The organism is Amycolatopsis sp. (assembly GCF_025464955.1).
Classification (GTDB): Bacteria; Actinomycetota; Actinomycetes; order Mycobacteriales; family Pseudonocardiaceae; genus Amycolatopsis.
In genome coordinates, this window is sequence record NZ_JAODNM010000117.1 from 110,894 (window position 1) to 212,780 (window position 101,887).

At 68.6% G+C, this 101,887-nt stretch carries 102 protein-coding genes (1 of these 102 only partly in view); 65 read left to right on the forward strand and 37 right to left on the reverse strand.

Annotation, left to right across the window (positions count from 1 at the left end; genetic code table 11):
• A protein-coding gene (locus JWQ81_RS28270) for a class I SAM-dependent methyltransferase (RefSeq protein WP_297546216.1) crosses the window boundary here: on the reverse strand, nt 1-252 show its 5' end (the start). 549 nt of this gene lie to the left of the window's left edge; 252 of the gene's 801 nt are visible here — the first part of the coding sequence; the start codon lies at nt 250-252; its stop codon lies off the left edge, out of view.
• Nucleotides 231-731, reverse strand: coding sequence for a DUF2505 domain-containing protein (locus tag JWQ81_RS28275; protein ID WP_297546218.1), 501 nt, complete (start codon nt 729-731; stop codon nt 231-233). The genes JWQ81_RS28270 and JWQ81_RS28275 overlap by 22 nt, the downstream gene beginning before the upstream one ends.
• Nucleotides 732-756: 25 nt before the next feature.
• Between JWQ81_RS28275 and JWQ81_RS28280 the strand changes: the two genes are divergently transcribed.
• The 7 genes from JWQ81_RS28280 (at nt 757) to JWQ81_RS28310 (ending at nt 7,997) form a co-directional block, all read left to right on the forward strand.
• Complete coding sequence (locus JWQ81_RS28280; protein WP_297546220.1) at nt 757-1,839, forward strand: UDP-N-acetylmuramate dehydrogenase; 1,083 nt, start codon at nt 757-759, stop codon at nt 1,837-1,839.
• A 104-nt stretch (nt 1,840-1,943) separates the two neighbouring features.
• Nucleotides 1,944-3,113, forward strand: coding sequence for an Ig-like domain-containing protein (locus tag JWQ81_RS28285; RefSeq protein WP_297546221.1), 1,170 nt, complete (start codon nt 1,944-1,946; stop codon nt 3,111-3,113).
• A 62-nt stretch (nt 3,114-3,175) separates the two neighbouring features.
• Nucleotides 3,176-3,997 (forward strand): alpha/beta hydrolase, encoded by an 822-nt coding sequence (locus JWQ81_RS28290; RefSeq protein ID WP_297546223.1) that lies wholly within the window; start codon nt 3,176-3,178, stop codon nt 3,995-3,997.
• 81 nt (nt 3,998-4,078) lie between these two features.
• Entirely contained in the window at nt 4,079-5,332 is a 1,254-nt protein-coding gene (mshA, locus tag JWQ81_RS28295) for a D-inositol-3-phosphate glycosyltransferase (RefSeq protein WP_297546417.1), read from the forward strand.
• Entirely contained in the window at nt 5,329-5,844 is a 516-nt protein-coding gene (locus tag JWQ81_RS28300) for a YbjN domain-containing protein (RefSeq protein WP_297546225.1), read from the forward strand. Before mshA ends, JWQ81_RS28300 begins: the two co-directional genes overlap by 4 nt.
• Nucleotides 5,845-5,946: 102 nt before the next feature.
• A complete protein-coding gene (locus tag JWQ81_RS28305) occupies nt 5,947-6,777 on the forward strand; it encodes a DUF4349 domain-containing protein (RefSeq protein WP_297546227.1) in 831 nt (276 codons plus the stop codon).
• Nucleotides 6,778-7,247: 470 nt separating this feature from the next.
• The gene (locus JWQ81_RS28310; RefSeq protein WP_297546229.1) at nt 7,248-7,997 is read left to right on the forward strand and encodes a phosphoglyceromutase; all 750 of its coding nucleotides are present in this window, start codon (nt 7,248-7,250) and stop codon (nt 7,995-7,997) included.
• Nucleotides 7,998-8,069: 72 nt separating this feature from the next.
• On the opposite strand, the gene JWQ81_RS28315 is transcribed toward JWQ81_RS28310, so the two are convergent.
• Nucleotides 8,070-8,723, reverse strand: a complete 654-nt coding sequence (locus JWQ81_RS28315) for a DNA-binding response regulator (protein ID WP_297546231.1) — start codon at nt 8,721-8,723, stop codon at nt 8,070-8,072.
• 121 nt (nt 8,724-8,844) lie between these two features.
• Between JWQ81_RS28315 and JWQ81_RS28320 the strand changes: the two genes are divergently transcribed.
• The 13 genes from JWQ81_RS28320 to JWQ81_RS28380 all read left to right on the forward strand — a co-directional run bounded on the left by JWQ81_RS28320 (nt 8,845) and on the right by JWQ81_RS28380 (nt 21,403).
• The gene (locus JWQ81_RS28320) at nt 8,845-9,732 is read left to right on the forward strand and encodes an oxidoreductase (protein ID WP_297546232.1); all 888 of its coding nucleotides are present in this window, start codon (nt 8,845-8,847) and stop codon (nt 9,730-9,732) included.
• Nucleotides 9,733-9,863: 131 nt separating this feature from the next.
• Nucleotides 9,864-11,108, forward strand: a complete 1,245-nt coding sequence (locus JWQ81_RS28325; RefSeq protein WP_297546233.1) for an ATP-binding protein — start codon at nt 9,864-9,866, stop codon at nt 11,106-11,108.
• Nucleotides 11,105-11,794, forward strand: a complete 690-nt coding sequence (locus JWQ81_RS28330) for a response regulator transcription factor (protein WP_297546234.1) — start codon at nt 11,105-11,107, stop codon at nt 11,792-11,794. The genes JWQ81_RS28325 and JWQ81_RS28330 overlap by 4 nt, the downstream gene beginning before the upstream one ends.
• 85 nt (nt 11,795-11,879) lie before the next feature.
• Nucleotides 11,880-12,905 (forward strand): Ppx/GppA phosphatase family protein, encoded by a 1,026-nt coding sequence (locus JWQ81_RS28335; RefSeq protein WP_297546235.1) that lies wholly within the window; start codon nt 11,880-11,882, stop codon nt 12,903-12,905.
• 5 nt (nt 12,906-12,910) lie between these two features.
• Nucleotides 12,911-14,605, forward strand: a complete 1,695-nt coding sequence (locus tag JWQ81_RS28340) for a hypothetical protein (RefSeq protein ID WP_297546237.1) — start codon at nt 12,911-12,913, stop codon at nt 14,603-14,605.
• 14 nt (nt 14,606-14,619) lie between these two features.
• Nucleotides 14,620-15,417: a sugar phosphate isomerase/epimerase gene (locus tag JWQ81_RS28345; protein ID WP_297546419.1), complete on the forward strand. Its 798-nt coding sequence runs from the start codon at nt 14,620-14,622 to the stop codon at nt 15,415-15,417.
• A gap of 91 nt (nt 15,418-15,508) precedes the next feature.
• On the forward strand, nt 15,509-16,414 hold the full coding sequence (locus JWQ81_RS28350) for a proline dehydrogenase family protein (protein WP_297546239.1): 906 nt from the start codon (nt 15,509-15,511) through the stop codon (nt 16,412-16,414).
• A 47-nt stretch (nt 16,415-16,461) separates the two neighbouring features.
• Nucleotides 16,462-17,241 (forward strand): thioesterase family protein, encoded by a 780-nt coding sequence (locus JWQ81_RS28355; RefSeq protein ID WP_297546421.1) that lies wholly within the window; start codon nt 16,462-16,464, stop codon nt 17,239-17,241.
• A gap of 24 nt (nt 17,242-17,265) precedes the next feature.
• Nucleotides 17,266-18,078 (forward strand): pyrroline-5-carboxylate reductase, encoded by an 813-nt coding sequence (gene proC, locus JWQ81_RS28360; RefSeq protein ID WP_297546241.1) that lies wholly within the window; start codon nt 17,266-17,268, stop codon nt 18,076-18,078.
• 365 nt (nt 18,079-18,443) lie between these two features.
• Entirely contained in the window at nt 18,444-18,662 is a 219-nt protein-coding gene (locus JWQ81_RS28365; protein WP_297546243.1) for a helix-turn-helix domain-containing protein, read from the forward strand.
• Nucleotides 18,663-18,806: 144 nt separating this feature from the next.
• The gene (locus JWQ81_RS28370) at nt 18,807-18,908 is read left to right on the forward strand and encodes an AURKAIP1/COX24 domain-containing protein (protein WP_007030867.1); all 102 of its coding nucleotides are present in this window, start codon (nt 18,807-18,809) and stop codon (nt 18,906-18,908) included.
• Nucleotides 18,909-19,286: 378 nt separating this feature from the next.
• Nucleotides 19,287-20,336 (forward strand): NAD-dependent epimerase/dehydratase family protein, encoded by a 1,050-nt coding sequence (locus JWQ81_RS28375; RefSeq protein WP_297546257.1) that lies wholly within the window; start codon nt 19,287-19,289, stop codon nt 20,334-20,336.
• On the forward strand, nt 20,333-21,403 hold the full coding sequence (locus JWQ81_RS28380) for a lysophospholipid acyltransferase family protein (protein ID WP_297546258.1): 1,071 nt from the start codon (nt 20,333-20,335) through the stop codon (nt 21,401-21,403). The genes JWQ81_RS28375 and JWQ81_RS28380 overlap by 4 nt, the downstream gene beginning before the upstream one ends.
• A 105-nt stretch (nt 21,404-21,508) precedes the next feature.
• Here the strand turns inward: JWQ81_RS28380 and JWQ81_RS28385 are convergent, their stop codons facing one another.
• The 3 genes from JWQ81_RS28385 to JWQ81_RS28395 all read right to left on the reverse strand — a co-directional run bounded on the left by JWQ81_RS28385 (nt 21,509) and on the right by JWQ81_RS28395 (nt 24,514).
• Nucleotides 21,509-22,426 carry an HAD-IB family hydrolase gene (locus tag JWQ81_RS28385; protein ID WP_297546422.1) on the reverse strand — a complete coding sequence of 306 codons (918 nt, stop codon included), beginning with the start codon at nt 22,424-22,426 and terminating at the stop codon, nt 21,509-21,511.
• Nucleotides 22,427-22,542: 116 nt separating this feature from the next.
• Nucleotides 22,543-23,679 (reverse strand): DUF5667 domain-containing protein, encoded by a 1,137-nt coding sequence (locus JWQ81_RS28390; RefSeq protein ID WP_297546259.1) that lies wholly within the window; start codon nt 23,677-23,679, stop codon nt 22,543-22,545.
• A gap of 124 nt (nt 23,680-23,803) precedes the next feature.
• The gene (locus tag JWQ81_RS28395; RefSeq protein ID WP_297546261.1) at nt 23,804-24,514 is read right to left on the reverse strand and encodes a sigma-70 family RNA polymerase sigma factor; all 711 of its coding nucleotides are present in this window, start codon (nt 24,512-24,514) and stop codon (nt 23,804-23,806) included.
• A 353-nt stretch (nt 24,515-24,867) separates the two neighbouring features.
• Between JWQ81_RS28395 and JWQ81_RS28400 the strand changes: the two genes are divergently transcribed.
• Nucleotides 24,868-26,346 (forward strand): AMP-binding protein, encoded by a 1,479-nt coding sequence (locus JWQ81_RS28400; protein ID WP_297546423.1) that lies wholly within the window; start codon nt 24,868-24,870, stop codon nt 26,344-26,346.
• 12 nt (nt 26,347-26,358) lie between these two features.
• On the opposite strand, the gene JWQ81_RS28405 is transcribed toward JWQ81_RS28400, so the two are convergent.
• Both JWQ81_RS28405 and JWQ81_RS28410 read right to left on the reverse strand, forming a co-directional pair.
• Nucleotides 26,359-26,880 carry a type II toxin-antitoxin system RelE/ParE family toxin gene (locus JWQ81_RS28405; RefSeq protein ID WP_297546263.1) on the reverse strand — a complete coding sequence of 174 codons (522 nt, stop codon included), beginning with the start codon at nt 26,878-26,880 and terminating at the stop codon, nt 26,359-26,361.
• A 3-nt stretch (nt 26,881-26,883) separates the two neighbouring features.
• Nucleotides 26,884-27,192 carry a type II toxin-antitoxin system prevent-host-death family antitoxin gene (locus tag JWQ81_RS28410; protein ID WP_297546265.1) on the reverse strand — a complete coding sequence of 103 codons (309 nt, stop codon included), beginning with the start codon at nt 27,190-27,192 and terminating at the stop codon, nt 26,884-26,886.
• Nucleotides 27,193-27,263: 71 nt separating this feature from the next.
• On the opposite strand from JWQ81_RS28410, the gene JWQ81_RS28415 reads away from it, so the two are divergent.
• From JWQ81_RS28415 to JWQ81_RS28485, 15 genes are all read left to right on the forward strand, one after another.
• Complete coding sequence (locus JWQ81_RS28415; RefSeq protein WP_297546275.1) at nt 27,264-27,506, forward strand: glutaredoxin family protein; 243 nt, start codon at nt 27,264-27,266, stop codon at nt 27,504-27,506.
• A gap of 179 nt (nt 27,507-27,685) precedes the next feature.
• Nucleotides 27,686-29,188, forward strand: coding sequence for a molybdopterin-dependent oxidoreductase (locus tag JWQ81_RS28420; protein WP_297546424.1), 1,503 nt, complete (start codon nt 27,686-27,688; stop codon nt 29,186-29,188).
• A 136-nt stretch (nt 29,189-29,324) separates the two neighbouring features.
• On the forward strand, nt 29,325-29,999 hold the full coding sequence (locus JWQ81_RS28425; protein ID WP_297546278.1) for a fasciclin domain-containing protein: 675 nt from the start codon (nt 29,325-29,327) through the stop codon (nt 29,997-29,999).
• A gap of 468 nt (nt 30,000-30,467) precedes the next feature.
• Nucleotides 30,468-31,289 carry a redox-sensing transcriptional repressor Rex gene (locus tag JWQ81_RS28430; RefSeq protein WP_297546280.1) on the forward strand — a complete coding sequence of 274 codons (822 nt, stop codon included), beginning with the start codon at nt 30,468-30,470 and terminating at the stop codon, nt 31,287-31,289.
• A complete protein-coding gene (locus tag JWQ81_RS28435; protein ID WP_297546281.1) occupies nt 31,289-32,608 on the forward strand; it encodes a glutamyl-tRNA reductase in 1,320 nt (439 codons plus the stop codon). The genes JWQ81_RS28430 and JWQ81_RS28435 overlap by 1 nt, the downstream gene beginning before the upstream one ends.
• Nucleotides 32,605-33,561, forward strand: a complete 957-nt coding sequence (gene hemC, locus JWQ81_RS28440) for a hydroxymethylbilane synthase (RefSeq protein ID WP_297546282.1) — start codon at nt 32,605-32,607, stop codon at nt 33,559-33,561. The genes JWQ81_RS28435 and hemC overlap by 4 nt, the downstream gene beginning before the upstream one ends.
• Nucleotides 33,562-33,634: 73 nt before the next feature.
• Nucleotides 33,635-35,167 carry a bifunctional uroporphyrinogen-III C-methyltransferase/uroporphyrinogen-III synthase gene (locus tag JWQ81_RS28445; protein WP_297546283.1) on the forward strand — a complete coding sequence of 511 codons (1,533 nt, stop codon included), beginning with the start codon at nt 33,635-33,637 and terminating at the stop codon, nt 35,165-35,167.
• 171 nt (nt 35,168-35,338) lie between these two features.
• Nucleotides 35,339-36,310, forward strand: a complete 972-nt coding sequence (hemB, locus tag JWQ81_RS28450) for a porphobilinogen synthase (RefSeq protein ID WP_297546284.1) — start codon at nt 35,339-35,341, stop codon at nt 36,308-36,310.
• Nucleotides 36,311-36,392: 82 nt separating this feature from the next.
• Nucleotides 36,393-36,926, forward strand: coding sequence for a hypothetical protein (locus tag JWQ81_RS28455; RefSeq protein ID WP_297546286.1), 534 nt, complete (start codon nt 36,393-36,395; stop codon nt 36,924-36,926).
• Complete coding sequence (locus JWQ81_RS28460; RefSeq protein WP_297546287.1) at nt 36,923-37,387, forward strand: hypothetical protein; 465 nt, start codon at nt 36,923-36,925, stop codon at nt 37,385-37,387. Before JWQ81_RS28455 ends, JWQ81_RS28460 begins: the two co-directional genes overlap by 4 nt.
• Before the next feature lie 13 nt (nt 37,388-37,400).
• Nucleotides 37,401-37,742, forward strand: coding sequence for a hypothetical protein (locus JWQ81_RS28465; RefSeq protein WP_297546289.1), 342 nt, complete (start codon nt 37,401-37,403; stop codon nt 37,740-37,742).
• A 77-nt stretch (nt 37,743-37,819) separates the two neighbouring features.
• The gene (locus tag JWQ81_RS28470; RefSeq protein WP_297546291.1) at nt 37,820-39,106 is read left to right on the forward strand and encodes a biotin/lipoyl-binding protein; all 1,287 of its coding nucleotides are present in this window, start codon (nt 37,820-37,822) and stop codon (nt 39,104-39,106) included.
• The gene (locus JWQ81_RS28475) at nt 39,103-39,804 is read left to right on the forward strand and encodes an ABC transporter ATP-binding protein (protein WP_297546292.1); all 702 of its coding nucleotides are present in this window, start codon (nt 39,103-39,105) and stop codon (nt 39,802-39,804) included. The genes JWQ81_RS28470 and JWQ81_RS28475 overlap by 4 nt, the downstream gene beginning before the upstream one ends.
• On the forward strand, nt 39,801-41,003 hold the full coding sequence (locus JWQ81_RS28480; protein ID WP_297546293.1) for an ABC transporter permease: 1,203 nt from the start codon (nt 39,801-39,803) through the stop codon (nt 41,001-41,003). The genes JWQ81_RS28475 and JWQ81_RS28480 overlap by 4 nt, the downstream gene beginning before the upstream one ends.
• A gap of 38 nt (nt 41,004-41,041) precedes the next feature.
• The gene (locus JWQ81_RS28485) at nt 41,042-41,653 is read left to right on the forward strand and encodes a hypothetical protein (protein ID WP_297546295.1); all 612 of its coding nucleotides are present in this window, start codon (nt 41,042-41,044) and stop codon (nt 41,651-41,653) included.
• Nucleotides 41,654-42,023: 370 nt separating this feature from the next.
• Here JWQ81_RS28485 and JWQ81_RS28490 read toward each other — a convergent pair whose 3' ends face one another.
• The 4 genes from JWQ81_RS28490 to JWQ81_RS28505 all read right to left on the reverse strand — a co-directional run bounded on the left by JWQ81_RS28490 (nt 42,024) and on the right by JWQ81_RS28505 (nt 45,857).
• Nucleotides 42,024-42,647 (reverse strand): superoxide dismutase, encoded by a 624-nt coding sequence (locus JWQ81_RS28490; protein WP_297546297.1) that lies wholly within the window; start codon nt 42,645-42,647, stop codon nt 42,024-42,026.
• Between the two features lie 228 nt (nt 42,648-42,875).
• Entirely contained in the window at nt 42,876-43,559 is a 684-nt protein-coding gene (locus JWQ81_RS28495) for a heme oxygenase (biliverdin-producing) (RefSeq protein ID WP_297546299.1), read from the reverse strand.
• 64 nt (nt 43,560-43,623) lie between these two features.
• A complete protein-coding gene (locus tag JWQ81_RS28500; protein ID WP_297546301.1) occupies nt 43,624-44,247 on the reverse strand; it encodes a TetR/AcrR family transcriptional regulator in 624 nt (207 codons plus the stop codon).
• A 110-nt stretch (nt 44,248-44,357) separates the two neighbouring features.
• The gene (locus JWQ81_RS28505; protein WP_297546425.1) at nt 44,358-45,857 is read right to left on the reverse strand and encodes a glutamate-cysteine ligase family protein; all 1,500 of its coding nucleotides are present in this window, start codon (nt 45,855-45,857) and stop codon (nt 44,358-44,360) included.
• A gap of 224 nt (nt 45,858-46,081) precedes the next feature.
• Between JWQ81_RS28505 and JWQ81_RS28510 the strand changes: the two genes are divergently transcribed.
• Nucleotides 46,082-46,891, forward strand: coding sequence for an RNA methyltransferase (locus tag JWQ81_RS28510; RefSeq protein ID WP_297546303.1), 810 nt, complete (start codon nt 46,082-46,084; stop codon nt 46,889-46,891).
• A 40-nt stretch (nt 46,892-46,931) separates the two neighbouring features.
• Nucleotides 46,932-47,564, forward strand: coding sequence for a DUF2537 domain-containing protein (locus JWQ81_RS28515; protein ID WP_297546427.1), 633 nt, complete (start codon nt 46,932-46,934; stop codon nt 47,562-47,564).
• Here JWQ81_RS28515 and sepH read toward each other — a convergent pair.
• The 3 genes from sepH to JWQ81_RS28530 all read right to left on the reverse strand — a co-directional run bounded on the left by sepH (nt 47,561) and on the right by JWQ81_RS28530 (nt 50,383).
• The gene (gene sepH / locus JWQ81_RS28520; RefSeq protein WP_297546305.1) at nt 47,561-48,421 is read right to left on the reverse strand and encodes a septation protein SepH; all 861 of its coding nucleotides are present in this window, start codon (nt 48,419-48,421) and stop codon (nt 47,561-47,563) included. The two genes, JWQ81_RS28515 and sepH, sit on opposite strands and share 4 nt — an antisense overlap.
• Before the next feature lie 163 nt (nt 48,422-48,584).
• Nucleotides 48,585-49,727 carry an ATP-binding protein gene (locus JWQ81_RS28525; RefSeq protein WP_297546307.1) on the reverse strand — a complete coding sequence of 381 codons (1,143 nt, stop codon included), beginning with the start codon at nt 49,725-49,727 and terminating at the stop codon, nt 48,585-48,587.
• Nucleotides 49,727-50,383, reverse strand: a complete 657-nt coding sequence (locus JWQ81_RS28530) for a response regulator transcription factor (protein ID WP_297546309.1) — start codon at nt 50,381-50,383, stop codon at nt 49,727-49,729. The genes JWQ81_RS28525 and JWQ81_RS28530 overlap by 1 nt, the downstream gene beginning before the upstream one ends.
• A gap of 86 nt (nt 50,384-50,469) precedes the next feature.
• Between JWQ81_RS28530 and JWQ81_RS28535 the strand changes: the two genes are divergently transcribed.
• The 6 genes from JWQ81_RS28535 (at nt 50,470) to JWQ81_RS28560 (ending at nt 56,279) form a co-directional block, all read left to right on the forward strand.
• Nucleotides 50,470-51,018, forward strand: a complete 549-nt coding sequence (locus JWQ81_RS28535; RefSeq protein WP_297546311.1) for a hypothetical protein — start codon at nt 50,470-50,472, stop codon at nt 51,016-51,018.
• Entirely contained in the window at nt 51,015-52,127 is a 1,113-nt protein-coding gene (locus JWQ81_RS28540) for a peptidoglycan-binding protein (RefSeq protein WP_297546312.1), read from the forward strand. Before JWQ81_RS28535 ends, JWQ81_RS28540 begins: the two co-directional genes overlap by 4 nt.
• Nucleotides 52,124-52,825 carry an ABC transporter ATP-binding protein gene (locus JWQ81_RS28545; RefSeq protein ID WP_297546314.1) on the forward strand — a complete coding sequence of 234 codons (702 nt, stop codon included), beginning with the start codon at nt 52,124-52,126 and terminating at the stop codon, nt 52,823-52,825. Before JWQ81_RS28540 ends, JWQ81_RS28545 begins: the two co-directional genes overlap by 4 nt.
• On the forward strand, nt 52,822-54,036 hold the full coding sequence (locus JWQ81_RS28550; protein WP_297546315.1) for an ABC transporter permease: 1,215 nt from the start codon (nt 52,822-52,824) through the stop codon (nt 54,034-54,036). Before JWQ81_RS28545 ends, JWQ81_RS28550 begins: the two co-directional genes overlap by 4 nt.
• 352 nt (nt 54,037-54,388) lie before the next feature.
• A complete protein-coding gene (locus tag JWQ81_RS28555; RefSeq protein WP_297546317.1) occupies nt 54,389-54,763 on the forward strand; it encodes a hypothetical protein in 375 nt (124 codons plus the stop codon).
• Nucleotides 54,764-54,905: 142 nt separating this feature from the next.
• Nucleotides 54,906-56,279 carry a glycosyltransferase 87 family protein gene (locus JWQ81_RS28560; RefSeq protein WP_297546318.1) on the forward strand — a complete coding sequence of 458 codons (1,374 nt, stop codon included), beginning with the start codon at nt 54,906-54,908 and terminating at the stop codon, nt 56,277-56,279.
• On the opposite strand, the gene serC is transcribed toward JWQ81_RS28560, so the two are convergent.
• From serC to JWQ81_RS28590, 6 genes are all read right to left on the reverse strand, one after another.
• The gene (gene serC, locus JWQ81_RS28565) at nt 56,190-57,317 is read right to left on the reverse strand and encodes a phosphoserine transaminase (RefSeq protein ID WP_297546320.1); all 1,128 of its coding nucleotides are present in this window, start codon (nt 57,315-57,317) and stop codon (nt 56,190-56,192) included. The two genes, JWQ81_RS28560 and serC, sit on opposite strands and share 90 nt — an antisense overlap.
• Before the next feature lie 152 nt (nt 57,318-57,469).
• Nucleotides 57,470-58,840: a serine hydrolase gene (locus JWQ81_RS28570; protein ID WP_297546321.1), complete on the reverse strand. Its 1,371-nt coding sequence runs from the start codon at nt 58,838-58,840 to the stop codon at nt 57,470-57,472.
• A 29-nt stretch (nt 58,841-58,869) separates the two neighbouring features.
• The gene (locus tag JWQ81_RS28575; protein ID WP_297546323.1) at nt 58,870-59,490 is read right to left on the reverse strand and encodes a response regulator transcription factor; all 621 of its coding nucleotides are present in this window, start codon (nt 59,488-59,490) and stop codon (nt 58,870-58,872) included.
• On the reverse strand, nt 59,487-60,656 hold the full coding sequence (locus tag JWQ81_RS28580; RefSeq protein WP_297546325.1) for a sensor histidine kinase: 1,170 nt from the start codon (nt 60,654-60,656) through the stop codon (nt 59,487-59,489). Before JWQ81_RS28580 ends, JWQ81_RS28575 begins: the two co-directional genes overlap by 4 nt.
• Complete coding sequence (locus tag JWQ81_RS28585; RefSeq protein ID WP_297546327.1) at nt 60,656-61,480, reverse strand: ABC transporter permease; 825 nt, start codon at nt 61,478-61,480, stop codon at nt 60,656-60,658. The genes JWQ81_RS28580 and JWQ81_RS28585 overlap by 1 nt, the downstream gene beginning before the upstream one ends.
• Entirely contained in the window at nt 61,477-62,316 is an 840-nt protein-coding gene (locus JWQ81_RS28590; RefSeq protein ID WP_297546329.1) for an ABC transporter ATP-binding protein, read from the reverse strand. The genes JWQ81_RS28585 and JWQ81_RS28590 overlap by 4 nt, the downstream gene beginning before the upstream one ends.
• Before the next feature lie 326 nt (nt 62,317-62,642).
• Between JWQ81_RS28590 and JWQ81_RS28595 the strand changes: the two genes are divergently transcribed.
• Both JWQ81_RS28595 and JWQ81_RS28600 read left to right on the forward strand, forming a co-directional pair.
• Nucleotides 62,643-64,364 carry an SDR family oxidoreductase gene (locus JWQ81_RS28595; protein WP_297546331.1) on the forward strand — a complete coding sequence of 574 codons (1,722 nt, stop codon included), beginning with the start codon at nt 62,643-62,645 and terminating at the stop codon, nt 64,362-64,364.
• 23 nt (nt 64,365-64,387) lie between these two features.
• Entirely contained in the window at nt 64,388-64,987 is a 600-nt protein-coding gene (locus JWQ81_RS28600) for a TetR/AcrR family transcriptional regulator (RefSeq protein WP_297546429.1), read from the forward strand.
• Between the two features lie 181 nt (nt 64,988-65,168).
• On the opposite strand, the gene JWQ81_RS28605 is transcribed toward JWQ81_RS28600, so the two are convergent.
• From JWQ81_RS28605 to JWQ81_RS28620, 4 genes are all read right to left on the reverse strand, one after another.
• Nucleotides 65,169-66,041 carry a LysR family transcriptional regulator gene (locus tag JWQ81_RS28605; protein WP_297546333.1) on the reverse strand — a complete coding sequence of 291 codons (873 nt, stop codon included), beginning with the start codon at nt 66,039-66,041 and terminating at the stop codon, nt 65,169-65,171.
• A complete protein-coding gene (locus JWQ81_RS28610) occupies nt 66,038-67,222 on the reverse strand; it encodes a glycine C-acetyltransferase (RefSeq protein WP_297546334.1) in 1,185 nt (394 codons plus the stop codon). Before JWQ81_RS28610 ends, JWQ81_RS28605 begins: the two co-directional genes overlap by 4 nt.
• Nucleotides 67,222-68,253: an L-threonine 3-dehydrogenase gene (gene tdh / locus JWQ81_RS28615; RefSeq protein WP_297546336.1), complete on the reverse strand. Its 1,032-nt coding sequence runs from the start codon at nt 68,251-68,253 to the stop codon at nt 67,222-67,224. The genes JWQ81_RS28610 and tdh overlap by 1 nt, the downstream gene beginning before the upstream one ends.
• Before the next feature lie 153 nt (nt 68,254-68,406).
• Nucleotides 68,407-69,564: a citrate synthase 2 gene (locus JWQ81_RS28620; RefSeq protein WP_297546338.1), complete on the reverse strand. Its 1,158-nt coding sequence runs from the start codon at nt 69,562-69,564 to the stop codon at nt 68,407-68,409.
• Between the two features lie 295 nt (nt 69,565-69,859).
• Between JWQ81_RS28620 and JWQ81_RS28625 the strand changes: the two genes are divergently transcribed.
• The 5 genes from JWQ81_RS28625 to JWQ81_RS28645 are packed head-to-tail and all read left to right on the forward strand — an operon-like array spanning nt 69,860 to nt 74,276.
• A complete protein-coding gene (locus JWQ81_RS28625; RefSeq protein ID WP_297546340.1) occupies nt 69,860-70,468 on the forward strand; it encodes an urease subunit gamma in 609 nt (202 codons plus the stop codon).
• Nucleotides 70,465-72,183 (forward strand): urease subunit alpha, encoded by a 1,719-nt coding sequence (locus tag JWQ81_RS28630; protein ID WP_297546342.1) that lies wholly within the window; start codon nt 70,465-70,467, stop codon nt 72,181-72,183. The genes JWQ81_RS28625 and JWQ81_RS28630 overlap by 4 nt, the downstream gene beginning before the upstream one ends.
• Nucleotides 72,183-72,869: an urease accessory UreF family protein gene (locus JWQ81_RS28635; protein WP_297546343.1), complete on the forward strand. Its 687-nt coding sequence runs from the start codon at nt 72,183-72,185 to the stop codon at nt 72,867-72,869. Before JWQ81_RS28630 ends, JWQ81_RS28635 begins: the two co-directional genes overlap by 1 nt.
• On the forward strand, nt 72,826-73,578 hold the full coding sequence (ureG, locus tag JWQ81_RS28640; RefSeq protein WP_297546345.1) for an urease accessory protein UreG: 753 nt from the start codon (nt 72,826-72,828) through the stop codon (nt 73,576-73,578). The genes JWQ81_RS28635 and ureG overlap by 44 nt, the downstream gene beginning before the upstream one ends.
• Nucleotides 73,575-74,276: an urease accessory protein UreD gene (locus tag JWQ81_RS28645; RefSeq protein WP_297546347.1), complete on the forward strand. Its 702-nt coding sequence runs from the start codon at nt 73,575-73,577 to the stop codon at nt 74,274-74,276. Before ureG ends, JWQ81_RS28645 begins: the two co-directional genes overlap by 4 nt.
• A gap of 50 nt (nt 74,277-74,326) precedes the next feature.
• On the opposite strand, the gene JWQ81_RS28650 is transcribed toward JWQ81_RS28645, so the two are convergent.
• Nucleotides 74,327-76,036: a hypothetical protein gene (locus JWQ81_RS28650; protein ID WP_297546348.1), complete on the reverse strand. Its 1,710-nt coding sequence runs from the start codon at nt 76,034-76,036 to the stop codon at nt 74,327-74,329.
• 222 nt (nt 76,037-76,258) lie between these two features.
• Between JWQ81_RS28650 and pdxH the strand changes: the two genes are divergently transcribed.
• Nucleotides 76,259-76,942: a pyridoxamine 5'-phosphate oxidase gene (gene pdxH / locus JWQ81_RS28655; protein ID WP_297546350.1), complete on the forward strand. Its 684-nt coding sequence runs from the start codon at nt 76,259-76,261 to the stop codon at nt 76,940-76,942.
• 182 nt (nt 76,943-77,124) lie between these two features.
• Nucleotides 77,125-78,357, forward strand: coding sequence for an MFS transporter (locus JWQ81_RS28660; protein ID WP_297546352.1), 1,233 nt, complete (start codon nt 77,125-77,127; stop codon nt 78,355-78,357).
• On the opposite strand, the gene JWQ81_RS28665 is transcribed toward JWQ81_RS28660, so the two are convergent.
• Together JWQ81_RS28665 and JWQ81_RS28670 are read right to left on the reverse strand one after the other, a co-directional pair.
• Nucleotides 78,347-79,171 (reverse strand): MBL fold metallo-hydrolase, encoded by an 825-nt coding sequence (locus JWQ81_RS28665; protein WP_297546354.1) that lies wholly within the window; start codon nt 79,169-79,171, stop codon nt 78,347-78,349. The genes JWQ81_RS28660 and JWQ81_RS28665 overlap by 11 nt on opposite strands.
• 10 nt (nt 79,172-79,181) lie before the next feature.
• A complete protein-coding gene (locus tag JWQ81_RS28670; RefSeq protein WP_297546356.1) occupies nt 79,182-79,751 on the reverse strand; it encodes a TetR/AcrR family transcriptional regulator in 570 nt (189 codons plus the stop codon).
• A gap of 137 nt (nt 79,752-79,888) precedes the next feature.
• Here JWQ81_RS28670 and JWQ81_RS28675 point away from each other — a divergent pair, with 137 nt between their 5' ends.
• The 6 genes from JWQ81_RS28675 to JWQ81_RS28700 all read left to right on the forward strand — a co-directional run bounded on the left by JWQ81_RS28675 (nt 79,889) and on the right by JWQ81_RS28700 (nt 85,833).
• Complete coding sequence (locus JWQ81_RS28675) at nt 79,889-81,478, forward strand: S53 family peptidase (protein WP_297546357.1); 1,590 nt, start codon at nt 79,889-79,891, stop codon at nt 81,476-81,478.
• Between the two features lie 553 nt (nt 81,479-82,031).
• On the forward strand, nt 82,032-82,844 hold the full coding sequence (locus tag JWQ81_RS28680) for a helix-turn-helix transcriptional regulator (protein ID WP_297546359.1): 813 nt from the start codon (nt 82,032-82,034) through the stop codon (nt 82,842-82,844).
• Nucleotides 82,845-82,867: 23 nt separating this feature from the next.
• Nucleotides 82,868-83,062, forward strand: coding sequence for a DUF397 domain-containing protein (locus JWQ81_RS28685; RefSeq protein WP_297546361.1), 195 nt, complete (start codon nt 82,868-82,870; stop codon nt 83,060-83,062).
• 9 nt (nt 83,063-83,071) lie between these two features.
• Nucleotides 83,072-83,977: an aldose 1-epimerase family protein gene (locus JWQ81_RS28690; protein WP_297546363.1), complete on the forward strand. Its 906-nt coding sequence runs from the start codon at nt 83,072-83,074 to the stop codon at nt 83,975-83,977.
• 138 nt (nt 83,978-84,115) lie between these two features.
• Entirely contained in the window at nt 84,116-84,607 is a 492-nt protein-coding gene (locus JWQ81_RS28695; RefSeq protein ID WP_297546365.1) for an N-acetyltransferase, read from the forward strand.
• Between the two features lie 11 nt (nt 84,608-84,618).
• Nucleotides 84,619-85,833, forward strand: coding sequence for an amidohydrolase (locus JWQ81_RS28700; RefSeq protein WP_297546367.1), 1,215 nt, complete (start codon nt 84,619-84,621; stop codon nt 85,831-85,833).
• 65 nt (nt 85,834-85,898) lie between these two features.
• On the opposite strand, the gene JWQ81_RS28705 is transcribed toward JWQ81_RS28700, so the two are convergent.
• On the reverse strand, nt 85,899-87,044 hold the full coding sequence (locus JWQ81_RS28705) for an acyl-CoA dehydrogenase family protein (protein ID WP_297546369.1): 1,146 nt from the start codon (nt 87,042-87,044) through the stop codon (nt 85,899-85,901).
• A 133-nt stretch (nt 87,045-87,177) separates the two neighbouring features.
• On the opposite strand from JWQ81_RS28705, the gene JWQ81_RS28710 reads away from it, so the two are divergent.
• The 4 genes from JWQ81_RS28710 to JWQ81_RS28725 all read left to right on the forward strand — a co-directional run bounded on the left by JWQ81_RS28710 (nt 87,178) and on the right by JWQ81_RS28725 (nt 91,794).
• Complete coding sequence (locus JWQ81_RS28710) at nt 87,178-87,813, forward strand: TetR/AcrR family transcriptional regulator (RefSeq protein WP_297546371.1); 636 nt, start codon at nt 87,178-87,180, stop codon at nt 87,811-87,813.
• A 42-nt stretch (nt 87,814-87,855) separates the two neighbouring features.
• Complete coding sequence (locus JWQ81_RS28715) at nt 87,856-88,806, forward strand: carbohydrate kinase (protein WP_297546373.1); 951 nt, start codon at nt 87,856-87,858, stop codon at nt 88,804-88,806.
• A gap of 195 nt (nt 88,807-89,001) precedes the next feature.
• The gene (locus tag JWQ81_RS28720) at nt 89,002-90,318 is read left to right on the forward strand and encodes a citrate synthase (RefSeq protein WP_297546375.1); all 1,317 of its coding nucleotides are present in this window, start codon (nt 89,002-89,004) and stop codon (nt 90,316-90,318) included.
• A gap of 120 nt (nt 90,319-90,438) precedes the next feature.
• The gene (locus JWQ81_RS28725; protein ID WP_297546376.1) at nt 90,439-91,794 is read left to right on the forward strand and encodes a deoxyribodipyrimidine photo-lyase; all 1,356 of its coding nucleotides are present in this window, start codon (nt 90,439-90,441) and stop codon (nt 91,792-91,794) included.
• A gap of 337 nt (nt 91,795-92,131) precedes the next feature.
• On the opposite strand, the gene JWQ81_RS28730 is transcribed toward JWQ81_RS28725, so the two are convergent.
• From JWQ81_RS28730 to JWQ81_RS28755, 6 genes are all read right to left on the reverse strand, one after another.
• Nucleotides 92,132-93,340 (reverse strand): ABC transporter permease, encoded by a 1,209-nt coding sequence (locus JWQ81_RS28730; protein WP_297546379.1) that lies wholly within the window; start codon nt 93,338-93,340, stop codon nt 92,132-92,134.
• Nucleotides 93,337-94,248, reverse strand: a complete 912-nt coding sequence (locus JWQ81_RS28735) for an ABC transporter ATP-binding protein (protein ID WP_297546382.1) — start codon at nt 94,246-94,248, stop codon at nt 93,337-93,339. Before JWQ81_RS28735 ends, JWQ81_RS28730 begins: the two co-directional genes overlap by 4 nt.
• Nucleotides 94,241-94,513, reverse strand: a complete 273-nt coding sequence (locus tag JWQ81_RS28740; RefSeq protein WP_297546384.1) for a hypothetical protein — start codon at nt 94,511-94,513, stop codon at nt 94,241-94,243. Before JWQ81_RS28740 ends, JWQ81_RS28735 begins: the two co-directional genes overlap by 8 nt.
• Nucleotides 94,514-94,785: 272 nt before the next feature.
• A complete protein-coding gene (locus JWQ81_RS28745) occupies nt 94,786-95,055 on the reverse strand; it encodes a helix-turn-helix transcriptional regulator (protein WP_297546386.1) in 270 nt (89 codons plus the stop codon).
• Between the two features lie 148 nt (nt 95,056-95,203).
• Nucleotides 95,204-96,733 carry a glycerol-3-phosphate dehydrogenase/oxidase gene (locus JWQ81_RS28750; protein ID WP_297546387.1) on the reverse strand — a complete coding sequence of 510 codons (1,530 nt, stop codon included), beginning with the start codon at nt 96,731-96,733 and terminating at the stop codon, nt 95,204-95,206.
• A complete protein-coding gene (locus JWQ81_RS28755; RefSeq protein ID WP_297546431.1) occupies nt 96,730-97,329 on the reverse strand; it encodes a TetR/AcrR family transcriptional regulator in 600 nt (199 codons plus the stop codon). The genes JWQ81_RS28750 and JWQ81_RS28755 overlap by 4 nt, the downstream gene beginning before the upstream one ends.
• Before the next feature lie 118 nt (nt 97,330-97,447).
• Between JWQ81_RS28755 and JWQ81_RS28760 the strand changes: the two genes are divergently transcribed.
• A complete protein-coding gene (locus tag JWQ81_RS28760; RefSeq protein ID WP_297546389.1) occupies nt 97,448-99,070 on the forward strand; it encodes an FAD-binding oxidoreductase in 1,623 nt (540 codons plus the stop codon).
• Between the two features lie 65 nt (nt 99,071-99,135).
• A complete protein-coding gene (locus JWQ81_RS28765) occupies nt 99,136-99,930 on the forward strand; it encodes a maleylpyruvate isomerase family mycothiol-dependent enzyme (RefSeq protein WP_297546390.1) in 795 nt (264 codons plus the stop codon).
• A 10-nt stretch (nt 99,931-99,940) separates the two neighbouring features.
• On the opposite strand, the gene JWQ81_RS28770 is transcribed toward JWQ81_RS28765, so the two are convergent.
• The gene (locus JWQ81_RS28770) at nt 99,941-100,570 is read right to left on the reverse strand and encodes a gamma-glutamylcyclotransferase family protein (protein ID WP_297546391.1); all 630 of its coding nucleotides are present in this window, start codon (nt 100,568-100,570) and stop codon (nt 99,941-99,943) included.
• Between the two features lie 4 nt (nt 100,571-100,574).
• Entirely contained in the window at nt 100,575-101,672 is a 1,098-nt protein-coding gene (locus JWQ81_RS28775) for an S-(hydroxymethyl)mycothiol dehydrogenase (RefSeq protein ID WP_297546393.1), read from the reverse strand.
• Between the last annotated feature and the right edge of the window lie 215 nt (nt 101,673-101,887).

Below are 101,887 nucleotides of genomic sequence, written 5' to 3' on the forward strand. Positions count from 1 at the left end.
GGGGTCCAGCTCCAGTCCGAGCACCCGGACACCCGGGTGCGCCACGCGCAGCCGTCGCGCCATCTCGACCGTCGTCACCGGCGACGCGCCGTACCCGAGGTCGACGACGAGGGGGTCCTCAGCGTGCCTGAGCAGCGCGGACACCCCGGGGTCGGTGGCGAGCCAGCGGTCGACCCTGCGCAGCCGGTTCGGGTTGGTGGTGCCGCGCGTCGGCGCGCCGACCGGCTTGCTCAGGCGTGCTCGGCCAGCCACTTCGCGGTGAATTCGGCTTCGCGCTGGAGCAGCTTGTTGAGTTGTTCGGCGATTCCGCTCTCGAGCTTCGCGCCGAACAGCGGGATCCGGATCCTGATCTCGCCGGTCGTGGCCAGGACGGTTTCCCCGCCGACGCTCTTCAGTTCGGTGCGGGCGGTGATCTCGCCCGGCACGCCGCTCACGCCCGCTTTCACAGTGCCCGTGTAGCCGTCGCCGGCCTTGGTGAAGGTCTGTTCGCGCTCGACGATGACGTCGCCCTTGTGCAGCGTGCGGACGGCCTGCGGCAGCAGCTCGGCGGCGATGCCGTGGCGGAGCTTGAAGCTGACGCCGTTGGTGGTCTCGGTGCGTTCGACCAGCACGGCACCCTTGCCGCCGAGCTCCTCGAGCCGGGCGTGCAACGCCTCTTCGCCGGCAGCCGCGGCCAGCACGGCCCGGACGTCCTGCGGATAGGTTGCGCGGTGCTCGATACGGGATCCCATGCCCCGGACAGTACCGTTTCGCGATGTGAGCACTGTCGAAACTCCAACTCAGGCGACCCTGGCGAGCCACACCACCCTGCGGCTCGGTGGTCCGGCGGAGGCGTACGCCGAGGCCCTCACGTCAGAGCGGCTCGTCGAACTGGTCCGGGCGGCCGACGACGCCGGGGTGAACGTCCTCCTGCTGGGCGGCGGGTCCAACCTCGTGGTCGCCGACGCCGGTTTCGCCGGGACTGTCGTGCGCGTGGCCAACCAGGGCTGGGGCTTCTCGGCCGAGGGGCCTGACTTCACCAGCGGTGTCGTCGACGTCCAGGCCGGGCAGAACTGGGACGAGTTCGTCGCGGCGATGGTCGGCGAAGGTGTCGGCGGGCTCGAGTGCCTGTCAGGGATCCCCGGTTCGGCCGGTGCGACACCGATCCAGAACGTCGGCGCGTACGGGTCCGAGATCAGCGACACGCTGGTCTCGATCGAGTTCTACGACCGCGCCGCCCGCGAAGTCCGCACGATGACCGCGGCCGACCTGAAGTTCGCGTACCGCTCAAGTGTGCTGAAGGGCACGGACACCGGTGTCGTGCTGAGCGTCCGGTTCCGGCTCAGCTCGGACGGCCTGTCAGCGCCCATCCGGTACGCCGAACTCGCCCGCACACTGGGTGTCGAGCCGGGCGAGCGCGTCCCGGTGGCGCAGGCGCGTGAGGCCGTGCTGGCGCTGCGGCGAAGCAAGGGCATGGTGCTCGACACGGCCGACCACGACACGTGGAGTGCCGGGTCCTTCTTCACCAACCCGATCGTGCCTACTGCCGACGTCGACGAGGTCCTCGCCGGGATCACCGCCTCCGTCGGCCCGGACGTGAAGGTGCCCAGCTACCCCGCTGAAGGCGGCGTGAAGCTCTCCGCAGCCTGGCTCATCGAGCGCGCGGGCTTCGCGAAGGGCCATGAGGGCCCGGGCGGCCGCGTTTCGCTGTCGACGAAGCACACCCTCGCGCTCACCAACCGCGGCACAGGCTCGACGGACGACCTCCTGGCGTTGGCGCGCGAAGTCCGCGACGGGGTCCTCGCCCGCTTCGCCGTCGAACTCCGCCCCGAACCCCTCCTGATCGGCTGCGCGCTTTAGACCCGCACCCGCCGCTTCACACGGATCCCATCGGACAAACCCGGCAACCCGGGCCGGTCGTGGTACGTCTTTAAGGACGTAAGCGGCTTACGGGAGGTAGACGGGTGATCGAACGGCGCATGGTGTTCAAGGCCGCGCTCGCCGCGGGGGCTGCTGTCTTCGTCGCGGCCTGCAGCAGCGAAAACGGCGGCAACGCCACGGTTCCGGGTGGCGGTCGGAACCCGGTCCCTGAGCAGCCGCAGGCGAAGATCACCGCTCAGCCCGCGGTCGACGCCAAGGACGTCGCAGTTCGGACGCCGGTCGTGGTCAAGGTCACCGAAGGCAAGCTGACCGATGTCAAGGTGACCGCCGACGGCAAGGCCGTCGGCGGCGCAACGAGCGCCGACGGCCTCACCTGGACCAGCTCGGAGACCCTCGTGTACAGCAAGACTTACACGTACGCGGCGAAGGCCGTCGGCGCAGACAACAAGCCGGTCGAGCTCAACGGCACCTTCACCACGTTCAAGCCCGCCAAGCAGATCCGCGCCACGCTGAACCCGGCGGACCGCGCGGAGGTCGGCGTCGCGATGCCGATCAGTGTGAAGTTCGCCTCGGCTGTCCAGGACCGCGCGGCCGCCGAGAAGGCGCTCACCGTCAAGACCTCGAAGAACGTCGAGGGCGCGTGGGCCTGGCTGTCGGACACGCAGGTCGACTGGCGCCCCAAGGACTACTGGCCGTCGAACATCGAGGTCAACGTCGGCGCGAAGCTCTACGGCGTGGACCTAGGCGGCGGCAGCTTCGGGAAAGCCGACGTCACCAGCAAGTTCACCATCGGGCGCAACCAGGTCGTCAAGATCAACACCCCCGAGCACCGGATGAACGTCTACCGCGGCGGCTCGGTCCACAAGACGTACCCGTGCAGCAACGGCCTCGACTCGGTCACCGATCGCAACACCCCCAACGGCACCTACATCGTGATGACTCGCGAGGCCACCGCGCGGTTCGACAACGCGCGCTACGGGTACACCAACGTCAACAAGAAGTGGGCCTGCCGGATCTCCAACCACGGTGAGTACATCCACGAGAACCAGGACAACGCCGGCGCGATCGGCCGGACGAACAACTCGCACGGCTGCGTCAACCTGCTGGAATCCGACGCGAAGGACTACTACGACTCGGCCCTCATCGGCGACCCGGTGGAGATCACCGGCTCGAACCTGGCGGGCCCGATCAACTCGGACGTCCGGGACTGGCTGTTCGACTGGAAGAGCTGGCAGTCGAAGTCGGCGCTGTAGTCCTTCCGACCTGCAGCCCTCTAACCTGGAGCGTCGGGTAGGCGTCAGGCGAGGAGCAGCGAGTGAATACCGAAGTCGTCGGCTCGGGCGGGGTACGGCTCGGTCTGCGGGTCGAGGGACTGGCCAACACGCGATCGCTGGTGTTCGTGCACGGCTGGGCGCAGTCGTCGCAGGCGTGGGCTCCGCAGTTCGCCGATGCGGCGCTGGTCGACGAGTTCCGCCTGGTCGCGATGGACCTGCGTGGCCACGGCAAGTCCGACGTGCCGGTGCACGGCTACGACGATTCGCGGAACTGGGCGGACGACCTCGCCACGGTCCTGGAGTTCGCCGGTCCGGGCGCGATCGTCGTCGGCTGGTCCTACGGCGGCCTCGTTCTCGCCGACTACCTGCGCGTGCACGGAACCGCACAGCTGGCCGGCATCGTGCTCGTCGGCGCGATCACCGAGATCGGCCGAGGCCGCGCCGGCGGGCGGGTCGGTCCGGCGATGCGGGCCGCGATGCCGGCGGCGCTGTCCGACGAACCGCAGGTGGCCGTGCCCGCACTGGTCACCTTCGGTGAGGCGATGACGTCGCGGCCGTTGCCCGGCGCGTACGCTCAAGCGCTGCTCGGCTCGAGCCTGTCCGTGCCGCCGTCCGTCCGGGGCGCCTTGTTCCGGCGTGACGTCGGCAGCGAAGACGTCTTGGCTGCCATCGACGTTCCCGCGCTGGTCATCCACGGTAGGAATGACAAGATCGTCGACCCGAGTGCGGGAGAATACGCGGCCGGGAAGATTCCGGGGGTCCGCGCGCGTTGGCTCGAAGGTGTGGGCCATCTGCCGTTTGCCGAGGCCCCCGCGGAATTCAACGCGGAGCTGCGGTCGTTCGCCGAAAGCAGCTTCGCGTAGGCGACCGAGCGAGTTATCAGGAGTGAACAGGTGACCTTCTCCCTGCACGGGATTCGTCATGCCCCCCGCCGGGTGGCCGTGATGTCGGTGCACACGTCCCCGCTGGAGCAGCCGGGTACCGGCGACGCCGGCGGGATGAACGTATACATCAGCCAGACCGCCAGGGAGATGGCTCGCAGAGGCATCGAGGTCGAGGTTTTCACCCGGGCGACGTCGTCCGACCAGCCGCCGGTGGCCGAGCTGGCGCCGGGCGTCATCGTCCGGCACATTCCGGCGGGCCCGTTCGAGCCGCTCGGCCGCGACGAGCTGCCCGCGCAGCTGTGCGCGTTCACCTCGGGCGTCCTGCGGGCCGAGGCCTTCCACGAGCCGGGCTACTACGACGTCATCCACTCGCACTACTGGCTGTCCGGCCAGGTCGGCTGGCTCGCCAGGGACCGCTGGGGCGTGCCGCTCGTGCACACCGCGCACACGCTGGCGAAGGTCAAGAACGCCGCGCTCGCCGATGGCGACACCCCCGAGCCGCGGACCAGGGTCATCGGCGAGGAGCAGGTCGTGGCGGAGGCGGACAGCCTCATCGCGAACACCGCCGTCGAGGCACGTCAGCTGATCGACCTCTATGACGCCGACCCGCACGCCGTGCACGCCGTTTATCCCGGCGTCGACCTCGAGCGCTTCACCCCGGGTTCGAAGTCCGCCGCCCGCGACGCGCTTGGCCTGCCCCGTGACGCGATCGTCCTGGCCTTCGCCGGCCGCATCCAGCCGCTCAAGGCGCCGGACGTGCTCCTGCGTGCGGGCGCGGAGCTGCTGCACCAGCGTCCCGAACTGGCGGACAGGCTGGTCCTGATGATCGTCGGCGGCCCGTCCGGAACGGGGTTGGAGCAGCCGCAGGCCCTGCGCGAGCTGGCGGTTTCGCTCGGCATCGAGAAGCACACGCGGTTCCTGCCGCCGCAGCCCGGCCAGGCGCTCGTCGACGTCTACCGCGCGGCCGACGTCGTCGCGGTCCCGAGCTACAACGAGTCCTTCGGGCTCGTCGCGTTGGAGGCGCAGGCCTGCGGAACGCCAGTGGTGGCGGCCGAGGTCGGCGGGCTGCCGGTGGCCGTGGTGCACGGGGTGTCCGGGCTTCTCGTGCCGTCGCACGCGGCGGGGGAGTGGGCGGGCGCGCTGGCCAGCGTCGCGCTGCGGCCCGGACGGCACGCGGAGCTGTCGGCCAACGCCGTCGCGCACGCGCGCCGCTTCTCGTGGGGCAGGACGACGGAAGCCCTGCTAGACACGTACTCGCAGGCGGCGAACTCGTTCCGCAGGTCGCTCGAACTCCTGCCGGAGGTCGCCGTATGACGTTGGATTCGCTCGTCCGCTCCGCCCTGGACAAGGCGGAGATCAAGTACGAAACCCGAGGTGACGGCAAGTTCTTCGTCACGTTGCCCGGCACCAAGAAGCTGCAGACGAACGCGTGGCTCATCGCCGGGGATCACGCTTTCGCGGTCGAGGCGTTCGTTTGCCGCCACCCGGACGAAGCCCACGAAGCGGTCTACCGGTTCCTCCTGCGCCGCAACGCGCGGCTCTACGGCGTGCACTACACGATCGACGGCAGCGGCGACATCTACCTGGTCGGCCGGTTCGGCCTGGACACCATCTCCGAGGACGAGTTGGACAAGATCCTCGGGCAGGTGCTCGAAGCGGCCGACGGCGACTTCAACACGCTGCTGGAGATCGGCTTTTCGACGTCGATCAAGCGCGAATGGGACTGGCGGGTGTCACGCGGTGAGTCGCTGGCGAACCTGGAGGCGTTCAAGCACCTCGTCGAGCCCGCTCACGGTCATGAACCAGGAGCCTTGACCGAGTCGTGACAGGGGCCGTGCAACGGGCTTAGGCGCCCGCTCGTCTCTCCGGTATCACTCTGGAGGGAAGAGGAACGGATGAGACTCGGATCAAGACGTGTGGCCGGCCTCGTGCTTGCGACAGGGGTCCTCGCGTCGCTCGCCGGCTGTACGGGGCAGGGGACCAGCAGCTCGAGCATGGTCGCGCCGGCTCCCAACGCCGCGTCGGCCAATGCGCCCGACGCGGCCAACGGCAAGTCCGCCGCCGCGGCGGTGCCGGACGGCCAGGTGGCCGCGGCCGAACGCAAGCTCGTGCGGACAGCCACCCTCTCGCTGACGGCCCCCGACGTCGCCGCCGCGGTCGGGAAGGCGCGGCAGGTCGTCACCGGGCTCGGCGGCTACACCGGCGCGGAGAACAGCAGCCCCGGCTCGGCGACGCTGACGCTCGCGGTGCCGGCCGGGAAGCTCGACACCGCGTTGACGCAGCTCTCGGCTGTCGGCACGGTCACCAGCCGGCTGGAGAACACCCAGGACGTCACCGAGCAGTCCGTCGATGTCGCTTCGCGGCTGGCGACCCAGCGGGCGAGCGTCGCGCGTATGCGTGACCTGCTCGCGAAGGCGACTTCGGTGGGCGACATCGCGTCGATCGAGGGCGAGCTGACGTCCCGCGAAGCCGACCTGGAATCGCTGCAGAACCGGAGTGACGCGCTCGCGGGCAGCGTCGCGATGTCCACGGTGACCTTGAGTTTCTCCGCGGTTGTCCCGCCGCCTCCGCCGGTTCCGCAGAACGCCGGCGGGTTCGCTGGCGGGCTGTCCGACGGCTGGCACGCGTTCGGGGTTTTCGCGAGCGGCGCGTTCAAGGTGCTCGGCGCGCTGGCGCCGTTCCTCGTGCTGCTCGGCGGTCCGCTGGGGGTCGGGTACTGGTGGCTCCGGCGCCGACGTCGGGCGGCTGAGCTCTCCTGACCCCGTGGGGCGGGAGGCGGGACGGCTCGAGGGAGGGGGGAGTCGCGATCTCGAGCCGTCCCGCTGACGTTCCCGCCTTCTGGACCCGGTGGCGAGGGGGGTGCCAACGGGGCCGGCGGGCCACGGCTCGGCAGGGGGAGACGAGCCGTGGGCATCACCCGCGCGGTCGGGGAGTGCGTGGATCCGACCGAGCGGGACGGGGTTCAACCTGTCAGATATCGACCTGTAATCACAAGACTACTCGTTAGTCCGTTCGAGTGAATTCTTCCGTAGGGGTTAACGGAGCGGAGTCCTGATGAGCGGGATCATGTCTTGTTGTCACACAGGATTCTGTTCGGGTGAAGGTGTTACCAGCGGGTAACACACTCTGGGTAGAAGGTTGTCCGGAATGTCTGGTGAGAACCCGGACCGATCTGTGCCGTGCCGGTCCAGCCGCACCCCGCCGCCGGGTCTCTGGCAGGCTTGGCGCCATGGGCGAACTTGGGACGTTGGTGCTGCTCCGCCACGGGGAGAGCACGTGGAACGCGGAAAACCTGTTCACCGGCTGGGTGGACGTGCCGCTCTCCGAGAAGGGCCAGGGCGAAGCGCGACACGGCGGGGAACTGCTCGCCGACGCCGGCTTGCTGCCGGACGTCGTGCACACGTCGCTGCTGCGGCGGGCGATCTCTACGGCCAACCTCGCGCTGGACGTGGCAGACCGGCACTGGATCGAGGTCAAGCGCGACTGGCGGCTCAACGAGCGGCACTACGGCGCGCTGCAGGGCAAGAACAAGAAGCAGACTCTCGAGGAGTTCGGCCAGGAGCAGTTCATGCTCTGGCGCCGCTCCTACGACACCCCGCCGCCCGCCATCGAGCGCGGTGACGAGTTCAGCCAGGACGCCGACCCGCGCTACGCCCCGCTGGGCGAGGACGCACCGCTGACCGAATGCCTCAAGGACGTCGTCACGCGGCTGCTGCCGTACTGGGAGTCCGCGATCGTGCCGGACCTCCGGGCGGGCAAGACCGTGCTGGTCGCGGCACACGGCAACTCCCTGCGCGCGCTGGTCAAGCACCTCGACGGGATCTCCGATGACGACATCGCCGGCCTGAACATCCCGACTGGCATCCCGCTGCGCTATGACCTGACGGCCAACCTCAAGCCCGTCACCACCGGTGGCCTCTACCTCGACCCCGTCGCCGCGAAAGAAGCGGCCGCCGCCGTCGCCAACCAGGGCCGCTAACTCGTGAGTGTTTAGGCCGGTTAGAACCTGGTTAGAACCGGCCTAAACACTCACGAGCTTTTGGCCACCCGCTCAGATGACGCCTAGTTCGCGGGCCCGGGCACCGGCTTGGAAGCGGGACGTCGCGCCGAGGGCGGTCATCAGTTCGGCCACGCGGCGGCGGTAGGTGCGCAGGCCCAGTCCGAGCGTCCTGGCCGCCGTCTCGTCCTTGCAGCCCGTCGCGAGCAGGTCGAGGATCTGTGGCGCGAGCTGGCGGATCTCGGCGAACCGGGCGTCGTGGGTGGCGAGGTCGGTTGCCGACCGCCAGGCCGCTTCGAACAGAGACGTCACGCCGTGGACGACCTCCGGTCGGCTGATCACGCTGTACGCCCGCGCGCCGTGTACGTACTCCCCGGCGAGGATCGCGATGCGGCGGTCGAGGATGACCGTCTCGCTGATCTCGTCGGTGCTGATCCGGATTTCCGCGCCCCGCAGGTCGAGCTCGCGCACGTGCTCGGCACCGCTCGGGTCGAGCAGCACCGCCGGCCGGAAGATCTTGCGGATGCGTTTGCCGTCCAGTCGCGGCGGCGGTCCGTCCGGCCGAGGTCGCGTGGCGGCCCAGGTGAACAGATCGTTCGCCGCGCAGGCCATGTCGGTCGCCGCGGCGAACAGGTGCGCCGTGCGCGCGTGCACCTCTTCTTCGCCGTACACGACGGCCATCGAGGCAGTACCGGATACCAGTTCCACATCGACAAGTGTCCGCGCTCGAGGCCGTCGGCAGCAACCTGCCAAAAGATGACCCGCCGGGCGTCGTCGGCGAAGCTGGAACCATGACCAACTACGACGTGCTCTTCTCATCGGAGGAGAAATGACTACTGCCAGCACCCCCGCGGCAGCCGCGGGCACCTGGAAGCTCGGCCGTTACGAAGTCAACCGGATGGGCTTCGGCGCCATGCGGGTCGGCACCGACGTCGACCGTGCGGTCGCCGTGCTCCGCAAGGCCGTCGAGCTCGGCGTCAACCACATCGACACCGCCGCGTTCTACGGCACGTCACCGCTGTCCTCCAACGACCTGATCAACCGCGCTCTGCGGCCGTACCCGCGGGACCTGGTCATCACCACGAAGGTCGGGCCGTCCCGCGACGCCAACGGCCAGTTCCGGCCCATCGGCAGTCCTGACCAGCTGCGCGGGCAGGTCGAGGAGAACCTGCGTCAGCTCGGCCGCGACCACATCGAAGTCGTCAACCTGCGGATCGGCCAGGGCTTGGAGCGCGGCACCGGCTCGATCGCGGACCAGTTCGGTGCGCTCGCCGAGCTGCGTGAGGAGGGGCTGATCGGCGAGCTGGGCATCTCGAACGTCGGGCTTGAGCACCTCGTCGAGGCACAGGCCATCGCCCCAGTCGTCTGCGTGCAGAACCAGTACGGCCTCACCGCGCGCCGCGAGGACGACGAGCTCGTCCGGGCCTGCGCGGAGCAAGGGGTGGCCTTCGTACCGTTCTTCGCTGTCGCGTCGGCGGCTTCTGAGCAGTCGGCGGCCGTCGAAGAGGCTGTCCAGCGCGTCGCGAAGGCTCACGACGCCTCTTCGGCTCAGATCCGGCTGGCCTGGACGTTGCACCAAGGGCAACATCTGCTCGCCATCCCCGGAACGGGTGACCTCGGTCATCTCGCCCAGAACGTGGCCGCCGCCGCGCTGCGACTCACCGAAGCGGAGGTCACCCGACTGGATACCGCCGGAACAGCGGCAATCCGGAATTGACGACATTAACTGTCGAGGACATGAACAGCCGCTGAAGCAGCGGCGAACATGTCCCCCTCAGGTGTCGCGGCCGTCACGAGAACGCATCCAGTACTAGGCCAATAGGCCACCCCCGCGCTTACGATCCCCTCGTGACCGCGCCCGTTGCCTCAGTACTGGCCATCGTCGCATTGATGGTCGGGGTGGCCGTCGGATTGCTGATCGCCCGAACCCGGCGCAAGCGGGTCGAGCGCCAGCCGACCGGCCCCACCGTCGCCGAACTGCTGCAACGCCTCGTGCGTTCGTCCAACAGCGGCGTCGTCGTGCTCAACCGCTTCGGCGACATGGTCCTGCACAACCCGAGGGCCTACGAGCTCGGGTTGGTGCGGGTGGCCCAGGCAGACTCCCGCGCCCGCCAGGCCGCCGAGCAGGTGGTCGAGACCGACGAACCGATGGAAATCGACCTCTCGCCGACCGAGGCCAGGGGGCGGCAACCGGAGGCGGTGCTCGCCGAGGTCCGCCCGCTCGGGGACGGGTTCACCGTCGTCGAAGCGGTCGACCACTCCGACGCCGTCCGGCTCGAAGCCACGCGGCGCGACTTCGTCGCCAACGTGTCCCACGAGCTGAAGACGCCCGTCGGCGCGATCGCCCTGCTCACCGAGGCCGTGCTCGACGCGGTCGACGACCCCGTCGAGGTCCACCGGTTCGGCACCAAGATCCTCCGCGAGTCGACCCGGCTCGGCCAGCTCGTCACCGAGCTGATCGCGCTGTCCCGGCTGCAGGGCGCCGAGCGGCTCCCGGACCTCAACGTCGTCGAGGTCGACGCCGTCGTGCGCGAGGCACTCGGGCGCGCTTCCCTGTCCGCCGAGTCCGCGGAGATCGCCGTGACCACCGACGCGGCTAGCGGCCTGCTCGTCGAGGGCGACCGCACACTGCTGGTCACCGCGCTGTCGAACCTGCTCGAGAACGCCGTCGCGTACTCGCAGCCGGGCAGCCCGGTGTCGATCAGCCGCCGGCTGTCCGAAGGCTCGGTGGAGATCGCCGTGACCGACCGGGGCATCGGCATCGCCGAAGAGGACCAGCAGCGGGTGTTCGAGCGGTTCTACCGCGCGGACAAGGCCCGCTCGCGGGCCACTGGCGGCACCGGGCTGGGCCTGGCGATCGTCAAGCACGTCGCGGCCAACCACGGCGGTTCGGTCTCCCTGTGGAGCAGGCAGGGGACCGGCTCCACCTTCACCCTGCGCATTCCCGCGCACGTCGGCCCGGCGGAGCGTGCTGCCGCCGAGACCGCCGCCGAACAGCTTCCGCCGCCACCGCGGCAGGAGAAGAACCCCGAGCGGACAACCCGTCTCGTGGCCACTGGGCAGGACAGCCCCGATCATGGAGGTCAATTGTGACCAGGGTTCTGATCGTGGAGGACGAAGAGTCCTTCGCCGATCCCCTCGCGTTCCTGCTGCGCAAGGAGGGCTTCACCGCCGCCGTCGCGGTGACCGGGCAGCAGGCGCTCGAGGAGTTCGACCGCAACGGCGCCGACATCGTGCTGCTCGACCTGATGCTGCCCGGGATGAGCGGCACCGACGTGTGCAAGCAGTTGCGTCAGCGCTCGGCCGTGCCGGTCATCATGGTCACCGCCCGCGACAGCGAGATCGACAAGGTCGTCGGGCTGGAGCTCGGCGCCGACGACTACGTCACCAAGCCGTACTCGGCCCGCGAGCTCATCGCGCGGGTCCGTGCCGTCCTGCGCCGCGGCGGTGAGGCGGGCGCCGAAGGCGACCTGGCGCCCCTCGTGCTGTCCGCCGGGCCGGTCCGGATGGACGTCGAGCGGCACGTGGTGACCGTCGACGGCGAGGAGGTGTCGCTGCCGCTCAAGGAGTTCGACCTGCTCGAGTACCTGCTGCGCAACGTCGGCCGCGTGCTCACGCGCGGCCAGCTCATCGACCGGGTGTGGGGCGCGGACTACGTCGGCGACACCAAGACCCTCGACGTGCACGTCAAGCGGCTCCGCTCGAAGATCGAACCCGACCCGGGCTCACCGCGTCACCTCGTCACGGTCCGCGGCCTCGGCTACAAGTTCGAGACGTGACAGGAAGGAACCGTTCCGGGCGAAAACCGCCAGTAACGGTCCGTTCTTGTCGTGCCCGCGTGAAGTCCGGGTACCGTAGACCCCCGTGCGCCTAGGGGTTCTCGACGTCGGTTCCAACACGGTCCATCTCCTGGTCGTGGAGGCGCATCGTGGCGCGCACCCGACCCCGATGCATTCCGAGAAGGCGGTCCTGCGCCTCGCCGAGCAGATCACCAAGAGCGGCGAGCTGAGCCGCAACGGGGCGGAAGACCTGGTCAAGGCGGTGGACTCGGCGAAGGCCGCGGCCACCAGGCTCGGCTGCGGCGATGTCATGGCGTTCGCCACCTCGGCCGTCCGGGAGGCCGAAAACTCGGCCAAGGTCCTGCGCAAGGTCGCCGACGAGACCGGGGTCGAGCTCAAGGTCCTCTCCGGCGTCGACGAGGCCCGCCTGACCTTCCTGGCTGTCCGCCGCTGGTACGGCTGGTCGGCGGGCAAGGTGCTGGTGCTCGACATCGGCGGCGGGTCGCTGGAGGTCGCGATGGGCATGGACGAGGAGCCCGAGCTCGCCGAATCGCTCCCGCTCGGCGCCGGCCGCACCACGCGGACCCGGTTTTCGCACGACCCGCCGACCAGGTCCGAGCTGGTCGCGACGTCGGCATGGCTGGAAGACCAGCTCGCGAGCCTGGCTCGGAAGGTCGGGAAGCTCGGCAAGCCGGACAGGGTCGTGGCGACGTCGAAAACCTTCCGTTCGCTGGCCAGGCTGACCGGCGCGGCGCCGTCCGCGGCCGGACCGCGGGTGCGCCGGACGCTGACCGACACGGCGTTGAGCCAGCTCATCGCGTTCATTTCACGCATGTCGTCGTCCGATCTGGCGCAGCTCGAAGGCGTCAGCTCGAGCCGCTCGCACCAACTCGTCGCGGGGGCGCTCGTGGCGCAGGCCGCAATGCGAGCGTTATCACTCCCGGAACTCGAGATTTGCCCTTGGGCGCTGCGAGAGGGTGTGATTCTTCGGCGACTGGACCGTTCGAACGGCGCGGATGACACTGGTGCGATCACTCGAAGCGGTTCGTCGAGCAAACGGACCGGTGGCAGCAGCGGACTGGACGCGGGCACCGGACAACAGGCACGGTGAAGGTGATGACGGAAGACAGCGGAGGCGATCAGCCACAGAAGACCGTGGCCGAACTACTCGCCCAACACGGAGCACAGGTCGACGGCGGACGCCGTCGGCATCGTCGTGCTGCCGATGAAGAAGAGGACAGCGCCCCCAAGACCGGCGGTTCCCGGCGCAAACCCGATTTCGGTGACACCGCCCCCCAGGCGATCATCGACCGGATTGCGGCGGACGGTGGCACGCCGCTACCGCTGAACCGCCGCAACGGCGGAAGCCGGCGCGCGCGGGACCCACAGGACTCCCCGCCGCCGCCCCAGCCGCCTCAGCAGCGCCCGCAGCCGCAGGACTCCGGCCAGCTCCAGCGGCCGCCGATACCGCCGCTGCCGCCTCGCGAGCAGCAGCCACCCCCGCCCAAGCCGCCGCAGGACCGCCCTCAGGATTCGGCTCAGCTCAGGGTCCCGCGCCCGCAGGAGTCCGCTCAGCTGCCCCGGCCGCTGCCGCAGAACTCGGCCCCGCTGCCGCTGCCCCCGGCACGTCCGGCGCAGCAGCCACCACAGCAGCCCCCGCCGCAGCCGCAGGAGTCGGGCCAGCTGCCGCTGCCGCCGCGCGGCCGTCCGCAGCGTCGCCCGCCGCAGCCGCCGCCCGGCCAGCCAGATCCCGGCGTCAACGCCCGGACCAGGTCTTCCATGCCGCCGGCCCCACCGCAGGCGCCGAAGCCCGGCCCGCTCGCGGCCAGGCTGGACGGCCTCGACGGCACCCCGGACACCGATCCTGTACCCGCCGAGCAGCCGCCCGGTCAGATGGCCAGCGGGGCGTTCCAGACGCCCCAGGCCCCGCCGCGACGGCCGCTCCGCCCACCGGCCAGACGTCCCGCGCCGCCGGAACCCCACACCGAGCAGTTCGCGGCCGTGGTCGACGAGCCGATGGTCGAGCCGGAGCCGGTCGACGAGCCGCCCGCACTGGACGGCCCGCCCGCCGGGCTGGCCAACTGGCGCAAGCGACGGCGCACGGAACAGGTCGAGGAGCAGCTCGACGACACGCAGATCGGTTCGATGCCGGCCCTCGACGAGGACGACGACGAGTTCGACGAGCACCCGTCGATGCCGCCTGCCGGGTTCGTCGACCCGGGGCCGCCCACCCGCGGCTGGTCCCCGCCGCCGCCGTTCGCGCCCGGCCGCGGCACGCCGCCCGATCCCCGCGGCGCCCGCGGCGAGCTGCGCGACGGCCTCGACACCCACGGTGGCCATCTCGGCGTCCCCGGTGCCCCCAACGGGCACGGCGGGCACACCGTTGACGACGGATACGCCTACGACGACGAGTACGCCGACGATCTCGACGGTGACCTGGATCACGATCCCGAGGGTGATCTCGATCACGACCTCGCGCACGAGCTCGACGACGAATACGGCGATGAGTACGCGGACGAGTACGCCGAGGAACCGCTCGAAGCGGCGTCGCCAGGCAAGCAGTGGCTCGCACTGGCCGGGCAGCTTGCCGGCGGGGTCGTCGGCGGGGCCGCCGTCTGGCTCGGCTTCAACTGGCTGTGGGTGAACCTGCCCGCCGCCGCGCTGGTCGCCGCGCTCGTCGTGGTCGTCGGCCTGGTCTGGATCGTCCGTAAGATCCGCCGCGCCGAGGACCTGCAGACCACCGTGCTCGCGGTGCTCGTCGGACTGGTCGTCACCGTCTCCCCGGCGGCCTTGCTCCTGTTGTCCCGTTGACCGAGCCCACGCGTGTGCCCTCCACGCACAAGGTGGGCTTGTCGACGGCTTCGGTCTGGCCGCTGAAAGCCGGCGCGGCCTTTGAGCTCGCCGCCGAGCTCGGGTACGACGGCGTCGAGGTGATGGTCTGGGCCGATCCGATCAGCCAGGACGTCTCCGCGCTGCGCCGCTGGTCCCGTGACACCGGGATGCCGGTCCTGTCGGTGCATTCGCCGTCGCTGCTGATCACCCAGCGGGTCTGGTCCCCGGACCCGGTCGTGCGGCTGCGGCGGACCATCGACGCCGCGGTCGACCTCGGCGCGCCGACCGTGGTGGTGCACCCGCCGTTCCGCTGGCAGCGGCGCTACGGCGACGCCTTCGCGGACCTGGTCAACGAGCTCGAGGACGCCAGCGGGATCGCGATCGCCGTCGAGAACATGTTCAAGGTCCGCCCGCCCGGCGGTTCCCGTGACTCCCGGGTATCGGCGTTCCGGCCGTCGATCGACCCGACCGACGTCGGCTACCGGCACTACACGCTCGACCTGTCCCACACCGCGGCGGCCAGGATGGACGCCGTCGCGCTGGCGGGGCGGATGGGTGCCGGGCTCAGCCACGTCCACCTCGCCGACGGCACCGGCATTCCCAAGGACGAGCACATGGTCCCGGGCCGCGGTGGTCAGCCGTGTGCGGAGCTGCTGGAACTGCTTGTCGCCCAGGGTTACGACGGGCAGATCGTGCTCGAGATCAACACGCGTCACGCGTCCTCTTCGGCGGGCCGGGCGAAGGACCTCGCCGAGTCGCTGCTGTTCGCGCGTTTCCATTTGGGCCAATAGGGTTCAAGATCACTGTTCAAGATCGAGATTGTCGCTCGAACAGTCCAATCGGCTCTGCATTTCCGGCACGTGAACACGTAGAGTTCCGCCCGTGAACCCGCCGCGATCGTTGATCTTCGCCTTCGCCGGAAGTGACATCGTCCGCCGGTTCGTGACCGCCGGTCCCGGCTGCCGTGGCCGGGCCGACAGCCTGGTGGCCGGTGCTTCCGCCGCTTCCGCCGTCGACGCGGCCGAGCGGCTCGCCGGAGAGGGCCTGCGCAGCACGTTGGCCCACCTGGGCGAGCGGACCCCGGACCGGGCGGTGGCCGAACAGACCGTGCGCGAGTACCTCGGACTGCTCGATCTCGTGTATGCCCGCGGCCTGTCGGCGCACGCCGAAGTCAGTCTGACGTGGTCCGCGGTCGGCGGGTTGATCGACGACAAGCTCGCGCTGGACAACATCTGGCGCCTCGCCGCGGCCGCCGAGCAGTGCGACACCACCGTGACGTTCGACGTTCACGGCCCGATGACGGACGCCGGTCTGCGCTCCTTCGAAGAGCTGCGGCACACCTGGCCGCGCGTCGGCATCGTGCTGCGTGCGTCCTCACCGCGTGCCGAAGCGGATACGGCGTCGCTGACGGCTGAGGGCACACGCGTGCGTCTTCGTGCGGGCGCGGTGGAGACCGGAAATCAGCACGAAATCGACCTCTCGTACGTCAGGTGTGCGAATGTGCTGCTGGCGGGTGACGGCCACCCGATGTTCGCCACCCATGATCGACGGCTCATCGACGTGCTCACCGAACGTGCGCGCTGGTACGGCCGCAAGCAGGGCGAGTACGAATTCCAACAGTGGTACGGAGTCCGGCCGGCTTACCAGCGCGGCCTGGCCGAGGGGGGCGAGACGGTGCGGATACACGTGCCTTACGGCGAGCAGTGGTACGGACACTTCTTGCGGAGGCTCACCGAGCCGTCCGCGGACGCGAAGATATTCCTGCGCGCGCTAGCCAGTCGTTCGTGAGCACGGGCGAAGCCACGCCGTTCGACGCGGCGATCGCGGTGCGGTCCATGGGCGACGGCACGTTCACCGGGGTCCTGCGGCACGAATGGTCGATCAGCGGTCATCCGCACGGTGGGCTCCTGCTCGCGCTGCTGGCCAAGGCCGGGTTGTCGGCGCTGGTCGAGTCCGGTGAGCCGCCGGCGGACCCGCTGGTGGTCAGCGCCGACTTCTTGCGGCCGCCCGCGGTCGGCCCGGTGCTGCTGCGGACCGAGGTCCGCAAGGTGGGCCGGACGACGAGCACGGTGTCCGTCGGACTGGAACAGCGCGGCCGCAGCTGCGTCGAGGCGCGGGTGACCGCCGGGCGGCTGCCGATGCGGCGGCCCGAGTGGCTCGACCTGCCCGCGATGCCGATCGAGCCGCCTGCCGGCGCGATCCCAGTCGCCGGCGGCAGCTTCGAAGGCGTGTTCAACCTGTCGAAGGGCTGCGACATCCGCCTTGACCCGGCGACCGTCGGCTACCTGACCGGCCGCACCACGGACCCGCCGCGGATCCGGCTGTGGGCACGACCTCGGGACAGCCAGCCGGACACGTTCTTCGCGCTGCTCGCCGGTGACCTGAATCCGCCGGTCGTGTTCAACCTCGGCCGGCGCGGCTGGGCCCCGACCGTGCAGATGACGGCACTGGTCCGCACGCGGCCGGCGCCGGGCTGGCTGCGGGTCGTCGTCGACAGCCGTTCGGTCCACGAGTCGTGGTTCGACTCCGACGCCACGGTGATCGATGCGCAAGGCAGGCTGGTCTGCCAGACGCGGCAGCTGGGGCTCGCGCTCGCCCCGGCACCGGGGTCGTAGGCGGCGTTTGGCACGCTGGCTCCCATGAGCGTTATCGCGGTTTTGGGTGCGGGAAAGATCGGCGAAGCCCTGCTGTCGGGGCTGCTGCACGGCGGCAGGAGCGCGGACGAGCTCCTGTTCACCGAGCGGTACCCGGCACGCGCGGAGGAACTGACGCGGCTCTACGGCGTCCACGGCGTCACGGTCGCCGACGCCGCAAAGCGGGCCGACGTGCTCGTTGTGGCCGTCAAGCCGCAGGACATCGAGCCGGTGCTGGACGAGCTGGCGCCGTTGCTCGGGCCGGAGTCGCTGGTCGTCTCACTGTGCGCCGGGCTCCCGACGTCGTTGTACGAGCGCCGGCTGGCCGCCGGTGTGCCGGTGGTGCGGGTCATGCCGAACACCCCGATGCTGGTCGGCGAGGCCATGAGCGCGATCTCGGCCGGCAGCCACGCGACGTCCCAGCACCTCGCGCTGGTCCGCGAGATGCTGGAATGCGTCGGCAAGGTCGTCGAGGTCCCCGAGTCGCAGCAGGACGCCGTGACCGCGCTGTCCGGCTCCGGCCCGGCGTACTTCTTCTACCTGGTCGAGGCGATGATCGACGCCGGGATCCTGCTCGGCCTCCCGCGCGAGCTCGCCGGGCAGCTGATCATCCAATCGGCCGTCGGCGCGGGGAAGATGCTCGCCGAGTCCGGCGAACACCCGGTGCTGCTGCGCGAGGCCGTCACGTCGCCCGCGGGGACCACCATCAACGCGATCCGGGAGCTGGAGAAGCACGGCGTCCGCGCGGCGCTCCTGGCGGCCATCGAGGCCGCGCGAGACCGCTCCCAGGAGCTCGGCAAAGCCCACGACGAGGCGTAGCCGCCTGGGCGGGGCTCTGGGGCCGTCACGTCGAGGATCCGCTCCTATGGATGTCAAGGGCGGCCCTGGAGGACGTAGTGGGGACGTTTCGTACACAACGGCACCCGACCGGCCAACCCCGGCAGTCACACCGACACCATCAGCCCCGCTGGATGCTGGCCGCAAACCGGCATCCAGGCATTCGGCGGAGTCAAGCGGCTCTTCCGTGGGAATGACGTGGCGTTCGGGTGCAGGATGGGCCCATCTTGGTGACAGGCGTCGCAGGAGTCCCACGTGTCCCGCTACTGTTCAGGAAGCACGTGCGTGTCGATACCACAGGTGGGGAAGCCTCGTGGCGCGACACGTGTCGAAAGGCACGGTGAATTATGTCGCCGAACAAGAAGAAGCCGGTGCTGACCACGGTCGGCCAGGTCCAGTTCCTCACGGTCGCCGAGGTGGCCACGCTCATGCGGGTCTCCAAGATGACCGTCTATCGATTGGTGCATTCGGGTGAACTTCCGGCTGTCCGGGTCGGGAAGTCGTTCCGCGTGCCGGAAAAAGCGGTGCACGACTATCTCGAAGGTGCCTACTTCGACGTGGGTTGAGCAGCCGGTGGGCTCACTCCATGGGTCCGCCGACTCACCCGCCAGAGGCCACAGGTAACCTTGAAGACCGCTCGTGCTTGATGCGCTCCACCCGTTGGACGCTGCACCGAGCAGCGTTATCAACGACGACAATAAGGAGCGCCCGTGGGCTCTGTGATCAAGAAGCGCCGCAAGCGCATGTCGAAGAAGAAGCACCGCAAGCTGCTTCGCCGCACCAGGGTGCAGCGAAGGAAAGCCGGCAAGTAGGGCTTCAGCTCTGCCGCTTGGCGGCAGAGCCGTGTCCAGCAAGGCCCGTCCCCCTGGGGCGGGCCTTGCTTATTTTTCGAGGAAACAGCTTCCGGGGACACTTTTTCAAGGAGATGTGCACCCTCGGTGTGATTGTCGCGGCCGTCACGCCCATTCGAGTGAGTCCCGTGACCTGTTCGCAGCGGTCGGGTTAATAGCCTGTAAGGGCCCCTCGGACCAGGCATTATCGGCGGTAACATCGAGGGGGCCTCCGCGCGATGCTTCAATGAGTGCAGGTTCGCGCACTCCCGGTGATCATCGACGATCGCGCGCCAGCAGTGGTCGCGCAGCCACCATCGTTACCGGGAAACCCAAGCTTCACCGCCGCCAGGGAGATTCATGCCGTCCAACATCGTGCTCGTGACCGGAGTCGGTGGTGAGCTGGGCGGAAAGCTCCTGGCCAGGCTGGGCAACAACCCCGAGTTCGAGCGCGTGATCGGGGTCGACACCACCCCGCCGCCCAAGGCCGTCATGCAGCGCATGGGGCACGCGGAGTTCGTCCGCGCGGACATCCGGAACCCGCTCATCGCCAAGGTGATCAGTACCGCCCAGGTCGACACCGTGGTCCATGCCTCCACCACCGCGCATCCGGCCGGTCCCGGCCGCCGCACGGCGATCAAGGAGGTCAACGTCATCGGCACCATGCGGCTGCTCGCGGCCTGCCAGCGCTCGCCGCTGGTGCGCAAGCTGGTCGTCAAGTCGACGGCGGCGGTGTACGGCGCCAGCGCGCGCTCGCAGGCCGTGTTCACGGAGGACTCCGAGCTCATCCCGACGTCGTCGAGCGGCTACGCGAAGGACGCCGTCGAGATGGAGGGCTACGTGCGCGGGCTGTCCCGCCGGCGCCCCGACATCACGGTCACGATGGCCCGGATGATCAACATGATCGGCCCCGAGGTCGACACCGTGCTCGCGCGGTACTTCGCGCTGCCGGTGGTCCCGACTGTGTTCGGCTACGACGCGCGCATCCAGCTCCTGCATTCGGCGGACGCCCTCGCGGTGATGGAGATCGCCGCGCTCGAGGACAAGCCCGGAGTGTTCAACGTCGGCTCCGAGGGCGTGCTCACGCTGTCGCAGGCGATCCGCAGGGCGGGCCGGATCGGCCTGCCGATGCCGCGCTCAGTCGTGCCGTCGGTCGGCAAGCTGCTGCGCGGCGCGCGGGTCGTCGACTTCTCCGCCGACCAGGTGCGGCTGCTCAACTTCGGCCGGGTGGTGGACATCACCAAGCTCAAGCAGGAATTCGGCTACACCCCGCGCTGGACGACGCGGGAGGCCTTCGACGACTACATCCAGGGTCGCGGGCTCAGGCCGGTGCTCGACGGCCAGCGCCTCGCGGGCCTCGCCCGCAAGGTCGCCGTCGCGGCGGCAACCGGTCAAGCGGTCGGCCGATGAGCCGACCGCGAAACACGGAACGACGGAACGAGGTGGATAACGTGACGACCAGTGCCCAAGCCCAGGTCATCCCGCTGCACGGACCGGGCCGTGAGAAGCCCGCGCCGACGCCCGAAGCGGGGACAGGGCAGGCAGGTGACGGGGACGCCGAGCGGCGTGTCGAGGCGCCGGTGGTGAACTTCCCGCGCCCGGCGTCCGTCGAACTCCCCGCGCCGCCCGCGGACACGACGTTGTCCAGTGGGCTCACCCACGCGCTGAGCTTCCTGCGCAACCGGCTGACCGGCGATTACACCGTTGACGAGTTCGGCTTCGACGCAGAGCTGACCGACAACCTTGTGCTGCCGCCGTTGCGCGCGCTTTACGAGAAGTGGTTCCGGGTCACCACGCACGGCGTGCACAACCTGCCGTCCGAAGGCGGCGCGCTGCTGGTCTGCAACCACTCGGGCACGTTGCCGCTCGACGCGCTGATGACGTCCGTCGCCGTCCACGACGAGACCCCGACGCATCGCCACCTGCGCGGGCTCGGTGCGGATCTGGTGTTCAAGGCGCCGCTCGTCGGCTCGTTGGCCCGCAAGTCCGGGCAGACGCTCGCCTGCAACCCGGACGCGGAACGCCTGCTGCGCAAGGGAGAGCTCGTCGGCGTCTGGCCGGAGGGCTTCAAGGGCATTGGCAAGCCGTTCGCTTCGCGGTACAAGCTGCAGCGGTTCGGCCGCGGCGGGTTCGTGTCGGCGGCGCTGCGGACCGGGGTGCCGATCATCCCGGTGTCGATCGTCGGCGCGGAGGAGATCTACCCGAAGATCGGCGACATCAAGCTGCTCGCCAGGATGCTCGGGCTGCCGTACTTCCCGGTCACGCCGTTCTTCCCGCTGCTCGGCCCGCTCGGCGCGATCCCACTGCCGACGAAGTGGAGCATCGAGTTCGGCGAGCCGATCAGCACCGAAGGGTTCGACCCCGAGGCCGAGGAGGACCCGATGCTGGTGTTCAACCTCACCGACCAGGTCCGTGAGTCCATCCAGCAGACCCTCTACAAGCGCCTCTCCCAACGCGAAGGCGTCTTCCGCGGCTAACCCCCTGCCGTCGCCCCAAAGCGCAAGTCGCCGTCGAGTTGCGGTACTTAGCGTCCACAACTATCGCAACTCGACGGCGAGTTGCGATAGTTGGTGCAGCTGGGGTCAGCGGCGGCGGTGGGCGAGGGCGACGGCGATAGCGCCGGCCAGGGCTCCCGCGCCGAGGACTGTGGGCACGCCGATCTTCGCGGCCTTGCGGCCGGTGCGGAAGTCGCGCACCTCCCAGCCACGTGCCCTGGCGACGTCGCGCAGGCCCGAGTCCGGGTTGACGGCCACGGCTGTCCCGACCGCCGACAGCATCGGCACGTCGTTCTGCGAGTCCGAATACGCCGTGCAGCGCTTGAGGTTGAGCCCTTCGCGGGAGGCGAGCGCGCGCACGGCGTGGGCCTTCGCGCGGCCGTGCAGCATGTCACCGACAAGACGTCCGGTGTACACGCCGTCGACATGTTCGGCGACCGTGCCGAGCGCGCCGGTCAGCCCGAGCCGCCGCGAGATGATCGCCGCCAGCTCGATCGGGGTCGCGGTGACGAGCCACACCCGCTGTCCGGCGTCGAGGTGCATCTGCGCGAGGGCGCGCGTGCCCGACCAGATCTTCTCGGCCATCAGCTCGTCGTAGATCTCTTCGCTGATCTCGGTGAGCTCCTTGACCGTGCGACCGGCCACAAAGGACAGTGCCTGCTCGCGTGAGGACCGCACGGTCTCCTTGTCCTCGCGGCCGCCGACCCGGAACTTGACCTGCTGCCAGGCGAACCCGACGAGATCGGCGCTGGTGAAGAACTTCCGCGCGGCCAGCCCGCGGGCGAAGTAGTAGATCGACGCGCCCATCATCATCGTGTTGTCCACGTCGAAGAAGGCGGCGGCCGTCAGGTCCGGCGGGGCCGGGGGTGCCGGCGGCTCGTTCGACGCGGCGATCTCCATCGCCACGGCCGCCTCGGCCGACGCTTCGCCGGCCAGCTCAGCGAGCCGCTCGAGCTCCTGGCTCTTATCCCTGCCGCGCCACGATGCCACGCACACCGCCTCCAGGTTGGACTAGTCGACCCGGCGGCCCGGACGGGCCGGGTACTTGTGCACAGACTAGCGACAGCGCGTGGCCGATGTCCTACGGCTCGCTGGCGTGCACGCGACCGACACCGACCTGGTCAACCGATCACGATCGGCGGCAGGCCGGGAAGCAGCGGCGGCAGCGAGATCAGCGGCGGACGCGGCGACGTCGTCGGCGGGCGGGGGTTGATCGGCGGCAGGATCGGCGGCGCGATCACCGGCGGCGGCTGCGAGCCGCCCGAGGTCGCCGTGGGCAGCGGCGGTGTCGCCAGTGCGGTCTCCGTCCGGGAGAGCACCGACGTCGTCTGTGAGCCCACGACGGGGTCGGGCGGGGGCACGACCGTGCCACCCGTCGGCGGCCCGGTCGTCGGGCTACCGCCTGCCGACGTCGTCGCCGGGGCGTCGCAGGCGCCCTGCGCGGGGATGGCGCCCAGTTGGTCGGTGAGGCCCGACGTGATCTGGTAGCACCCGAGGCGCGCGGCCAGCGACGCCGCGCGTTCGGTGATCTTGCCGAGCAGCGACCGCGTCTGCGCGAACTGCGCGGCGGCGGCAGGTGGGATGGCCGCCTGTTCGGCGTCGAGCTTGGTGGACTGCTGGGCGGCCCAGGTGCGCAGCTCGGTCAGCTGCTGATCACCGCCGTTCGCGGTCGCCACCGAGGTGAGCTGAGCGACACCGGAGCTGACGTCGCTGTCGAAGTCGGCAAGCCCGGTCACGTAGGCGGCGCTACCGGCGTCGTTCTTCGACAGCTGGGCGAGCTCCTCGATCCGGTTCGTCGCGAACTCGAGGTACTTCTCGCCCTTCGCCTGCTGCCCGAACGTCAGGCCCAGCTCGGCCGACTCGCCGGCGCGCTTGACGCCGTACAGCGCGTCTCCCGGCAGGGCGTTCTTGGACAGCAGCAGGCTCAGCCCGCCGAGGACGAGCAGCGCGGCGACCGCCGCGACCAGCGTGCCGACCAGGATCGGGTGCTTGCGGCGAAGCGGACTGGGCTTGTCATCGTTGTCAATGTTCTCATCACGCTCTTCATCCGCCGGAGCGAGCCTTTCGAAGATGTCCGCGTGGATCCGTCGGCGGGTTTCGGCGTCCGGCGCCCCGGCTTCGCCGAGCGCGCGGAGGTGGTCGAGCAGGGCAAGTTCGGTCGCGAACTCGGCGGACTCCCCGCCGGATCGGTCGTCGACGGCCTGCGCGAAGCGGTCGCTTTCCGCCCGCTCGCGCGAGAACCACCTGGGCACGCCCACGGTCCGGCTCCGTCTCCCTGTGCACGACCGCCAACTTGACCGGTCTAGGGGGAAAACGATCCGGCGGCCCCGATGGTTACGGATTCGGGCCAGTCCGACCGGAAAGGGACAGAAATTGTGCCGCTCAGCGCAACCCGGTGGGCAGAAGTTGCGCCAATCGGCGTACGGCCCGGTGCTGGAGGGCCTTGATGGCGCCTTCATTGCGTTTCATGATCACGGCGGTCTCGGCCACGGACAGGCCCTGCATGAACCGCAGGACGATGCATTCCCGCTGGTCCTCGCCCAGTTCGGCGACGCACCGAAGCAGTTCGGCGCGGGTGGCGCGGTTGATCACCTGCTGCTCCGGGCCGGTCTGGGTCTGGGTGCCGATCCCGGACAGCGGGACCGCGCCCGGCTCGGTGACCTCGTCGGTGACGACCTCGAGCCGAAACCGGCTGGACTTCACGTGGTCGAGGATGAGGTTGCGGGCGATCGTGACGAACCACGCGCCGACGTCGCGGCCCTGGTAGCTCACCGACGTGATGCGACGCAGCGCGCGCAGGAAGGTCTCGCTGGTGACGTCTTCGGCTAGGTCGCGGTCACCGAGCCGGAACAGGACGTAGCGGTAGACGACGTCGACATAGCGGTCGTAGAGGAGTCCGAACGCCGACGAGTCGCCTTCCTGGGCGGCGCGGACCAGGTCCCAGCCCTCGGCCTTGGCCACTTCGGCGCGATCGGTGTCGTCTTTGGTGGGGTTCCGCCTGCTCGACGGGGCCGGCCGCGCCGACGCGCGGCGGATGATGTGTCCGGCGGCCATGATCGCCGGGCCGCGGGTCGCGGCGAATTGCAGGCTCATCGTGTGGCACCTCCGACGGGCCCGCCCAGTTCGTCGCCCCCGATGACCATCCCGGACAGGGAGTCTTGACCTGCGCGAACCATTTCGTCAACAGCAAGCCAGTTCGTCACAGCGACTCCCTTGTCAGATTCCCCGAGTGATCAACACCACTCGTGGACGACCAGCAGCATACGTGTTGTTACCGCGAAGTAGGTAGAGGTGTCCCGGTTAACGGGAGTGCGACGGGCCATCTCCATCCCCATGACGGGGGAGTGAGATGACAAACTGGCAACAGCAAGCGACCGGTGACTCTCGAGCAGAGACAGGGGCTGGATTTGAGCGACGGGCACGCCAACGAACCGACCGACGGCAGTGTGGCCGCCCTGCTGTCGGCCGCCGCCCGTGCCTGGCCTGATTCCGACGCGCTGGTGGAAGCCGCGTCCGGCGCCAGCCTGACGTGGGCGCAGTTCGACGCCGCCGCGTATGGCCTGGCCAGCCGGTTGCTCGAGGCCGGAGTCGAACCGGGCGACCGCGTCGCGGTGCGGCTGCCGACGTCGCCGGACTTCGCGGTGACGCTGTTCGGTGTGATGCGGGCCGGCGGGATCGCGGTGCCGATCTCGCCGCAGTCGCCTGGGCCGGAGCTCCACGAACTGCTCGAACACAGCGGCGCTCGACTCGTCGTCGAGCGGGAACCGTCCGCGGACCTGCCCGCCAATGTGACATCTGTCGCACCAAGTGTCTCGCCGGGCGAACCCGTCGACGTCGGCCGCGGCGGAGAAGACATCGCGGTCATCTCGTACACGTCCGGTACCACCGGCCCGCCGCGCGGCGTGATGCTCTCGCACCGCGCGCTGCTCGCGAACATTCGGCAGCTGAGCGAAATCAAGCCGCCGGTGCTGGAGCGGTCCGACCGCGTCCTGATCACGATCCCGCTCTTCCACGTCTACGGGCTCGGCCCCGGGCTCCTGCAGTCCACCGCGCTGGGCGCGATGATCGTGCTCGCCGAACGTTTCGACGCGCAGCGCGCGCTGGAGGCCTGCGCGAAGTACCGCGTGACGTCGATCGCCGGCGTGCCCGCGATGTACGCCGAGTTCGCGGCGCTGCCCGCCCAGGAGCTCGGCGCCGGTCTGTCGAGCATCCGGCGGCTGACCTCCGGCGCGGCCCCGCTGCACCCGAAGGTGCTTGCCGCGATCCGTGAGGCCACCGGGCTCGGGGTGTTCGAGGGTTATGGCCTGACCGAGTGCGCGCCCGTGGTCACCACGACGATGGTGACCGGCTACCCCAAGCCGGGCTCGGTCGGCAGCCCGCTGCCCGGCGTCGAGGTGCGGCTGGTGGACAGCGACGGCCTCGCGGCCCCGGTCGAACTCGACCCCACCGACCTCGACGACATGTTCGAGGAGGAACACGGCGGCACCGGCCTGGTCTCGATCCGCGGGGACAACCTGTTCTCCGGTTACTGGCCCGACGGCGCGCACGGTCCGGACGCCGAGGGCTGGTTCCGCACCGGTGACGTCGGCTACCTCGACGTCGACGGGGACCTGCACCTGGTCGACCGCGCGAACGACCTGATCATCGTGAACGGCTTCAACGTCTTCCCGCACGAGGTCGAGAACGTCATCGGCCTGCTGCCAGAGGTCGCCGAGGCGGCTGTCGTCGGCGTGGTCGACGAGCGCAGCGGTGAGGCCGTGAAGGCTGTCGTGGTTCCGGTCGTCGGCGCCTCGCTGTCCGAGCAGCAGGTCGTCGAGCACTGCGCGGCCCGCTTGGCCGGCTACAAGGTGCCGCAGACTGTCGAGTTCGCCGAGTCGCTGCCGCATTCGGCCACAGGCAAGCTCCGCCGGCTCAGGCTGCGCTGACAGGCGGTTCGTTCATGGTTGCGGTTTGTTGGAGAACGCGGTCCAGAGATCGACGGCCTGTTCGAGATCGAGCGCGGCGACCTTCTCCGGAGGAATGTCCGCGGTATGGATGAGCCGCTGAGCAAGCCAATCGGGAACGGGCTCGGCGCGCGGCTCCTCCTCGACGGTCACCCGCCCCGCCAGCCGGCCCAACCTGTCGATCACGTCGGCGAGACGCTGGAGGGCGGGGTTGTGGGCGACCGCGTCCGCTGCCCGCGACGTCGCCTCCGCGTAGACCTGGGCGTCCGACCTGGCCCCGACGCACCAGACCTCGCAGATCTCGACCGAACCGTGCTCGGTGAGGCGGTAGACGACACGCCAGTGGTTGCGACCGACCACCAGTTTGCGAAAACCGGTGAGCTTCCCGCCCAGCGGGTAGCCGGCCTCCGGATCGTCGAGCAGGATCAGGATCTTCTTCAGGACCTTGGGTACGACGTCCGGCCCGAGCCTGCGCAGGTCGTCGACGGCCGCGTCGGTGAAAGCGATCTCCGTCATCTTCTATTCGTCGTCCTCGATGGCGGCGACCGACTCTCGTGTGTGCCCGAAGGCGGTCAGGACGTCGTCGAAGGAAGTGCGCCGCCCGGTGTCGGTGGCCGAACGAGCGAGCACGAGCGCCAAATCCCGGAGATCGTCGGCAGCCTCTTCGATCTCGGTCAGGCGTCGAACGCCGACTACGGCGGCCACCGGGAGATGGTGTCGAGTGACTACGAGATCTTCGCCGTGCTCGGCGTCGGAGACCAGGCCAGCCACGCCGCGCTTGGTCGCCTCCGTGACCGTCAGTTCGTGAACGTCCCGAAAAACTGCCATGGCAAAACTGTACAGAATTATGCTCAGATTTTCCAGCTGCGCGGCTCCGGCTGTGCTGAGAGGATCGTTCCATGTCGCACCAGGTGACCGTGATGACCCGGCAGGGCTGCTCGGGTTGTGTGAAGGCGGAGCAAGACGTCGAGCGCATCTGCGCCGAACTAGGGGTGGAGTGGACCACCGCCGACGTCGACAGCGACCCGGAGTGGCGCGGCGAGTACGGCGACCGCGTGCCGGTGATCCTCATCGACGGGGACGAGCACGGGTACTGGTCGGTCGAAGAGGACAGATTCCGCAAGGCGCTCGCCGACGCCTGAATCGACTGTGCTCGGCAACACAACTGGGTGAGCCGTAAGGCACTCGTAAGGGTCAACCGCCAATCGGTGGAGGCTTTCGCTCCGAAGATAGGAGTGTGACCACCGAAGTGAAAGACCTTCCGCCGAGCAAGCCCGCCGCGGCCCCCCGGCTGCCGAAACTGCTCGCGGCCCTGATCGGCATCACCGCGCTCGCCGCGGCGCTGGCCGCCGGCCAACTGGTCGCCGGGTTCGTCGGCATCAACGCGTCGCCGTTCATCGCCGTGGCGAACACGGTCATCGACAAGAGCCCCCTGGGCCTGGTGAAGTTCGCCGAGCAGACGCTGGGCAGCAACGACAAGCTGTACCTCAAGATCGGCATGGCCGTGGTGATCGTCCTCATCGCCGCGGTTGCCGGCCTGCTGTCGCGGCGGAAACCGCTGATCGGCCAGATCGTCTTCGCGGTGTTCGGCGTACTCGGTGTGCTGGCCGTGTACAACCGCTCGGACCTGGGTCAGGTCGGCGTGCTCGCGCCGGTGGTCTGCCTGGTCGTCGGGGTGCTGGTCTTCAACTGGCTCTTCCGGATGCTGCTGCCGGAGTCGTTCAAGGCCTCGGTGGCTCCCGGTTCCTCCGAAGACCCGAACCGCCGCAAGTTCCTGCTCACCAGTGCCGGTGTGCTCGCGGGGTCCGCGGTGGCCGGGGTCGCCGGCCAGCTCATCGGCAACAGCAAGAACGCGGAAGGCTCACGGGCCGCCGTCGGCAAGCTCGTGCCCGCGCGCACGGCACCGGCCATTCCCGCCGACGCCGACTTCGCGAAGCTCGGCACCCCGCCGTTCATCACCCCGGCGGCCGACTTCTACCGCGTCGACACCGCGTTCGTCATTCCTCAGGTCCGCACTGAGGACTGGAGCCTGAAGATCCACGGGATGGTCGACCGGGAAGTCACCTTCAACTACTCGGACATCCGGAACCGGCCGCTCGTCGAGCGCACGGTGACGCTGACCTGCGTATCCAACGAGGTCGGCGGGCCGTACACCTCGACGGCCAGCTTCGTCGGCGTCGACCTGGCGGACCTCCTGAACGAGGCCGGCGTCAAAGCCGGTGCCGAGCAGCTGTTCGCCACCAGCGTCGACGGGTGGAACGCCGGGAGCCCGATCGAAGCGGTGCTGGACCCCAAGCGCGGCGCGATGCTCGCGATCGGCGCCAACGGCGACCCGCTGCCCATCGAGCACGGCTTCCCGGCGCGGATCGTGATCCCCGGGCTCTATGGGTACGTGTCGGCGACGAAGTGGGTCACCGACCTCAACGTGACGACCTGGCAGGCCAACCAGGCGTACTGGCTCAAGCGCGGCTGGAGCGAGCAAGGTCCGATCAAGACCGAGTCGCGGATCGACAGTCCGAGCGGGTTCGCGAACGTCTCCCACGGCAAGGTGCGGGTCGCTGGCACGGCGTGGGCGCAGCACACTGGAATCGCCAAGGTCGAGGTGCGGGTGGACCAGGGGCCCTGGCAGACGGCGACGCTGTCGGCCGAGGTCAACAAGGACACCTGGCGCATGTGGTGGACCGAGGTGGACGTGCCCACCGGGACGCACCAGGTCTTCGTCCGCGCGACCGATCAGTCCGGCTACACGCAGACCTCGGATCGTGCCGGAACCGTCCCGAACGGCGCCACCGGCTGGCATTCCGTCACGCTCACCAGTGCGTGACCTGCGGTTCAGGCGATCTTGAAAACATTCTTCGAATAACTCGTCCGAGTGGCAATCCGCTTCCGGTTCGGCGGCGAATAACCCATGACAAGCGAGTTTTCCGGGCGTCGTCCCGAATTCGAAGGAGTGGTTTTCAGTGAAGAACATTCGAGGCGTCGCCGGAATCGGAATCGCGGCTGTCGCGGTATTGGCTCTCGCGGCTTGCAGCAGCAATGACACGCCCGCTGCCAGCTCGAGCAGCCCTGCCCCGGCTCCCGCGCCGGCCAGCTCTTCCTCGGCCGCCACGTCAGCCGGCGACGGTGTCACCACCAACGCCGACGTGTTCGGCCCGGCTTGTTCCGGTCTTCCCCAGGGCGACGCCCCGGGTGGCCTGAACGCCATGGGCTCCCAGCCCGTCGCCTCCGCCGCGTCGACGAACCCGCTGCTCAAGACCCTGGTCGCGGCCGTCCAGGCGACGAACCTGGTCGACCCGCTGAACAGTGCGCCGTCCATCACGGTGTTCGCCCCGGCCGACGCGGCCTTCACCGCCCTCGGCGCCGACAAGGTCGCCGCGCTGGTCAAGGACCCGGCCACGCTGGCCCCGATCCTCAAGTACCACGTCGTCCCGACGCGCTATGACGCCAAGGGTCTCATCGCGGCCGGCAGCGTCCCGACCCTTGACGGCGACACCGCCGGCACGCTGAAGATCGGTGGCACCGCGGACGCCCCGACCGTCAACGGAAACCCGGTCCTCTGCGGCAACATCCCCACCAAGAACGCGACCGTCTTCGTTATCGGCAAGGTACTGACCCCCGGCACCAACAAATCCTGATTCTGCACCCGAACAATTCGCGAACCGCCCGGACGCAACCGCGTTCCGGGCGTTTTCGCTGCCCTTTTTCTGGTGATTTTCAAGATTGAGGTAGTCATGCGGTGCTTGGGTTTGCCGCCCTCCTGCGGGTTATGACGTAAGCGCGGCCGGCACGTGTGCGAGCGACCGTGGAGGTAGTCGAGAGCCGGCTCGACGCGGTCAAGCTGGATACGACCGGGTTCCCAACAGATGACTTCGTCGGTTCGGAACCGGTCTCTGTGGTTTTCCCCAGTGTCACCTCTGCGAGTGTGCCGCTCGTCATGCCGCCGACCTGTGACTTTGTGCCTGCGTTCACAAGTGGCTACCGTAGTGGGGTCGCTTCCGCGGCGGACCGGTATCGAACCGGAACCCCGCCGCTGGGTCAAGAGCCAGTTTTGTACAGCAGGTAGAAGTGGTGTTCGGCGAGCAGTTTCGGTGAGGAGAGCCAGCGTGGTGGCACAGCGAGGCCGTCGTAACGGAGCTGCCGCCGCGCCCAAGTCGCTCCCGGGGACACCGCTGACACCCGACGCCGACAACGCGCCGACAGCCGAGATGGCCGCCGTGCCGACGAACGGCCACGCGCCCGAAGGCGGCGTTCGCGCGAAGTCGATTCCCGAGGCCGCTGTCGCTCGGCTCGCCGTGTACCTGCGGGTCCTGTCCGCGCTCGCCGAGCAGGGCGGGACGACGGTCTCCAGCGAGGAGCTGTCCGTCACGGCCGGGGTCAACTCGGCAAAGCTGCGCAAGGACCTGTCCTACCTCGGTTCCTACGGCACCCGCGGCGTCGGTTACGACGTCCAGGTGCTCATCGACGAGATCGAGCGCATCCTCGGCCTGACCCGCAAGCACAAGGTCGCCGTGGTCGGCATCGGAAACCTCGGCCACGCGCTGGCCAACTACGGCGGCTTCCCCGGCCGCGGCTTCCCGGTCGAGGCGCTGTTCGACCTCGATCCGGACCTGATCGGCGTCCCGGTCGGCGGCCTGCCGGTGTCCCACCTCGACGACATCCCGGCCATCTGCGCCGAGCGGGAGATCTCCATCGGGGTCATCGCGACCCCGCCCACCGCCGCCCAGTCGGTCTGCGACCGGCTCGTCGCCGGCGGTGTCCAGTGCATTCTCAACTTCGCGCCGGTGGTGCTCCAGGTGCCGGCGCATATCGAGGTCCGCAAGGTCGACCTGGCGGTCGAGCTGCAGATCCTGTCGTTCCACGTCGCGCGCCGGGCCGACGAGGAGCTCAGTAACCATGGCAGTGGCAACGGATTGGTGGTCGGTTGATGAGCATCCTCGCGGTGGGCCTTTCCCACCGGAGCGCCGAGATGACTACCCTGGAGCGCGCTGCCGTTCCGGCCGGTGAGCTGCCGAAGCTGCTGCACCAGCTGCAGCAGGCCCCGCACATCAGCGAGGCCATGGCGATCTCGACGTGCAACCGCATCGAGGTCTACGCGGTCGTCGAGACCTTCCACGGCGGGCTCAACGACGTTTCCGAGATCCTCGCCGCGCAGGCGGGCATGGAGTCCGGAGACCTCAACGACAGTCTCTATGTGCACTACGCGGGTGCCGCGGTCGAGCACATGTTCTCGGTCGCGTCTGGCCTCGACTCGATGGTCGTCGGCGAGACGCAGATCCTCGGCCAGGTCCGGACGTCGTATGCCGACGCGCGCGAAGCGGGCACGGTCGGCCGCACCCTCCACGAGCTGGTCCAGACCACGCTGCGGGTCGGCAAGCGGGTCCACACCGAGACCGGGCTCGACAGGCTGGGCGCGTCGGTCGTCTCACAGGCACTCGCGGAAGTCCCTGACATCACCGGGAAGCACGCGCTGATCGTCGGTGCGGGTTCCATGGGCGCGCTGACGGCGAGCCAGCTCCGCAAGGCGGGCATCGGCGAGATCACCGTCGTCAACCGCACCGCCAGCAACGCGCACAGGCTCGCGGAATCCCTTGTCGCACAAGGTGTCTCCGCTCGAGCCGTGCCGATGGACGAGCTCTCCACGGCGCTGTCCGCGGCAGACGTCGCTATCGCGTGCACCGGCGCGCACGCCCCGGTACTGCTCCGCGAACACGTGCTTCCGCGCACCAAACCGCTGGTCATCTGCGACCTCGGGCTCCCGCACGACGTCGACAAGTCCGTCACCGAGCTCGACGGCATCGCGCTGGTGGACCTGGAGACCGTCCGCCGCCGGATGGACGAGGTCGCGGCCGGCACCGGCGGCACCAGCTCCGCCAAGCAGACAGCCAAGGCCAACGGCATCGTGCTCGACGAGGTGCGCGAGTACCTCGCCGGCCAGCGCAGCGCCGAAGTCACCCCCACGGTGACAGCCCTGCGCCGCCGCGCCGCCGAGGTCGTCGACGCCGAGTTGCTGCGCCTCGACCACCGCCTCCCCGAGCTGGACGGCTCCGTGCGGGAAGAAGTCGGCCGTACGGTCCGCCGGGTCGTCGACAAACTGCTTCACGCGCCGACGGTGCGGGTCAAGCAATTGGCCGCCGAGACGGACGACACCGACTACGCCAACGCTCTTCGCGAACTGTTCTGCCTGGACCCCCAGGCACCCGCGGTCGTCGCGAGCCCGTCGGCCACTGCGAAAGAAGAGAAGTGACCAGGACAATCCGCATCGGTACCCGCGGCAGCAAGCTCGCGCTCGCGCAGACCGGGACCATCGCCGACGCACTGCGCAAGGCCGGCCAGGAAGTCGAACTCGTCACAGTGTCGACGGCGGGCGATCGCTCCAGCGCGCCGATCCCGACTATCGGCGTCGGGGTCTTCACCTCCGCGCTGCGAGACGCGCTGCTGGCCGAAGAGGTCGACGTCATCGTGCACTCGTACAAGGACCTTCCGACCGCGCCGCACGAGGGAATCGTGCTGGCCGCGGTGCCGCTGCGAGAGGACCCGCGGGACGCGCTGATCGCCCGCGACGGCCTCACCCTGGGTGAGCTGCCCGCCGGTTCGAGGGTCGGCACCGGCTCCCCGCGGCGCACCGCCCAGCTGCGCGCGCTCGGCCTCGGTTTGGAAATCGTGCCGATCCGAGGCAATATCGACACCCGCATGCGCAAGGTCACCGACGGCGAGCTCGACGCCGTCGTCCTCGCGCGTGCCGGACTGGTGCGGATCGGCCGGGGCGACGCCATCACGGAGACCCTCGACCCGATCCAGATGCTGCCCGCACCCGCACAGGGCGCGCTGGCGGTGGAATGCCGGGCCACCGATGTGGACGTCGAACACCTGCTCCACGCCACGCTGGACGACGAGACGACCAGGGCCGCGGTGACCGCCGAACGGGCACTGCTCGCCGCGCTCGAAGCCGGGTGCAGCGCGCCGGTCGGCGCACTCGCCGAGGTGGTCGAAGACCTCGACGCCGATGGCGCGATCGTCGTGCGGATCTCGCTGCGCGGCACCGCCGCCGTCGAGGGCGAGGGCGACGAGGTCGACATGGTGCGCGCGATCGCGCTCGCCGACCTCGCGGACGCGGAGCAGCTCGGCCGGACACTGGCCGCCGAGCTGCTGGACCTCGGCGCCGGAGCACTTTCCGGCACCGGCAGCACGAACCAGTAACAGCACCTAGAACCAGCTCGACAGGAAATCCGGCCGGCGGCCAGCCAGCCGAATAAGAGGAGAAACTGCAACGATGACCCCCGCGCGAAAGAGCACAGGGCGCGTCGCCTTCGTGGGCTCGGGCCCCGGTGACGCAGGACTGCTGACAGTCCGTGCCCAGGAGCTGCTTGCCAAGGCCGAGGTCGTGGTGACCGACCCCGACGTTCCCGCCGGCGTACTGGCACTGGCCAACGACAAGGCCGAAGTCCGGCCCGCCGTCGGCGAGCCCGCCGACGTGGCCAAGGACCTCACCGCCGAAGCCAAGAACGGCAAGCTGGTGCTGCGGCTCATCGCCGGTGACCCGCTGACCCAGCCCGCCGTCGTCGCCGAGGTGCAGGCCGTGTCCCGCACCAGCGCCGTGTTCGACATCATCCCCGGCGTCTCGCCCGGCGCGGCCGTTCCGGCGTACGCCGGGGTCGCGCTCGGTGGCACGCACACCGAGGTCGACGTCCGCGGTGACGTCGACTGGGCCGGGCTGGCCTCCATCCCGGGCACGCTCGTCCTGCACGCGACGTCCAGCCACCTCGCCGAAGCGGCGTCGCGGCTGGTCGAGCACGGGATGACCCCGCAGACCCCGGTCGCGGTGACCTCCAACGGCACCATCAACACCCAGCGCACGATCGACACCACGCTGGCGTCGGTCTCGCAGGACGCGGGCGAGCTCGTCGGTCCGCTCGTGGTCACCGTCGGCCAGGCGGCCGGGCAGCGCTCGAAGCTGTCGTGGTGGGAGTCGCGCGCGCTGTACGGCTGGAAGGTCCTGGTGCCGCGCACCAAGGAGCAGGCGGGCGAGATGGCGGAGCGGCTTCGCGGCCACGGCGCCACGTCGCACGAGGTGCCGACCATTTCGGTCGAGCCGCCGCGCAGCCCCGCCCAGATGGAGCGCTCGGTCAAGGGCCTCGTCGACGGCCGCTACCAGTGGATCGTGTTCACCTCCACCAACGCCGTCCGCGCGGTGTGGGAGAAGTTCGAGGAGTTCGGGCTCGACGCCCGCGCGTTCTCCGGCGTGAAGATCGCCTGTGTCGGCGAATCGACCGCGGCGAAGGTGCGCTCCTTCGGCATCCTGCCCGAGCTGATCCCGACCGGCGAGCAGTCGAGCGAAGGCCTGCTGGCCGAGTTCCCGCCGTACGACGACGTGCTCGACCCCGTCGACCGCGTGCTGCTGCCCCGGGCGGACATCGCCACCGAGACGCTGTCGGCCGGGCTGCGTGAGCGCGGCTGGGAAATCGACGACGTGACGGCGTACCGGACGGTCCGCGCCGCGCCGCCGCCCGCCGACACCCGCGAGATGATCAAGACCGGCGGGTTCGACGCGGTCTGCTTCACCTCGTCCTCGACCGTACGGAACCTCGTCGGCATCGCCGGCAAGCCGCACACCCGCACGCTGGTCGCGTGCATCGGCCCGAAGACCGCGGAAACCGCCGTGGAGTTCGGGCTCCGGGTCGACGTCCAGCCCGAGAAGGCCGACGTCCCGTCCCTGGTCGACGCGCTCGCCGAGCACGCCGCCCGCCTCCGGGCCGAGGGCGCACTGCCCCCGCCCCGCAAGGCGAAGCGCGCCCGCCGCAGCTGATCGCCGCGCCCAAGCGCAAAGTGCCCTCCCTTAGCCGCTAAGGGAGGGCACTTTTGTACCTTTGTGCCCTCCTTGAGCGTTCAACGAGGGCACTTTGGTACAAAAGTGCCCTCTCTTGCGGTCGAGAGAGGGCACAAAAGTGGAAGAGTGCCAGCGGCGTATCCTCAAAGTGTGTTCCCTGAGCATCGTCCCCGTAGGTTGCGTACCACTCCCGCGATGCGTCGCCTGGTGGGTGAGACCACGCTGCGGCCGCGGCAGTTGATCCTGCCGATGTTCGTCGCGGAAGGCGCCGACGCGCCCCGCTCCATTTCGAGCATGCCCGGAGTGGTCCAGCACACGCGCGACTCGCTGCGCAAGGCCGCCGTCGAGGCGGTCCGGGCGGGCGTCGGCGGGCTGATGATCTTCGGTGTCCCCGAAAAACGGGACGCCGTGGGCTCCGGAGCCATCGACGAGAACGGCATCCTCAACGTCGCCCTGCGCGACCTTCGGGCCGAGCTCGGTGACTCCACGGTCCTGATGGCTGACACCTGCCTCGACGAGTTCACCGATCACGGCCACTGCGGCGTCCTCGACGCCGACGGCGGGGTCGACAACGACGCCACTCTGCGCGTCTACGCCGAGATGGGTGTCGCGCAGGCCGAAGCCGGCGCACACCTGCTGGGCCCGAGCGGCATGATGGACGGCCAGGTCGGCGTCATCCGCAGCGCGCTCGACCAGGCCGGGCTCACGGAAATCGGCATCCTCGCCTACTCCGCGAAGTACGCCAGCGCGTTCTACGGCCCGTTCCGCGAGGCCGTCGATTCGCAGCTCAAGGGCGACCGCAAGACCTACCAGCAGGACCCGGGCAACGCGCGTGAGGCGCTGCACGAGGTCGAGCTGGACATCGCCGAGGGCGCGGACATGATCATGATCAAGCCTGCACTGTCCTATTTGGACGTGATCAGGGCCGCCGCCGACATGTCCCCGGTTCCCGTTGCGGCGTACAACATCTCCGGTGAGTACGCGATGGTCGAAGCGGCCGCGGCCAACGGCTGGCTCGACCGCGAGCGCACCATCCTCGAGGTCCTCACCTCGATCCGCCGCGCCGGCGCGGACATGATCCTGACCTACTGGGCCGCCGAAGCCGCCCCCTGGCTCGACTGACGCGGGCCCGGCTCGTGAGCGTTCCCGCCGGTTAGCACCGGCGGGAACGCTCACGAGTCTTCGGACCGGTTAGAGTCCTCCGGTGAGCGAAGAACAGACGGATGACGAGCGCCGCGCTGCGGGGCTCTCGCCAGCGACCAGCAGCCCAGGCCAGCGGGCCCCGAAGTTCGTCGGCCCCCGGGCGGTGAACGTGTCGTTCTGGCTCTGGGTCGTCGGGGTGGTTGTGCTGGTTCTGAGTCAGGCGTTCTTGCTGCTCATCAAGGGCCAGGTGGTCGACATATACGTCAAGCAGAACCAGGATCCCAAGATCACCAGGGAGCAGTGGGAATCCGCCATTTCGGTTCTGTTGTGGGTCGTCCTGATCGGCGCCGTGGTGTTCGGCGCGCTGATTGCGCTGTTCGCGTACAAGATGCGCGAGGGGACGAGATCGGCGCGCACCGTGGTCACCGTCCTCGCGATCGTCACGACGCTGTTCTACTTCATTTTGTTCTACATCAATTTCCCGACCAATATTTTCTCCGTGTTCGCGATCCTGCTCTTCGTGATCGCCGTCGTGCTGCTGTATCTGCCGAGTGTCCAGCCGTACTTCCCCAAAGTCGGCCGCAAGCTGCGATGACCGAGCCCACCCGCCTCGACGAGCTGGTCCTCTACCGCGAACCCGGCGCGAGCTGGTCGGCGCTGGTGTGGGGTCCACTGTTCGCGGTGGTGGGTTTCCTGACCGACCTGGCCACCGGTGGGGTACACGTCATCGGCTGGATCCTGGTCGCGCTCGGGTTGCTGGCGATGACGGCCCCGTGGGTTTACGCGCGGCGGCGGTTCCTGGCGGTGCGGGTCACGCGCGAAAACCTCTGGCAGGGCCGTGAGGCGCTCCCGGTCGACACGATCGTCGCGGTGACCGACGTGTCGCCGGCGCTGGGCGCCAAGGTGCTCGGTGGCGGCTGGACCGTGCCGAGGAAGTTCGACGAGCTGCCGATCGAGGTCGCCGACGGCAGTGTGGTCCTGGCGTGGGCGCGCGATGTCGAGGCATTGCAGAACGCGCTGGCCCGCGTCGTCCCGGCGCGACCGGACGAGTCGTGAGAGGCTGTTCGGTGTGATCGACCTTCCCCAGCCGACCGGCGCCGAGCTCTGGCCCACCGAGGCGCAGACCGAGACAGCGCGACTGCACCGGCCGTGGCGGGCGCTCGTGGCGCTCGGCGAGCTGATCGTGGTCGCCGCGCTCATCTGGTTCGCCTTCGCACTGTGGCATTCCGGGGTCGTCCCGGTGACGACCGTGCTCTCGGACGGAACACGTCTGGTTTCCTCGCGCTTTTTCGGCGGATCCATCGCCGGCGCGGTCGGTCTCGGTGTGCTCGCGACGCTCGTTTTTGTCGACGCCGTCCGCGAATTGCTACTCGCTGTGCGCGCCCGGCATCGGAAGCCGCACAAAGGTTAGCGCTCGGCCGGGTATCCACAGCACCCTCACAGGCAACCCCTAGCTAACTGATAACCAGTAACGCGAATCTTTCTCCCATGACGCGTCGTCGAACATGGGTAGTCAACGGTGTGCTGGTGGTCGTGCTCGGGGGCGCGGGATTCGGCATCTACGAAGCATTTTCGCCGGCCGACAGCGCCGCGCAAAGCACAACTCGAACGACGCAGGTCGCCCGGACGACGGTCACCGAGACCGTCTCTGCCGCCGGAACCGTCGCGAGCAGCTATAGCGGTGCCGCGAGCTTCGGCACCTCCGGAAAGGTCTCGTCGATCGTCGTCGCGGTCGGGGACGTGGTGACCGCCGGTCAGAAACTGGCCACTTTGGACAGTACGCAGGCGAACAAGCAACTCCAGGTGGCCAAGGCGAACCTGGCAGTGGCGGACGAGGCGCTCACCGCGGGTGAGAACGCGCCGGCCACGACGACGTCGAGCAAGAGCGGCACCACCAGCCAGGCGACCACGCAAGCCGACACGATCACTTCGCTGCAGGCCAAGGTCGACCAGGCGCAGCTGGACGTCGACACCGCGCAGTCGGCCGTCGACGACACCGTGCTCACCGCGCCGGGCGCCGGCACGGTCACCGCGATCAACGGCACGGTCGGCCAGCCGGCCGGCACCGGATCTTCGTCTTCGTCCTCGGGCACCGGCCAGTCGTCCGGCACGGGTAGCAGCGCGGGTAGCCAGTCGTCGTCCTCGGCCTCCTCGTCGAGCTCGTCGTCGACCAGCGGGTTCATCACGCTCACCAACATGTCGAGCCTGGTCGTCGACTCCTCGGTCGCCGAGATCGACGTCAGCAAGGTCAAGGTCGGCCAGAAGTCCACGGTCACCCTCAACGCGCTGCCGGACACACCGATCCAGGCGACCGTGAGCAAGGTCAACCTGACCCCGACGACCAGCGGCAGCGTCGTGTCCTACGGCACCGAGCTGACCCTGACCAGCCCGCCGGCCGGGCTTCGGCCCGGTCAGTCGGCCAGCGTCGCCATCACTGTCGCCCAGGCGGACAACGCGCTGAGCGTGCCGGCCGCGGCCGTGCAGACCGTTGGTACCAACAGCATTGTCGTGGTCGACGTCAACGGCCAGAACACAACGCGCCAGGTCCAGATCGGTGTGCGCGGCGCGTCGACGGTCCAGATCACCTCGGGGCTGACCGACACCGATCGCGTGGTGCTGACCGGGGCGTCCCCGGCGGCGACCGGCGGCACGCGCACCGGTGGTACGGGCGGCTTCGGCGGTACCGGCGGCTTCGGCGGCACGGGTGGCACGGGCGGAATCGGCGGCACGCGCACCGGCGGCACCGGCACCGGCACCGGCGGTGGCCGGGGATGAAACCCGTAATCGCGGTTTCCCAGCTGACCAAGACCTATGGCTCCGGAGACACCGCAGTGCACGCGTTGCGCGGGATCGAGCTGACGGTGATGCCCGGCGAGTACGTGGCCATCATGGGGGCGTCCGGCTCGGGGAAGTCGACCCTGCTGAACATGCTCGGCTGCCTCGACGTCCCGACCTCCGGCGAGTACACGCTCGACGGGTTCCCGGTGAGCGAGATGAACGAGCGGCAGCTTTCGTTACTGCGAAACAGGAAGATCGGGTTCATTTTCCAGTCCTTCAACCTCGTGCCGCGTACGTCCGCTCTGTCCAATGTGGAATTACCTTTGGTCTACAGTGGACTTAATCGGACCAACCGGCGGATCCGGGCGCTGGCGGCGCTGGAGATGGTCGGCCTGACCGATCGCGCGAAGCATCTGCCCAACGAACTGTCCGGCGGTCAGCAGCAGCGCGTCGCGGTGGCGCGGGCGCTGGTCACCGGGCCGGCCATGCTGCTCGCCGACGAACCGACCGGGAACCTGGACCGGGCCAGTACCGACGAGGTTCTCGGCGTGTTCGACCGGCTCAACCAGCTCGGCCGGACCGTCGTGATGATCACGCACGAGGACGAGGTCGCCCGGCACGCGCATCGGGTGATCAGGGTCAGCGACGGACTTGTCGTCGCCGACGAGACCCGTCGTCACGTGGGGGTGGCGTGAACTTCTTCGAGATCATGCGGTTCGCCGTCCGCGGGTTGACGGCGAACAAGCTGCGGTCCTCGCTGACCACGCTCGGCATCACCATCGGGGTCGCGGCGGTCATCCTGCTCGTCGCGGTCGGCAACGGCGCGTCGGCGTCGATCGCCGCGAGCATCCAGGGCCTCGGTACGAACGTGCTCAACGTGTCGGCCGCACGCGGAGGTGCCGCGGGCGCCGTCACGCGTCCGCTGACCGTCCAGGACGCGCACGCGCTGGTCGACCCGGTCGGCGCACCCGACGTCAAGGCGGCGTCGCCGGTCGTGACCACCACCGCGACCGCGACCTACGGGCAGACCAGCTACGACATCTCCTCGGTCACCGGCACCGAACCGGCGTACTTCACCACCACGAACCGCGCGGTCGCCGACGGCTCCCTGTTCACCTCCGAAGATCTCACCAGCGCGCGCAAAGTCGTCGTGCTCGGCCCGACGACGGCCACGTCGATCTTCGGGACCGCGGAGCCGGTCGGGAAGGACGTCCTGCTCAACAGCATCCAGTTCACCGTGATCGGGGTGCTGCAGGCCAAGGGCAGTACCGGTTTGCAGGACGCCGACGACGTCGCGATAGCGCCGCTCACCGCGGTGCAGAACTCGCTGACCGGCTACGGGAGCCTCAACCAGATCGCCGTGCAGGCGACCACCGCGGACTCGGTTTCGCTGGCCCAGACCGAGGTCACCGCGATCCTCAACGCGCGGCACGAGATCCGGCTCGGCGGCACGCCCGACTACCAGATCCAGAACTCCGCGCAGCTGCTGGCGACCAGGACCTCGGCCACGTCGACCTTCACCGTGCTGCTGGCCGCGGTCGCCGCGATCTCGCTGCTGGTCGGCGGGATCGGGGTCACCAACATCATGCTGGTCACGGTCACCGAGCGAATTCGCGAGATCGGCATCCGCAAGGCGATCGGCGCTCCGAGGTCGGCGATCCTCGGCCAGTTCTTGGCGGAGGCGACGATGTTGAGCCTGTTCGGCGGGCTGCTCGGCGTGCTGATCGGGGTGGTCGGCAGCCGGTTCACCATCGACGGGATCGTGCCGGTCATCGTGCCGTCCTCGATCTTCCTGGCGTTCGCCGTCTCCGCGCTGATCGGCTTGTTCTTCGGTAGTTACCCGGCCAACCGGGCCGCCTCGCTGCGTCCGATCGACGCGCTCCGGCACGAATAGGCCACCTCCCACTCTCGCGTCACAGCTAGGAGAATCCGATGTCCAGAAGGCCAGACACCGAGCCGGTGGATGACCAGCCCACGGTCGTCCAACCGGTCGTCGAGCCGCCGACCGCCGAGCAGGTGGAACGGCCCACGGCCGAGCAGATCGTGGCGAAGCCGGCTGTCGACGGCGACCTCGAGAACGAGATGCGCGCGGTGGCGCAGCCGTTCACCAAGCTGACCCTCGCGCTCGGCGTGATCGTGGTCGTCGCGCTCGCGTTCGGCGCGGGCGCGTGGACGCACGCGGCCTTCGGCAGCAGCACGACGTCTTCGGCGTCCGGCGCGCGTGCCGCGGCCACCGGCGGGACGGGCGGCACGGCAGGCGGCCAGGCGGGCGCGACGGGCCAGGCGCCGGGCGGCGGTCGCGCGGGGCGCGGCACGATCGGCACCATCGACCGGGTCGACGGCACGACGTTGTACATCAAGACGTTCCAGGGCACCGAGGTCACTGTGTCCACTTCGGACTCGACGCAGGTCGGGGTGACCCAGCCGGGCAAGGTGTCCGACCTCAAGGCGGGCGCCAGCGTGACCGTCACGGGGGCCACCGGCAGTGACGGCACGGTCACCGCACAGAGCATCACCCAGCAGCCCGCCCGAGCCGGCGGCTGACGAGTCCCGGGGGCGCTTTTGTGGTTTTGTGCCCTGGTTGAGCGCTCAAGGAGGGCACAAAAGTGGTTCTTGTGTCGTATGTGTGGGTCCGCGACGCCTCAGTGGCTGGTGAGGTTCTTGAGGTCAGCGGGTGTGGTCGGCTGGTGGTGACTGTGGGACTCGTCGGTTTGAACGTGGGACTCGCCGGGCCGGAGTGTGGGACTCGCCGATGGGCTGTGCGAGTCCCACACTCAGCGAGGGCGAGCCAGTCCACAGCAACCAGCATCCACACAGACGACCGAAGAGCCACTTTTGTACAAAAGTGCCTCTTGGGTCGACAAAAATCGGGACCCTCCCAGCTGGGAGAGCCCCGATCGGGTGAAGAAGTGGCTCAGCCGAGCAGCAGGCCGTTTCCGCCGGCGACGGCGTTGTCGAAGCGCTTGCTGATCTCGGCCCAGTTGAAGATGTTCCAGAGGGCCTCGACGTACTTCGGCTTGACGTTCTTGTAGTCCAGGTAGAACGCGTGCTCCCACACGTCGACCAGCAGGATCGGCACGGTCGGCAGGATCAGGTTGTTGTGGTGGTCGCGCAGCTGCTGGGTGATTAGCGTCTTGCCGATCGGGTCCCAGGAGAGCGAGGCCCAGCCGTTGCCCTGGATCGTGGTGGCGACCGCGGTGAACTGCGCCTTGAACTTGTCGAACGAGCCGAAGGCCTCGTCGATCGCGGCGGCGAGCTCACCGGTCGGCTTGTCGCCGCCTTCCGGGGAGAGGATCTTCCACCAGACGACGTGGTTCGCGTGGCCGGCCAGGTGGAACGCGAGCGTGGTCGACAGGCCGACAATGTCACCGAAGTTGCCGGCGTCGCGGGCTTCGGCGATCTTGTCGAGGGTGTCGTTCGCGCCCTTGACGTAGGTCGCGTGGTGCTTGCTGTGGTGCAGCTCGTTGATCTCGCCGGAGATGTGCGGCGCGAGGGCGCTGTAGTCGTAATCGAGATCGGGGAGCGTGTACCGGGCCATTGGCCCTCCTTTGGTGATCGACATTTTTGGTGATCGACGCAAGGTCTTCCTGTACCGAACCTAGTAGCACTCACCTCGGGTCGGCGACCGGGGGCCGCCGCTGTCTCCACAGGTGGGATCACTGCTCCTTATGGCTGTACCCGGAGGCCTACCGTCCCAAACCAGCCTGCAACCTCGAGCGAACTGGAGGTCAACAGGATGTGAGCAGGGTCCTACGCCGTCCGGGTCTCAGGCGGCGCGGTACCGGTCGAGCTCATTGGCGAGCTCGGCGAAGACGGCGATGTTGCACTCGAACGCTACTCGGGCTTCGTCGATGACGCGGGCGCGTTCGTCCTCGTCCCAGGGGGCGCCGTCGAGCTCGATGCGGTAGCGGTCGCGGAACGCGGGGGCGCTGCCGATCTCGTCGAAGTGGTAGAACAGCGCGCCCGCGTCGGCGATGCCGTACTCCTTCTCCAGCAGACGCCGGATGACCTGGCCGCCGGCGATGTCGCCGAGGTAGCGCGTGTAGTGGTGCGCGACGAAACCACCGGCCCACTCGCCCCCGCTCTCGCGGACGCGTGCGGCGTAGGCCGCGGTGGTGGGCAGGGGCTCGATCGTGTCCCGCCAGTCCGGGCCGACCAGGAACTCCAGGTCGCGGGCGATTTTCGGCAGCCTGCGGAGCTCGTCGAAGACGAACCGGCGGCCGACGGTGTCGCTCGCCATGGTGTCGCTGACCTGCTCGATCGCCTCGTAGATGTAGTAGTACTGGACGGCCAGCCGCGTGTAGCCGGCCAGGGTGAGTTCGCCGCCGAGCAGGGCGCTCATGTAGGTCGAGAAGTTCGCCCGGTCGTGCAACGTGCGCGTCGAGCCGCGGAGGGCCTTCGAGAACGGGACCTGGTCGACCAACCGGTCAGAATCTGCCGACACCGACATCGCACGTGCCTCCATCTTTCTGACAACCTGTCATAAAGATGGTAAACCCGTTCGGCGACTTAGGCTACCCTAATTCAGTGGTCCTTTCGGGGGCTTCCGTCGCGCCGACCCCGCGGAGCACGAACCTGACGGCCGTCTCGATGGACGGTTCGAGCTGGTCAGGGGGCACATCCACGAGCGCGCGGTTGGACAGCGCGGCGGTGATCATGCCGATGACCAGGTCCGGATCCTCGTCGGCGAGTTGTCCCGCGCGGACGCCTTCGTCCAGGATCTCGTGCAGTTTCGCGGTGATCGGGTCGGCATGGGCGCTGATGCGGCGGTAGGCCGACGGGTCGAGGGCGGACGCGAGCGCGGCGCCCGGCGGCAGGTGGTACTCCGCGAGCACGCGCAGCTGGAGCCGGACGAAGGTGGCCAGTCTGTCGACCGGGCCTTCGGCGGCGTCCACGGCGGCGTTCAGCCGCTCGACGTACCGTGCGGCTTCGTCCTCGACGAACGCGATGAGCAGGGCTTCCTTGTCGGGGAAGTGGTTGTACATGGCCGTGCGGCCGAGGCCTGCTTCGACCGCGACGCCGGCGAGCGTGACGGCGTCGAACCCGCGCTCGTACAGCTGCGAACGCAGGACGTCGAAGACGCGTGCCCGGACCTGCTCGCGGTGCTCGCCCAGCGACCGCCCGATGATCTTCGGCACCCGCCGCCCCCCTTCCGCGCTTTTCGCTCCTGTGGTCCCGTCCAGTGTCCCCCACCCCCGCAACTCGCCGTCGAGTTGCGATCCTTAAGTACTTACCGAGGGGATGGGGATCAGTCGGTGGTGGACCAGGTGTGGACGGGGGCGCCGGAGGCGGAGTGCTCGAGGTAGCGCGAGAGCATCCTGGCCAGCGCGGCTTCGCGGTCGTCGCCGTGCTCCTGCGCGTCCACGACGAAGTCGCGCTGCCACGACGAGCCCGACTTCCTGGCGAGACAGCGGTGCTCGATCACCCCGAGGTACCGCTCCCTGGCCTCGCTGGATACGCCGGAGCGCTCGAGCCCCTCATGGGCGAGCGGCAGCAGGACGCGCAGCGCCAGTTCGTCCGGAGTCATCCAGCCGATGCCCGGCCAGTACAGCTGCGAGTCGAAACCCAGCCGCGCGCCGGCGTACAGATTCTCCTCGGCGGCTTGGAACGACATCTGCGTCCAGATCGGACGCTCCGACTCGGCTAGCGCCCGCTGCGCGCCGTAGAAGAACGCGGCGTTCGCCACCACGTCGAGCACGGTCGGCCCGGCCGGCAGGACGCGGTTCTCGACGCGCAGGTGCGGTTCGCCGTCGACGACGTCGTACACCGGCCGGTTCCAGCGCCAGATAGTGCCATTGTGCATCCGCAGTTCGGCCAATTTGGGCGCTTGCCCAGTTTCGAGCGCCTCGACCGGATCTTCGGGGTCGGTTTCCGGTAACAGCCCGGGAAAATAACGAACATTCTCTTCGAAAAGGTCAAATATTGACGTGATCCATCTCTCGCCGAACCACACTCTCGGCCGGACGCCCTGGTTCTTCAGCTCCTCCGGTCTGGTATCCGTGGCCTGCAGGAACAGCGGAATCCGCGTTTCGTGCCACAGGGCTTTTCCCAGCAGGAAGGGCGAATTCGCACCGAGTGCCACCTGGACGCCGGCGAGGCATTGAGCCGCGTTCCAGTGCGCCGCGAATTCTTCCGGCGCCACTTGCAAGTGCAGCTGCACGGACGTGCAGGCGGCTTCGGGCAGGATCGTCTCTGCTTGAGTACGCAACCGTTCCGGCTTCGAGCCGTCCAGCGCGGCGCCTTCCAGTGCCAGGATGAGGTGTTCGCCGCGGGCAGCGAAGATCTGGTCGTTCAGCAGCGCGTACCGGGCGTTGTGTGTCAACCACTTCTGGTCGAAGTGCTCCTCGCCCAGCGTCGGCAGGGTGCCGATCATGGCGAGCTGGGAGCCGGCGTGGTTCGCCTGCTCGCCGGCTTTGGCCAGGTAGGCATCGAGGTCGTCTTCAAGTCCTAGCAAGGAATCTTGTGCCAGTGGGCGGGGCGGCACGTTCAGTTCGATGTTGTGCTGGCCGAGTTCGGTGGTGAACGAAGGATCGTCCAGCGCGTCGAGCACCGCGCCGTTCGTCATCGACGGCCGCATGTCGGCGTCGACCAGATTCAGCTCCAGTTCCAACCCGATATTCTTGTGTGCAAAGGAAAAACTACCATCCGAGAGCATTCGTGCGAGGGTGTCGAGACAGCGTTGGACCTTCCTGCGGTAACGCCCGCGGTCGCGGGGGTTGAAGGGGTCCGCCGACAGAGCCATGCCCATAAATTTCTGCTCCTCGTAGTTCCAGCCGCGCGGGACAGGCAACCGGGTCCCGGCTGACCACCGTTTCACGACACGACAGTCCGGTATAGCGCCAAACTGGTGCTCTGTGTCACTAGGGGTTAACGGTCAGCAAAATGCGGCCATTAGGACCAGAAAACGTCCCGGCGTGCGGACCAAACGGACCTTGTTTCCCCCGAATGGCACAGCGCTGACACACTCACCGGGTGAGACCGATGATCTTCGTCGACGACGAGACCGACCCGAGACTGGACGATTTCCGTGATTTGTCCACGGCCGACCGACGCCCGGATCGGCCTGGCGGCAGGGGATTCGTCATCGCCGAAGGCACCGTCGTGGTCGAGCGAATGCTCCGTTCGAGGTACCCGGTGCGTGCATTACTTGGTGTTGAACGGCGTTTTAGAGAACTCGCCGACCCCTTGGCGGAAGTCGACGCGCCCGCGTATGTGACTTCCGCGGAGACGATGGCGAATGTCGTCGGGTTCCACCTCAACCGCGGAGTGCTCGCCGTAGCCGACCGTCCGCCGGCGTCCACTGTCGACGAAGTGCTCGCCGACGCCCGCGTTGTCGCGGTGTTGGAGGGCGTCGGCGACCACGAGAACCTCGGCGCGCTCTTCCGCAACGCGGCCGCGCTCGGTGTCGACGGGATCCTCGTCGGGCCCGCCTGCTCGGACCCGCTGTACCGCCGCAGCGTGCGGGTGTCGATGGGGCACGTGCTGAGGGTGCCGTTCGCGACGTTCGAGAGCTGGCCGGCCGGGCTCGGTCCGCTGCGGGACCGCGGTTTCCGGCTCGCCGCGCTGACGCCGAGGGCTGATTCCGTCCCGTTGCGTTCGCTTCGTGGCCACGGTCTTGAGCGCGTCGCACTGATGCTCGGCTCGGAGGGACCAGGATTGAGCGAGGAAGCCTTGGCGGTGGCCGACTTCGCCGTCCGGATTCCGATGGCCGACGGCGTCGACTCGCTGAATGTGGCGACCGCTGCCGCTGTCGCCTTCTACGAACTCACCGAAGCTGAGTAAGTTGGCTCCGGTGACTACGCGAACCGAGGGGAGCCAGTCGGTGGAACTGCGGATCCGCGGTGAGCGGGCGGTGCTCGCCGCCGACGATGGCGTCGACGTCCAGGAGGCGGACCCGCACAGCCTGGCCATCGGCACGGAGCTCGCCGAAGCGCTGCACGAGTGGGCGCGCGTCGCGGCCGCACTGCGGCGCGCCGAACCTGCCGCCTCCGAGGACCACAGCGCCGAAGCTGCCGCTGTCGTGTCGCGCAGGGGCCACCAGTTGGCTGTCCGGGTTGCCACGGTGATGGGCGCTCCGCTGGTCTACCGCGACCCCGTCACCGATCTGGCGACCCTCATCGAACCGCCGCTGCGGGAGCCGTCTGCCGCGCCTTCTCTGGTGGCGCGGCTGTTCGGCACGTCGGAGCACGACAACGAGCCGACACCGTGGGGCACGGGGCTGACTGTCGCCGCCTTCGTCGCCGCCGTGCTGTGCGTCGCTATGCTCGCGCTGGCCGGCACGCTGGCGACGGAGACCAGCGGCTGGCTCGCCGTCGTCGCGTCCCTCATCGTGACCGCCGGCTTGGCGCCGTCGCTCTGGCTCGCGCGCAGGCTGCCGATCGTCCGCTGGGCGGCGTTGGGCGCGGCCGTGGGCGTGGTCATCGCATGGGTCGGCGTGCTGATCGACGTGCTCTAGCCGCGCTGGGAGCGGACGCCGAGGAGGACGTCTTCCCAGGAAGGCACGATGGGGTGGTTCTTCTTCCCCTTCACGCGGGCGGGCTGCTCGGTCTTGGCTTCTTCGGGCTCGTCGGCCGGGACGCGCGGGATTTCCCGGGTGTCGTCGTCAGTGTCCGGTTCGGCGATCGGTGTGTCGAGAACGGCTTCGTCCTGTTCGTCGAGGGTGGAGTCCAGCGTTGGCTGCTCGACGTGGTCGCGCTCGGCTTCCACGGCCCGCAGCGTCCGAGGCGCACGGTAGGAGTTGGGGTCGAGCAGGTCGTGGGCGTGCTCGTCGAGCGCGTGCACGGTGCCGCCGTGCGCGCCGGGGGAGAACGCCCAGTGCGCACGGTTGTCGGAGCGGCCGGCCTTCCAGCTCAGCTCGACGATCCAGCGGCCGTCGTCGCCGCGCCAGGAGTCCCATTTGGACTGGGTGTAGTCGTGCCCGCGGACACCGAAGGAGTGCGCGATCACTTCGCCGAGCGTCTGCACGTCCGGGCCGTCTTCGCGGACCGGGTGCGCGCGCTGGGCGAGTTCGGCGTAGCGGGAGCGCTCCAGCAGGACGGGGTACGCGAAGCGCTCGACCCGGGACACCGTGACCCCGGCGGTCGTCGCGACCTGCTCGACGGACTCGCCCGCCCGGATCCGGGCTTGGATCTCACGTGGCCGCATCTGACTCTCCAACTCGATCTCGATCTGGCCGAGCCGGGTGAGGTCGCCACGGGCCGCCGCTCGTAGTCTCTCATCGGCGGGGAGCAGAAAACGCGTGCGGCTCGCCGGGTCTTCGCACACGATGGACTTGCCGTCCTCGTGTAACCCGACTACCCGTAGCGCTCGCATGATCGCCTCCCCTGAACTTCACCTTTGTGGGTGTCTACGTTAGTTCGGCGCGTCGACTTGACGTGAGAGGCGCGCCGAGGTTCCACTCTTCTGCTCTTGATCTTGAGGCACCCGAGTGGTTCCCGTCGAACGGACGCGCCGGGCAGTCGTCGTCACGAAGAGGTTAATCAGGAAGCCGGACAGTGACGACCAAGCCGCCGCTCGCGCGTGCTTCGGCTCGCACGGTGCCGCTGTGGGCCTGCGCCACCGAACGGACGATCGACAGCCCGAGCCCGGCGTTCGACGACGAGGCGGTGCGATCGGGCGTCAGCCGCCGAAAGGGCTCGAACAGGTCCTCGACGGCGTCCGCGGGCACGACCGGGCCGGAGTTGGTGACCACCAGCGTGTCGCCGACCTGCAGCCGGACGGACCCGCCGGGCTGGTTGTAGCTGATCGCGTTCTGCACAAGGTTTGTCACCAGCCGCTCGAGCAGCACCTTGTCACCGGCGACGGTGCGCGCTCGCAGATCGGGTTCCAGCGTCACGCCGTGCTTCTCGGCGAGCGCGGACGACGACCGCAGCACCGACCGCGCGACGTTGTCGAGCCGGATCGGGGTGCGCCTGGTGAGACCGCGATCGCCGCGCGCGAGGACGAGCAGCCCCTCGATCATGCGTTCGCTGCGTTCGTTGGTGTGCAGCAGATGCGCGCCGAGCTTGACGACCTCGGGCCGCACTTCCGGGTCGGCCAGCGCGACCTCGATCAGCGTCCGCTGCACGGCCAGCGGGGTTCGCAGTTCGTGGGACGCGTTGGCGACGAACCGCTTTTGGCTGTCGAACGACACGGCCAGTCGGTCGAGCATGCTGTCGAAAGTGTCGGCGAGCTCCTTGAGCTCGTCTTCCGGGCCGTCGAGGTTGATGCGGCGATGCATGTCCTCGGCTTCGAGCTTCCTGGCCGTCGCGGTGATGGCGTGCAGCGGCCGCAGGGCCCGCCGCGCCATCACCCAGCCGAACAGGACCGCCAGCACGACGGCGATCAGCAGCGCGATCGACGACTGGATGACCAGCGAGGTCAGCACGGACGTGCGGTAGTCGTCGAGCGATGTGGTGACGATCGTCCGGGTCGCTTCGGCCGTCGCCGCCACGGTGGTGTCGGCGGTGGCTCCGACCGCCATGGCCGGCACGGCTTTGATCGCGAGCCTGGTCGCGTCGGGCAGCGTGCCGCGCACGAGCAGGTAGTTGATCACCAGCAGAACCAGTCCGACCAGCAGGAAGAGCCCGCCGTACAGCGCGGTCAGCCTGCCCCGCACCGACATCCGCAGCCGGGGCATCAGGCGAACCGGTAACCGGCGCCGGGCACCGTCTCGATGGGGCCCGGCTGGCCGAGTTTGCGCCGCAAGGTCATCACGGCGACCCGCACGGCGTTGGTGAACGGGTCGGCGTTCTCGTCCCAGGCCTTGTCGAGCAGGTCTTCGGCGCTGACGACGGCGCCTTCCGCGCGCATCAGGACCTCCAGCACGGCGAACTCCTTCGGCGAAAGGGGCAGGTACTTGCTGTCCCTGGTGGCCTGGTGCCGCGGCAGGTCCAGCACGATCCCGCCGCGTTCCAGTACCGGCGGCAGCGCCGGCCGGGCCCGCCGCGCAAGCGCTTGCACCCGCGCGACGAGCTCGGCGAAGGCGAACGGCTTCGTGAGGTAGTCGTCGGCTCCGAAGCCCAACCCGGCGACGCGGTCTTCGACTTCGGCGGACGCGGTGACCATGAGAATCCTGGCCTCGCCGCCCGCCGCGATCACCGCGGCGCAGACGTCGTCGCCGTGGACGAGCGGCAGATCGCGATCCAGCACGACGACGTCGTAACCGTGCACGCCGACCCGCTCCAGCGCCTGCTGGCCGTCGTAGCAGACGTCGACGGCCATCGACAGCCTCCGCAGGCCCTCGGCGATCGTGTCGGCCATCAGCTGTTCGTCTTCGACCACGAGCACGCGCATAACCCCAGTCTGCTGGCCTGGGATAAGCGGTGGATAAACGAACTCGCTTAACGCGGCGAAATCACCCGATCCGTACACCTTTCGCCATGACAAACACGGTGAAGCTTCGATACGGATTCGCGGTGGCCGGGATTGCGCTGGTCGGCCTGGTGAGCGCGTGCGGCGGTGGCGGGGACGGCGGGAACAAGGTCGCGTCGGCCGGTGGCGACACCGGCAAGCAGAGTGCGTCGGCCAAGCCGTCGCCGCAGGACCAGGCGCTGGCGTGGGCGCAGTGCATGCGCAAGAACGGGGTCGCCGTTCCCGACCCGAAACCCGGCTCGGATGGGACGATCATGCTTCCCGCCGGTGGCCAGGGCGCCGATCAGGCCGCCTTGGAGAAGGCCACGGACGCCTGCAAGGCACTCATGCCGTCCATCGGCGGAGAGGGCAACAAGCTCGACGCCAAGCAGTTGGACGAGCAACTCGCGACGGCGAAGTGCATGCGCGCTCACGGCGTCCCGATGTCCGATCCGACCCCGGACAGTCCGAGCACGATGGACGCCTCCGCGGCCGGCGACATGTCGAAGGTGGAAGCGGCGGCCAAGGCGTGCGGGATGAAGGGCATCCCGGTCGTCAAAGCGGCGCCGGCGAAATGACCGACACCGCGCGGCGAACGCGCCGTGCTCGCTGGGTGGTCGTCGGGACCGCCCTGTTCGTGGTGATCGTGGTGGGCACCGTGGTCGTGGTGTCCAGGGGCGCGTCCGGTTCGGCGTCCGGTGCGGTACCCCCGCCGAAGGCCGCCACGGCCGTGGTCGAGAAAACAGACCTGACCGACTCGGACTCGGCGGACGGCAAGGTCGGCTTCGGGCCCGACCACGCGATCTCGGGTCGCAAACCGGGCACGGTCACCGGCTTGCCCAATCTCGGCGACACCGTCACGCGAGGCAAACCGCTGTACTGGGTGGACGCCAAGCCGGTGCCGCTGTTCTACGGCGCGATCCCGTTCTACCGCGACCTGACCGCGGGCATGACCGACGGACCGGACGTCAAGGAGCTGGAGGACAACCTGCAGGCGCTGGGCTTCGGCGGGTTCGGCAAACCGGACCAGAAGTTCACCGCCGCGACGGCCGCCGCGCTCAAGAAGTGGCAGAAATCCCTGAAACTGGACCAGACCGGCACGCTCGCGATGGGCGACGTCGCTGTCGAAAGCGACGCTGTCCGGGTTTCCTCGATCACCGGCCAGCTGGGTGCGCCTGCGACCGGGAACCTGGTGAAGGTCACCGGAACTCAGCGACTCGTCACGTTGCAGCTCGACGCGAACAAGGGGACCGAAGCCACCGTCGGGGCGAAGGTCGGGGTCGCTGTCAACGGCGGCAAGGCCGGCACCGGCACAGTCACCCAGGTCAGCCCGTCGACCGACTCGGGCGGCGACGGTTCGGGCTCGGGCTCCGGCTCCGGTGGCAACGGCAGTGGCGGAACGCCGAAGGTCACCGTGATCGTCAAGCTCGACGACCCGGCGTCGGCTGGGAACCTCGATGGCGCACCCGCGACCGTCACCTTCACCACCGGTACGCGCCAAGGCGTCCTGGTCGTCCCGATCGGTGCGTTGCTGGCGCTGGCCGATGGCGGCTACGGCGTCCAGATCGTCGACGCGGGTGGGCTGCAGCACCTGGTCAAGGTGACCACGGGGCTGTTCGCCGGCGGCAACGTCGAGATCACCGGCCAGGGCATCACCGAAGGCACGAAGGTGGTGACGACGTCGTGACTCCGGTGCTGGCGGTTCACTCGGCGAGCCGGACCTATCCCGGCGGAGTGCGCGCGCTGCGGGGAGTTTCGCTGTCGATGGAGGCCGGGGAGATGGTCGGGATCGTCGGCCCGTCGGGTTCGGGCAAGTCGACGTTGCTGCAGCTCATGGGCACTTTGGACCGGCCGACGAGCGGGCGGATCGAGCTGCGCGGATTCGACGTCGCGACGCTGCCCGACAGCAGTTTGTCGGCATTGCGTTCGCGCTGGATCGGGTTCGTGTTCCAGCAGTTCTTCCTCGACGAAGGAGTCAGCGCGGTCGACAACGTCGTCACGGGATTGCTCTACGCGGGTGTGCCTCGGCGGAGACGTCGTGCGCTGGCGTTGTCCGCGCTGGAGCGGGTCGGGCTGGCGCATCGCGGCAACCACCTGCCCAACGAGCTTTCGGGCGGGGAGAAGCAGCGCGTCGCGATCGCGCGGGCGGTGGTCAACAACCCGGCGATCCTGCTGGCCGACGAACCGACCGGGGCGCTCGACACCGAGAACGGCGCGGCGATCCTGCGGCTGCTGCGCTCGTTGAGCGCGGACGGGACGACGGTCGTGCTGATCACCCACGACCGCGACATCGCGGCTGGGCTGCCGAGGCGGATCGAGCTCCTTGACGGCGCGCTGCGGTTGGACACCGGTACGCCGAAGTCGATGCGGCGGGTGGCGTCGTGAGCGCGCCGACCGTGGAACGCCCACCGGCACCGGCGCGGCTGGGCGCTCGCGACGTCCTTTCGCTCGGCTCGCACGGGATGCGGACCCGGCCGCTGCGTGCGGTTCTTTCGGCGCTGGGCATCGCGATCGGGATCGCGGCGATGGTCGCCGTGATCGCGATCCCAGCGTCGAGCGGGAAGGCCCTGCAGAACCAGCTCGCCGGGCTGGGCACGAACCTGCTGCGCGTCGAGGCCGGGACGAAGCTGGACGGCAAGCCGTCCGTGCTGCCCGACACCGGGTTGCCGATGGCGCGGCGGATCGGGCCGGTCACCGGCGTTTCCGCGACCGGAGGCACCGGGAAGAACGTCTACCGCAACGACAAGGTGCTCGCGTCGGACACTTCGGGTCTGTCGGTGTTCGCGGCGAAGAACGATCTGCTCGACGTCCTCCAGGGAAAGATGTACGCGGGCAAGTTCCTCGACGCCGCGAGCGGGAAGTACCCGGCGACCGTGCTCGGTCACGAGGCCGCGATCAGGCTCGGTATCGACCACCTCGACCCGGCGCACCCGACGCAGGTGTGGATCGGCGGGCGCGCGTTCGTCGTCGTCGGGATCCTCGACGCGATGCCGCTCGAACCGGAGATCGAACGTTCCGTGCTGGTCGGTTGGGGCGCGGCGAAGCAGTACCTGGGCTTCGACGGGCATCTGGGCACGGTCTACGTCCGCGGTGATCCGGCCCAGCTCGACGCCGTCCGCAACGTCCTGCCGTCGACGATGAACCCGACCGAACCCAACGCGGTGAACGTCAGCAAGCCGTCCGACGCGTTGCAGCTCCAGCAGCTCACCGGGGCGTCGTACAGCGCGCTGTTCCTCGGGCTGGGCGGGGTCGCGCTGCTGGTCGGCGGGGTCGGGGTGGCGAACACGATGGTGATCTCGGTGCTGGAACGGCGTCGGGAGATCGGGCTGCGAAGAGCCCTCGGCGCGACTCGGCGTCAGGTGTGGGGGCAGTTCGTCGCGGAGTCGGTGCTGCTGAGCGGGCTCGGGGGGTTGGCAGGGGTGGTCATCGGGGTGCTGGCGACGGCGGGGTACGCGCTGAGCCAGGGTTGGCCGGCGGTGCTGCCGGTGGGCGCGTTGGTCGGGGGTGTCGGGATCGCCGCGCTTGTCGGTGCTGTCGCGGGTGCCTACCCGGCGATCCGCGCCGCCCGCTTGCCGCCCACCCAAGCCCTCGCGTAACCCCCAGGACGGGCACTTTTGTCCAAGAGTGCCCTCAGTAAGTACTTACCGATCGCAACTCGCCGTCGAGTTGCGGTCGTGAGTGTGGAACTCAGCGTTCTGAGTGTGGGACTCGCGGTGTGCACCCGCTGCTGTCGGCGAGTCCCACACTCACCGAGCTGAGTCCCACACCCGGTTCCACCACCGCCGCAACTCGCCGTCGAGTTGCACGGTGCCCGTCCTGGTGAGCGGGATAAGCGGCGGATAAACGATCTTGCTTAGCGCCTCGAGATCACCCGATCCGTAGACAGGAAACCGGCGGTTGCGGCCCGTCGGGGGGCCGCAACCGTTCCACCCAGAAGAGGAGAAGAACATGAAGGCTCGTTATGTTTTGACGGTCGCCGGTGTCTCGGCGCTGGGCTTGTTCGGCGTCTATGGCACGTCCAGTGCCGCCACCTCGCAGTCGGCTCCCGCCCCGGCCACCCGCGTTTGCGCCATCGCGGACGGATCGGCTGTCGCGGCCGGGGCGGTCACCGGCGGGCTGACCGTCGGCACGGCTGTCCCGGTGAAGACCGTGCCTCAGATCAAGCTGAAGACCGTGAAAGCCGCGAAAGCCGTGCCCGCCGGTAAGGCGACCATCGTCTGCTCCGGCCACACGGTTCCGGGCAAGGGCCCGGTCCTCACCGCACCCGTCGGGATCACGCTCAGCGGGGTTCCGGTGACGCCTGCCGTTCCGGCCGTGAAGTAAGCGGGACTGGGCACTTTCGCGCTTTTGAGCCCAGCTGGAAAAGCGCGAAAGTGCCTGGCCCGGTCGGTCGTCAGGGTGGCGGCGGGTAACCTCGCAGGGTCGTGGGGAGACACGGCGGTTCCGATCTGCCGAGGAGAAAACCGTGCCCGTGTCCGTCCGACGGCTCGGTTTGCTGTTCGCCGTCCTCGAGATCGCGGCGATCGTCACCGTCCTGATCCTGAAGCGCTTCGACGGCCTCGACCTCGAGGTCTACGTCGGCGGCGCGCGGGCGCTGGTCGATCACGGCACGCCGTACGACGCCTGGGTCCCGACCACACACGGGATCCTGCTGCCGTTCACCTACACCCCGTTCGCAGCGGCCGTCTTCCTGCCCGGCACGATCCTGCCGTTCGCGCTGACGATGCGGCTGCTGTCGATCCTGTCGATCCTCGCTATCGGCGTGGTGGCCTACCTCGTCGTCGCCGAACTCAACGGCGCGCTGCGCGACCGCACCGACGTCCGCGGGCACGTCGTCGCGGTGTCGGCCGCGATCGTCGCGCAGCTGGCCGGCGCGGTGCTCGAGCCGGTGCGTTCGACGCTCGGGTTCGGGCAGATCAACGCGCTGCTGATGGTCGCCGTCGTTCTCGACGCGCTGTTACCCGGGAGACGTCGTACGCGCGGCCTGCTGATCGGACTGGCAGCCGCGGTGAAGCTGACGCCAGCAGTGTTCGTCCTGTACTTCCTGCTGCGCCGCGACTTCAGGTCCGCGGCGCGCGTGGTGACCGGGTTCGTCGGCGCGGCGGTGGTGATGTGGGTGTTCGCCCCGCGCGCGTCCGCGAAGTACTGGACGGACCTCGTGTTCGACACCAGCCGGATCGGCGGCGCCGACTACGTCGGGAACCAGTCGCTGCACGGGTTCGTCGCACGCCTTGAGCTCGGCGATTCGACCGGGAACCTGGTGTGGCTGGGCACCGTGGCCCTCGCGCTCGCACTGACCGCGTACACGATGCTCCGGACCCGTGCTTCAGGCTCGTCGGTGCCCGCGCTCATCGCGTGCGCGATCGGCGGGCTGCTGATCTCGCCGATTTCGTGGACGCACCACTGGACCTGGTGCGTGCCGATCCTGGTGTGGACCGGCTATGTGGCCGTCCGTGCCTGGCGCGACGACCGGCCGCTCAGCTACTGGCTGGGCGGGATCACGGTGTTGTCGGTGGCCCTGTTCGTGATCGGGCCGATGTGGTTCGCGGTCCGGCCGGCGAACTCGGTGTTCAGCTGGCTGGAGACCGAGTCCTACGAGCTGCTCGGCCTGGTCCTGCTGATCACGATCGCCGTCGTCGGCCCTCGCGCCGCGCCCGGTGCCGAAAAACGTGAAGGCCACCTTCATGGCGGCCCTCCGCACGGCGGAATACGCAGTGAAGGTGGCCTTCACGTCCAGTCGGAAGAGAACTCAGCCGAGTCGCTCGACGACGTACTCGATGCTCTGCGTGAGCAGCGTGATGTCGTCCGGGTCGATGGCCGGGAACATCCCGACGCGTAGCTGGTTCTTGCCAAGCTTCCGGTACGGCTCGGTGTCGACGATCCCGTTGGCTCGCAACGCCTTCGCCACCGCGGCGGCGTCGATCTCGTCGGCGAAGTCGATCGTGCCGACGACCTGGGATCGCAGCGCCGGGTCGGTGACGAACGGCGTGGTGTAGCTCGTCTTCTCGGCCCACTCGTAGAGCCTCGTCGACGAGTCCTTCGTCCGTGCGACCGTCCAGTCGAGGCCGCCGTTGCCGAGCATCCACTCGATCTGGTCGGCCAGCAGGAACAGCGTCGCCACCGCGGGGGTGTTGTACGTCTGGTCCTTGCGGGAGTTGTCTAGCGCGGTCGGCAGCGACAGCGACTCCGGGACCCAGCGGTCCGTCGCGCCGATCTCGTTGATGCGCTCGATCGCGGCCGGCGAGGCCAGCGTCAGCCACAAGCCACCGTCAGAGGCGAACGACTTCTGCGGTGCGAAGTAGTAGAGGTCGAAGTCCTCGGCCTTGACCGGCAGGCCGCCGGCGCCGGAGGTGGCGTCGATCGCGACGAGCGCGCCTTCGCTCCCTTCGGGGCGCTTCACCGGGACGGCGACACCCGTCGACGTCTCGTTGTGCGCCCAGCCGACGAGGTCGACGCCGGGCTGGAAGGCGATCTCGGGCGCGCTGCCCGGGTCGGCCTTGACGACGATCGGGTCGCCCAGGAACGGCGCGCCCTTGGCGACGGTGGCGAACTTCGAGGAGAACTCACCGTAAGTGAAATGCAACGAGCGCTCGCGGATCAAGCCGAAGGCGATGGCGTCCCAGAATGCGGTCGTGCCGCCATTGCCGAGGACGACTTCGTAGCCTTCGGGAAGCGAGAACAGCTCGGACAGGCCCGCGCGGACGCGGCCAACGAGGGACTTCACCGGCTTCTGCCGGTGTGAGGTGCCCAGGTAGTCGCTCCCGGATTTCGCCAGGTTGGCGAGCTGTTCGGCGCGGACCTTGGACGGCCCACAGCCGAAACGGCCGTCGGCGGGCTTGAGTTCAGCGGGGATGGTCAACTCGGCTGCGTCGGTCATATTGGCAGTCTCTCAGGTCGGAATCCAGCAGGTGACGGCGGTGGCGCAGTGTCCGGTATGTGGGATCGGGACGGATACGAGGCGTCGCGGAGCGCTTCGGAGCGTGTTCGCGGGCGTCTCCCCGTACCGAGTTGTCGCTGGGGTTGTGGGTTTCACGCCAAGCCTGGTCCGCCCGACGAACGCCACCCGGCCGGGTCGACGCCGCCGGGGATCGGGGCGGCCGGGTCGTACGGCGTGCGGGTGAAGATGAACGTCGCCAGGTCGAGGTGGTTCGGGACGCCGTCGGCGTCGCGGCCGACGGTCAGCGTCTCGCCGGAGTAGTAGCCGTCGAGGCCGATCCAGCTGTCGTCGCCTTGCTGCCGGAAGCGTGACGCACGCCCGCTGCCGGTGGCCGGGGTGAGCCAGAACTGGCCGTCCGGGAGCAGCCGCAGATGGTAGGGCGTCGGGCCCCAATGCCACAAACCGGTCAGCGGCAGCAGTTTCGGGTCCACTGGGGACGGTGCCCACTCGGCGGGCAGCCGGGGCTCGAGCTCCTCGGTCAGGTTGATCAGGTCGATCGTCGTCTGCAGGATCGGTGCGCCGGACGTCGTGTTCGCCAGCAGCAGCGCGCCGGTCTGGGTGGCCGGGTCGATCAGCGTGCAGGCCAGGAAACCGGGCATCGACCCGGTGTGGCCGGCCAGGCGGCGGCCCTGGTGGCGGATCAGCTGCAGGCCGAGGCCGTAGCCGACGCTCCACTGGTCGCCGTCATCGACGGTCACCATCTCGCGCATCTCCGCGACGGTCGACGGGTCGAGCACGCCGTTGCTGTGCCCGCCGACGAACATGGTCCAGCGCGCCAGGTCGGTGACCGTCGACCAGAGCTGCCCGGCCGGCGCCATCGCGCCCGCGTCCGGGGACGGCTCGGGCAGCAGCGTGTCGGCCCACGGGTGGACCGCGAAGCCGTTCGCGTGCGCGCCCTCGGGATGCGGCGTGGTGCGGGACATGCCCAGCGGCGTCAGGACTTCCGCGGTGACGGCGTCGAGCCAGCTGGTGCCGCGATGCCGCGCGATGACCTCGCCGAGCACCCCGAAACCGACGTTGGAGTAGTGGAACCGACTGCCCGGCCGGTTCTTGATCGCGCCGGTGGCCAGGCTCGTGTCCAGTGCCTCCCAGCCTTCGCCCACGGTGCGTTCCCACCACGAGCCCGGTGACTCGGCAGTGAGGCCGGACGTGTGCGACAGCAGCTGCGCGATGGTCGACGAGCCGAGCGCGGTGCCGGAGACGTGCTTGTCGAGCGGGTCGTTGAGCGCCAGCTTGCCTTCGTCGCGCAGCCGCATGACTTCGGCGGCGACGACGGACTTCGTGATCGAGCCGAGCCGGTACTGCGTGTCCGCGCCTGGGCGCACTCCGTCGACGAACCCGCGGGCGCCCCACCAGGCGATTTCGCCCTCGCGGACGACGGCGGCGACCATCGACGGTACCCGGCACGTCGACTGGTCCTGGGCGAGGCGGCGGAGCAGCGCGAGCTCGGTGGAAGGCAGCATGCCGCACATTCTGCCTCGTGCGGCCCGCGTCAGCCCAGGAGGTTGCGGGACATGGCCGTGGTCACCGCGGCGGTCCGGTCCGAGACGCCGAGTTTGTTGAACACCCGCAGGAGGTGGGTTTTCACCGTCGCCTCGCTGATGTGCAGCGCACGCCCGATTTCGCCGTTGGTACCGCCCTTCGCGACGAGCTTCAGCACCTCGGTCTCGCGGGCCGAAAGCGACTGCGCCACCGGGTTGCGGACGCGGTTGACCAGCTTGCCCGCGATGGACGGCGCGAGCACGGTCTCCCCGCGTGACGCCGCGCGGATCGCGCCGGCCAACTCCGCGCGCGACGCGTCCTTCAGCAGGTAGCCAGAGGCGCCGGCCTCGACCGCGCGCAGGATGTCGGCGTCTGTCTCATACGTCGTCAGCACGACGACCCGTTGTGCCGGCGACTCGGCGAGGATCTTGCGCGTAGCACCGACGCCGTCGAGTCCGGGCATGCGGAGGTCCATCAGGATGACGTCCGGCTGCTTGACCCTGGTCAACGCGACGGCCTCGTCGCCGGAGCCCGCTTCGCCGACCACCGTCAGGTCCGGCTCTGCCTCCAGCATCCCGCGCAGCCCCTCGCGTACCACAGGATGGTCGTCCACCAACAGGATCGTGATCACGCCGGCACCTCCAGTTCCACTGTGGTCCCCCGAGAATGTCCACTGTGGACCCGCATGGCGCCGCCGACCTGGGCCACCCTGGTGCGCATGCCGCGCAGCCCGAAGCCTTCGGCCGGCCTGTCCGGATCGAACCCGACACCGTCGTCGGACACGCTGAGCCGCACCAGGCCGTCTGCCACCGAAAGCCGGACGAAAACGGTCGACGCCTTCGCGTGCTTGACGATGTTGGTCAGCGTTTCCTGCATGGCGCGAAGGAAGACGACCTCGGTCGGCGTGCCGAGTGCCGGCAGCGGGGCGACCTTGCAGGTCACCTCGATGTCCGACTCCTCGCCGAGCCGCTCGGCCTGGCGGCGGATGGCATCCTCCAGAGTGCCCGCCGACAGCGCCGACGGGGTCAGCGCGACGACCATTTCCCTTGCCTCCGCGAGGTTTTCGCGGGCCGTTCGGGCGGCGAGGGCGAGATGGCGGCGGACGGCGGCCGGGTCGGTGTCCAATTCGGACTCCATGGCCTGGGTGAGTGTCACGATGCTGGTGAAGCCCTGCGCCAGCGTGTCGTGGATCTCCCGGGCCAGGCGCTCCCGTTCCGCCGCTGTCCCGGCTTCGTGCGAGAGCCTGGCGACCTCGGCCTGGCTGGCTTCGAGCTCCTTGATCAGCTCGGCGCGTTCCGTGCTCTGGTTCATGATGCGTTCGGTCCAGCGGCCCATCAGCACGCTCGCCACGATCAGCATCGCGGTGATCGGGATGAGCGTACCCATGCTGGGGTCGCCGAACCCCTTGTCGACCAGCACCGACAGCGGCGGTAGCAGGATCGCGACCGCGGACACCACCACCGCGGCCGGTGTCGTCAGCAGCATGAACGCCAGCGGGCACACGGCGAACAGGACGAACCCGGCGTTGCGGTCGGCGAGGATCGCGACGGCGGCCAGCAGCAGGACGGCCGCCATGAACCGTACCGCTGACCGGCTGCTGTCCTTCTCCTGCCGCACGAGCCGCCTGCCGAATGCGACATAGCCGACGGCGCAGCAGGTCATCGCGCCGATCGACACCCAGCGTCCGGTGAGGCCGGTGTCGTCCGTGAACAGTTCCAGCGTGACCGTGACGACGTAGGTGATGGCGAAAAGTACGTCCCACAGCCAGAACCAGCGCCGCCAGGCGTCCACTGCCATCACCGTTCCGTGGTCGTCCAGCGGAACACCAGCCGGCACAGCACGAGTCCCACCACGCACCAGGCCCCGAGCACCAGCGCGACGGTCCCGAGTTCCCATTTACCCGCCATTTCGTACGCGGCCGCCTGCTCCGGCAGGAACACCGAGCGGAAGCCCTGGCAGATCCACTTCACCGGGAAGAACGACGCGATGTCGACCATAACCTTCGGCAGGTTGGTGATGGGGGTGACGAACACGCCCGAGATGAACTGGAGACACAGGTAGACGAGGTTGATCAGCGCCACCGCGCCGGTCGTCGACTTGACCACCGAGCTGACGAAGATCCCCATCAGCGCGCAGCCGATGATGCCGAGCGCGAACACCCAGAACAGGGTCAGCCACTTGGTCGGGTCGGACGGCAGCTTGAGGTCGAAGATCGGCACCGCGAGCCCGACCATGAGCACGACCTCGGCGAGGCTGGTCACCGCGACCAGGATGATCTTCCCGAGGAAGAACGACGTAGCCGTCATGGGCGTGCCGTGCAGGCGTTTGAGTGTGCCGTCCTCGCGGTTGGCGGTGAGGCCGACGCCCATGCTGCTGAACGACGTCGAGATGATGCCCGCGCCGATCATGCCCGCGGCGAGCAGCTGTCCGGAGGACACCCCGGGAATGGACGAAGCGCCGCCGATCAGGTTGCCCAGCAAGAGCATCAGCAGCACCGGCAGGGCGAACGTGAAGACCACCTGCTCGCGCTGACGGAAGAACTGGCGGAGTTCGGCGACGCCGCGAAGCAGGCCCAGCTCCAGGGTGCCGGGCAAGGGCTTGGCGGTATGCGTGGAGGTCATGCCTGCTCTCCGATCAGGTCAAGGTAGACGTCTTCCAGCGTCGGGCGGGAGACGGTGAGCTCGGCCAGTTCGCGGCCGCCGGCGGAGAGCTGGTGGATCAGTTTCGTGGGGTAATGGGTGCGCTCCTCGCGCGGGCCCGACGCCTCGATCCAGCGCACGGTCGCTTCGGCTCCGGCGCGACCACCGAGGGTCTGCGGGGTGTCTTCGGCGACGATCTGGCCGCGCGCGATGACGGCGACGCGGTCGGCGAGCGCTTCGGCTTCGTCGAGGTAGTGCGTGGTGAGGAGGATCGTGGTGCCCTCCTCGGCGAGCGACTTGATGAGCCTCCAGAACTGGCGCCGGGCTTCCGGGTCGAACCCGGTCGTCGGCTCGTCGAGGAACACGAGCTCGGGGTTGCCGATGATGCCCAACGCGACGTCGACCCGACGACGTTGTCCGCCGGAGAGCGTCTTCACGCGGGAGTTGGCTTTCTCGGTGAGCCCGACCTTCTCGACGACCTCGAGCGGGTCGCGGGGGTCGGCGTAGTAGCGGGCGAAGTGCCGGACGGTCTCCGCGACGGTCAGCTCGGCCGCGTCGTTGGCCGTCTGCAGCACGATGCCGAGCCGCGCCCGCCACTCGCGACCGGCCGTGCCGGGGTCCTCGCCCAGCACGCTGGCCTCGCCCGACGTGCGGTGGCGATGCCCTTCGAGAATCTCGACCGTGGTGGTCTTGCCGGCGCCGTTGGGTCCGAGCAGGGCGAACACCTCGCCGCGCTCGATGTCGAGGTCGATCCCCCCGACCGCGACATGCCCCGGGTACTCCTTGCGCAGTCCGCGCACTTTCACTGCGTTGGTCATGAACTGATCGTGCAGCGTCGGCGGTGCGCCAGGGACGTCCGGCGGGCTGAACCTGGCTGTCCACCGAACGGTGGACACGCGGTGTCACTCCCGAAGCGCGAAGGTTTCCCGTGGAACCAAGGAAAACGGGTTTAGGCAGGTGAAAGCGGGTCCGGCAAGGGGCAGAACTGGTGGCCGGCCATACGAACACCCGGGCGATCGGTGATGGGCGGTGACTGGCGGTGAGTGTGCGAGGGGTCCCGCACTGGCATCGGAAGCCACAAGGGTGGCCCCGAGGGGTCCTGCACAGCACCGCACGCTGTTGACAGAGTGTCTAACATGACTATATGTCTCATACGTGGGTGACGGCCAGCGACGGTGTACGCCTCTCGGTGCGGATCAGCGGTCCCGATGACGCGCCGACGGTCGTGCTCGTGCACGGGTATCCGGACGACGGTTCGATGTGGGACGGCGTGGTCGCCGAGCTCACGGGCCGGTTTCGGGCCGTGGTGTACGACGTGCGCGGCGCGGGCGAGTCCGGCAAGCCGAAAGGTCGGCGGTCCTACAAGTTGGACCAGTTGGCCCAAGATTTGGCCGCCGTGGTCGAAGCGGTCCAGCCCGAGGGCAAGGTGCACCTGCTGGCGCACGATTGGGGCTCGATCCAGACCTGGCATTCCGTCACTGGCGACGAGCTCCGCGGGCGGCTCGCGTCGTTCACGTCGGTGTCCGGGCCGAGTCTCGATCACGCGGGTGCTTGGTTCCGGGCGCAGATGCGGCCCAGCCCCCGGCGGCTCAAGCACGCCGTGACGCAGTTCCTGCACTCCGGTTACATCGTGTTCTTCCAGATTCCCTTGCTGCCACAGCTTTTGTGGCGGGTCGGCGCGATCGGCCGCCTGATGAAGGCGCTCGACCCGAGCGCGGAGAAGCCGAACGTCTCCGACGGTGTGCACGGCCTGAAGCTCTACCGCGCGAACATGCTGCCGAGGTTGTCCCGGCCGATGCCGCGGTCCGCCGAGATCCCCGTCCAGGTGCTCGCGCCGACCGGCGACGCGTTCGTGTCGACGCCCCTGCAGACCGAAATCGCCCGCTGGGTCCCGGATCTGCGCGTCCGCCGGATCACCGGTGGTCACTGGGTCACCCGCGCCAAGCCCGAGCTGATCGCCGGTGCGGCGGCCGAGCTGATCGACTACGTCGAAGGCGGCGAGGAGTCCCGAGGCCTCAAACGGTCCCGGGTGCGCGACGCGAAAACGCGCAAGTTCGCGAACAAGCTTGTCGTCGTCACCGGTGCCGGGAGCGGCATCGGACGTGCCACCGCGCTCGCGTTCGCCGGCGAAGGTGCCGACGTCGTCGTCACCGACATCAATCCGGAAGCCGCGAAGGAGACTGTCAACCTCTTGCGCGCCAAGGGATCTGTCGCTGCTGAGTACATAGTGGACTCGTCCGACGGGGACGCCGTCGGACGGTTCGCCAAGCAGGTCCGTGCCGAGCACGGCGTGCCGGACATCGTCGTGAACAACGCCGGGATCGGCATGTCCGGGCCGTTCCTGGACACCTCCGTCGCCGACTGGGAAAAGGTCATCGACGTCAACCTGTGGGGGGTCATCCACGGCTGCCGCGCGTTCGCCGAGCAGCTGGTGGAACGCGGCGAAGGCGGTCACATCGTCAACCTCGCGTCGATGGCGGCGTACATGCCGTCGAAGATCCTGCCCGCGTATTCGACGTCGAAGTCCGCGGTGCTGATGCTCAGCGAATGCCTCCGCGCGGAACTCGCCCGCGAGAACATCGCCGTGACCGCGATCTGCCCAGGAATCGTGCACACCAACATCACCGGCTCGACGCGGTTCGTCGGCGTCGACAAGCAAGAGCAGAGCCGGCGGCAGAAGGCGAGCACGAAGATCTACGGCAAGCGGAACTTCGGACCGGAGAAGGTCGCGCGGGATATCCTGCGTGCCGTGGAACGCAATACCGCCGTCGCGCCGTCGACCCCGGAAGCCAAAGCCGTGCTCGTCCTGTCGCGCCTGACGCCCGGGCTGCTCCGCACGGCCGCGAAACTGGACGTCACGCCTTGACCGAAGCCCGCAAACCGCGCCGGATGTCCCCGCAGGCGCGGCGCGACGAGCTGATCCGCGCGGCACTGGACCTGTTCGCCAGCCGGGCGCCGGAACTGGTCACGGTCGACGACATCATCGTGCGCGCCGACGTCTCGCGGCCGTTGTTCTACCGGTATTTCTCGAGCCTGCGGGAGCTGCAGATCGAGGCTCTGCACACCGTCACCGACGGGCTGATCGACGGGCTCGCGCGGCGCCAGGAGGGGACGCCGCTGGACCGCCTGCGCGGGGTCGTCCGCGGGCTGATCGACGTCGCCGCTGAGTACCAGGCGGGGTATATCGCGTTGCTGCGCGGTGGATCGGTGATCGCGACCTCGGAGACGGACGCCGTTGTCGACCAGGTCCGCAACCGCTCGGTGGAGCTGATCCTGGAGGCGACCGGCGTCGCCGAGCCGTCCCCGCTGCTGCTGCTGACGCTGCGGTGCTGGACGGCCGTGGTCGAGGGCGCGCTGCTGACGTGGCTGCAGGAACGCACGATCCCGCGTGAGGACCTCGACGGCTGGCTCGTCGACCAGCTCGTCGCCATGGTCGCCGCGACCGCGGCCCACGACCCCACCGTCGCCGTCCTCCTCGACGCCACCTGACCCCCTGCCGGACCCCCAGGACGGGCACTTTTCCACAAGAGTGCCCTCGTTGAGGGCTCAAGCAGGGCAAAAAGTACAAAAGTGCCCACGCAACTCGCCGTCGAGTTGCGGTAGTTAGCGTCCGCAAGGATCGCAACTCGACGGCGAGTTGCTGTCATCGGCTTCGCGTGGACGGGACCGGTCAGCTGGTGAGGGCGTGGAGGACGGCGCGGATGAGCGGGTGGGTGTCGCTGCCGGTGCGCACGGCGGCGAAGACGCGCCGCAGCGGCACGGTGCCGCGTACGGGCAGCGCGACCGCGCCAGGCAGGTCCGTGAACGCGTGCCGCGGGACCAGCGCGACGCCCGCCCCGGCCGCGACCAGCGAGACGATCGCCCGGAAATCGTCGGAAGTGTGCGTGATGTGCGGGTTTTCGCAGACCAGCGTGACGACGTCACGGCACGGGTTGCCCGGCAGCGGCGCGATCCAGTCCTCGTGCGCCAACTCCAGCACGTCCGCCGACGCCTCCCCGGCCAGCCGGTGTCCTGCAGGCAGGACGACGTCGAAAGGCTCGGTGTAGAGCGGGAAACGCGTGAGCCGCCGGTCGTCGGTCCGGGGTACGGACCGGTACTCCTCCGCGATCGCGATGTCGATCTCGCCGTCGAGCAGCAGCGGAACACTCGCGTGCCCCTCTGCGTCGCGCACCACGACGGTCACCTCGGGCGCGGTGGCGCGCAACGCGGCGATCGCCGGCGCGACGACCTGCGTGATCGCCGACGCGAAACTCGCGATCTCGACACGTCCGCTGACCCCGGCCGCGAACGCCGCGAGCGTCGCCTGCGCGCGTTCCAGTTCGGCCGCGACGGCGTTGGCGTGCACCACAAGCAGCTCGCCCGCCGCCGTCAGCGACACCCGGCGACCACGTCGTCGCAGCAGCTCCTGGCCCGTCTCGGCTTCGAGCGCGGCGAGCTGCTGCGACACCGCCGACGCAGTCAGGTGCAGCGCCTGGGCAGCCGCGGTCACCGTGCCGTGGTCGGCCAGCGCTGCCAGCACCCGAAGCCGTCGAGGGTCGATCACGCGTTCAGTTTGCTCCTGGCCGCCACGAAGGCGTCCACCGCGCGGTTGACGTCGTCGGCGGTGTGGGCGGCCGACATCTGCGTTCGGATGCGCGCCTTTCCGTGCGGCACCACGGGATAGGAGAACCCGATCACGTAGATTCCCTGGTCCAGCAACAGGTCGGCCATCGTCCCGGCCAGCGTGGCATCGCCGAACATCACCGGGATGATCGGGTGCTCGCCGGGCAGCAGATCGAAGCCCTCCTCGGTCATCCTGCGGCGGAACAGTTCCGTGTTCGCCCGCAGCCGCGTCAGCAGCTCGCCCGACGACGTCAGCAGGTCCAGCGCGGCCAGCGCGGCGGCGGTGATCGACGGCGCGAGCGAGTTGGAGAACAGGTACGGCCGCGAACGCTGCCGAAGCATCTCCACGATTTCCTTGCGGGCACTGACATAACCGCCACTGGCACCGCCCAATGCCTTGCCGAGCGTGCCGGTGAAGATGTCGATCCGGTCGGTGACGCCGAACAGTTCGGGTGTGCCGCGCCCGGTCGGGCCGGTGAAACCAACGGCGTGCGAGTCGTCGACCATGACCAGCGCGTCGTACCGCTCGGCCAGGTCGCAGATCTCGTCGAGGGGCGCGAGGTAACCGTCCATTGAGAACACACCATCGGTGGCGATCAGCCGGTATCGCGCGTCCTTGGCGTCGACGAGCTGCCGCTCGAGGTCGGCCATGTCGCGGTTCTTGTAGCGGTACCGCTTCGCCTTGCACAGGCGGACGCCGTCGATGATCGACGCGTGGTTGAGCTCGTCGGAGATCACCGCGTCCTGGTCGTTGAGCAGTGTCTCGAACAGACCGCCGTTGGCATCGAAGCAAGAGCTGTAAAGGATGGTGTCCTCGGTGCCGAGGAACTGCGAGAGCCGGGCTTCCAGCTCTTTGTGCGGTTCCTGTGTGCCGCAGATGAACCGCACCGAGGCCATCCCGAAGCCCCACTTGTCCAAGGCCGTGTGGGCGGCCTCGATCAATGTTGGGTGGTCGGCGAGGCCGAGATAGTTGTTGGCGCAGAAGTTGAGCACCTCGTCGCCGGAGCCGACGCGCACGGTGGCGTTCTGCGGGCTGCCGATCACGCGCTCGCCCTTGTACAGCCCGGCTTCCCGGATCTCGTCCAGTCCGGTCCGGAGGTTCTCGCGCATCGAGCCGTACATCAGTTCTCCGTCCAGTCGAGGATGACTTTGCCGCACTGCGCCTCGCGCGTGGTGGCGAAGGCCTTCTCGTGCTCGGTGTAGTGGAAGCGGTGGGTGATCACCGGGCTCAGGTCGAGGCCGCCCTGCAGGAGCACCGACATCGAGTACCAGGTCTCGAACATCTCCCGGCCGTAGATTCCCTTGAGGTGCAACATCTTCAGCACGATGCTGCTGAAGTCGACGGCGAACTCCTCCGACGGCAGGCCCAGCATCGCGATCTTGCCGCCGTGGGTCATGTTCGCGATCATCTCGCGCAGCGCGCTCGGCTTACCGGACATCTCCATGCCGACGTCGAAGCCCTCGGACATGCCCAGCCCCGCCTGCGCTTCGGCGACGGTCGACTTGGAGACGTCGATCGCCAGGTCGACGCCGACCCGCCGGGCCAGGTCGAGGCGGTGCTCGCTGACATCGGTGATCGCGACGTGGCGGGCGCCCGCGTGCTTGGCGATCGCGGCGGCCATGATCCCAATCGGGCCGGCGCCGGTGATCAGCACGTCCTCGTTGATGACCGGGAACGACAGCGCGGTGTGGACGGCGTTGCCGAGCGGGTCGAAGATCGCCGCGACGTCGAGGTCGACGGCCGTCTGGTGCACCCAGGCGTTCTGCGCCGGCAGCACGGCGTACTGGGCGAACGCACCGTCGGTGTGGACGCCGAGGCCGCGCGTGTGTGCGCACAGGTGGCGGCGCCCTGCCTTGCAGTTGCGGCAGGTGCCGCACACCAGGTGGCCCTCGCCGCTGACCAGGTCGCCGACCTTGACCCCGGTCACGGCCGCGCCGGCTTCGACGACCTCGCCGACGAACTCGTGGCCGACGATCAGGGGCGCGACGATGTTGCTCGCGGCCCAGTCGTCCCAGGACTCGATGTGCAGGTCGGTCCCGCAGATCCCGGTGCGCAGCACGCGCACCACCACGTCACCAGGGCCGGCGACCGGGTCGGGGACGTCGATCAGTTCCAGACCGGGGGCCGCGGCCACCTTGACCAATGCCTTCATGGGCATGAGTGTCGCCCCGCGCCGCTGTGCAGTCCATCAGTGTTTTCTGAATTCACTTGTAAGTGGAACTGCACAGGGCGGGCAACGGGACGTGAAGGCCACCTTCAGTGCGCAATTCGTTGTGAAGGTGGCCTTCACGTCCCGTCAAACCCCTCAGAGCAGGTCCCAGCCCTCGACTTCCTGTGGGGTGCGGGGGCCGGGGCCGACGTACTTGGCCGACGGGCGCACCAGGCGTCCGGTCTTCTTCTGCTCCAGGATGTGCGCGGCCCAGCCGGCGGTGCGGGCGGAGCTGAACATCGCGGGCATCATGTGCGGCGGCACCTCGGCGAAGTCGAGGATGACCGCGGCCCAGAACTCGACGTTGGTCTCGATCGGGTGATCCGGGCGGCGCTCACGCAGCTCGGCGAGCGCGGCCTGCTCCAGCGCGGCGGCCACCTCGTAGCGGGCGGCGCCGAGCTCCTTGCAGGTGCGGCGAAGCACGCGGGCACGCGGGTCCTCCGCGCGGTACACGCGGTGGCCGAAGCCCATCAGCCGTTCCTTGTGGTCGAGGATGCCCTTGACCAGCTTGCGGGCGTCGCCGGTGCGCTCGACCTCCTCGATCATCGGCAGCACCCGGGCGGGCGCACCGCCGTGCAGGGGGCCGGACATCGCGCCGATCGCGCCCGACATCGCGGCGGCCACGTCGGCGCCGGTGGACGCGATCACGCGCGCGGTGAACGTCGACGCGTTGAGGCCGTGCTCGGCGGCGGACACCCAGTAGGCGTCGACGGCCCGGACGTGAGCCGGGTCCGGCTCACCGCGCCAACGGACCATGAAGCGCTCGGTGATGGAGGCGGCCTGGTCGACCCGTGACTGCGGGACGGCGGGCAGCGCGGTGCCGCGAGCGGACTGCGCGACGTAGGAAAGTGCCATGACAGAGGCGCGGGCGAGCTGGTCGCGGGCCTCGACGTCGGTGATGTCCAGTAACGCTTTGTAACCCCAGATCGGGGCAAGCATGGCGAGTGCGGCTTGGACGTCGACGCGGACGTCACCGGTGTGCACGGGCAGTGGGAACGGCTCGGCCGGCGGGAGTCCGTGTCCGAACCGCCCGTCCACGAGCAGGCCCCAGACGTCGCCGAAGGTCACCTTGCCGGCGAGATCCTCCAGGTTGACGCCGCGGTAACGCAGCGCGCCGCCGTCCCGATCAGGTTCGGCGATCTCGGTGCGGAAGGCGATGACGCCTTCGAGTCCCGGGCGGAAACCGTCGTCGGCGGCGTCTGCCGACGGCGCTGACGCGGTCGGGACGGTCGATACAGGCGCTGAGGTAGTCACTATGTGTAGACCTTTCGATGCGCTTTACCCCGACATTTCACACGCGGACGGGTTACACGCAGAGCGCGCCTCATCGCACGGTTGGTCAAACGATGCTCCTAGAACTCGCCGGTAGCAATCGTAAGATGTGGTGGTTTCGGTCACGATTACGAGAACGATTCAGTCAAACGGGCCGCCGGACGCCAAACGTTCCTGTTTTGGAGCCTCCCGACGCCCGGTGGGACGACGTATCCGCCAGGTAAATCCTGGGTTTCGCGCGGGTGTGAATCCATCGGTGTGGTGATAGACCTTTCCCATGCATCTGAGCCCGCAGGAACGGGACAAACTGCTCATCCACGCCGCCGCGGACGTCGCGCGCCGCCGGCTTGAGCGCGGCGTCCTGCTCAACTACCCCGAAGCCGTCGCGCTGATCAGCGAGCACGTGCTCGAAGGCGCGCGTGACGGGCGGACCGTAGTTGACCTGGTGTCCAGCGGCCGAACGGTGCTCAGTGTCGGACAGGTCCTCCCCGGCGTCCCCGAAATGGTCGACTCGGTGCAGGTCGAGGCCACTTTTCCGGACGGCACCAAGCTCGTCACCGTGCATGACCCGATTCCGGGCGGCAGCGGGCTGCACCCCGGCGAGATCATCCCCGGTGACGAGGCCGTCGAGCTGAACCCGGGCCGGCCGCGGCAGCGGCAGCTGGTGCGCAACCTCGGCGACCGCCCGGTGCAAGTCGGGTCGCATTTCCACTTCGCCGACGTTAACGACGGCCTGGAGTTCGACCGTGAGGCCGCGCAGGGACACCGGCTCGACGTCCCGGCCGGGACGTCCGTCCGGTTCGAACCGGGGGTCGAGCGAGAGGTGGACCTCGTTCCGTTGGCGGGAGACCGGATCGTTCCGGGGTTGCGTAGGGGGCGGGCATGACCCAGATCGATCGTGCGCGTTATGCGGAGCTGTTCGGGCCGACGACCGGCGACCGGATCCGGCTTGCCGACACCGACCTGCTGATCGAAGTCACCGAGGATCGCAGCCGCGGCACCGGCTCCGGGGACGAGGTGCTCTTCGGCGGCGGCAAGGTGATCCGGGAGTCGATGGGCCAGGGCATGGCCACCCGCGCCGAGGGCGCGCCCGACCTGGTCATCACCGGCGCGGTGATCCTCGACCACTGGGGCATCGTCAAGGCCGACGTCGGCGTGCGCGACGGCCGGATCGTCGGCATCGGCAAGGCGGGCAACCCGGACATCATGGACGGCGTCGACCCCGCGCTGGTCATCGGGCCGTCCACGGAAGTCCTGTCCGGCAACGGGAAGATCCTCACCGCGGGCGGCGTCGACTGCCACGTCCACTTCATCTGCCCGCAGCTGATGGACACCGCGCTCGCCGCGGGAATGACCACAGTGGTCGGTGGCGGCACCGGTCCCAACGAGGGCAGCAAGGCCACCACGATCACGCCCGGCGCCTGGAACCTGGGCCGGATGCTGGCCGCGACGGATCCGTATCCGATCAACGTCCTGTTGATGGGCAAGGGAAACACCGTCCGCCACGAAGCGCTGCGCGAGCAGCTTGTCGCGGGTGCGGGCGGGTTCAAGCTGCACGAGGACTGGGGGACCACGCCCGGCGCGATCGACGCGTGTCTCACCGTGGCCGAGGAGTCCGGTGTCCAGGTCGGGATCCACACCGACACGCTCAACGAGGCCGGGTTCCTGGAGTCCACTGTGGACGCCATTGCCGGGCGCTCGATCAACGCGTTCCACACCGAAGGCGCCGGCGGCGGGCATGCGCCGGACATCATCCAGGTCGTCGGACTGTCCAATGTGCTCCCGTCTTCGACCAATCCGACGCGGCCGCACACCGCGAACACGCTCGACGAGCATCTCGACATGCTGATGGTGTGTCACCATCTCAACCCGTCGGTCCCGGAAGACCTGGCCTTCGCCGAAAGCCGCATCCGGCCGACGACGATCGCCGCCGAGGATGTCCTGCACGACATGGGCGCGATTTCCATGATGAGCTCGGACTCCCAGGCGATGGGCCGGATCGGTGAGGTCATCATCCGGACCTGGCAGACCGCGCACGTGATGAAACGCCGTCGCGGCGCGCTGCCCGGCGACGGCCGCGCGGACAACCTGCGAGCCCGTCGTTATGTCGCCAAATACACGATCAACCCGGCGATCGCGCACGGGATGGCCTCGGAAATCGGTTCCGTCGAGATCGGGAAACTCGCCGACCTCGTGCTGTGGGAACCGAAGTTCTTCGGCGTCCGTCCGCATGTCGTGCTGAAGGGCGGATTCGCCGCCTGGGCGGCGATGGGCGACGCGAACGCGTCGATCCCGACTCCGCAGCCGGTGCTGGCGCGGCCGATGTTCGGCGCGGCACCCTCGGTGGCCGCAGCGAGCAGCCTGTTCTTCGTCGCACCGGAGGCGATGGACAGCGGTTTGGCGGAGAAGTTCGGTCTCTCCCGGAAACTCGTGCCGGTGTCGAACACGCGTCGGGTGAGCAAGGCGGACATGGTGCTCAACGACCTGCTGCCGAATGTGCGCGTCGATCCGGACAGCTTCGCAGTCCACGTCGACGGGGAGTTCATCGAACCGCAGCCGGTGACCGAACTGCCGATGGCGCAACGTTATTTTCTGTTCTGATGGACCTTTCCGCGGTGATCCTCGCCGACTCCCGGTTTCCCGGCGGGGGCCACGTCCACTCCGGTGGGCTCGAGGAGGCGGTGGCGCGAAAGCTGATCGCCCACGAGCGCGACCTGCCTGCGTTCCTGAGTGGACGGTTGCGGACGGCCGGTGCGCTGGCGGCGGTTTTTGCCGCGGCTGCAGCGCATGCGGCGAGCCGAAACGTCCACAGGGGACATTGGCGGCTGCTCGATGTCGAACTGGACGCCCGGACGCCGTCGGTGGCGCAACGCGAAGCCTCCCGCGCGCAAGGCCGGGGGACAGCACGTGCCGGGAGGATCTCTTGGCCTTCGCCAGTCCTCGATGGACTGATCGCGGCCACCCCGCGTCCGCATCACCCGATCATTCTCGGGGCGCTGGTCGGGGTCGCGGGCGGTTCCCCGCTCGACGCGGCGTCGTCGGCGGCATACCTGGCGATCAGCGGGCCGGCGAGTGCGGCGGTTCGGCTGCTCGGGCTGGATCCGTTTGCTGTCAACGCTGTCGTCGCACAGCTGTCAGGTGCGCTGCACGCTGTTGCCGGGCGCGCGGCGGCTGTCGCTGGTGACGCGCCTGCTGACCTGCCATCGCCCGGCTCCCCGGCGCTGGATCTACTCGCCGAGGCGCATGCCCGGCACCACAAGGAAGAGGTGCGTCTCTTTGCCAGTTGAACACGAGCATGGACACGAGCACGGGCATGGTCATTCGGTGGGCGGGCACACTCACCCGGTCAACTTCGATCCGACCGCGACCGAGCCGGACCCGTACGGCCACGCGCCGATCACCGGGCGCGCGTACCGGATCGGCATCGGCGGGCCGGTCGGCAGCGGAAAGACCGCGCTGGTGGCCGCGCTGTGCCGGGCGCTGGGCGACGAGATCGATCTCGCCGTGGTGACCAACGACATCTACACCACCGAGGACGCGGATTTCCTTCGTAAGGCGGGTGTTCTCGACGTCGAAAGGATCGAGGCGGTGCAGACGGGCGCGTGCCCGCACACCGCGATCCGTGACGACATCACCGCGAACCTCGACGCCGTCGAGCGGCTGGAAGAGAAGTTCCCCGGGTTGGAGTTGGTGATCATCGAGAGCGGCGGGGACAACCTCACCGCGGTGTTCAGCCGGGGACTCGCCGACAGTCAAGTGTTCGTAGTGGACGTTGCGGGCGGTGACAAGGTGCCGCGCAAGGGCGGGCCGGGAGTGACCACCGCGGACATGCTGGTGATCAACAAGGTCGACCTCGCGCACCTCGTCGGCGCGGACATGGACGTCATGACATCCGACGCCCACCGCATGCGCGGTGAGCTGCCGGTGATCACCCAGTCCTTGGTGGACACTCCGGACGCGCCGGACGTGGCGAAGTGGGTGCGTTCGCTGCTGTGAAAGCCCACGCTCGTGTGGTCGCCGAACTCGACGGCACCGGCCGGACGGTGTTGCGCGAGCTCCGGTCGATGTCGCCGTTGACGTTGATTCCCAAGCGGGGCAACGGTCCCGTGGCGATCGTGCACCTCGTGAATTCGGCAAGTTCGCCGTTGGGCGGAGACGAGCTCCGGCTGACGTTGCGAGTCGGACCCGGAGCCCGGCTGCGTCTGGCCGGCGTCGCCGCGACGATCGCGTTGCCAGGTCCGCGTGGCGAGGCTTCCGTGTCTACTGTGGACATCGAAGTCGGGGACGGCGGCGAGCTCGAGTACCTGCCGGAGCCGACAGTGGTGACCGCCCGAGCCCGGCACGTCGTCGAACTCCGCGCGTCACTGTCGGCCAATGCGCGCTTGTGTGCTCGCGATGTTCTCGTCCTGGGACGCGCGGGCGAGCTGCCGGGCCGCTTCACGACGTCACAGCACGTCGTGTGCGGTGACGTCCCGCTGCTGCGGCAAACGCTGGACATCGACGACGTCGACGTCCTCGCCGGTCGACGCGTCCTTGCCACGGAACTCCGCTTCGGCGATCCCGCCGTCACCCCCGCGAGCGGCGACTGGTGGTCGCTCACCCCGCTCGCCGCGGGTGGCTCCCTCGCCACCGCGCTGGCCCACGACGCCGTCACCGCCCACCACGCCCTAACCCTCGCCACGCGTCCGGTTTAGGGCTCGTGAGTGTTCCGGCCGCTTAGAACCGGCCGGAACATTCACGAGCCCTAGACGCGACTACCCACCCGGGCGGTCGGCATCGGCAAGTCGACCACGCTCGCCCCGGGCTCCTGGCAAAGGTCGTGGCAGGTGGCGTCGAGGGTGCAGCAGAGCGAGCAGATCGCGCCCTCCTGCTTGGGGCAGTCCGCGACGTCGGGCAGTTCGTACGCATCGCCGCACACCAAGCATTTGTGCGTCGCCTGGAGGTCTTCGGCGCCGGAATCCGGGCCGCTGACGGTGTTCGGCCGCGCGAGGTAGTACTTGCCCTTTGTCACGACGGCCAGGACGGGCACCAGCACAACCGCGATGACGATCGCCAGCAGCGGGCTGAACGCCGCCAGGAAGTGCCCGAACGCCCCGAAGTACGCCGCGATCGACACTGCCGACGCCACCAGCATCGACCCGAACCCGACCGGGTTGATCTTGTGCAGGTACGCCCGTTTGAACTCGATGTACCGCGGCGAGAGGCCCAGCGGTTTCGCGATGACGAGGTCCGCGCACACCGCGCCGATCCACGCGATCGCGATGTTGGAGTAGAAGCCGAGGATCTTGTTCAGGAAGCCGAACGCGCCGAACTCCATCAGAGCCACCGCGATCCCGCAGTTCACCAGCACGTACCAGACCCGGCCGGGATGCTTGTGCAGGATGCGCGAGAAGAAGTTGGCGAACGACAGCGACCCGGAGTAGGCGTTGGTCGTGTTGATCTTGATCTGCGAGACGACCACGAACAGCGACGCGAACGTCAGCGCGAGCGGCCCGAGAGCCGGCTTGACGGCGTTGAGGTATGGCGCGATCGGTTCCAGCGCGCTCGCCTTGCCGACGACGCCGAGCGCCAGGAACGCCAGCAGCCCGCCGCCGATCTGCTTCGCCGCGCCGAGGACCACCCAGCCGGGGCCGGCCATCAGCACCGCGGTCCACCACGAACGCTTGTTCTCGGCCGTCTTCTCCGGCATGAACCGCAGGTAGTCGGCCTGTTCGCCGATCTGCCCGATCAACGACAGCGCGACGCCCATCCCGAAGCCGAACCCGATCGCGGAGAACCCGGACCCGGCGCCGTCGGTGCCCCCGAAGTGCGCGAACTCGCTGAACCTGCCCGGTTCGCGGATGATCACCACGATGAACGGCAGCAGCAGGCCGGCGATCCACAGCGGCTGCGTCCACGTCTGCATCTTCGCGACCGCGCCCATGCCGTACAGCGCGAACGGCAACACGATCAACGTCGCGAGCAGGTACCCGACGGCCAGCGGGATGCCCAACGCGAGCTGGAACGCCTGGCCCATGATCGAGCCTTCGAGCGAGAAGAAGATGACCGTGAAGCTCGCGTACACCAGCGACGTCAGCGTCGACCCGAAGTAGCCGAAGCCCGCTCCGCGGGTCAGCAGGTCCATGTCGACGCCGTATTTCGCGCACGCGTGCGCGATCGGGACCCCGGTCACGAAGATCACGAGCGCGGCCGCCAGGATCGCGAGGACCCCGGAAGTGAAGCCGTACGAGAGGAAGATGCTCGCCCCGATCGCGAAGTCCGCGAGGTAGGCGATGCCGCCCAACGCCGTCGTCGCGACGACGAAGGGCGACCAGCGGCGGAACGAATGCGCGGCGAACCGGAGTGAGTAGTCCTCGCGGTTCTCGTTCGCGGCGAGCGCCGCGTACTTGCGTTTCGCGGTGCTTTCAGTGTCTCCAACGACGTCGTTGGCAGTGTTTTCCACGGTGTCCGTCATCTGCGGCCTCCGGAGTGCGGTGGTCCTCGTCGCGGGAGCAGGGGTGACGGTAAAGCCGAACTTTATCGATCAGGGGCCGCTGGGTAACCGCAGTGTTAAGCCTTAAGGGCGCCTTGGGGTGGCAGGAGTCACCGTTCAGTGGGTTCCCCCGCGCCCTGCCAGGCAATACCGTCGGCTGATAGTCCGAAGTCACTACAGCCCCACAGGGCCGGAGGTCTCGCGATGAGGTCGGAAACCGACAACGCTGCAGTAGCCACGGACGTAGCCGTGCGGCTACCTGGAATGCGAGTGGCCTACGACGGCGACTCGTTCGACGAGTCCGCGCTGGCGGCCACCTGGACCGAACAGCTCCAGGGCTGGCTGAACCAGGCCGTGTCGGCGGGTATCCCCGAGGCGAACGCGATGGTGCTGGCCACCGCCAGTCCCGACGGGCGGCCGTCGTCGCGCACCGTGTTGTGCAAGGGCCTCGACGAGCGAGGCGTCGTCTTCTACACCAACTACACCTCGAGCAAGAGCCACGACCTGACCGCGACGAGGTACGCGTCCGCCACCTTCCCCTGGTACTCGCTGCACCGGCAGGTGCACGTCCGCGGCGAGGTGGAGAAGGTCGACATCTCCGAGACCGCCGCCTACTGGGCGTCCCGGCCGCGGGGCTCGCAGCTCGGCGCCTGGGCGTCGCCGCAGTCCCGGCGCGTCGAGGGCCGCCGTTCGCTCGACACGGCGTTGCACAGCATCGAACGTCGCTTCGCCGGCGTCGAGGAGATCCCGTTCCCGCCCCACTGGGGTGGCTGGCGCATCCGCCCCGACGTCGTCGAGTTCTGGCAGGGCCGCCAGGACCGCATGCACGACCGCCTCTGCTACGTCCGCACGGACGATGGCTGGCACATCGAGCGCGTCGCCCCTTGATTTAGCTGGCCGTGAAGGCCACCTTCACGGCCGATTACGCCGTGAAGGTGGCCTTCACGCACGTTCAGGGGCGAGGAAAATCACGCGGACTTGGGTAGTTAGCGCCGCTAAGATGTCGGGTTGTGAGTAGTCAGCGGGGGACTGAAGAACGTAAAGGCGCGCGCAAGATACTTGGTTCGATCGTGGTCGACACGCGGCCGCTGAAGATCCCGGCGTACCGGCGGCTGTGGGTGTCCACCGCGGTTACCGCGATCGGTAGCCAGCTGACAGCCGTCGCCGTGCCGAAACAGGTGTACGACTTGACCGGCTCGTCCGGCTTTGTCGGGCTTACGGGTGCTGTCGCGCTGGTGCCGTTGTTGGTCTTCGGGCTTTGGGGCGGCGCGATCGCGGACACCGTCGACCGCCGCAAGCTGCTCCTCGTCACCAACACCGGCATCGCGCTGACCTCGGCAATGCTCTGGGTGCAAGCCCTCGTCGGCGTCGGCTCGGTGTGGCTGGTCCTCACGCTGCTTGGCGCCAACCAGGCATTCTTCGCGGTCAACATGCCGACCCGCAGCGCGGTGATCGCCCGGCTGGTCCCGGTCGAACTGCTTCCCGCGGCCATTTCGCTCGGCGCGACGATGATGCAGTTCGGCGCCGTCCTCGGCCCGATGGCTGCCGGCGCGCTGATGCCCGTGGTCGGATTATCCACTTTGTACCTGGTCGACACGGTCGCGCTCACCGTGACGCTGTTCGCCGTATGGAAGTTGCCCGCCCTCCCGCCGACGAACGGCCCGTCACGCCGTGCCGGGATCCGCGACGTCGTCGACGGTTTCCGTTACCTGGCAACGCAGAAGATCCTGCTCGCGTCCTTCCTGGTCGACATCATCGCGATGGTGTTCGGCATGCCGCGGGCACTGTTCCCAGAAATGGCCGAACGTACTTTTGGTGACCCGCCGGGCGGTGGCGTGGCACTTGGCTGGCTCTACGCCGCGATCCCGATCGGTGCGCTGATCTGCGGGATCGCGTCCGGCTGGCTCTCGCGCATCGGCAGGCACGGCGTCGCCGTCACGATCGCGATCTGCGTGTGGGGCGCCTCCGTGCTGGGCTTCGGGATGACCCATTCCCTGTGGCTCGCCGTCGTGTTCATGGCGCTGGCCGGCGCCGCGGACTTCGTCAGCATGGTGTTCCGCAGCTCGATTCTGCAGAGCGCCACGACCGACGAAATGCGCGGCCGTCTGCAGGGCGTGTTCACCGTGGTCGTGGCGGGTGGTCCGAGGATCGCCGACGTGACCCACGGCTGGGCGGCGGCCGGGGTCGGTACCGCGGTCGCGGCGTCCGGCGGCGGCGCGCTGGTGATCGTGGTGGTGATCGCCACCGTCGCCCTGTTGCCCGCGTTCTGGCGGTACCGCGCCCCGACGTCGGTCAAGAGCTGAACTTCGCCAGATCCACCGGGTCGTGCGAGGTGAAGATATCGACCTCGTCGCCGTGGTTCCTGGCTAGTTCGCGTAGTCGGCGGACGTTGGCTACACGCGGTTCTTTCTTCGTCTGCATCAGGTTCTGGAACAGCTCCAGGCCCGGCGGGCAGTGCGGTTTGACCGGGTCGAGCTGGCCGTGGAAGAAGTACGCGTCCCCGGCGTGCAGCAGCCAGCCGTCCCCGGTGTCCACTGCGACGCCCGCGTGGCCCATGGTGTGCCCGGCCAGTGGAACGAGCAGGATTTCCGGTGGCAGGCCTTTGAGTTCGCGGACGGCTTCGAAACCGAACCAGCTCTCGCCGGACTCGTCGTAGATGCTCCACTGTGGATTGTGGGCGAACTGGGCCCCACGGAACCTGGTGCGCTCGCGCGGGTGTTTCGGTGCCGTTGCGACGCGGTGTTCTTCTGCGCGGACGTGCACCAAAGCGTTCGGGAAGTCCGCGAGTCCGCCGGCGTGGTCGATGTCGAGATGGGTCGGCACGATGTGCCGGACGTCTTCGGGGGACAGCCCGAGCGCGGTGATCTGCGCCGCGGCCGAGTCCTCAATGGTCGGTTGCGGGCCGGTGAACGTGACGAAGTTCCGGCCGAGCCAACGGCTTGGGTTTTCGACCGCTTGCCGCCCGAATCCGGTGTCCACCAGCACAAGCCCGTCGCCGGTTTCGATCAGCAGGCAATGGCAGACGAGGTGCGAGCGCCGGAGGAGGCCGGGGCGGCCGTCGACCAGTTTCCCGCCGATCGGATGCATGGTCCCGCAGTTCAGGTGGTGGACCTTCATCGTTCGCTCCTCATGATCGCCGGTCGAGGATGATGCGCAGGTGTGCGCTGATTGCGCGCAGAGGCGCGAGGTCGTGCTGTGTCTTGGCCAGGAGAAGGCCGCCTTCGATCGACGCGATGATGACCGTGGCGAGCTGCTCCGAGTCTTCGATTCCTTGCGCGGAAAGGTATTCCGCGGCGGCTTCCTGCCATGAAAGGTAGCCGCCGGCGCACGCCAACCGGATCGGCTCGCTGTCGTCCGAGGCGTCCAGTGCGACTGTCGCGATGGGACACCCGCGGTGGAACTCGGACGCCGCGAGCGCGTCCGCCAGCGCGTTGATGATCATGCTGACGGCGTCCGCCGGACCGGACGCGTGCTCGGTGATGGCTTTGAGCTGGTCGCGCAGTCGTGCGCTGGAAATCTCGATCGCCTCGGCGGCGAGCTGCTCCTTTCCGCCGGGGAAGTGGAAGTACAGCGAACCCTTGGGCGCGCCGCCGGCGGCGAGGAGCTGGTTGAGGCCTGTCGCGTGATAGCCCTGGGTGTGGAACAGTTCGGCCGCGGTCTCGAGCATGCGGCGACGGGTGTCCGTGCGGTGGACCATGAGACGACCTTAGCTCAAACTATGACGACTGGTCTAGTGATTTTCGCTGAAAAAATTACTGTCGGCAACCGGGTGACCCGGCTGGAACCGTGACCGTGACGGGGCGCAACATCGAACTGAGAGAGGGGATATTTGCCATGAGCGAAAACGAGTTCGCCGCGCTTCCCGGCAGTGAGCGCGCGGCACTTGAAGATGTCGAGGTCGTCGGCCCGGTCGACGCCGCCGAGCGGATCACGGTGACGCTGATCCTGCGCCGGCGCGCCGAGTTGCCCGAGGAGCTCGTCGAGGGTCCGGAAACGTTGACCCGCGAGGAGTTCGCCGCGCGGCACGGCGCCGATCCCGCCGACGTGGAGGCCGTACGCACGGCTCTGACCAGCGCCGGCCTCGAGATCGTCGACTCTGACGCGGGCTCTCGGCGGGTCGTCGCGGAGGGTCCGGTGGGTGCGATCACCACGGCCTTCGGCACCGACCTGAACGTCGTCCGCAACACCGATCCCGTAGGCGGCGGCCAGATCGAGCATCGGGCGCGGTCCGGTGAGCTGAACGTGCCCGTTGCCCTCGACGGGATCGTCGAGGCGGTGCTCGGCCTGGACGATCGTCCGCAGGCCCGGATCAACGTGAGCAGGCTCGGTGCGCATGCGCAGGCCGCGCAGCGGAAGTCGTACAAGCCCAACGCTTTGGCGACTGTCTACAAGTTCCCGGCCGGCACCGACGGCACCGGGCAGACGTTGGCGATTCTCGAACTCGGCGGCGGGTTCGTACAGTCCGATTTGGACACTTACTTCGGCATCCTCGGAATCGCGACGCCGTCGGTCACGGCCGTGGGCGTCGACGGCGGCACGAACGCGCCGTCGAACGACCCGAACTCCGCCGACGGCGAGGTGATGCTGGACATCGAGGTCGCCGGAGCCCTCGCACCGAAGGCGACGCAGCTGGTCTACTTCGCGCCCAACACCGACCGCGGCTTCGTCGACGCGCTGAGCACCGCCGTGCACGCGTCGCCGACGCCGACCGTGGTCAGCATCAGCTGGGGTGGCGCGGAAGACCTGTGGACCGCGCAGGCGCGCAAGTCGTTCGACGCCGCGCTCGCCGACGCCGCCGCGATGGGTGTCACGGTCACGGTTGCCAGCGGGGACAACGGAAGCCTCGACGGTCAGACGGACAAGAAGCAGCACACGGACTTCCCGTCGTCGAGCCCGCACGCGCTGGCTTGCGGCGGCACCAACCTCGACGCGGACGCCGCGGGTGCCGTCACGTCGGAGACGGTGTGGAACGGCGGCACCGGCAAAGGGGCCACTGGCGGCGGTGTCAGCGACAAGTTCGCCTTGCCGACGTACCAAGGAAAAGCGGGCGTACCGACTCGCGTCGGCACCGGCAAGTCCGGACGCGGAGTGCCCGACGTCGCGGCCGTCGCGGACCCGGCCACCGGGTACGAGATCCAGGTCGACGGGCAGATGCTGGTCTTCGGCGGCACGAGCGCGGTGGCGCCGTTGTGGGCGGCGCTGATCTGCCGACTGGCGCAAGCGCTCGGGAAGCCGCTCGGGTTGGTGCACACGCAGCTGTACGCCGGCGTAGCGGCGGGTCAGGTGCAGCCCGGCTTCCGTGACGTCACCGAGGGAGACAACGGCGCGTACAAGGCCGGGACGGGCTGGGACGCCTGCACCGGCCTCGGCGTCCCCGACGGCGAAGCCCTCCTCGCGGCGCTTCGCGGGGCGGCTGCGGGTTAGCTGTGGCGTTCCCTCTGGGCCACCCCCGTGGCGTTCAACGCCACAAGGGTGGCCCGAGGGGTCCTTAGCGGCGCTCGGAACTCTAACGGCGCTCGGGTTGCTAGCGTGGCCTTAAGGCTACGACATGGCGACCCGCGCAGTGCGTTGGCCGCCAATGCCTGGAGCTTAGGGGTGTCCGGTGGCTGTGGCGTTGTGACGTGTCGTGAAGGCCACCTTCACGGCGTAAGGCGTACTCAACTAGGCCTTCACAACCTTTCTGCCTGCCGAAAGTGCCTTCAGGTGCCCCAACAGTCACATCGCCATCACCAGCACCACCTGCACGACGTGACTGGCCTTCAACCCCGCTACCAGCACCCACCACCCCGCCCCACCCTTTAGTTCCAGGCATCGACGTTGGACGCACTGCGAGGGTCGCCATGTCGTGGCCTTGAGGGGTCCTTAGCTCAGCCCCTGGACGCGCGGAGTGGGAATCCCACTGGCGGGATCTCGGCTGGCATCCTTCTGTGATCACTTGCGCACGGGAGGTAGCAGGGTGGCCGTTCGTACGAGTCCGGTGTTGAGCAAGCGCCGGCTCGGTCGCCGGATCAAGAAGCTGCGCATCAGCGCCCGCATGAGCCTGGATGAGGCAGCGGAGAAGCTGGACAAGACCCGCAGTTCGCTCAGCCGCATCGAGAACGGGTTGACGAGGGCCGACGTTCACCTCGTCCGGTCGATGATGGACGTCTACGACTGCCGCGACGACTGGCTCATCGAACTCGCCCGAAGAGCGAGCCGAAAGGGCTGGTGGCTCACGTTCGGGATCACCGACAAGGGCTACATCGGCATGGAGACGGAAGCCGCTGACGCTCTGACCTGGCAACTTGCCTACATCCCCGGCCTGCTGCAGACCGAGGCGTACATGCGGGAGTTGTTTAGCACGGGTCCCCGCTGGAGCAAGGAGCAATTCGAGAATCACGTCAAGGCGAGGATGTTCCGCCAGGAGCGACTTGTCGATCCTGATCAGCCGCTCAGGCTGACGGCAATCGTCGACGAATCGGTATTGACCCGGCCTATCGGCGGAGCCGAGGTCATGCGAGCCCAACTGAACAGGCTCGTCGAGTTCGGCGGTCTCGCGACCGTGAGTTTGCAGGTCCTCCCACACGGCCCTAAACCGCACTCGGGCATGGACGGCGCCTTCACGATCCTTCGCTTCGAAGAAGCCGAGGATCCTGACTTGCTATATCTGGAACCGGTAACGGGTTCGATCCACTCAGAAGAACCGGAAGAGGTCCGGGCCGCTAGGCTGGTGTTCGATCGGCTGCGCTCCGAGGCGCTGTCGCCGGACGAATCGGTGGCCTTCATCGGGCGTATGGCGGCGCAGCTGTAGTCGACGCTTGAGAGGCGATTCTGGTGTCTATTGTGGACCTTGGGGCTGCCGTGTGGCGCAAGAGCAGCTACAGCAGCGGCACGGGTGGCAACGGTGACTGTGTCGAGGTCGCGCTCGGCGAGCGGGTCGGGGTCCGGGACTCCAAGGCTCCCGCCGGTGGGGCGCTGGTCGTCGGCATGGGGGCGTGGGCCGCGTTCGTGTCCGAGGTGCGCCGGTAGATTCGCCCCATGGCGAATCCCACTGGAGAGCAGTTCGAGATCACGCGCGGCGGTGCCCGCGCTGTCGTCACCGAGATCGGCGCGGGCCTGCGGGCCTTCGAGATCGGCGGCGTGCCGTACGTCGAGGAGTTCGACGCCGACGCGAAGTCGCCGATGGGGGCCGGGCAAGTCCTGCTGCCCTGGCCGAACCGCACCAAGGCCGGCCAGTGGGTCTACCAGGGCGAGAAGCAGCAGCTCGCCATCACCGAGGAGGCCCGCGGCAACGCGATCCACGGGCTGACCAGGCACAAGGAGTGGCGGCTCGTCGAGCACGCGGAGTCGTCGATCACCCTCGCCGTCGACATCGCGGACGAGCCGGGCTGGCCGGTGCCGCTGCACGCGACGATCACCTACGAGGTCGCGCCGCGCGAGCTGACCGTGACGCACGAGATCCGCAACGACGGCGAGACGTCGATCGGCGTCGGCGTCGGCACGCACCCGTACTTCCGCATCGGTGATGTGCCGACCGACGAGCTGACGCTGACGTTGTCCGCGAAGCGCGTCCGCCCCGCGCTGCCCGAGGAGCAGATGCCGTATGGCGAGGAGCAGGACGTCGAGGGCACGGAGTACGACTTCCGCGCCGGGCGGCTGCTGGCGGGCGTCGACCTCGACACGGCCTTCACCGCGTTGTCGGCCGACGGCGCCGGCAAGCACCACCACATCCTCACGCACGGTGAGACCAATCTCGACGTCTGGACCGGCCCCGACTTCGGCTGGGTGCAGGTCTTCACGCCGTCGGAGCTGGTCGGCCGTGGCCGCGCCGTCGCCCTCGAACCGATGACGTGCCCCGCCGACGCCCTCAACTCCGGCACCGGCCTCATCGACCTCCCGCCCGGCGAAACCTGGACCGGCTCCTGGGGCATCCGCCTCGCCTAACTCGCGTCCACCCGCAGCCTCTGTGGACGTAAGTTCGGCGTATTCCCGGGCGGGGCGGATCGTTATTTCCTTGCGGAGTCGAGGGTCCCGGCTGTCTCCTTGACAGCTGTGAGGTATTTGACCCCGGCTAGGAGCACCATGGAACCGTTGCGACTCGGACTGCCCGACGCGGGCGAGTTGCTTACCCTGCAGCGCGCCGCGTACATCAGCGAAGCGCGTGCGCATTGCACGTTCGACCTCCCGCCACTGCTGGAGTCGGTCGAGCAGATCCAGACGTCCCTGCTCGATCCCGCCTGTCTGGCCTGGGGGTATCGCGACAACAGCGAGGTCGGCCGCTTGGTCGCCAGCGTCCGAATCCGCATAGCCGGCGACGTCGGCGAGGTCGGACGGCTGGTCGTCGCGCCCGATCGCCAAGGCCAGGGCCTCGGCAGCCGCCTGCTGCTCGCCGCCGAAGAGCGCCTTCCGCGCGGCGTGACGTCGTTGCACCTGTTCACCGGCGAGCACAGCGCCGGCCCGCTGCGCCTCTATCCGCGCCTCGGCTACCGCGAAACCCATCGTTCACCAGAGGGTCACTACGAACTCGTCCACTTCGAAAAGGCCCGCTCTCACCCGGTCGGACCAGTTCGTTAGCGTGGCGAACCATGACTAAGGCGATTATTGGTGGCTACGTGGTCCCCGTCGACGGTGAGCCGATCGACGGCGGCACGGTACTCATCGAAGACGGCGTTATCGTCGCAGTCGGCAGCGACGCCGACATCGACATCCCCGAGGACGCGGAGCTGATCGACGCCTCCGGTTCGTGGGTGCTTCCCGGCTTCATCGACGCGCACGTCCACCTGGGCGTCCACGAGGAGGGCGAGGGCTGGGCGGGCAACGACACGAACGAGATGACCGACCCGAACGGCGCCCGCTTCCGCGCCCTCGACGGCATCGACCCGACCGAGCAGGGCTTCGACGACGCGTTGGCCGGAGGTGTCACGAGCGTGGTCGTCAAACCGGGCTCGGGGAACCCGATCGGCGGGCAGACCGTCGGGCTGAAGACGTGGGGCCGGACGGCGTTCGACGTCGTGTTCGCCGAGTCCGTCAGCGTCAAGAGCGCGCTCGGCGAGAACCCCAAGCGAGTTTATGGCGAGCAGAAGAAGACCCCGTCAACCAGGCTCGGTGTCGCCGCGGTGATCCGCGAGGCGTTCACCAGTGCCCGTAACTACGCCGCGCAGCGCGAGCACGCGCGGACCGAGGGCAAGCCCTTCGACGTCGACCTGACGAAGGAAACCCTGGCCAGGGTGCTCGACGGTGAGCTGTACTGGGACCAGCACGTCCACCGCGCCGACGACATCGTCACCGCGATCCGGCTGGCCGACGAATTCGGCTACAAACTCGTGGTCAACCACGGCACCGAGGGTCATCTGATCGCGGACATCCTCGCCGAACGTGACATCCCGGTGATCATCGGTCCGCTGTTCACCACGCGCTCGAAGGTCGAGGTGCGCAACCGCACGCTGCGCTCGCCGGGCATCCTGGCGCGCGCCGGGGTCAAGATCGCGATCACCACGGACCACCCGGTCATCCCGATCAACTTCCTCGTCTACCAGGCCGCACTGAGCGTCAAGGACGGCCTCGACCCGGACACCGCGATCCGCGCGCTGACCGTCAACCCGGCGTCGATGCTGGGGCTGGACGACAAGGTGGGCTCGCTCAAACCGGGCCTGGACGCCGACGTCGTGCTGTGGTCCGGCGACCCGCTGGACGTGATGAACCGCGCGATGCGCGTCTTCGTCCGCGGCCGCGAGGTCTACCGCTTCGACGAGACGAAGGGCGTCGGTGTGGTCGCCGAGCGTCGCTACCTGGAGGCCTAGGCCCGACGGGACGTGAAGGCCACCTTCACGGCGGATTGCGCAATGAAGGTGGCCGTCACGTCCAGTCAGCCGTGACGGAGCTCCCTGGCGATGACCATCCGCTGGATCTGGTTGGTGCCCTCGAAGATCTGCGGCACTTTCGCCTCGCGCATGTACCGCTCCACCGGGAAGTCCTTGGTGTACCCGGCGCCGCCGAGCACCTGGACGGCGTCGGTGGTCACCCGCATCGCGCCGTCGGTCGCGACGAGCTTCGCGATCGACGCCTGCCGCTGGAACGGCATCCCGCGGTCGCGCCGCCGCGCCGCGTCGAGGTACATCGCGCGCGAAGACTCGACGGTCGCGGCCATGTCGGCCAGCAGGAACTCCAGCCCCTGGAACTCGATGATCGGCTTGCCGAACTGCGTCCGCCCCTTGGCGTACGCGACGGCCTCGTCCAGCGCGGCCTGCGCGAGCCCGACGGCGCACGCGGCGATGCCCAGACGCCCTGAGCTCAACGACGAAAGCGCGATCTTCAGCCCCTGGCCTTCGCCGCCGACGAGCCTGTCGGCGTCGACACGCGCGTCGTCGAACAGCAGCGACGCCGTCGTCGACCCGGTGAGCCCCATCTTGCGCTCCGGCTTGGCCGCGGAGAGCCCCGGCGTCGCACTGTCGACAAGGAGACACGAGATGCCGTGGCCGCCGTTGTCGCTGGTCCGCACCATGGTCGTGTAGAAGTCCGCCTCGCCGGCGTGCGTGATCCAGGCCTTCGACCCGTTGACGACGTACTGCTCGCCGTCCAGCTTCGCCCTTGTCGTGAGCGCGGCGGCGTCCGAGCCTGCGTGCGTCTCCGACAGCGCGTACGCGCCGAGCAAGTCGCCTTCGAGCATCGAGGGCATCCAGCGGTCCTGGTGCGCTTCGCTGCCGTAGTGAGCGAGGGCGTAGCAGGACATCGTGTGGACAGAAAGTCCGACGCCGACCGACATCCACGCCGCGGCGATCTCCTCAAGCACCTGCAGGTAGACCTCGTACGGCACCTCACCGCCGCCCCAGCGCTCCGAGTACGGCAGCCCGAGCAGCCCAGACCGGCCGAGCAGGCGGAACTGCTCACGCGGGAAATGTGACGTTTCCTCGTACTTGGCGGCGAGCGGCGCCAGTTCCTCGCGAGCGAGCTCGGTGGCGAGCGCGACCAGGTCTTTCGCTTCGGTGCTTGGCAGCAGTCGTTCGGCCGGCATGACCCCTCCAGAAGGTCGGTGTACGAAAAGCGGTACGAAAAATAGTACTGCAGGTCCGTCTACAGTATCGTATAGGCCACGCTCGGCCGTGTGCGCCGGGTCACGAATCAACCGACGCGTTTACGGTGATCAGATGGCCAACGTCGATGCCGGTCCCGCGCGGGCCTTGCTGCGTGCCCCCGCCGGGCGCCGTCAACCCACCGCGAGGCAGCGCGCCCTGCTGGCCGACCTCGAGACGCTGTTCCTTGCCGAGGGGTTCGCCCACTTCACGCTCGACGAGCTGGCCGGGCGGATGCGCTGCTCGAAGTCGACGCTCTACGCGCTCGCGCCCAGTAAGGAGCAGCTCGCGGTCAAGGTGGTGTCGCACTACTTCAAGGGTGCCGCCGAGCAGATCGAAGCCCGGATCGCCGGGTTCGACGACCCGCGTGAACTGATCGGCGAGTACCTCGCGGGTGTTGCGGAGTACCTGAACAGGGCCTCCACGACCTTCATGGCGGACATCGCCGGGTTCGAACCCGCGCGGGCGACCTATCAGCGCAACAGCCGAGCCGCCGCGGGCCGGATCAGGTCGTTCATCGCGAAGGGCGTCGCCGACGGCGCGTTCCGCGACGTTCACGCGAGCCTGATCGCCGAGATGGCCGGGCTGCTCATCGAGGGCATCCAGACCGGGGTGATCGCTTCGCGGACCGGGGTTTCGGACGCCGAAGCCTTTACTGCCCTTTCCGAGCTCTTACTTGACGGGCTAGCGGCGCGTCAGCGTCTCCGCTGAGGGTGGTGGTGGGAGACGGGCGGGAGGGATAGCATCACGCCCGTGATTGTGGTGGGTGGAGAAGCGCTGGTCGACCTTGTCCCGGGGGAACCCCTTGAGTCTACTGTGGACGGTGGGTTGCGGGCGTTGCTTCCGCGGCTCGGCGGCGGTCCCTACAACGTGGCGCTCGCCGCGAGCAGACTCGGTGTCCCGTCGGCATTCCTCTCGCGCGTGTCGACGGACCGGTTCGGCGAGGCGCTGATCGACCGGCTGCGCGCGTCCGATGTGGACACGACGTTGGTGCAGCGGGGTGATGAGCCGACGACGCTGGCCGTCGTGGCGCTCGACGAAAAGGGCTCCGCGCACTACACGTTCTACACGCAGGGCACCGCGGACAGGCTGTTCGCCGACCAGGGCCAGCTGCCCGAAGACGTCACCATGCTTTCGCTCGGCACGCTCGGCATGGTGCTCGAGCCCGGGGTCAGCGCGTACGAGTCGATCCTGCACCGCGAATCCGCGCGCGGGACGCTGACCGCGCTCGACCCGAACATCCGGGCCGCGCTGATCGACGACGCCGGCGCGTACCGGGAGCGGTTCACGTCGTGGCTGCCGCATGTCCGGCTCCTCAAGCTCTCCGACGACGACGCCGAGTGGCTGACCGGTGGCGACGACGTGACGGACGCCGTGGCCGCCGCGAAGGCGTGGGTGGACTCAGGTGTCGACGCCGTCGTCCTCACCCGCGGTTCGGACGGCCTCGCTGTGATCACCTCGGCGGGCGAAGTGGCTTCCGTGCCGTCGCGGCGCGTGGACGTCGTCGACACCATCGGCGCGGGGGACACCGTGCAGGGCTCGCTGCTGGCGTGGCTGCACCAACGTGACGTGCGCGACCTCACGTCGTTGGGCGCTGCGGACTGGGCCGAAGCGCTCGCTTATGCGGCGAAAGCGGCATCGATCACAGTGTCCCGGAGCGGTGCGGAGCCCCCGACAGAGCACGACATGGCATCCACCGTGTGAACCTTGTCCCAAAGGGACCCCTCAGAACAACCCTGCGGCTGCGCGAGCACCACGTTTTCGACTAGCGTGGTGTGAAGAATTCATACCCCAACGGCGTCGGTGTGCAGCGAGGCCCATGGCCTCCTCGCGTGAACATATGGCTACCTGTGGAACCTACAGGCGCCACCGGCCCGTGCGACCGTGAGAGGGACTTGTATGTCCGACGCGACGACTGCGGGACAGACGGGCGGCGACACCGTCTCGCTGCGCCTGCCCAGTGGCGAGCACGAGCTCAAAGTGGTCCGCCCGGTCGAAGGCGCTCCCGGAATCGAGCTGGGAAAACTGCTCGCTTCGACCGGGTACATCACCCTCGACCCCGGATTCGTCAATACCGGTGCGGCGTCCTCCGCCATCACCTATATCGACGGCGACGAAGGGATTCTGCGCTACCGCGGGTATCCCATCGAGCAGCTGGCCCAGAAATCGACCTTCATCGAGGTCTCCTACCTGCTGATTTACGGCGAGCTGCCGACCACGGCCCAGCTCGCGGACTTCACCGAGAAGATCCAGCGCCACACGCTGCTGCACGAGGACCTCAAGGCCTTCTTCGGCGGTTTCCCGCGTGACGCGCACCCGATGCCGGTGCTGTCCAGCGCGGTGTCCGCACTGTCGACGTTCTACCAGGATTCGCTGAACCCGTTCGACGAACCCAACGTGGAGCTGTCGACCATAAGGCTTCTGGCGAAGGTGCCGACGCTGGCCGCGTACGCCTACAAGAAGTCGGTCGGCCAGCCGTTCCTGTACCCGGACAATTCGATCGGCCTGGTACAGAACTTCCTGCGCATGACCTTCGGTCTCCCGGCCGAGCCCTACGACGTCGACCCCGAGGTCGCGAAGGCGCTCGACCTGCTGTTCATCCTGCACGCCGACCACGAGCAGAACTGCTCGACGTCGACGGTCCGGCTCGTCGGCTCGTCCGAGGCCAACCTGTTCGCCAGTATCTCGGCGGGCATCAACGCGCTCTTCGGCCCGCTGCACGGTGGGGCGAACGCGGCCGTGCTCGACATGCTCGAGGGCATCCGCGACGACGGCGGCGACGTCAACAAGTTCGTCGAGCGGGTGAAGAACAAGGAAGCCGGCGTGAAGCTGATGGGCTTCGGGCACCGGGTCTACAAGAACTACGACCCGCGCGCGAAGATCATCAAGAACACCGCCGACGAGATCCTCGGCAAGCTCGCCGGCGGCGACCAGCTGCTCGACATCGCGAAGCGGCTCGAGGAAGTCGCCCTTTCCGACGACTACTTCGTTTCGCGCAAGCTGTACCCGAACGTCGACTTCTACACCGGCCTCATCTACCGGGCGCTCGGCTTCCCGACCAAGTTCTTCACCGTGCTGTTCGCGCTCGGCCGGCTCCCCGGCTGGATCGCGCACTGGCGCGAGATGATCCAGGACCCGGCGACGAAGATCGGCCGCCCGCGGCAGATCTACACCGGCGAGAAGACCCGCGACTACATCGGTATCACCGAGCGCTGATCCCGGCTCACGCAAGACCCCTCGGGGCCACCCTCGTGGCGTTCAACGCCACGAGGGTGACCCCGAGGGGTCTCTGGGATCCAACGCGCGGAGGTTGCGGGCGGGACTTAGCCTGAGGCGATGGCGAGTGTGCTGTGGTTCCGGCGGGATCTGAGGCTGGGTGACCACGCGGCCCTGCTCGAAGCCGCGTCGCGGACGAAAGACATCCTCGCGTTGTACGTGCTGGACGACGCGCTGCTGGCACCTGCCGGGACGCCGCGAATCGCGTTCCTGCGCGGCTGCCTGAGGGCGTTGAACGCCCAACTCGACGGCAAGTTGTTGGTGCGGCAGGGCAATCCGGTTGACGTCGTCCCGGCGGTCGCGCGCGAGATCGGCGCGTCGAGTGTCCACGTCAGCGCTGACTACGCACCTTATGGACGTCGTCGCGACGGGGAAGTCGCGAAGGCGTTGGCGGAGCAGGGCGTCGAGTGGGTCGAGACGGGTTCGCCATACGCCGTCGCGCCGGGGCGAGTGCTCAAGCCGGACGGTGAACCGTACCGCGTGTTCACGCCGTTTTATCGCGCATGGGTCCGGCACGGCTGGCGCCCGCCCGCCGACACGAGTGAGTCCACAGTGGACTGGATCAAGCCGTCGAAGCCGTTGACGATTCCGGAATCGCCGGATCTTGGCGGGATGACTCTTCCCTCGCCTGGCGAAAAGGCAGCGGTCGACGTGTGGCAGGACTTCTGCGAGGACGGCGTCAAGGAGTACGGCGAGGGCCGTGACAGGCCCGACTGGCCAGCCACCACCGCTATGTCGCCGTACCTGCGCTGGGGTTGCGTCCACCCGCGCACGCTGCTCGCGGACATCGCAGGCGACGAGTCGGCTGGTGCGTTGGCGTTGCGCGGCGAGTTCGCCTGGCGCGAGTTCCACGCGGATGTCCTGTGGCACAAGCCCAAAGCCGCGCGCCACAACTACGACGAACGCTTCGACGCGATCCAGTATGACACCGGTGCCGCCGCCCGGCGCTCGTTCGACCAGTGGCGCGAAGGCCGGACGGGGTACCCGATCGTCGACGCCGGTATGCGGCAACTGCTGGCGGAGGGCTGGATGCACAACCGAGTCCGGATGGTCGTCGCGAGTTTCCTGGTCAAGGACTTGCACCTGCCGTGGCGGGCGGGTGCGAGGCACTTCATGTGCTATCTCGTCGACGGCGACCTCGCGTCCAACCAGCTCAACTGGCAGTGGGTGGCCGGTTCCGGAACCGACGCTGCGCCGTACTTCCGGATCTTCAACCCGACAACGCAAGGCGAGAAGTTCGATCCACGCGGCGACTACGTCCGGAAGTATGTGCCGGAACTTCGCGGTGTCGAAGGGAAAGCCGTGCATCAGCCGTGGAAACCGGGGTCCGGGCAGCCCAAAGGCTACCCGGACCCGATCGTCGACCACGCCCACGAACGCCAAGTCGCCCTAACCCGCTACGCAGCCATCAAGTAGGGCACTCTTGTGGAAAAGTGGGTCTTCGGTCGTCTGTGTGGGTGCTGGTTGCTGTGGACTGGCTGCGTTTTACCGCAGCAAGGGCCGGGACGGGCGGTGTCCGGAGCTGGGTGTGGGACTCGTCGGTCTGAGTGTGGGACTCGCCCTCGCTGAATGTGGGACTCGCACAGCGCGTCGGCGAGTCCCACACTCCGGCCCGGCGAGTTCCACGTTCAGGCCGACGAGTCCCACATTCACTGACAGCCGACCACACCCGCTGACCTCAAGAACCTCACCAGCCACTGAGGCGTCCGGACCCACACATACGACACAAGAGCCGGAAAAGTGCCTTCGCTGGTCAGGCGCGGAGGGCGTCGCGGAGGCGGACGCGGCTGCCGGTGCGGAGGACCGCGTTGCGATAGATCCGGCCGGCGAGCCAGGTCAGTACCCCGATCAGGGCGATCGTGAGCACAATGGACAGTCCGATCTGCCAGCCGGGCGCCAGCCCCGCCGCGATCCGGCCAGGCATCAGCACGGGAGACAGCAGCGGGATCAGCGACAGTACGGTCGTCGCCGAACTGTCGGGGCTCTGCAGCATCAGGTTCAGCCCGACGATGAACCCGATCACCAGCACCATGGTCACCGGCGTCAGCACGGACTGAGCGTCCTCCTGCCGGGAAACCAGCGACCCCGCGGCGGCGAAAACGGTGGCGTACAGGAAAAAGCCGAGGATGTACCACAGCAGTCCCCACAGGAGCGTGCTGATCGCCACCCCCGAGACGCTCAACGTCCCGCTCGCCGTTGCCATCCCCAGTCCGGCTCCCGCCAGGATGACGAGCTGGATCAGCCCGGTCAGCCCGAGCCCGAGCACCTTGCCGAGCATGAGGTGCCATGGCTTCACCGTGGACAGCAGGATTTCGACGACCCTGCTCGACTTCTCCTCCACGACCCCTTGCGCCACCAGGGTTCCGTACGTCGTGATGCTCATGTACAGCAGGAAGACCATGATCACACCGATGATCAGCCGCTGGTCGCGGTCGGGGTCCGCCGGGGTGATCGACGTGACGCTGACGCGTGCGGCGGACGCCGTGCTCAGCACCTGCGGGCCGTCCAGGTGTGCCTCGAGCAGTTCGGCGTTCAGCACCTGTTGCTGGGCGACCGAGTCGAGCGCGGAATGGATCTGCGCGTCCAAATTGGACTTTGTGTAGGCCTGCAGATCGGACGCGCTGCCGGACAGCAACGCATAGAGGTCACCGTTCTTGACCTCCTCCTTGCCGTCTTCCTCGCTCTTGACGCTGACCGTGTCGATGGTCTTGCCGACCTGCTGGCCCGCGGCCTTGAGCTGGTCCGAGATTCCGGTGGCTTGCCCGGTCAGCCCGATCTTGCTGTGGCCGGAATTGGACAGGAGGGTGGCCTGCAAAAGGAAGTACCCGGCGGCGACGACCAGGATCACCGCTGTTCCGAAGAGGAAGGCCCTTGTCCTCAGTCGAGTATTGAGTTCGCGTTTGGCGACCAGGCGGATCGCGTTCAGCGGGGTCACCGGCCGGCGGGTTCCTGGGGTGTTCATGCCGGGTTCCTTTCTGCGACGGCGTCGCGGAACAAGTCGCTCAGCGAACGACGTCGACGGCTGAATTCGGTCACCGGCCCGGTGCTCAACGCCGTCGCCAGGACGATCTGGTCATCCGCGGCGGCATCGATTTCCAGCACTACGGTCCCGGCTTGGTCGGACACGATCCGGACACCCGGGAGGTTGCTCGCCCATCCCGGCGGCGCGGCGGGTGCGGTGACGACGAGATGGCTGGTTGCCCTGGACGTCAAGCCTTGGATGGTTCCGCAAGCCACCAACCGTCCACTTCGGATGATGCCGACGCGGTCGCAGAGCCGCTCCACCAGGTCGAGCTGGTGGCTGGAGAAGATGACCGGTACCCCGGTGGCGGCTTTTTCGCGCAGTACTTCGGACATCACGTCCACGGCGAGCGGATCCAACCCCGAGAACGGCTCGTCGAGGACCAGGACGCTCGGGTCGTGGACGAGCGCGGCGGCCAACTGGACCCGTTGCTGGTTACCGAGACTGAGCTTCTGGACCTCGTCGGTGCGGCGGTCTTTGAGGCCCAGCCGCGAAATCCAGTTCTCGGCGCTCTGGTGTGCTTCGTTTGCGGTGAGTCCGTGCAACTCGGCCAGGTAGACGAGCTGGTCGAGCACCTTCATTTTCGGGTACAGGCCGCGTTCCTCAGGCATGTACCCGATATGGGTGCGCGTCTGGTGTGTGATCGGATCGCCGTCGAAGCGGACTTCCCCCGAGTCCGCCGCGAGCACCCCCAGCGCGATGCGCATGGTCGTGGTCTTGCCGGCGCCGTTGCTGCCGACGAACCCGAACAGCTCGCCGGCGCGCACGTCGAACGAGACGTCGTCGAGAGCGACGATTTCCCCGTAGCGCTTGGAGACCCGGTCGATCTCGAGTGTGCGGTCAGGCATGGTCGGACTCCTCCAGCAGGTCTTCCGGGTCGTCGTCCGGCAGCGTCCAAGCCAGCATTGCGGTCGGGATCGTCGTGCCCACGAAGGCCAGTGCGCCCATCATCGTCGCGCCCCGCATCGCTCCTTCAGCCTGGTTCGAAATGATCATCGTGTAGAGCATCGCCGCCAGCATCAAGAAGATGGTGACGTAGAAGCCGAAGTAGGTGACCCGGTGCCGCCACTCGCGTTCCCGCTCATCCAACAGCGAGGAGAATGAGCTGGTCATCTGGCCGGTCAGGGTACGCAGAAGCCCCCACGCGACAATCCAGATGAGGCAACCTCCTAGCCACAGGGCGAAGAAGATCCAGATGCTGTGTGCGTCAAGCAGTGCGGCTCCCGTGATCATCATGGCGACCGCGAGCAGTAGCACAAGCGCCAGACGCCGGCGTCGCTGTCGGGTGCGCCATGAGGGGAGCCTTTTGGCGCTGCGGAGTTCGTATGCCCTCATCCGCTCCAGGTGTCGCTCCCAGGCCGGATGCAGCCTTTCTCGTACGGATTTCATCGTCCCCCCTCGTGATAGACCTGAGTGGACAGTGGCGTGAACGGCTCGCGACTGAACACCGCTTCGACCGGCAGGTCGAACACCCCGCAGATGCGGAAGGCCAGGTCGAGACTCGGATAGTGGTCCCCGCGCTCCAGCGCCCCGATGGTCTGCGGGTTGACTTCGACGGCTGTGGCCAGCGCTGCCCGGCTCAGCCCGCGCTCCGCCCGGAGCACCTGTAGCCGGTTGTGGATCGGCAGCTCTTTGCCGCGTCGTACCGGACTCATGAACGAAGTGTTGCAAAAACCCAACGACACGTCAAGTCTATGCAACATTCAAGGTCTGCTCAGGTCACCCCTGTGGCCCTGAGTGTGGGACTCGGCTCGGCGAATGTGGGACTCGCCGCCGGTGGCCCGAGGGATCCTCGGTGAGGCCCTACGAAAGGCCTGTGAGGGCTTTGTCGACGAGCTCGCGGACCCGGGGTTCGGCCGCGGCGGCGTCGGTGGGGACGAGGGCGAGACGCGTGCGGCGCTGGAGGACGTCGTCGACGTCGAGGGCGCCTTCGTGTCGGACGGCCCACAGTACTTCTGCCGCGGTGATCGCGGTTTCGGCGCAGAGCGGCTCGGCCAGTGTCGGGTCGAGGTAGCCGATCGCGGCGACGCGCGGGGCCTCGGTGCCGTACTTCGCGACGAGGCGCGGGGCGGCGTCCACTTGGGACAGTTTCGCGCGCGGTGCAGCTCCTAGCAAGGGAAGCTGTGCGGTGCGCGAAGGTCCGGCGTGGAGATTCGCGACAGTGACGGCCGTATCGACGGCGTCTTCGGCCATCTTCCGGTACGTCGTGAGCTTTCCGCCGACGATTGTCACGACGCCGTCCGAGCCGGTCAGCACGGCGTGCTTGCGGGACAGGTCGGCACTGCGGCCCTCGCGGTCGATCAACGGGCGCAGCCCGGCGAACGTGCCGATGACGTCGTCGCGCGTGAGGTTCCGCGTCAGCGCGGACGAAGCGAGGGAGAGCAGGAAGTCCACATCGGACTCTGGCGCGGTCGGTATGTCCGGGATCTCGCCGTCGACCTGTTCGTCGGTCAGTCCCAAGTAGACGCGCCCGTCGGGCTGTGGCAGCAGGAACACGAACCTGTTGCGCTCGCCGGGAACCTGGATGTTCACGGAGGACGCGCCGACGCCGGCCGTTTCGGCGGAAAGCACCAGATGCGAGCCCAGCGAAGGCCGCAGCGTCACCGACGGCGTCAGCTGCCCCGCCCAGACGCCCGTCGCGTTCACCACCTGCTTGGCGGCGATTTCCACGTCCCGTCCAGACAACTCGTCGCGGCACTGGACGTGGTTCGCCGTCAACGCCGTCGCCCGCAACCGGGTCAGGATCCGCGCGCCGAACGTCGACGCCGTACGCGCGAGCGTCACCACCAACCGCGCGTCGTCAACCAGCGCGCCGTCGTATGAGAGCAGTGCCCCGCGCAGCTGGGTAGCATCGAGGCCGGGTGCCAGGGCCAGTGCTTCGGCGGCCGGGATCGTCCGCGGTCCGGGCAAGATCGACGACGGCGTTCGCGCCATCCGGCGCAGCACGTCCCCGGCGCGTAAGCCGGTCGCGATCAGGGCGCCGGAAGTGTTGTCATACAACGGGAACAGCTGCGGCATGGTCCGCGTCAGGTGCGGTGCCGTGCGAGTCATCAGGATGCCGCGTTCGACCGCGCTTTCGTAGGCCAGCCCGAAATCGCCCTTGGCGAGGTACCGCAGGCCGCCGTGGACCAGCTTGCTCGACCACCGTGACGTGCCGAAAGCCAGGTCGTGCGCCTCGATCAGGGCAACGGACAGCCCGCGCGACGCCGCGTCCAGCGCGATGCCCACGCCGGTGACTCCGCCGCCGACCACCGCGAGATCGACTCGCTCACCGCCGGCCAGCGCGTCGAGCTCGCGCCCGCGGCGGACGGCGTTGAGCGAGCCGGTGATCATGGCCGCAGCGCCGCGTCGAGTACGTGGCTGAGCTCGGTGAGCAGCGCGGTCTCGTCGACGTCGGCCGTCGCGGGCCGGAGGGAGAACGCGAACGACTGGACCACCAGTAGTACGGAACGGGCTTGCGCTTCGACCGGGGCCCGCCGGATCGAGCCGTCGAGGTGGCCCGCCCTGACCAGGGCCAGGATGACCTGCTCGGCGTACTGCTGCGTGGCCCCGAGCCGCTTCACGATGTACGGCAGCACGAGCTCGGGATCGAGGTCGAGCAGAGTGCGGAACAGTTCGTCCGCGGAAAGGACGCTGATCGCCGCCACCGCGCTCACCACCAGCCGCTCGCGCGCGGTGGACGCGGTTTCGCCCTCGACGCTCGCGCGCCGCAGCAGGCCGCCGAACTCGCGGGTCATCAGCGCCGAGAGCACGCTGTTGACGTCGGGAAACCGGCGATACAGCGTCATCCGGCTGACCTTGGCCGTTCTGGCGATCTCGGCGAGGGTGGTGCGGCGCACGCCGACAGCAAGTACGCACGTGCGTGCGGCGTCGAGCAGCGCGTCGTCGGAGACCCGGACGGCGGTCTGCCTGGTCCGGGTGTCCGCCAAGCTGCTGGGCTGCGGGGATCCGTTCTCGTCCACTGACTCATCCCTCGGGTCTGCAACGTCGACAGCGGCTGCTGCCGGCGCGAAGTGACGTTGGACGAGCATGTGTCACACTATAACCGTGAACGACATAATCGACCACCGGCTTCGCCGATCTTGGACAGCTGAGGGTGGCGACGCGGCTCACCTGCCGGCCAAGGCGTTGTGCTGGCTTGCAGAGCGTATCGGTCGGACGGAGTCCAGCGCACCGGCCGCCCCCGACGTCGAACCCGCTGTGCCGGAGTCGCGCTTGCCCGAGTCCGCGCGCGAAGAAATGGCCGTCTTGCTGGGCGTCGATCACGTACTGACCGCGCCGGAGGACCGGCTGGGGCGGGCGAGCGGTCTGTCCTATCTGGACCTTTTGCGTCGCCGCGGGCAGGGCGATTTCCCGGTGCCCGACGCCGTAGTGCTGCCCGCTGACCCGGAACAGGTCCAAGGGGTGCTCGAGATCTGCGCCCGGTACGACGTCGGTGTGGTGCCCTTCGGCGGCGGGACGTCCGTGGTCGGCGGCGTGAGCGCGCTGCGCGGGAGTAAGGACGCCGTGGTCACACTGGATCTGGCGCGGCTCGACAGGCTGGTTTCGGTCGACCCGGTGTCGAGGATCGCGGTGCTGCAGGCCGGCGTGCGCGGGCCGGACGCCGAGCGCCTCCTCGGCGCGTACGGGTTCACGCTCGGCCATGTGCCGCAGTCATTCGAACGGGCGACCATCGGCGGGTTCGCCGCGACGAGGTCGGCTGGTCAGGCGTCCGCCGGTTACGGGCGGTTTGAGGACATGGTGTCCGGCGTGCGGCTGGCGACTCCGCGCGGCGAGTGGCGCCTCGGCGTGGCGCCCGCGTCGGCCGCGGGTCCTGACCTGCGACAACTCGCCGTCGGTAGCGAGGGCGCGCTCGGCGTGATCACCGAGGTCGCGGTGCGCGTGCGGCCGGTTCCGCTGGTGCGTCACTACACCGGTTACGTGCTCGACGGCTGGGAGCGCGGCTCGGCCGCGGTGCGCACGCTGGCGCAGCACCGGGTGCCGGCCGACGTCATCCGACTGTCCGATGTGGACGAGACCGAGGTGTCGCTCTCGTTGAACGCCGGCTGGAAGACGTCCGCGCTCAGGCGGTACCTGGACACCCGCGGCGTGCTCGAACCGTGCTTGCTCATCGTCGGCTTCGAAGGGCAGTCGACCCGCGAAGTGTCAGCGCGTCGCCGGGAAACGGGACGGCTGCTGAAGAAGGCGGGCGCGCTGCGGCTGGGTCGGACGCTGGGTGAATCGTGGCGGCGCGGCCGATTCTCCGGACCGCGTCAGCGGGATGCCTTGCTGGACAACGGTGTGTGCGTCGAAACGCTCGAGACCGCGGCGCACTGGTCGAAACTCAGCCAGCTGCGGGACGAGGTTCGCGACGCGCTCACGAAGTCGTTGGGCTCGCCGATCGTCATGTGCCACGTTTCGCACGCGTACGAAATGGGCGCCTCGCTGTATTTCACCGTGCTGACCGCGCGCGACTCGGACGACCCGATCGGCCAGTGGGAACGAGCCAAACGGGCGGCTTGCGAAGCGATCGACGGGCTCGGCACGATCTCGCACCACCACGCCGTCGGCGTCGATCACGCGTCGTATCTGGAGGCGGAAATCGGTACGCTCGGCATCGACGTCCTGCGTGCGGCGAAGGCCGCCGTCGACCCGACGGGCATCCTCAATCCGGGCAAACTTCTCACCTGAGCGACGAAACTCCAATCACACAACACCAGTCGCTTTTTGTCGGTGGTCGGCGCTAGTTTGTCGGCATGCTTCACACCACACACGATCAGCTCGCCGATGAGATCGTCACCCAGATCGGGCTGCTGACGTCCACCATCAAGGGCGCGGACCTGACCGTGCCGGTCCCGTCCTGCCCCGGGTGGAACGTCGGCCAACTGCTGCGCCACCTCGGCGGTGCGCACCAGTGGGTCGATGAGATCGTCCGCACCCGGGCGGACGAGCGCCCGGACGATGAGTTCTTCCGCGACCTCTCGGCTTACGCGAACGAGGACCCGGACGTGGTGGGGCCCTGGCTCACCGACGGCGCCGCTCGGCTCGCGGAGACGCTGAAGGCTGCAGGGCCGGGTGCCCAGGTCTGGAACTACCCGTTCCTGGGTGGGGATGCGTCGTTCTACTCGCGTCGGATGGCGCACGAGACCGTCATGCATCGGGCGGACGCGACGCTGGCTCTCGGCGCCGAGTACATCCTCGACACCGAAGTCGCCTTGGACAGCGTCGACGAGTGGATGCATCTCGGCTCCCTGCCGGCGATGCTGGAGTTTCAGCCGGAGAAGCGGGAGCTGCTCGGGCACGGGCACACCCTGCACTTCCACGCCACGGACACTGCCCCGGAGCTCACTGCGGAGTGGCTGGTAGACCTGACCGGAGACAACCTGGCCTGGCGTCGCGCGCACGAGAAGGCCACCGTCGCCGTCCGCGCCCCGCTGACCGACCTGCTGCTGATCATCTACCGCCGCAAGACCGTCGAGCAGGCGGATGCCGAGGTGCTCGGAGACAAGGCCGTGTTCGACAACTGGCTTGAGATGGTCAGTTTCGGTTGACGCGCCGACGCTAGGGGAGAGGTCGCGTAGTGGGGAGGAGGGTGACGTCGAGGCCGTGAGAGGCGGCGGGCACGCCGTCGAGCGAGAAGGCCGTGCGCTGGGGGACTTCGGCCGTTCGGACCGGGCGCCCGCCGACCAGCAGCGGCAGGCGGATCTCGGACGCGCCGACGTAGGCCAGGACTTCGTCGAGCACGGTGTCGTCGTCCAGGGTGACTGTGCCGGTGTGCACGCGCGCGAGGTCGTATCGCGTGCCCCGGCCCTCGCAGACGTCGAGGACGGCGAGCTGCTCCGGCGTCACGAACCAGACGGCATGCGGCTCGGTGACCTCGGCCATCGCGGCGAGCGTGGCCGGGCGCTGGCCGTCGCGGATGCGCAGTCCGGACGCCCACACCGCGGCGAGCCCGGTGCATTCGGCGCGCACCACGACGACCGGCTCAGGCAGGCCCAGCGACTCGCGCAGCCAGGTGATCTTCGAAGGGCACGCGTTCGAGCCGTAGGCGAGCACGGCCTGCCGCTCTCGCCAACCCTCGGGCGCGGTGTCGAGCGAGTGACCCACGCCGTCGTGGTGGACGAACGAGAACACCGGCCGAGCCCCTGGGTAGGGCTCAGCCGGGAATTCGTTGTCGTCGAAGAGCTTCATGGCCTCAGAAGACGACCACGCTGCGCAGCACGTCGCCGTGATGCATGCGGTCGAACGCACCCTCGACCCCGTCGACGGAGATCCGTTCGGTGACGAACTTGTCCAGCGGCAACTTCCCCTGCAGGTAGAGGTCCACCAGCACCGGGAAGTCGCGCGAGGGCAGGCAGTCGCCGTACCAGGAGGACTTCAGCTGCCCGCCGCGGGAGAAGAAGTCGATCAGCGGCATGTCGTTCAGCCGCATGTCCGGGGTCGGCACGCCGACGAGCACCACGGTGCCCGCGAGGTCGCGCGCGTAGAACGCGGAACGCCACGTCTCCGGGCGGCCGACTGCGTCGATGACGACGTCGGCGCCGAACGAGTTCGTCAGCGTCTGGATCGCCTCGACGACCTCGTCCTCGCTCTTGCCCTTGGTGTTGAGCGTGTGCGTGGCGCCGAAGCCCTTCGCCCATTCGAGCTTCCGGTCGTCCTGGTCGACAGCGATGATCGTTGTCGCGCCGGCCAGGGTCGCACCCGCGATGGCCGCGTCGCCGACGCCGCCGCAGCCGATGACGGCCACCGAGTCGCCCCTGGTCACCGCGCCGGTGTTGATCGCCGCGCCGAGCCCCGCCATCACCCCGCAGCCGAGCAGGCCGGCCACCGCGGGCTCGATGTCCGGGTTCACCTTCGTACACTGTCCACTGTGGACGAGCGTCTTCTCGAGGAACGCGCCGATGCCGAGCGCGGGGCTGAGCTTCGTGCCGTCGGTCAGCGTCATCGGCTGCGTGGCATTGTGTGTCGAGAAGCAGTACCACGGCTTACCGCGCTTGCAGGCACGGCAAGTTCCGCAGACCGCGCGCCAGTTCAGGATCACGTAGTCACCGGGCGCGATGTCCGTGACACCCTCGCCGACCTTGTCGACGTACCCGGCGGCCTCGTGCCCGAGCAGGAACGGGAACTCGTCGTTGATCCCGCCCAGCTTGTAGTGCAGGTCGGTGTGGCAGACCCCGCACGCCTTGATCGAGACCACCGCCTCCCCGGGTCCCGGATCCGGCACCAGCACGGTCTCCAGCGAGACCGGCTCACCCTTCGCGCGGGACACGACTCCCTGCACCTCGTACGGCATGCTTGCGACCACCTTCCAGCTACGTTGCGCTTCGCTCGCAGCTAACCACGAACCATGCACCCCTGGCGATATCACCCGCCCGCAGGGCACGACTACCGCAACTCGACGGCGAGTTGCGATGGTTGCGGACCCTAACTACCGCAACTCGACGGCGAGTTGCGATGGTTGCGGACCCTAACTACCGCAACTCGACGGCGAGTTGCGATGGTTGCGGA

Coding starts and splice junctions, on each gene's coding strand:
- JWQ81_RS28435 (WP_297546281.1), top strand. CDS start 31,289: ATGAGCATCCTCGCGGTGGGCCTTTCCCACCGGAGCGCCGAGATGACT.
- JWQ81_RS28275 (WP_297546218.1), bottom strand. CDS start 731: ATGGGATCCCGTATCGAGCACCGCGCAACCTATCCGCAGGACGTCCGG.
- JWQ81_RS28625 (WP_297546340.1), top strand. CDS start 69,860: ATGCATCTGAGCCCGCAGGAACGGGACAAACTGCTCATCCACGCCGCC.
- JWQ81_RS28470 (WP_297546291.1), top strand. CDS start 37,820: ATGACGCGTCGTCGAACATGGGTAGTCAACGGTGTGCTGGTGGTCGTG.
- JWQ81_RS28380 (WP_297546258.1), top strand. CDS start 20,333: ATGAGCCGACCGCGAAACACGGAACGACGGAACGAGGTGGATAACGTG.
- JWQ81_RS28365 (WP_297546243.1), top strand. CDS start 18,444: ATGTCGCCGAACAAGAAGAAGCCGGTGCTGACCACGGTCGGCCAGGTC.
- JWQ81_RS28750 (WP_297546387.1), bottom strand. CDS start 96,733: ATGATCACCGGCTCGCTCAACGCCGTCCGCCGCGGGCGCGAGCTCGAC.
- JWQ81_RS28710 (WP_297546371.1), top strand. CDS start 87,178: ATGGCCAACGTCGATGCCGGTCCCGCGCGGGCCTTGCTGCGTGCCCCC.
- JWQ81_RS28740 (WP_297546384.1), bottom strand. CDS start 94,513: ATGACCAGCTCATTCTCCTCGCTGTTGGATGAGCGGGAACGCGAGTGG.
- JWQ81_RS28300 (WP_297546225.1), top strand. CDS start 5,329: ATGACGTTGGATTCGCTCGTCCGCTCCGCCCTGGACAAGGCGGAGATC.
- JWQ81_RS28700 (WP_297546367.1), top strand. CDS start 84,619: ATGACTAAGGCGATTATTGGTGGCTACGTGGTCCCCGTCGACGGTGAG.
- JWQ81_RS28630 (WP_297546342.1), top strand. CDS start 70,465: ATGACCCAGATCGATCGTGCGCGTTATGCGGAGCTGTTCGGGCCGACG.
- JWQ81_RS28375 (WP_297546257.1), top strand. CDS start 19,287: ATGCCGTCCAACATCGTGCTCGTGACCGGAGTCGGTGGTGAGCTGGGC.
- JWQ81_RS28570 (WP_297546321.1), bottom strand. CDS start 58,840: ATGCTGCCTTCCACCGAGCTCGCGCTGCTCCGCCGCCTCGCCCAGGAC.
- JWQ81_RS28635 (WP_297546343.1), top strand. CDS start 72,183: ATGGACCTTTCCGCGGTGATCCTCGCCGACTCCCGGTTTCCCGGCGGG.
- JWQ81_RS28410 (WP_297546265.1), bottom strand. CDS start 27,192: ATGGCAGTTTTTCGGGACGTTCACGAACTGACGGTCACGGAGGCGACC.
- proC (WP_297546241.1), top strand. CDS start 17,266: ATGAGCGTTATCGCGGTTTTGGGTGCGGGAAAGATCGGCGAAGCCCTG.
- JWQ81_RS28690 (WP_297546363.1), top strand. CDS start 83,072: ATGGCGAATCCCACTGGAGAGCAGTTCGAGATCACGCGCGGCGGTGCC.
- ureG (WP_297546345.1), top strand. CDS start 72,826: ATGCCCGGCACCACAAGGAAGAGGTGCGTCTCTTTGCCAGTTGAACAC.
- JWQ81_RS28580 (WP_297546325.1), bottom strand. CDS start 60,656: ATGGCAGTGGACGCCTGGCGGCGCTGGTTCTGGCTGTGGGACGTACTT.
- JWQ81_RS28720 (WP_297546375.1), top strand. CDS start 89,002: ATGTCCGACGCGACGACTGCGGGACAGACGGGCGGCGACACCGTCTCG.
- JWQ81_RS28340 (WP_297546237.1), top strand. CDS start 12,911: ATGACGGAAGACAGCGGAGGCGATCAGCCACAGAAGACCGTGGCCGAA.
- JWQ81_RS28535 (WP_297546311.1), top strand. CDS start 50,470: ATGACAAACACGGTGAAGCTTCGATACGGATTCGCGGTGGCCGGGATT.
- JWQ81_RS28525 (WP_297546307.1), bottom strand. CDS start 49,727: ATGCCCCGGCTGCGGATGTCGGTGCGGGGCAGGCTGACCGCGCTGTAC.
- JWQ81_RS28415 (WP_297546275.1), top strand. CDS start 27,264: ATGTCGCACCAGGTGACCGTGATGACCCGGCAGGGCTGCTCGGGTTGT.
- JWQ81_RS28695 (WP_297546365.1), top strand. CDS start 84,116: ATGGAACCGTTGCGACTCGGACTGCCCGACGCGGGCGAGTTGCTTACC.
- JWQ81_RS28460 (WP_297546287.1), top strand. CDS start 36,923: ATGACCGAGCCCACCCGCCTCGACGAGCTGGTCCTCTACCGCGAACCC.
- JWQ81_RS28610 (WP_297546334.1), bottom strand. CDS start 67,222: ATGTACGGCTCGATGCGCGAGAACCTCCGGACCGGACTGGACGAGATC.
- JWQ81_RS28590 (WP_297546329.1), bottom strand. CDS start 62,316: ATGACCAACGCAGTGAAAGTGCGCGGACTGCGCAAGGAGTACCCGGGG.
- JWQ81_RS28540 (WP_297546312.1), top strand. CDS start 51,015: ATGACCGACACCGCGCGGCGAACGCGCCGTGCTCGCTGGGTGGTCGTC.
- JWQ81_RS28320 (WP_297546232.1), top strand. CDS start 8,845: ATGACTACTGCCAGCACCCCCGCGGCAGCCGCGGGCACCTGGAAGCTC.
- JWQ81_RS28585 (WP_297546327.1), bottom strand. CDS start 61,480: ATGACCTCCACGCATACCGCCAAGCCCTTGCCCGGCACCCTGGAGCTG.
- JWQ81_RS28490 (WP_297546297.1), bottom strand. CDS start 42,647: ATGGCCCGGTACACGCTCCCCGATCTCGATTACGACTACAGCGCCCTC.
- JWQ81_RS28485 (WP_297546295.1), top strand. CDS start 41,042: ATGTCCAGAAGGCCAGACACCGAGCCGGTGGATGACCAGCCCACGGTC.
- tdh (WP_297546336.1), bottom strand. CDS start 68,253: ATGAAGGCATTGGTCAAGGTGGCCGCGGCCCCCGGTCTGGAACTGATC.
- JWQ81_RS28595 (WP_297546331.1), top strand. CDS start 62,643: ATGTCTCATACGTGGGTGACGGCCAGCGACGGTGTACGCCTCTCGGTG.
- JWQ81_RS28530 (WP_297546309.1), bottom strand. CDS start 50,383: ATGCGCGTGCTCGTGGTCGAAGACGAACAGCTGATGGCCGACACGATC.
- JWQ81_RS28475 (WP_297546292.1), top strand. CDS start 39,103: ATGAAACCCGTAATCGCGGTTTCCCAGCTGACCAAGACCTATGGCTCC.
- JWQ81_RS28775 (WP_297546393.1), bottom strand. CDS start 101,672: ATGCCGTACGAGGTGCAGGGAGTCGTGTCCCGCGCGAAGGGTGAGCCG.
- JWQ81_RS28405 (WP_297546263.1), bottom strand. CDS start 26,880: ATGACGGAGATCGCTTTCACCGACGCGGCCGTCGACGACCTGCGCAGG.
- JWQ81_RS28675 (WP_297546357.1), top strand. CDS start 79,889: ATGAGCGAAAACGAGTTCGCCGCGCTTCCCGGCAGTGAGCGCGCGGCA.
- mshA (WP_297546417.1), top strand. CDS start 4,079: ATGTCGGTGCACACGTCCCCGCTGGAGCAGCCGGGTACCGGCGACGCC.
- JWQ81_RS28670 (WP_297546356.1), bottom strand. CDS start 79,751: ATGGTCCACCGCACGGACACCCGTCGCCGCATGCTCGAGACCGCGGCC.
- JWQ81_RS28355 (WP_297546421.1), top strand. CDS start 16,462: ATGGGCGACGGCACGTTCACCGGGGTCCTGCGGCACGAATGGTCGATC.
- JWQ81_RS28705 (WP_297546369.1), bottom strand. CDS start 87,044: ATGCCGGCCGAACGACTGCTGCCAAGCACCGAAGCGAAAGACCTGGTC.
- JWQ81_RS28770 (WP_297546391.1), bottom strand. CDS start 100,570: ATGAAGCTCTTCGACGACAACGAATTCCCGGCTGAGCCCTACCCAGGG.
- JWQ81_RS28730 (WP_297546379.1), bottom strand. CDS start 93,340: ATGAACACCCCAGGAACCCGCCGGCCGGTGACCCCGCTGAACGCGATC.
- JWQ81_RS28310 (WP_297546229.1), top strand. CDS start 7,248: ATGGGCGAACTTGGGACGTTGGTGCTGCTCCGCCACGGGGAGAGCACG.
- pdxH (WP_297546350.1), top strand. CDS start 76,259: ATGAGGTCGGAAACCGACAACGCTGCAGTAGCCACGGACGTAGCCGTG.
- JWQ81_RS28505 (WP_297546425.1), bottom strand. CDS start 45,857: ATGGGCATGGCTCTGTCGGCGGACCCCTTCAACCCCCGCGACCGCGGG.
- JWQ81_RS28735 (WP_297546382.1), bottom strand. CDS start 94,248: ATGCCTGACCGCACACTCGAGATCGACCGGGTCTCCAAGCGCTACGGG.
- JWQ81_RS28745 (WP_297546386.1), bottom strand. CDS start 95,055: ATGAGTCCGGTACGACGCGGCAAAGAGCTGCCGATCCACAACCGGCTA.
- serC (WP_297546320.1), bottom strand. CDS start 57,317: ATGACCGACGCAGCCGAGTTGACCATCCCCGCTGAACTCAAGCCCGCC.
- JWQ81_RS28725 (WP_297546376.1), top strand. CDS start 90,439: ATGGCGAGTGTGCTGTGGTTCCGGCGGGATCTGAGGCTGGGTGACCAC.
- JWQ81_RS28765 (WP_297546390.1), top strand. CDS start 99,136: ATGCTTCACACCACACACGATCAGCTCGCCGATGAGATCGTCACCCAG.
- JWQ81_RS28495 (WP_297546299.1), bottom strand. CDS start 43,559: ATGTCGGTGTCGGCAGATTCTGACCGGTTGGTCGACCAGGTCCCGTTC.
- JWQ81_RS28395 (WP_297546261.1), bottom strand. CDS start 24,514: ATGAGCCTGCAATTCGCCGCGACCCGCGGCCCGGCGATCATGGCCGCC.
- JWQ81_RS28445 (WP_297546283.1), top strand. CDS start 33,635: ATGACCCCCGCGCGAAAGAGCACAGGGCGCGTCGCCTTCGTGGGCTCG.
- JWQ81_RS28600 (WP_297546429.1), top strand. CDS start 64,388: ATGTCCCCGCAGGCGCGGCGCGACGAGCTGATCCGCGCGGCACTGGAC.
- JWQ81_RS28555 (WP_297546317.1), top strand. CDS start 54,389: ATGAAGGCTCGTTATGTTTTGACGGTCGCCGGTGTCTCGGCGCTGGGC.
- JWQ81_RS28665 (WP_297546354.1), bottom strand. CDS start 79,171: ATGAAGGTCCACCACCTGAACTGCGGGACCATGCATCCGATCGGCGGG.
- sepH (WP_297546305.1), bottom strand. CDS start 48,421: ATGCGAGCGCTACGGGTAGTCGGGTTACACGAGGACGGCAAGTCCATC.
- JWQ81_RS28650 (WP_297546348.1), bottom strand. CDS start 76,036: ATGACGGACACCGTGGAAAACACTGCCAACGACGTCGTTGGAGACACT.